This is a genomic window from Photobacterium japonica, from assembly GCF_050337005.1.
Lineage (GTDB): Bacteria > Pseudomonadota > Gammaproteobacteria > Enterobacterales > Vibrionaceae > Photobacterium > Photobacterium japonica.
The window spans coordinates 114,814-230,156 of sequence record NZ_JAKJSN010000007.1 but is presented as its reverse complement, the minus strand read 5'-3'; the positions used below and the strand labels follow the sequence as shown (position 1 = coordinate 230,156).

The window sequence follows — 115,343 nt, the reverse complement described above, 5'->3', positions numbered from 1 at the left end:
CTCCCGACGTCCAACAAAACAGGCCATTTGTTAACCGGATCAAGTTTATGGTAACAATCTAGTCACCAGATTTGCGGCACGCAGTCCAGTCATGGTACAAAAACTGCGCGCTAGCAATAATAACAATGATTTTGCTCGTAGAAAGCAAGTAACTGCACCTTACCCCTCCTCGCGGAGGGTTTTTTTATGCCTGCGATCCGGCCATCAGGATCAATGTTTGATCAATCAAGGATCGCGCAATCGTCCCTTTTGGGGCCACCTCTGGCAAAGTCTCTGCCGTCGCCCATAGCGCATCCGTCAACTCGGTATAATCCGGGCGCAATTCGCCACTCGCATAATCGGCCAAAAAGGCCATCATCAGGTTCGACGGAAACGCCCACGGCTGACTGCCAAAGTAACGGATGTTGTCCACCTCAATGCCGGTCTCTTCTTTGATCTCTCGTGCCACACACTGCTCTAAGGTTTCGCCGGCTTCGACAAAGCCTGCAATCACGGTGTACATACCGGTTTTGTGCCGAGGGTGTTGCGCCAGCAAGATTTTATCGTCTTTACGCACTGCCACAATCACACACGGTGACACGCGAGGATAATGCGGCGTATGGCAGCCGGTACACACCATGGCGACCTCTGCGTCGCCATACTGGCATTCCGAGCCACATTGCGCACAGAAACGCTGTGTGTGCAGCATATGGGATAATTGCGTTGCGCGCCCGGCTAATTGAAAGAGATCCGCCTCGGCACACAGCAATTCCCTCTGGCTATAAAAATCCGCCATGTTGGCGTTATCTGGCGCTTCAAGCCAATAAACCGGGTGTTCTTGGCAATGGCCAATCAGCCTTGCCTCTGTCGTATCAAAATTGAGATCGCTCGCACATTTGAACGGAAGTGTATGATTTTCAAGATACAAATTCCTTTCTTTCACTACGCACCAATAGGCATTTTCTTGTTTTTTTAACATCAACGTCACATCCATCCTTGCAGGGTATCCCTTTTACTGGCAATCTAAACTTATACGGAAGTGAATCCGTAACACAAGGTTCTCTTTTTTAAGAGATTGACAGGTATCGTTTCCAGTACCCCTGCCTCGGTACTGTAGATCATGAGGGCATGGTCATGTTAAGCAAATTTGAGCAAGTACAAAAACAATGGGGTGGCACCAGTGATGTGATTGACCACTGGCTCATGTCGCGACAGCAACTGCTAATTGATTACTGCAAATTAGCCGGATTGCCCCCGTTTGAAACTAAACAACGTCAACTGCCGACCTCCGACCAACTTCAATTGTTTAGCCAGCAATTGGTCGACTACATCTCGGAAGGCCATTTTAAAATCTATGACATGGTTATGGCACGTTGGAACGCGACGGGCTACTCCCCCACCGCAGAAATCTCACAGGTTTATGCGCAAATCACTCAGACTACCGATCCCCTTCTCAATTTTACCGAAAAATATACTGAGATCAGTGAAGATGATCTGGAATGGTCTGAATTTGACAGCGATTTATCCGCCATTGGTGAATTAGTCGAAATCCGTTTTGCCCTTGAAGATGGGCTCATCGAATTGATCAGCGAAAGCCTCGCCTGCCCACCCGGCGCTTAATCGACGCTTCTCGCCTGTCCCTCATTCTCCAGCCCACCTCTTGGGCTGGCGTTTGCTTGCTATTTTTTCCCCAGCTCAAGCATCGTGCGCCATCGGCTCTCGCTTGGTCATCATCTTGTCTTCACCCTGTTGTAATCGTCCCTTTTCTTGCGCATACCCTTTTCTATTGCTTTTCTGCAGGCAATAAAAAAGGGTACCCAAAGGTACCCTTTTCAATCAATCCGATAACATCACCCGAAGGTTTAGTCGTCGTTTAGGCCTGCATTCAGTAGTGCCGCAAGATCTTGCGATGCTTGCTCTGCGTCTACTTGAGGTGCCATTGGCTCTAGCTCTGCATCGCGGTTACGCTGACGACCCTGGTGGTACGCGAAACCGGTACCCGCTGGGATCAGACGACCCACGATTACGTTCTCTTTCAGACCGCGCAGTTCGTCACGCTTACCAGAAACCGCAGCTTCTGTTAGTACGCGCGTCGTTTCCTGGAACGATGCTGCTGAGATGAACGATTCAGTCGCTAGCGACGCCTTAGTGATACCAAGAAGATCACGCTCGTATGTTGCGATTAGCTTGCCTTCAGCTTCTAGCTTACGGTTTGCAATCGTCACGCGAGAGTATTCAACCTGCTCACCAGGTAGGAACTCAGAGTCACCAGCCGTTGTGATTGTCACTTTACGCAGCATCTGACGAATGATCGTTTCAATGTGCTTATCGTTAATCTTAACGCCCTGGAGACGGTAAACTTCCTGAACCTCGTTCACGATGTAGTCTGCGACGGCGTGAACACCACGTAGACGCAAGATATCGTGTGGAGCCTCTGGACCATCGGCGATTACATCACCTTTTTCGACCTTATCACCTTCGAAGATGTTTAGCTGGCGCCACTTAGGTACCATTTCTTCGTACACGTTGCCTTCAGCAGGTGTGATGATAAGACGACGCTTGCCTTTCGTCTCTTTACCGAATGACACAGTACCTGTGATTTCAGCAAGGATTGCAGGTTCTTTCGGCTTACGCGCTTCGAATAGGTCAGCAACGCGTGGTAGACCACCGGTGATATCTTTCGTACCGCCAGATGCCTGTGGGATACGAGCTAGCGTATCACCGATACCAACCATTGCACCATCTTCAAGCTGGATGATTGCTTTACCTGGCAAGAAGTACTGAGCTGGCATTTCAGTGCCGGCGATCATTACATCATGACCATTCTCATCAACAAGCTTAACGGTTGGACGCATGTCTTTACCCGCACTTGTACGCTCTGCAGCGTCAAGAACAGTAATCATAGACAGACCCGTTAGCTCATCAGTTTGACGAGAAACTGTTACACCATCAATCAAGTCAACGAACTGGATACGACCTGCCACTTCAGTGATGATTGGCATTGTGTGCGGATCCCAGTTAGCGATAACTTCGCCAGCTGCAACGTCTTGGCCTTCACCTTTAGTTAGGTGAGAACCGTATGGCAGTTTGTAGTTTTCTTTAATACGGCCGAACTCATCAATGATAGTCATTTCAGAGGCACGAGACGTGATAACTAGCTTGCCGTCGTTGTTGATTACGAACTTCGCATTCTGCAGTTTCACAGAACCGTTGTTCTTAACCTGAATGCTGTTTTCCGCAGCGGCTGCAGATGCTGCACCACCGATGTGGAACGTACGCATCGTCAACTGTGTACCTGGTTCACCGATTGACTGTGCTGCAACAACACCAACCGCTTCACCTTGGTTCACTAGGTGACCACGAGCAAGGTCACGACCGTAACAGAACTTACAGCAACCGAAGTCGTTTTCACACGTTACAACAGAACGTACTTTAACAAGGTCAACCGAGTTCGCTTCTAGGATGTCACACCACTTCTCATCAAGAAGGGTATTACGAGGCGCAAGTACTTCTTCAGTACCTGGCTTCATCACATCTTCAGCAACCACACGGCCAAGAACGCGAGAACCTAGCGGCTCTTTAACGTCACCACCTTCAACCAGTGGCATCATCGTCATACCAGCGTAAGTACCACAGTCATCCGTAGTAATTACTACGTCCTGTGCTACGTCTACTAGACGACGAGTCAAGTAACCGGAGTTCGCTGTCTTCAATGCTGTATCCGCAAGACCCTTACGAGCACCGTGCGTTGAGATAAAGTACTGAAGTACGTTCAGACCTTCACGGAAGTTTGCCGTGATCGGTGTTTCGATGATTGAGCCATCCGGCTTAGCCATCAGACCACGCATACCTGCTAGCTGACGGATCTGAGCGGCAGAACCACGCGCACCTGAGTCGGCCATCATGTAAACGCTGTTGAACGATTTCTGCTGTTCTTCTTCGCCGTCACGGTTGATAACAGTGTCGAAAGACAGGTTATCCATCATCGCCTTAGCAACCTGCTCATTCGCGGTCGCCCAGATATCGATAACTTTGTTGTAACGTTCGCCAGCGGTAACAAGACCTGACTGGAACTGCTCTTGAATTTCAGCAACTTCTGCTTCAGCTTCTGCGATCTTGGTGTATTTCGCATCTGGAATGACCATATCGTCAATACCAACAGACACACCAGACAGTGCCGCGTAAGCAAAACCTGTGTACATGATCTGGTCAGCAAAGACGACAGTCTCTTTCATGCCCAGTTCACGGTAACAAGTGTTAAGCAGTTTAGAAATTTGCTTCTTACCCAGTGCTTCGGTGTTAACTAGGCTGTACGGTAGACCTTTTGGTACGATCTTCCATAGCATTGCACGACCAACAGTCGTATCAACCAGCTTAGTATCTTCAACCAAGTTACCCTGCTCGTCTTTCACGAACTGAGTAATACGCACTTTCACACGTGAGTGCAGCTCAGCGTGACCTGTTTGGTAAGCTTTTTCAGCTTCCGCAGGACCCGCTAGGTACATGCCTTCACCCTTCGCGTTGATACGATCACGCGTCATGTAGTAAAGACCCAATACAACGTCCTGAGAAGGTACGATGATCGGATCACCAGACGCTGGCGATAGGATGTTGTTGGTAGACATCATCAGTGCACGTGCTTCAAGCTGTGCTTCCAGAGTTAGAGGTACGTGTACCGCCATCTGGTCACCATCGAAGTCGGCGTTGTATGCCGCACACACTAGTGGGTGAAGCTGAATCGCTTTACCTTCGATCAGTACTGGTTCGAATGCCTGAATACCTAGACGGTGCAATGTTGGTGCACGGTTAAGCATTACTGGGTGTTCGCGAATCACTTCGTCCAGGATATCCCAAACAACCGCTTCTTCACGCTCAACCATCTTCTTAGCGGCTTTGATCGTCGTCGCTAGGCCACGAGTTTCAAGCTTGCCGTAGATGAATGGCTTAAATAGCTCTAGTGCCATCTTCTTAGGAAGACCACACTGGTGCAGACGTAGGTATGGACCTACGGTGATAACAGAACGACCTGAGTAGTCAACACGCTTACCAAGCAAGTTCTGACGGAAACGACCCTGCTTACCTTTGATCATGTCAGCCAAAGATTTCAGAGGACGCTTGTTAGAACCTGTGATTGCGCGGCCACGACGACCGTTATCAAGCAATGCATCAACAGATTCCTGCAACATACGCTTTTCGTTACGTACGATGATATCAGGCGCTGCTAGATCCAGTAGACGCTTCAGACGGTTGTTACGGTTGATAACACGACGGTACAGATCGTTCAGATCTGAAGTCGCGAAACGGCCGCCGTCTAGCGGTACCAACGGACGAAGGTCCGGCGGAAGTACTGGTAGTACAGACAGGATCATCCACTCAGGGTTGTTACCTGACTGCAAGAATGCTTCTACAAGCTTCAGACGCTTGGTCAGTTTCTTACGCTTGGTTTCAGAGTTAGTTTCTTCCAACTCTTCGCGCATCAGTTCGATTTCTGCGTGTAGGTCCATGTTGCCAAGCAATGCTTGAACAGCTTCGGCACCCATCTTCGCGTCGAACTCGTCGCCCCACTCTTCAAGTGCATCCAAGTACTGCTCTTCTGACAGTAGCTGGCTACGCTCAAGGTTGGTCATACCAGGTTCGATTACAACGTAAGATTCGAAGTAAAGTACACGTTCGATATCACGTAGTGGCATGTCCATTAACAGGCCGATACGAGACGGTAGTGACTTTAGGAACCAGATGTGGGCAACAGGAGAAGCTAGCTCGATGTGACCCATACGCTCACGGCGTACTTTAGTCTGAGTAACTTCAACACCACATTTTTCACAGATAACACCACGGTGCTTCAGGCGCTTATATTTGCCACAAAGACACTCGTAGTCTTTTACCGGGCCAAAGATACGTGCACAGAATAGGCCGTCACGCTCAGGCTTAAAGGTACGGTAGTTAATGGTTTCTGGCTTTTTAACTTCACCGAAAGACCATGAACGGATCATGTCAGGTGAAGCAAGACCGATTTTGATTGCATCAAATTCTTCAGTCTTGTGCTGGGCTTTCAGAAACTTAAGTAAGTCTTTCACATTCGGCTCCTGTGAGGAGTTGACCCATAAAGGCGCCAGTCTACTGGCGCCTTCATATTGATACCGGAGTAACTAATAAATCTTGGTATTAAACCGAGGCTTATTCGTCTTCCAGCTCGATGTTGATACCCAACGAGCGGATTTCTTTCAACAATACGTTGAACGATTCCGGCATACCAGGTTCCATACGATGGTCGCCATCGACGATGTTCTTATACATCTTCGTACGGCCGTTAACGTCATCCGACTTAACAGTTAGCATTTCCTGTAGGGTGTATGCTGCACCGTATGCTTCTAGTGCCCACACTTCCATCTCACCGAAACGCTGACCACCGAACTGCGCTTTACCACCCAGCGGCTGCTGAGTAACAAGGCTGTAAGAACCGGTAGAACGGGCATGCATCTTGTCATCAACCAAGTGGTTCAGTTTCAGCATGTACATGTAACCAACAGTTACAGGACGCTCAAACTTGTCACCGGTACGACCATCAAACAATGTTAGCTGACCAGATTCTGGTAGATCACCCAACTTCAGAAGCTCTTTAATAGAAGATTCTGGCGCACCGTCAAAGACAGGTGTCGCGATTGGTAGACCCTTACGCAGGTTCTGAACCAGTGTGCGTACTTCAGCATCACTTAGCTCTGCAATGTCTACGTTCTGACGAGTATCGCCTAGATCGTACACTTTCTGCAGGAAGTTACGGAACTGATGAAGTTCCTGCTGCTGCTTAAGCATCTCGTTAAGTTTGTCACCGATACCTTTCGCTGCAAGACCCAAGTGAGTCTCCAAGATCTGACCGATGTTCATACGAGACGGTACACCCAATGGGTTTAGTACGATATCAACTGTCTGACCTTTTTCATCGTACGGCATGTCTTCGACAGGGTTGATCTTAGAGATTACACCCTTGTTACCGTGACGACCCGCCATCTTATCACCAGGCTGGATACGACGCTTAACAGCTAGGTAGACCTTAACAATCTTAAGGACACCTGGCGCTAGGTCATCACCCTGAGTGATCTTACGGCGCTTGGTTTCAAATTTCTTATCGAACTCAGCTTTCAGTTCGTCGTACTGCTCAGCAAGTTGCTCAAGTAGGTTTTGCTGACCTTCGTCATCCAACGTCTGACCAAATAGCTTTTCACGGTCCATCGACATTAGTCGATCTTCGCTGTAGCCAGAAGCCAGTAGAAGCGTACGAACACGAGCAAGAAGACCACCCTCAAGGATCTGGAATTCTTCTGTGATGTCTTTCTTCGCTTCTTTCAGCTGCATCTCTTCGATTTCAAGCGCACGCTTGTCTTTTTCTACGCCATCGCGAGTAAAGACTTGAACGTCGATGATCGTACCAGACACAGAGTTTGGTACACGTAGAGATGAATCTTTAACGTCAGAGGCTTTCTCACCGAAGATAGCACGTAGTAGCTTCTCTTCAGGTGTCAGCTGCGTTTCACCCTTAGGTGTCACTTTACCAACAAGGATGTCACCACCCTTCACTTCAGCACCGATGTAAACGATACCTGACTCATCAAGCTTAGAAAGTGCAGCTTCACCCACGTTAGGGATATCCGCTGTGATCTCTTCTGCGCCTAGCTTGGTATCACGCGCCACACAAGATAGCTCTTGAATGTGGATAGTTGTCAGGCGATCTTCCTGTACAACACGCTCAGAAACCAAGATGGAGTCTTCGAAGTTGTAACCGTTCCAAGGCATGAACGCGATACGCATGTTCTGGCCAAGAGCTAGCTCACCAAGGTCGGTTGAAGGACCATCAGCAAGTACGTCGCCACGAGAAACAGGCTCACCCGGCATCACTGTTGGACGCTGGTTGATACATGTATTCTGGTTAGAACGGGTGTATTTAGTCAGGTTGTAGATATCAATACCAGCTTCACCTGGTACTAGCTCTTCTTCGTTAACTTTGATAACGATTCGAGATGCATCTACTGACTGAACCATACCGCCACGTTTAGCTACGGCTGTTACACCGGAGTCAACCGCTACGTTACGCTCAATACCTGTACCAACTAGCGGCTTGTCAGCACGCAGTGTTGGAACGGCCTGACGTTGCATGTTCGCACCCATAAGGGCACGGTTAGCATCATCGTGTTCTAGGAACGGGATCAGAGAAGCAGCCACTGATACAACCTGGTTGGTTGCAACGTCCATGTATTGAACATGGTCACGTGGGTGCAGGCCTGATTCACCTTTCTGACGAGCTGTGATCAATTCATCCGCAAATGAACCATCGTCGTTAAGCACGGCGTTAGCCTGAGCAATAACGTACTGACCTTCTTCGATAGCAGATAGGTAATCGATTTCTTCGGTTACCTTGCCATCGATCACTTTACGGTATGGCGTTTCCAAGAAACCGTAAGGGTTACACTGTGCAAAAGCAGACAGTGAGTTGATCAGACCGATGTTTGGACCTTCTGGCGTTTCGATAGGACATAGACGACCGTAGTGAGTCGCGTGTACATCTCGAACTTCAAAGCCAGCACGTTCACGCGTCAGACCACCTGGACCAAGCGCCGAAATACGACGTTTGTGAGTAACTTCTGACAACGGGTTGTTCTGGTCCATAAACTGAGACAACTGAGAAGAGCCAAAGAACTCTTTCACTGCCGCAGAAATTGGCTTGGCGTTGATAAGATCTTGAGGCATCACTGCATCAAGATCGCCTAGGCTTAGGCGCTCTTTAACAGCACGCTCAACACGCACAAGACCAACACGGAATTGGTTTTCTGCCATTTCACCAACAGAGCGGATACGACGGTTACCAAGGTGGTCGATATCGTCCACTTCGCCTTTACCGTTACGAATATCAATCAAGCGACGCATCACTTCAATGATATCGGCATGGTCAAGGATACCTGCACCTGTCGTTTCTTCGCGGCCCAGTGAGCTGTTGAACTTCATGCGGCCCACAGCTGAAAGATCGTAACGATCTTCAGAGAAGAACAAGCTTTCAAAAAGCTGCTCTGCTGCTTCACGCGTTGGCGGCTCGCCAGGGCGCATCATGCGGTAGATTTCAACTAGCGCACTCAAGCGGTCAGTCGTACTGTCAACACGCAAGGTATCAGACATGTACGGACCGAAATCCAGATCATTGGTGAAAAGAACTTCTAGTGACTTGTAGCCTGCTTGTGAAAGCAATGCCAATGTCTCTAGGCTCAATTCTTGGTTTGCTGCTGCAATCAGTTCGCCGGTTTCTTCGTTCACGTAATCACGTGCCGAAATTTTACCTACGATGTATTCAACAGGTACTTCAATTTGGTCAACACCGTCTTTAGACAGCTGGCGGATATGGCGAGCTGTAATACGGCGACCTTGTTCTACGTATACCTTACCGTTTGCTTCGATATCAAAGCTTGCAGTTTCGCCACGAAGACGATCAGGTACCAGTTCCATAACCAGAGATTTGCCCTGAACTTCGAAGTTTACTTTATCGAAGAACATGTCAAGGATCTGCTCGGTTGTGTAACCTAGCGCACGTAGAATGATAGAAGCTGGAAGCTTACGACGACGGTCGATACGTACAAAGACGCTATCCTTAGGATCAAATTCGAAATCCAACCATGAACCACGGTATGGGATTACGCGTGCGTTATAAAGCACTTTACCTGAGGAGTGGGTTTTACCCTTATCGCTGTCGAAGAAGACACCCGGACTACGGTGTAGCTGGGATACGATAACCCGCTCGGTACCGTTAATAACGAATGTACCGTTATCTGTCATGAGCGGAATTTCGCCCATGTAAACTTCTTGTTCTTTGATGTCTTTTACGGTGCCAGCTGGTGCGTCTTTATCATACATGACAAGACGAAGCTTCACGCGTAGGGGCGCAGAGTACGTTACGCCACGAATCTGACATTCTTTAACATCGAAGACCGGCTCACCGAGACGATAGCTAACGTATTGCAGCTCGGAATTGCCGTTATAGCTCTGAATTGGAAAAACAGAACGAAAGGCAGCTTCTAGACCGTAGTGCCCTTCTGGATCCTGCTCGATGAACTTTTTAAAAGACTCAAGCTGGATCGACAGCAAGTATGGTATGTCCAACACTTGTGGACGCTTACCAAAATCCTTACGGATACGCTTTTTCTCGGTATAAGAGTAAACCATAGGTTCCTCAGATCGCTGATAAGTGATCCAAACTGCTCAAAACGAGGAGCAGTGACTAGTAACACTGTTTTTTTGGTAGGAACAGTCCTGGGAAGCAGGGCTGTTTTTTGCTCAGGTAGTGGTTGAAAAACAATGTGAAAACACCAGTACCCTACAGCGCAAAAAGGCCGGTGGCATTTAGCCACCAGCCATTAGCCAATTAAGGCTAAGAAACTAAGTATATATTACTTAATTTCAACAGAAGCACCAGCTTCTTCTAGCTGAGCTTTAAGAGCGTCAGCTTCTGCTTTGTCAACGCCTTCTTTAAGTGCAGAAGGAGCGTTGTCAACTACAGCTTTAGCTTCTTTAAGACCTAGGCCAGTTGCGCCACGTACAGCTTTGATAACCTGTACTTTGTTAGGGCCAGCAGCAGTTAGGATTACGTCGAATTCAGTTTGCTCTTCAGCTGCGTCTGCAGCTGCGCCGCCTGCTACAACTGCAGCTGCAGCAGTAACACCGAATTTCTCTTCCATTGCTTCGATTAGCTCAACAACCTGCATTACAGACATTTCTGCAACTGCGTCTAGGATTTGCTCGTTAGTGATAGACATAACAATTCTCTTTAAAAAATCAACAATTAATGTAAATAGTAATCAGATAAAACTCTGCGATTAAGCAGCAGCTTCTTCTTTCTGATCACGTACTGCAGCGATAGTACGTACAAGTTTACCAGCAGACGCTTCTTTCATGCACATCATTAGGCGTGCGATAGCTTCGTCGTAAGTTGGTAGAGTTGCTAGTACTTCAGCGTTAACAACAGCGCCTTCGTATGCAGCAGCTTTGATCTCGAAATCTTTGTTCTCTTTAGCGAAGTCTTTGAAAAGACGCGCTGCAGCACCTGGGTGCTCATTAGAGAAACCGATCAGTGAAGGACCAATGAACGTCTCAGTAAGACATTCAAAAGCAGTACCTTCAACAGCACGACGTGCTAGTGTGTTACGAACAACTTTCAGGTAAACGCCGTTTTCACGAGCTTGTTTACGTAGAGAAGTCATCGCACCCACAGCAACGCCACGAGAGTCAGCAACAACTGCAGACAGGGCACCATTGGCAGCTTCGTTGACTTCAGCAACAATTGCTTTTTTGTCTTGAAGATTCAAGGCCATTGGATTTGCTCCTGGATTATCTGGGTTACCCCAGTATTTACACCACTCGCTGCCAAAATAGCAGGAGAGCTTGTACGGCGCAGATCCAAGAAAGACTTACATCAATCATGTTCTGGCACCGTCTACGTAGGTGATATTAAGTCAAACCCCGAAAAGTCAGACGCCTACGGTCTTTGACGAAGGTCAACTGTTGCCAATTAACCTTAGCCATGAATTCGGAAACGCCAAATTATACACTAATTTGACGTTTCTGCAAATTAGTTTGCGTTAGCTTCCAGAGTATTCTGGTCTAGCGCTACACCTGCACCCATAGTGGTAGAGATGCTTACTTTCTTAATGAAAGTACCTTTCGCTGAAGAAGGCTTCGCTTTCTTCAGTGCAACTAGAAGAGATTCTAGGTTCTCTTTTAGTTGTGCAGCATCGAAGTCCACTTTACCGATAGTAGTGTGGATGATGCCGTTTTTGTCGTTACGGTAACGAACCTGACCCGCTTTAGCGTTCTTAACCGCTTCAGCAACGTTAGGTGTTACAGTACCAACTTTAGGGTTTGGCATTAGACCGCGAGGACCAAGGATGGTACCTAGCTGGCCAACAACGCGCATTGCATCTGGAGATGCGATAACTACGTCGAAGTCCATGATGCCTTTCTTCACTTGCTCAGCAAGATCTTCCATACCTACTAGATCAGCACCAGCTTCTTTAGCAGCTTCAGCGTTTGCACCCTGAGTGAATACCGCTACGCGGATGTCACGGCCAGTACCGTGTGGCAGCACTGTTGCGCCACGAACGTTCTGGTCAGATTTACGTGCATCAATGCCTAGGTTAACAGCAACGTCTACAGACTCTACGAATTTAGCAGTCGCTAGTTCTTTAAGAAGAGCAACAGCTTCGTTGATGTCGTACTCGCGAGAAGAATCTACTTTGTCGCGGATAACGCGCATGCGCTTAGTTAGTTTAGCCATTCTATTAACCCTCTACCACTAGACCCATTGAACGAGCAGTACCAGCAATCGAACGCTTCATAGCTTCGATGTCAGCACCAGTCATGTCCGCAGCTTTAGTTTCTGCGATCTCTTGGATCTGAGCGTCAGTGATTGTACCCACTTTCTCAGTGTTTGGACGGCCAGAACCAGACTTAAGGCCAGCTGCTTTCTTAAGAAGAACTGCAGCAGGTGGAGTCTTAGTAATGAACGTGAAAGAACGGTCACTGTAAACTGTGATTACAACTGGAGTAGGAAGACCTTTCTCCATTGAATCAGTTTTTGCGTTAAACGCTTTACAGAATTCCATGATGTTCACGCCGTGTTGACCTAGAGCAGGACCAACCGGTGGACTTGGGTTTGCTGCACCAGCTGCAACCTGCAGCTTGATGTACGCTTCTACTTTTTTAGCCATTGCTATCTACCTAAATTTGGGTTCAAACGTCTATTTCTCAAAACAGACTCCCCGTCTAACGAAAGGGCGCGAAATTATAGTCCAATTCCACGCCCCTGACAACTAAAGCTGACTATTTATTGCTCAGCTTTTTTCAACCTGGCCAAATTCCAATTCTACTGGAGTGGCACGGCCGAAAATGGATACCGATACTTTCACGCGGCTCTTATCGTAGTCAACGTGTTCTACGACACCGTTAAAGTCAGCAAACGGACCATCAGTAACACGGACAACTTCGCCCGGTTCAAAGACAGTTTTGTGAACCGGAGATTCACTTGCTTTCTCTAGACGGTTAAGAATCGCATCGGCCTCTTTATCAGAGATAGGAGCCGGACGGTCTGAAGTACCGCCGATGAACCCCATTACACGAGGGATACTACGTACTAGATGCCACGTTTCATCGTTCATCACCATCTGTACAAGCACATAGCCAGGGAAGAACTTTCGCTCGCTCTTGCGACGCTGGCCAGCACGCACTTCAACAACTTCTTCAGTTGGAACAAGCACTTCTTCAAAGTGCTCTTCCATGCCGTGCATTTTAATATGCTCACGTAGTGATTGCGCTACACGACCTTCAAAACCAGAGAAGGCCTGTACAACATACCATCGTTTTTTTGGAGCTTCGCTCATGAACTCTTACCTCACACACCGGTAACTAGGCGGACCAAACGGACCATGATGCCGTCGATACCCCATAAGGCTAACGCCATAATGACAGTGACAGCTAAAACTATAAAGGTTGTCTGCGTAGCTTCCTGACGAGTAGGCCATACTACCTTGCGGACTTCCATGCGCGATTCGCGTGCAAATGCAATCGCGGTTTTACCTTTGTCTGTCAGCGCAGCAACACCACCAGCCATTGCCACAAGGACAATGATAGCAGCAGCACGCCATACGACAGAAACGTCACTGTACAGGTAATTACCAACCACAGCGGCAGCTAGCAAAGCAAATACGGCAGCCCACTTAAGGCCATCCATATTGCTAGAATTGCTTTGGTTTTCGGCATTCGCTTTCATACAACCAACCTGTAACTAGTCTCAATATAGACGAAAATAACCCCGCATTTGCGAGGCCTACAATGAAGGAAAGCCCTAAAGCTTTAATTACATAGAAAAAACTTCATATGAATAAAAATTTTTCTCTACGCACCTGAGCAAAAAACACACTACTTCAGGATTGAGCGCAGAAAAAGGGCATCAAATGATGCCCTTTTTCGTGCCTAGTCGTCAAATATTATTCAACGATTGTAGCAACAACACCCGCACCTACAGTACGGCCGCCTTCACGGATAGCAAAACGTAGACCTTCGTCCATCGCGATTGGCGCGATTAGAGTAACAGTCATAGAGATGTTATCACCAGGCATTACCATTTCAACGCCTTCTGGCAGTTCGATAGTACCTGTTACGTCAGTTGTACGGAAGTAGAACTGTGGACGGTAACCTTTGAAGAAAGGAGTGTGACGACCGCCTTCATCTTTAGAAAGCACATAGATTTCTGAAGTGAAAGTAGTGTGTGGAGTGATTGAACCTGGCTTAGCAAGAACCTGACCACGTTCAACTTCGTCACGCTTAGTACCACGTAGAAGAACACCAACGTTCTCACCAGCACGGCCTTCGTCAAGAAGCTTACGGAACATCTCAACACCAGTACATGTAGTAGTGATAGTGTCTTTGATACCGATGATAGCAACTTCGTCACCTACGCGAACGATACCCTGCTCAACACGACCAGTAACAACWGTACCACGGCCCTGGATTGAGAATACGTCTTCGATAGGTAGGATGAACGGACGATCGATCGCACGCTCTGGTTCTGGGATGTAGCTATCTAGTGCTTCAGCAAGCTCGATAACTTTAGCTTCCCACTGCTCTTCGCCGTTTAGAGCGCCTAGAGCAGAACCCATGATTACTGGGCAATCGTCACCTGGGAAGTCGTACTCAGAAAGAAGTTCACGAACTTCCATTTCTACTAGTTCTAGTAGTTCTTCGTCATCAACCATGTCACACTTGTTCATGAACACGATGATGTAAGGAATACCAACCTGACGGCCTAGTAGGATGTGCTCACGCGTCTGAGGCATAGGRCCATCAGTTGCAGCAACAACTAGGATACCACCGTCCATCTGCGCAGCACCAGTGATCATGTTTTTAACATAATCGGCGTGTCCTGGGCAGTCAACGTGTGCGTAGTGACGAGTAGGAGTATCGTACTCTACGTGAGAAGTGTTGATTGTGATACCGCGCTCGCGCTCTTCTGGAGCGTTATCGATAGATGCGAAATCTTTAGCAACACCACCGTACACTTTTGCAAGTGTAGTACAGATAGCAGCAGTTAGAGTTGTTTTACCGTGGTCGACGTGGCCGATTGTACCAACGTTAACGTGCGGTTTTACGCGTTCGAATTTTTCTTTAGACACGATCGTGTTCCTTCCTAGTTGTGATACGCCCCACTAAGTTTAAATATGGGACGTGTCAGAAGTTGCTATTTTATGCGCCAACAGCCATTGGCGCAATATAGATCTTGCGATTAACCACGTTCTGCGATGATGGCATCGGCGACATTCTTAGGAACATCAGCGTATTCGCTAAATTCCATCGAATAAGACGCACGACCCTGAGTCGCTGAACGCAAGTCAGTTGCGTAACCAAACATTTGTGAAAGTGGCACTTTAGCACGGATGATTTTAAGACCAGCAGGGCCTTCATCCATACCTTCGATCATGCCGCGGCGACGGTTAAGGTCACCAACAACATCACCCATCCAATCTTCCGGAGTGGTTACTTCAACTTTCATCAATGGCTCAAGAATAACAGGATCTGCTTGTAGCGCACCTTTCTTGAAAGCCATAGAACCGGCAATCTTAAATGCTATTTCGTTGGAGTCAACGTCATGGTAAGAACCGTCGAACAACGTCGCTTTGACATCCAATATAGGATAGCCAGCCAGCACACCGTTGTTCATCTGCTCTTCGATACCTTTAGCAACAGCACTGATGTACTCTTTTGGTACCGCACCACCGACAATTTCATCCACGAACACAAAGCCTTCATCAAGCTCTGCTGGTTCAATTTTAAGCCATACGTGACCGTATTGACCGCGACCACCTGACTGGCGAACAAATTTCCCTTCCACTTCCGTTTTACCACGGATAGTTTCACGGTATGCCACCTGAGGCTTACCAACGTTACATTCAACGCTGAATTCACGCTTCATACGATCAACAATGATATCAAGGTGTAGTTCACCCATACCTGAAATCAATGTTTGGCCAGATTCTTCATCTGTTTCGACGCGGAAAGATGGATCTTCTGCCGCTAGTTTACCTAGCGCGACACCCATTTTCTCTTGGTCTGCTTTTGAACGAGGTTCAACAGCAATCTGAATAACCGGCTCAGGGAATTCCATACGCTCAAGGATCACTTTATGATCCATATCACATAGAGTATCACCTGTAGTCACATTTTTCAGACCAATCGCCGCGGCGATATCACCCGCACGGATTTCTTTGATCTCTTCACGCTTGTTCGCATGCATTTGCACGATACGGCCAAAGCGTTCGCGTTTTTCTTTTACAGAGTTGTAAACGCTGTCACCAGAGTTTACCACACCAGAATAAACGCGCATGAAGGTCAGACTACCAACAAACGGGTCGGTCGCGATTTTAAACGCAAGCGCTGAGAAAGGTTCATCATCGCTTGAATGGCGTTCAACTTCGTTACCTTTTTCGTCTTCACCACGGATAGCTTTCACTTCTGTTGGCGAAGGCAGGAATTCAATGACTGCATCAAGTACAGCTTGAACACCTTTGTTCTTAAAGGCTGAACCACAGGTTGCAAGTACGATTTCATTCGCGAGGGTACGCTGACGCAAACCAGCTTTAATTTCCGCTTCAGACAGTTCACCTTCTTCAAGGTACTTATCCATCAGCTCTTCCGTCGCTTCAGCCGCTGCTTCAACCAGGTTCTGACGCCATTCCTCAGCTTCATCCATCATGTCAGCTGGAATATCTTCGTAGGTAAATGACATACCTTGATCAGATTCATCCCAGTTGATTGACTTCATTTTGATAAGGTCAACAACGCCTTTAAATTCTTCTTCAGCACCAATATTTAGCTGGATTGGTACTGGGTTCGCACCAAGACGGTTTTTGATCTGGTCAACAACACGTAGGAAGTCGGCACCAGCTCGGTCCATCTTGTTAACGAAAACCATACGCGGCACTGCGTATTTATCAGCCTGACGCCAAACGGTTTCAGACTGCGGCTCAACACCTGAAGAACCACAGAAAACAACAACTGCACCATCAAGTACACGTAATGAGCGCTCTACTTCAATCGTAAAGTCTACGTGTCCTGGGGTATCGATGATGTTGACGCGATGCTCAGGGAACTGAGCGTCCATACCACGCCAGAAGGTCGTAGTGGCAGCAGATGTGATAGTGATACCACGCTCCTGCTCCTGCTCCATCCAGTCCATGGTAGCAGCGCCGTCGTGAACCTCACCGATTTTGTGAGATAAGCCTGTATAAAACAGGATACGCTCGGTAGTTGTTGTTTTACCGGCGTCAACGTGAGCACAAATACCGATGTTACGGTAGCGCTCGATAGGCGTTTTACGAGCCACGGCAGTATCCTCTTACTAAGGGGGACCTTAGAGTATGGTTTGGGCACAGCCGGCAAAGCCGGCTGTGCCCAAGTGGTATTACCGGCTAGATTACCAGCGGTAATGTGCGAACGCTTTGTTCGCATCTGCCATACGGTGAACGTCTTCACGTTTCTTAACAGCAGTACCTTTGTTGTCAGCCGCATCAAGCATTTCGCCTGCAAGACGCTGAGCCATAGATTTTTCACCACGCTTACGCGCAGCTTCAACCAACCAACGCATAGCTAGTGCATTACGACGTACTGGACGTACTTCTACAGGCACCTGGTAAGTTGAACCACCCACACGGCGAGATTTAACTTCTACCGCTGGACGAATATTTTCAAGAGCTTTTTCAAATACTGCTAGGTGCTCTTCACCAGAACGCTCAGCAATAGTTGCTAGTGCAGTGTAAACAATTTTTTCTGCAGTAGATTTTTTACCGTCAACCATTAGGATGTTAACGAATTTTGCCAGCAGCTCAGATTTGAACTTAGGATCTGGAAGGATCTTACGCTGGCCGATTACGCGACGACGTGGCATGGAGTTTCTCCGTTGTCTTCTTCAGGTTATCCAAAACTTTTCAGTTTCTTCAAAATTAAATAATTTTAGTGTTTGGCCTTACTTAACGGAATCCATTAAGACTTAGGACGCTTCACACCGTACTTAGAACGAGCTTGTTTACGGTCGTTAACGCCTGCACAGTCAAGTGCACCACGAACTGTGTGGTAACGTACACCCGGAAGGTCTTTAACACGACCGCCACGGATTAGAACAACTGAGTGCTCCTGAAGGTTGTGACCTTCACCGCCGATGTATGACGTTACTTCGAAACCGTTTGTTAGACGAACACGGCACACTTTACGTAGTGCTGAGTTAGGTTTCTTAGGTGTAGTAGTGTAAACACGAGTACATACACCACGCTTCTGTGGGCACGCTTCTAGTGCAGGCACGTTGCTTTTTACAACTTGCTTTGCACGTGGCTTGCGAACCAACTGGTTAATAGTTGCCATTAAATAGCTCCTGAAATATTACTTTCGTAAAGGTGAAAAATCCGCCTCCCAACAACAGGAGGACGCGAAATTTTATGCATCGCACTCAAAGGTGTCAAGATATAACCAGCGATCATTCAAACGATTATTTCTTAAACAACCGTCAATTGTGGTTTTTTTCCGGTAAATTAAGCCGACTTAATCCCACTTCAATTGCGTTTCATGCGCTAACGTCAAGGCAACAAAACCTTTATAATCAACACACTGAAGTTCACCCCCTGGTATAATACTTAAACCACGCGCGACCAGGTCGGGTTCCAGCAAATAAATTTCCACACCGCGCGCAGAGAGCGCAGTTAATGCTTCATTTTGGCTCAAAGAGGCCAAAACGGCATCTTGGATCAACAATACCGCATCATTTTCCGCTACCAGCGAAACGCATTGTGCCAAGGCTGAGGAGTGAAACGGGGAACGCGTCAGGATATGCAGCATTGGCACCTCAAAAGCTCAACAATCGATGGCAAGCATGTAAATGCCGCGCAAAGTCATCACGATCACACACCGTCACATCAATCAATAACGCGGATTCTGTCAGCCCCCGCGCCGCCAATGACGCCCGACACACATAAATCATTTCAATGTCGTAAAGATCCAGCATCTTAAAGGTCGCACTGTAGTCGCGTGATAAAATCGCGTCAGGCTGTTGGCCTTTCAATAGCTGCAACACCCCGTCACCGTGGAAAAACACCGCGATCTCATCGGTATATGCCGATGTCGCTAACACCGCATCCAACCCTTCGCGGCCGGATGCGCGACCATGTGGCGCACTGCCAAAAACAAACCCTACTGTTTTCATGTTCGCCTTCATGTTCGTCTTGGTTAAAACTGGATCACGCGATCTGCGGTGAGCAGCGCTTCGGCAAGCCCCCCCAGACCCGCTTGTTCAAATCCCGCTGCGAGATTGCAGGCCGGTAACTGATTTTGCTCGGCCTCTTGCGCACTGACAATGCCACGGCGCAACGCCGCTGCGACGCAAGTGTGTAATTCCACCTGATGGTCGCGGGCCAATTGTTGCCACGCCGCCACCAAATCAAATTCATCCGACGCCGGTGCCGTTAAGGCAGACCCATTATGCACACCCTCTTGATAGAAAAAGATGCGCGATAACGTGTGCCCTTCTTCCAACACCGCCAACGCAAACTGGTAGGCCGAACGCGCGGACTGTGTACCGTAGGCCGGCCCTTCAATCACTAACGCATAATTCAGGGCATCGTTCTGGATCACTTTTCGCCGTCCTCGGTCTTACGTTGACGAATATAGAGGTAAACCGTGTGCTTGGAAATGTTCAGACGATCGGCCACGCGGTTAATCGCATCTTTGATGTCGAAGATCCCTTTGTCATATAACTCCATCACGATTTGACGGTTCTTGGCGTTGTTCGACACATTCTTATCGGCGTTGATTTCTTCAATCGTGCGCTCAACGGTTTGATCGACCAACTCATCCACATCGCTGGCAAAGTTCACGGATGACGCCGCGTGTTTGGCTTCATCGGTTGGCATGAACGATTGCAGGATTTGAGAAAACGGTGCATCCAAATTGACGTTAATACACAACAAACCCACAATATTGTTCTCACCGTTGCGGATAGCAATGGTGATGGATTTCATCAAATCGCCGCCTTTGGCACGGGTGAAATACGCACGGGAGAAATTGCGCTCCGAGCCTTCAATATCTCGCAGCATACGTAAGGCCAGATCGGTGATCGGTGAACCGACTTTACGGCCGGTATTTTCCCCATTGGCAATTTTGATGGCCGACGTGTTCAGATCAGCCAGTGAGTGCAGTACGATTTCACAAAATGGGCCAATCAACGCGGCCAATCCGTCTACCACGGCTTCATACGAACGCAGAATAATGTAATCGTGCTCAGTGAATTTACGCGGCTCGATCAAATCATTTTCTACCATCAGATCAGAACCATAATTATCTGTAGATACCACTAGTCTTCTTCCTTGCTAATGCCCATTGTGTTTACGTCTCTACGCCCCGATGCCGGAGCCTCGGGACCATAAATAGAATGGGCTATGCCTCGCTCAGCGTAAAAAACCACCGCGAGTGATAAAAATTAAAATCTTGCTAGCAAGTTTATCAGATTTATGAAAGGAGCCAGCAGGTTTCTTCCATCATCTTCAACTCGAGGTATAAAAAAACCCAGCCTCAGGCTGGGTTCTGTTTACTCTCTCACAGTCTATGCCGGCAACGATCTGCAAGCAGAGGCGCCCTTAAATGCATAATTACTGTGTTGCAGCGTCAGTCGCAGGCTTGTCCGCTTTTACGATATCAAGTAGCTCAACTTCAAACACCAAGGTTGAGTTTGCAGGAATGCTTGGGTTTGCTTGTGCGCCGTACGCCAACTCAGGCGGGATAACAAACGTGAACTTTGAACCGACAGGCATAAGTTGAACGCCTTCTGTCCAACCAGGGATCACTTGATTCAGTGGGAACGTTGCTGGCTGATTACGCTTGTAAGAGCTATCAAACTCTGTACCGTCAGTCAGTGTGCCTTTGTAATGCACTTGTACGGTGTCAGTCGCAGCTGGCTTCTCGCCTTTACCTTCGGTATCAACGTGGTAAAGCAGACCAGAATCGGTCTTTACTACGCCGTCTTTCTTCGCGAACTCAGCACGGTAGTCGTCACCGGCTTTCACGTTCTTCTGTGCTTCTGCGTCTGCTTTCTTCTTCACGATTTCAGCAACACGTAGATCCAACGCCTGTAGCGTTTGCTGTGTTTCTTCTGCCGTTAGACGGCTCTTATCTGCGAACACATCGCTGACACCCGCCACCACTTGCTCGCGGCTCAGGTTCAGACCCAACTCTTTTTGCTGGTCAAGGTTTGCAGACAGGTATTGTGCCAACGATGCACCAATTGCATAAGCGGCTTTATCGTCTTCAGACGCGAACGTTGCTGCTTCTGCTGCCGGCGCTGCTTCCGCCGCCACCTGCTCTACTTTCGCAGGCTCAGCCGGTTTAGTTTCTGCCGCTTTCTCATCTTGACAGCCAACGGCCAGTAGAATGGTTGCAGCCAACACAGACATCTTAAGAACAGGTTTCATGTATTTCTCCATCATTTTTACTGAGGGAATGCCTCAATTTTTGTATCGGCTTTCCGACTTCAGTATGAAAAGCACTTGAGATAAATATACTAGGGGAATCACCCTTAGTAATCACCTTATTAATTAACTGCAAATCAGTGAATTAATAAGGCCTTAACGAATGTTTCTTCGTAGAGCCCAGCGGAATACACCCTTAATGCGAAAAATATGCAAGATGGCCATACTGATTGTGGCACTCCTCACGCTCACCGGCTGCTTTTTCTCCGGAGACGAACAACAGCGTTGGACGCTGGCATCAGAAGGGACCACCAGTTTCAGTATCAGCCGGGACGGTCGTTTCGCACTGTATCACTCAGCCCAACAAGGTATCGTGCTGTGGGACTTACAGCAAAACAAAAAGTTAGCGGAGTTTGGTTCTCAAGATCCATATCACAATACCGTGTTAACCAGCCAGATTTCAGACAACAACCGCTACGCGATCACGGCCACCGCGAAAAACTTTGCGGTCTGGGATTTAGCCTGGGGGCAATCGGAAGGCCTGTGGTCCATTTCTGACGGACAGATCCTCGATGCCACCATTGGCAATAATGGCCAACATGTGCTGCTGGCCTTATCAAACGGTAAGGCACTGTATGTCGACTTGGGCAGCGGAAGACGGCTAGAGTTCCTTGCCCACCAAGAAAAAGTCAATACCGTGGCACTTTCCCCCAATGGACGCTATGCCTTATCCGGCGGTAACGACCATTTCGCCTACCTATGGGATACCCGTGATGGGCAAATTCTGTACCGTTTTGCCCATGACAGCCGAGTTCGCCGCGTCGCCCTGCAGCGAGATGGCACGCTAGCGATGACGGCTGATGGCCATAAAGGCGCGTATATTTGGGATCTCAGTAACGGTGAGAAACGCAGTACCTTGGCCATACGCGCCCGACAGCAAACCCTGTCCAGTGCCCGTTTTTCGGATGATGGCCAACACTTAGCAACCGGCACGCCTGCCCGGCGGGTCGAATTATGGGATACCACTAGCGGGGACAACCTCGGTCGCTGGGAAGTGGCGCCCCAACAAGACACTCGACCCCCAGCCGCGGTGGTGTATGATGTCGCTATTACCCCTGAGGGACTGGTCACTTCAGGCACATCAGCTGGTATCGCCCAACAGTGGACGACGGAATAACGCAATGACAGAGATCGAACAACTGCAGGCTCGTATTGACGAGCTTGAAATGAAGCAGGCTTTTCAGGAACAAACCATTGAAGAGCTCAACCAAGCCCTGACAGCACAACAGTTCACGGTGGATAAAATCCAGACCCAGATGAAATTCATGGTCGGTAAAGTGAAAGGGATGGAGCCATCGAACATGGCGTCGGAATCGGAAGAAACCCCACCGCCGCATTATTGATCGAGGTTCGAGGTTCGAGCAAAATCAACGCCTCAGAACGCAAAAAAGGAAGCCGAGGCTTCCTTTTTTTATACGCAAGACCGAGAAGGCATTAGTGGCTGCAGCAGCCGCCTTTCTCGTCGCCACCGCAGCAGCCATCTTCGTCGTCGTGGTCGTGATCACCACAACCACCGCCACCACAACAACCACCCTCTTGGTGGATGTGGCCGTGTTCGATTTCTTCCGCTGTCGCGTCACGCAGTGCAACGATTTCAGCAATGAACGTTAGCGTCTGGCCAGCTAGCATGTGGTTGCCGTCAACCACAACGTGGTCGCCGTCGACTTCTGTTACTTCTACAGGGATTGGACCTTGGTCAGTATCCGCTAGGAAGCGCATGCCCACAGTGATCTCGTCAACACCTTGGAATACATTTGCCGGTACACGCTGAACCATTTCGTCCACGTGCTCGCCGTACGCATCTTCAGGAGCAACAGTCACTTCAAACTTTTCGCCTGCATCACGGCCTTCAAGCGCCGTTTCCAAGCCTACGATCAGGTTGTTATGACCGTGTAGGTAATCAAGGGGTGCATCAACCGTTGCTTGATCGACAACAACGCCATCTTCAGTCTTAACTTGGTAAGCCAAGCTTACTACGATGTCTTTAGCGACTTTCATGTTTACTCCAATATTGAACTGGGTATCAAAGGAATTTCGCCCGCATGATACCGGATAATGGCACTGGGATGCCAATATTCTCTTTCGTCCCCCCAAGCGGATTTACTCTTCCGGCTTGAAGATACCAATAACCTGTTGTTTCGTCTGCGTTGATAACTGGGGACTTTCTGCGACCGATTGCGGTACACGCACATCATTGTGATTGCACGCCACGCATTCAACATGCTCAACGTCATGCTCTTGCCACCAGCGCAATGTGTCTTGTTGTTGGCAGGACGGGCACACCGCTCCTGCTATAAACCGTTTTTTCATGCTCTCTTGCTCCTTGCCGTGATACCGCTTCAGGCGATGGCCTTACTCACGTTCATCCCATCCTGCATGCCGGTCTCGCTCGCCGCGCATTTCACGATCGAAAATGTCTTCTAACTCTTTACGTGCTTCCCGCGCCCGAGAGGCCAAATGGACATCTTCTGAATGCTGCGGCAGCAACTCGCGCAGCGCCGTGGTATCGAGCTTACGAAAATGCGCTTCCGCACGTTTGGCTTGATAGGGGTGCATACCCAAAGATATGAGGGCCTGACGACCAAGATCAAGGGCGCCTGCAAACGTTTCGCGGGAAAAACTGTCCACCCCATGGCTGAGCAACTGGTGCGCTTCAACCCGGCTACGCGCACGGGCCAGTACCTTCATGTGCGGAAAATGTTGTTGGCACAAGGCCACCACTTCCATCACCTCATCCGGCGAATCCGTACAGATAATGATCGCCTCCGCTCTGTCCGCACCGGCAGCACGGAGTAACTCCACGTGTGTGGCGTCACCGTAATACACCTTGTAGCCAAACTTGCGTAGAAACTGAATTTGGCTGGGGTCGCGTTCCAACACGGTCACGCGGATCTTATTGGCAAACAACAAGCGCCCGACGACTTGGCCAAACCGGCCAAAGCCGGTGATGATCACCCGGGGCGCGCGATCTTCTACGTCCGGCTCCAAGATCTCTTCCTCCTCAGCATCAAATGAATAGCGGAACCATTTCTCTTGCAACAGGAGGATCAACGGAGTGGTCATCATCGACACGCTCACCACCACCAGTAAGAAGGCGGATAACGACGCGCCCAATAAGCCCTCACCCATTGCCGCGGTAAACAGCACAAAGGCAAATTCCCCGCCCTGACTAAGGATCGCCGCCATCTGACTGCGGGATTTAGCCCGAATACCAAATGCCCGCGCCAAGCCGTACAGCAACAGGCCTTTCACCACGATCAACGCCGTAACAGCCAATAATATCTGCAACGGGTACGCCACCAGCAAGCCCAAGTTCACGGCCATACCGACAGAGATAAAGAATAAGCCGAGCAATAAGCCCTTGAACGGCTCAATGGCTATTTCTAACTCGTGGCGGTATTCACTTTCAGCCAGTAACACCCCCGCCAAAAAGGTGCCCAATGCCATCGACAGCCCCAGCGACTGCATCCCTAACGCGATGCCAACCACCAGCAACAAAGCCGCAACGTTGAACAACTCACGCACGCCACTGAGTACCACCCAGCGAAACAGAGGTCGCAACAGGAAATGCCCGCCTACCAATAACGCGGTAATGCCACCGATCATCCAAAGAAAATCCATCCAGCTGCCGCCCCCGCCACCGGCTAACACCGGCAAAATGGCGAGCATTGGGATCACCGCAATGTCTTGGAACAACAGCACCGCAAACCCAGCTTGACCGGTTTCACTGCCATCCAGCCCCTGCTCTTCAATCACTTTTAACGCAATCGCGGTCGACGACAGCGCCAGCCCCATCCCAACGACCACGGCATCGCGCCACGTAATGGCCGGGAAAAATGCCTGGCAAGCCATGACCACGCCCGCAATCACCACGCTGGTGATCACCACCTGACCGCCGCCTAAACCCAAGATAGGTTTGCGCATTTGCCACAGTTTTTTCGGGTTCAGCTCCAGGCCAATCAAGAACAACAGCAGCACCACCCCGAATTCGGCAAAGTGCAAAATGGCATCCACATCATCAATTAAGCGCAACCCCCACGGGCCAATGGCGATCCCCGCCAACAGATAGCCTAAGACCGAGCCCAACCCCAATCGCTGTGCAATGGGCACCGCAACGACAGCGGCGGCCAAAAACACCACGCTGACCGAGAGAATATCATTCGCCATCGTGCACCTCCTGCGCCGTCGCCAGTGGATCCGCCAGCCATTGGCGATAACGGGCCACATGGTGACGCCGTTCTTCCAGTGGGATCCGACGCGCCCAGTGCAATACCACAGGGGGAAGCCACGTCATTTGACATAACGCGGCACACAATTCAAACGGACGTAAGATGTCTGTAATCGTACAGCGGTTATAGCCATCCGGCGTGTAGGCTTCGGCCGCCCCGCCCGTGGTCACCACGGAACACCAATATTTGCCTCGGGTTTGCTGGCCTTCACCGTGGGCAAAGCCTTTACTGAGTACCACGTCCATCCACTCTTTGAGCAACGCGGGGCAGGAGTACATATATAAAGGGTGCTGAAAGACAATCACATCGTGTTGGGCAAGGCGATCGCGCTCGGCCGCTACATCAATGAAAAAATCGGGGTACACGGCATAGAGATCATGCACCGTGACATGCGTGAGACCTGCGGTTGCCTCAAGCATGTCACGGTTGGCAATCGACATCTGTGGATCGGGGTGCGCGTAAATCACCAACACGCGCGGGGGTCCATGAAAAGGCATAACACTCCTTGTGTTCGGTCATAGCATGACCGTAATGCGGATATACCCATCATACATACTTGCCGAGAAATAGGTACCGCGGGCGACTCTATTCATCCTGCCCGGATTAGCAGTCCCCGTCGCTTTCGGGTAGACTCCGCTCTCATTCTGGCATTTAGTTTTTGCGGAGCGGGGCTTCCCGTCACAGGTCATGATCACTTTTTCGGATATCCAACTTCTTCGTGGTGGCAAGGTGCTACTCGAGCACGCCACAGCGACGATCCACCCGGGCGACAAAGTCGGCTTGGTCGGTAAAAACGGCTGCGGCAAATCCACCTTGTTTGCCTTACTTAAGCATGAGCTGAGCGTTGATGCCGGTAACTGCCAATACCCCGCAAACTGGGAACTGGCATGGGTCGCACAGGAAACCCCTGCTCTTGAACGTGCCGCGTTGGAATACGTGATTGACGGCGACCGCGAATACCGCCAATTGGAGCACGATCTTCAAGCGGCCGAGCTCGCCGATAACGGCACACTGGTGGCGGAGCTTCACGGTAAACTCGAAGCCATCGGGGGCTACAACATTCGCGCCCGTACTGCAGAGCTGCTCGACGGTCTTGGCTTCTCGCAAGAACAAATGCAATGGAACCTGACCCAGTTCTCGGGGGGATGGCGTATGCGTCTGAACCTCGCACAAGCCCTGCTATGCCGTTCTGACTTGCTGCTGCTCGATGAACCGACCAACCACTTGGATTTGGATGCGGTGATGTGGCTGGAAAAATGGCTACAGAACTACCGAGGCACCTTGGTACTGATCTCTCATGACCGTGATTTCTTGGATCCGGTAGTGAACCGTATCATCCATGTCGAAAGCCAAGCCATGAACAGCTATACCGGCAACTATTCTTCATTTGAGAATCAGCGCGCCGAAAAGCTCCTGCTGCAACAGGCCTCGTACCAGAAGCAGCAAAAGCAAATGTCGCACATGCAGTCGTATATCGATCGCTTCCGTTATAAAGCGAGCAAAGCCCGCCAAGCGCAGAGCCGCATTAAAGCCTTGGAGCGCTTGGAAAAAGTACTGCCTGCACAGTTCGACAACCCATTCAGCTTTGAATTCAGAGAGCCATCAGCCCTGCCGAACCCGATCTTGATGATGGATCAAGTGGCGGCCGGCTATGACGATAAACTGATCTTGGAAAAAATCCGTTTGAATCTGGTACCGGGCAGCCGCATCGGGTTACTGGGCCGTAACGGCGCCGGTAAATCAACCCTGATCAAAATGCTGGCGGGCGAATTACCGGCGAAAGCGGGCGATATGGCGTACTCACAAGGCGTGAAGATCGGCTACTTTGCCCAGCACCAGCTTGAAACCCTGTACCTCAATGACACGCCGGTACAGCACTTGGCACGCATCGCGCCGGATGCCAAAGAGCAGCAACTGCGTGATTACTTGGGCAGTTTCGGTTTCTTGGGTGACAAAGCGCTGGAAAAAGTGGGCCCGTTCTCGGGCGGCGAAAAAGCCCGTTTGGTGTTGGCATTGATTGTATGGCAACGTCCGAACCTGTTGTTACTCGATGAACCGACCAACCACTTAGATTTGGACATGCGCCAAGCGCTGACACTCGCGCTGCAGTCTTATGACGGGGCAATGGTCATTGTCAGCCACGACCGTTACTTATTGCGTGCCACCACCGATGATCTGTACTTGGTGCATGACCGCAACGTTGAGCCGTTTGATGGTGACTTGCAGGACTATCACAAGTGGCTGACCGAACAGCAACGTCACGAACGTCGCGAGCTACAAGCGAGCAAACCGGAAACGGTCAAAGACAACAGCGCCGCGTCACGCAAAGAGCAGAAACGTCTGGAAGCGGAATTCCGTAAACAAACGGCGCCGATGCGTAAGCAAATCGACAAGCTGGATAAGCAAATGGAAACGTTGAGTGCGACACTGGCGGATGCCGAAACGCACCTTGCTGATGTCACTATCTACGAAGCCGATAACAAGGCGCGCCTGAATGAGCAACTGAAGCGTCAGGCCGAAGCCAAGTCAGCGTTGGAAGATGTCGAAATGGAATGGATGGATCTGCAAGAGCAACTGGAAGCACTGGAAGCCGAGTGCTTAAACCTGAATGCGTAACGCTAATCCATCAATCACAAGGTGATGCACCATGACCCCAACGCTGACGGCAGCGGATTTTTGGCAATTTTCATTGCACCACTACCGTCAAGCGGGGGTTGAAGCCGCCTGCTTGCAGTTCCAAGATCAGTATCAGGGCAACGTTAACCTTGCCCTGTTACTGCATTGGCTTGATACGCAGTCATTCTCTCTTCCTCCCCAAGAGCTGACAGCACTGCTGACCACGCTCGCACACAGTGATCCTTCACTGCAACGTTTTCGTGCCCAACGCCGCGTACAAAAAGCCCATCTCTCTACCTCGACCTATCAAGCGCTGCTTGCCGAAGAATTGCAGCATGAACGCCAGCAACAGACCGACTTAATTCAGCAGTGCCAAACCTTGCCCCTGCGCCCCGCGATCCAACCACATAACCTGCTCGCCTATTGCCAGCACTGTCATGTCCCCACCGTCCTGTACCGACAATTACAAGGTCACACCACTGACTAACCCGCACCCTTTCACTGGACGACCTCCCGATCCCGGCGTTATGCTTTCTGCACTTTTCTTCCTTAACGGCTTTATATGTCCGACAAGGCGTGCTTATCAGGAGTCATCATGCAACCGTTCATCCCGGCGCACGGCTTACGCAATGCCCATCTGCAAACCTTGCTACCGCGCTTTCTTCGCCGCCAACCACTGTTTGAACCGATCACCCAACGCATTGATACCCCCGATGGCGATTTCCTTGATTTAGCCTGGACCGCCCCGCCTGAACAGTGCGCCCCAGACCAACCGGTGATGATCCTGTTCCACGGCCTAGAAGGCAGCTTTAACAGCCCTTATGCCAATGGCCTGCTGCATGCCGCAAAGGCGCAAGGCTGGCTCGGGGTGATGATGCACTTTCGCGGATGCAGCGGTGAAATGAATCGCCTGCCTCGCAGCTACCACTCAGGGGAAACCGGTGATGCCCGTTTCTTTTTGCACTGGCTACGTCAACACCTGCCGACGCAACCGTTTATGGCAGTCGGTGTTTCACTGGGGGGGAACATGTTGGTCAATTATCTGGCAGAAACCCAGCACGACGCTGATCTGCTCGCCGCCCAAGTGATCTCTCCGCCGCTCGATTTGGCGGCCTGCTCAAGCCGTATCCAGCAAGGTTTTTCCCAAGTTTACCAACGCTACCTCGTGAGTTCGATGAAGCGTAATCTCGACCAAAAGATTCAGGCGCACCCGCTGGCTATGCCGCTCGATACCCATGCCGCGCAGCGTATTCGCACTTTATGGCAATTTGACGAACACATTACCGCTCCCCTCAACGGGTTTGCCAATGCCGATGACTATTACCAACGGTGCAGCGGCTTATCCAAACTCGAGCGCATTACCACCCCGCTGCGGATCATCCATGCCAAAGACGACCCATTCATGACCGAGGCCGTGATCCCGCAACAGCCGCTACCGCCGCACATTGATTACCACCTGTCTGACCATGGCGGCCACGTCGGGTTTGTCACCGGCCACTGGCGTCAACCGGTCTTTTGGTTGGAACACACGGTACCCGCATGGTTCCTGCAGCAACTGCAAGCCCTCTACAAGTGACAACATTGCCAATATAATAAGGAATTCTGTTCAACCATGATGACCACACCCATGATTATTTCTTGGCAAGACATTGATCCAGAGACCCTGACCAACCTGATCGAGCATTTTGTGCTGCGCGAAGGCACCGATTACGGTGAACAGGAGCTCAGCATGGCCAGTAAAGTGCAGCATGTCCGTCAGCAACTCGAAAGTGGCGAGGCGGTGATTTTCTTTTCGGAATTGCACGAAACGGTCGACATCAAACTGCGCCGCGATTTAGGCCGCGCCTGATCCCGCCCCCTTCGCATCGATATGCAAGATTGTGATGCCCGCCTCAAGGATGCTGGTTCGGTTAGCCCACCAGCATTTTTGACAATCTAACTTGCTATTATCCTGCCAGCCTGTTAATAACTCTTTCCGTTAATGTTAACGACAGGGTTTGTCATGTCAGCAAAACATCCGATCATAGCCGTCACGGGATCGTCGGGGGCCGGCACCTCCACCACCTCCGAAGCGTTTCGTAAAATGTTCAATATGATGAACATCAATGCCGCTTGGCTGGAGGGGGACAGCTTTCACCGCTTCACCCGCCCCGAGATGGATGTCGAGATCCGCAAAGCCAAAGAGCAAGGTCGCCATATCAGCTACTTTGGCCCGCAAGCCAATGACTTCCCGCTACTGGCCGATTTTTTCCGCCAATACGGCCTGGATGGTAGCGGCCAATACCGCCGTTATCTGCATACCTTCGATGAAGCCGTGCCTTATAACTTGATGCCCGGTACGTTCACCCCGTGGCAGTCATTGCCAGAAAATACCGATGTGTTGTTTTATGAAGGGTTACATGGCGGGGTGGTCGACGGTGACACCAATGCGGCACAGCATGTCGACTTATTGATAGGCATGGTGCCGATCGTGAACTTGGAGTGGATCCAAAAGATCGTCCGCGATACCCGCGATCGGGGTCATTCGCGTGAGGCGGTAATGGAATCGATTGTTCGCTCAATGGATGACTACCTCAATTACATCACCCCTCAGTTTTCTCGCACCCACATTAACTTTCAGCGCGTGCCGACGGTAGACACCTCTAACCCATTGAGCGCAAAAGCCATCCCCAGTTTGGATGAGAGTTTTGTGGTGATCCGCTTTCGTGGGATCAAGAAGGTCGATTTCCCTTATCTGCTGTCGATGATCCAAGGCTCCTTCATGTCACGCCATAACACGTTAGTCGTGCCCGGCGGCAAGATGAGTTTTGCGATGGAGCTGATCATGCGCCCCTTGATCCAACAGTTGATAGATACCGGGAAGATTGGGTAGGAAAAGCAGGGACGAAGAACAAGTTTGCGCGTTTATAGGGACGAGTGTCGAGTCAGAGCAAAAGCAACAAGAGACGAGTTTTCGAGTAGCGAGTGACGAGTAAGAGCGACTGTGGTCCTGTGGTCCTGTGGTCCTGTGGTCCTGTGGTCCTGTGGTCCTGTGGTCCTGTGGTCCTGTGGTCCTGTGGTCAAAATACCGCTTCTCATTCAAGATTCAAGTACTTCAGTTCTCGCTCTTACCATAGGGCCTTAGGGCCCAAGGACCGCTCTCGACCACCCTTGCTTTTCCGCACTTACTCGCCCCTCGTCCCTTCTTTCTGTCTTACGCTTCAATGATCTCGTACGAGTGAGTCATTTCTACGCCTTCACCCAACATCAAACACACTGAGCAGTATTTCTCTAACGAATCCGCCACGGTTTTTGCCACCAAGGTTTCATCCAACCCGTGGCCAGTCACCACAAAATGCAGATTGGCCGAGGTAAATAAACGCGGCGCTTGCTCACGACGTACCGCTTTGATCTGCGCTTCACAGGCGGTGATCGGCTGGCCCGCAGACGTTAACCCGCTCACCACATCCACCGAACTGCATCCCCCTGCTGCCATCAAAACCAGCTCCATCGGGCTGGGAGCTTTTTCGCCACCATTGCCGTCCATCACCACACTATGACCTGAATTTGACTGGCCTAAGAAGGTCATCCCTTCTACCCATTTAACGCGTGATTGCATTGCATTCTCCTTACTACTTTTGAGGGATTTGGGCACTATCTAACAACCGTGTGATCATGTGCACACTTATGGGTATAAAATGGCCGCGCCCGATAGATCAATATCAAGAAAAGCGTGCCGAAAAAAGATAAACTCTGAACTAATTATTCAGGTCAGCTTGCAGCCTTGCCGTTGACTGAATATCCTAAACGGCGAACTACATTATTGTTAGGCCCGGCCTCAAACGTATAGGGACGTCGTTGTTGGGCAACAAACGCAGAGGAAGTTAGTAATATGGTTCCAGGTAAACCTCAAACAGATCCAACTTTAGAGTGGTTTCTTTCCCATTGCCACATTCATAAGTACCCGTCAAAAAGCACGTTGATTCATGCGGGTGAAAAAGCTGAAACGCTCTATTACATCGTTAAAGGTTCTGTTGCTGTTCTCATCAAGGATGAAGAAGGCAAGGAAATGATCCTGTCTTACCTAAACCAAGGTGACTTCATTGGTGAGCTAGGTCTGTTTGAAGAAGGCCAAGAGCGTACCGCATGGGTACGTGCAAAGACCCCTTGTGAAGTGGCTGAGATTTCATTCAAGAAATTCCGTCAGCTGATCCAAGTCAATCCAGACATTTTGATGCGTCTGTCTGCACAGATGGCAAGTCGCCTACAAGTGACAAGCCAGAAAGTGGGCGACCTTGCGTTCTTGGACGTAACCGGCCGCATCGCGCAAACATTGCTGAACTTGGCGAAACAGCCAGATGCAATGACGCACCCAGACGGCATGCAGATCAAGATCACCCGCCAGGAAATTGGTCAGATCGTCGGTTGTTCTCGTGAAACCGTTGGCCGTATCTTGAAGATGCTGGAAGAGCAAAACCTGATTTCTGCTCACGGTAAAACGATTGTGGTGTACGGTACGCGCTAAACGTACGGATCACACCTATAAAAAAAGCCGCCATGTGCGGCTTTTTTTTGGCTTAATGTATCGCCACAGAGCATATTTGTTAGCGAGCTCACTCTTTTCCTTGTTTGCCACGTCCACACTTGATGCTACATTATGCATATCAAGGCACTCTGATTTCTATGGATGGAAATACACGCAATGGACATTGAACGTTTCTCCCAGCATCACACCACACTCTCAGCTGGCACCACCTTCCCACTGCCGACAACGGTAGAGCTCACCGGGTTTAGTGATGGACGATCTTTCTTGGAACAACAGGAGCTTCCCCGTTATGGTACCGCGCGTCCTGGGTTAGAGATTTCCCCCCTCGACAGCCGCCACCTGTAAATACGGCGACCACCGCACCGTGTAATGAACTCGCTATCGAACAGGGATGGCGCGGGGTGCTATATTTCTCGTATGGCTACGGCTCTCTGGCCATCACAGGCACATCAGTGCTTTCGAAGATCTTATCGGCTGACGCTTCCACAAACCCCGAATACAACGCTTCGCCCTCAGCGGTCGGATAACGTTTGGCAAACTCATAAAAGCCACCGGGAATGGTGTATACCCCATCGATAAAGCCTACATCGACCTGATCGGCCAAGGTCGCTGACTGCTCCAGCATCACCGCAGGCGACCCTTTCACTTCACCGCCTGACGCATTAATAGTAAACCCATTGTGTTGCAGCAGATGGTTCACTTCTGCCACCTCAGTAAATTGTTCAAGGTGATTAATGCTGACAGTAAAATGGTTCGCGCCAAAGCCGTGTGCGGCCAACCACCCCGCATATTCGCTTTCCGCATACAGCAACTCATAGGTGGCGTAGTCCAAATCCCAAACTCGCCCACCAAACAAGAACGACGGATCCCGCATCACCGATTCCGGCACCTGCTCAATCAAATCCCGTACGGTTTCTTGGAACAAAGCACTGAATTGCCCCACCATCAATTCACTGATGAACACTTTCGGCGCAAGGGGATTAGGGTGCTCAAAATGCTCGGCATAGAGCTTTTTCCCGTCAAAATGGTATTTCCCCATCGGCTTATACCCGATCGCAATGAAGGGCGCGGCAAGTCGGTCTAACCCGACTTTGGGTAAATTAAACGTCCGCAATGCGATGTGATCATTGTGCAGCGGCTCTTCTTCCGTCAGCAAGTCATGTACCTCTTGCGCCGACGGGCATAACCGCTGCACATAGTCTTGCCACAAATTATCAAACAATTGCACTACCCGTTCCATCTCATCCCCTCCTCACAAGGTGACATCACTCGCTGTCTATTCGCTGTCTATTTCGCGGTTTAGGTCGCTCCCCATGCCAGGGATCGGCTGGGCGGGCAACTCGGGGTGCGCCCCTTCCATCGATGCCATGGGATAGGCACAGTAATCGGCAGCATAATACGCACTCGGGCGTAAGTTACCCGATGCCCCCGGCCCACCGAACGGTGCATCGCCACTGGCACCGGTCAACGGTCGGTTACGGTTCACGATCCCAGCGCGAATATGATCGAGAAAATACGCCCATTCCGGATCGTCGGTCGAGATCAACCCGGCGGATAACCCAAAGCGGGTGGCATTGGCCAACGTCACGGCGTCTGCCAACGTGTCATAACGCACGACCTGCAACAAGGGACCAAAATACTCTTCATCCGGCAGCGCCACGACGGCAGTCACATCGATGATCGCAGGCGTCACGATCGCCCCTTGCCCGCGCGTGGCGGTTAGCAGGCTGTTTCCCCCTAATGCCACTAAGTCCGCTTCGGCTTGCACGATACGATCGGCGGCGGCCACGGATATTTGTGGCCCCATAAACGGCGCTGGGGACGCAAAAGGCCCATCGATATGCAGCTGCTGCGTTAACGTTACTAAACGCGCCACCAACTGCTCCCCTTCCTCTCCACGCGGCACATACAATCGGCGTGCACAGGTACAACGTTGACCGGCACTTAAAAACGCCGACTGAATAATAGTGTAGACAGTGGCGTCCAAGTCGCCATAGTGCGGTGACACCACCAAGGGGTTATTGCCGCCCATTTCCAGTGCCAACATTTTCTCTGGGTGACCGGCAAACTGACGGTGCAGCAGGTGACCCGTGTGTGCACTGCCGGTAAACAACAGCCCATCAATGCCGGATGACTGCGCCAAAGCTTCTCCTGTTGCCCGTCCGCCTTGCACCAAATTGATCACCCCATCCGGCAATCCTGCTTGCTGCCACAATGTCATCGTGATTTCCGCGACCTTGGGCGTCTGCTCTGAAGGTTTAAAGACCACGGTATTGCCCGCTAACAACGCAGGCACAATGTGGCCGTTCGGCAAATGGCCTGGGAAATTATAGGGGCCAAAGACCGCCATCACCCCTAAGGGGCGATGCCGCAGCACCGCCTGTGTTGTGCCTATCGCCTTCTGTTTTTCGCCAGTACGCTCGTGATAGGCACGCAATGAAATCGCAATCTTACCGACCATGGCGCCCACCTCGGTGCGGCTTTCCCACAACGGCTTACCGGTTTCCTCTGCAATCACGGTGGCGAGCGTTTCTTTGTTGGCTTCAACCAGCTGGGCAAAACGCTCTACCCACGCCTGCCTGTCCGACAATGACGTATGGCGCCACGCCAGCAAGGCATCGCGGGCACTGGCCACCGCCGCTTCCACTTGGGCTGGCGTCGCCGCGTGGCCTTGCCAGACCGGTTGCTCGGTAAACGGGTTCAGCGACACCATGGCTTCGCCTTCGCCTGCGAGCCAATGTCCTGCTATCCATTGCGTCATAACACGTCTCCTTATTGAACAATCAAACGGATCGGATCGCCTTGCTTTACCTGCAACGCGGCGGCCATGTCGGCACGGATCACGGCTTGCGCGCCCGCTTCCGGCCCAGCGATAGACACCGGCCCCACCACGGCCCGAAACCCAGTAAACGAAGTATTGCTGATCACGCAATCTTTTCCGTGTTGAGGGTCACCAATCACCACCTGACACTGTTGTGAATGGCGTACCGATTCAATATTGCGCAGTTCGCATTCAACGGTCGGGCCAGCGTCAAAGATGTCGACATAGCCGCGACAGCTAAAGCCTTCTTTCTCCAACAAACGCAACGCCGGGCGGGTATTGTCATGGACTTCCCCGATCACCGCCTGCGCTTCTGGGCTGAGCAAATTGACGTAAATCGGCAGCTTAGGCATCAAATCAGCAATGAAACCTTTCTTACCTATCCCCGTCAGATAATCGGCTAAGGTGAAGTCAATCGAGAAGAAATGGGCTTTCAACCAATCCCAAAACGGCGAGTTACCGGCTTCATCAGACACGCCACGCATTTCCGCGATCACGGTGCGGTCAAAGCGTTCAGTGTGCTGCGCCAGCATTAAGAAACGGCATTTCGATAACAAGCGGCCATTCATGCCGACGCGCCATTCGGGACGTAAGAACAAGGTACATAACTCACTCACGCCAGTGTAGTCATTGCCAAAGGTGAGGATTTTCACCACGTTGTGCACATTCAAACGCTGTGATGAGTGCACTACCGTGCTGAGGTGGTAGGTATAAAAGGGGCTGTCGAGCCCCACGGCCGCTTCAATGGCGGTCGTACCGGCTATCTCACCGGTCTCGGTATCTTCGGCCACCATCAGGTACCCTTCCGGCCCCGGTTGGATCACCGCTTTAGCAAAGCTGTCTTCGGAATGTTGAATGCGGGCCGCCAAGATCTCTTCGTTAACCGGCAACGAGGTAAACCCATGGCCAGATGCCTCCGCACATTGCATCAATGCGGGTAAATCATTGGCGGTAATCGGTCGAATCACTAGCATCGTCTTCCCTCCTGATGCCCATAAAGGCGCATTGCTTGAGTGCTCATTGTCGCCCGACACGGCGGAGGCATGGGTAACAATGCGTCCTGCATGCTCGCCCATGCCCATTCATTTGGGGTGCTTATTATATGAGGCACTTATTGCGGTTGTGCGTATACCTTGGCAATGGCACGTTCCAATCGCGCCATCCCTTCGTTGAATTCTTCACGGCTGATCGCCAGCGACGGGGTAAACCGCACCACATCCGGCCCCGCCACCAGTACCATCACCCCTTCCTCCCCTGCGGCAACAAGCACATCACGGGCGCGGCCTTGATAATCACTGTTCAGCGCCGCCCCCAATAACAAACCTTTACCACGAATGTCACCGAACATCGGATAGCGACCATTGATGTCCTGCAACGCCTCTCGGAACCAGTGTTCACGCGCTTTGACACCGGCCAAGAAGTCAGGATCAGCAACGGTACGCACCACCGCTTCAGCGACGGCACAGGCCAATGGGTTACCCCCATAGGTCGAGCCGTGCGTGCCCACTTTCATGTGCGCCGCCAACGCTGTCGTCGTCAGCATGGCACCAATGGGGAAACCGCCGCCAAGCGATTTGGCGGTACTCAGGATATCCGGCGTGATCCCTAACCCTTGGTAGGCATAAAAATCGCCGGTACGGCCATTGCCGGTTTGTACTTCATCGAAGACCAGTAAGGCATTGTGCTGATCACACAGATCACGCACCCCTTGCACAAACGCGGGATCCGGCGCGATGATGCCCCCTTCCCCTTGCAGCGGTTCCATCATCACCGCACAGGTGCGAGATGACATGTGGGCTGCCAAAGCGGCAAGATCGTTATACGGCAGGTGGGTCACATCGCCCGGTTTCGGGCCAAAGCCGTCAGAATAGGCGGCTTGCCCCCCCACCGTCACAGTGAAAAAAGTACGGCCATGGAAGCCTTGGGTGAAGGCGATGATTTCGGATTTTTCCGGTCCAGCGGTGTCTGCGGCATAGCGACGAGCCAGTTTCAGCGCCGCTTCATTGGCTTCGGCGCCGGAATTGGCAAAGAACACCTTGTCGGCAAAGCTGTGTTCGGTCAGTAAACGGGCCAGACGCAGTGCCGGCTCGTTGGTCATGACATTACTAACATGCCACAACTGCTCAGCTTGCGCAGTCAACGCCTGCACCATTACTGGGTGACAATGCCCCAAACAGCTGACGGCGATCCCGCCGGCAAAGTCGATATAATCTCGGCCGGCCTGATCCCAGACTGTCGCCCCTTGGCCTTTTACCGGGATGATTTGCATCGGTGCGTAACACGGCACCATCACCTCATCAAACACCTGACGATCTACCGTCTGTTCCTTTTCCATTGTCGTATCCTTCTTTGTTCACTGCCTTAAACACAGTATTTACATTTTATTAACCAATTCCAATAGCAGATTATGTTTTTATTTTCTGCACGCGACGAGGTTAATCCCTACGATGTACATAGTTATGCGTTTTTATGGCAAAGTTATTAAGACCAAAAAAAGACAAACTGTATTTCCTTTGAGGAAATAGCGTGCCCAACGGTAAGGAAGTGAATAATTGCTCAGCTCGATAAGAGGCCGAGAAGCAAAGAAGAAAAAGGAAGAGGTGCCACAATATGGCATGTGATCACGCGCTATCTTGGCCATTTTCACGCATAAATGCAGGCATTCAGTAGGAAAAGAAGCAAATTAGGAGGAGATGAAGCACGGGGTTAAACCAACAGGCAGCACAATCAACTGCCTAAAAAACACGGTGTTGAAGAGGTAATCAGATCGTGCGACGCAGGAAGTTAGCCAACAACTGATGGCCTTGCTCGGTCAGGATGCTTTCAGGATGAAACTGCACACCTTCAATGGGCAAGGTGTTATGAACGATCCCCATGATTTCATCAGGTTCACCGTCACGCTCGCTCCATGCCGTCACCGTAAAGCAATCCGGCAGGGTATCGGCTTTGACCACCAGCGAATGGTAACGGGTCACCGTCAGCGGTTCGTTAAGATCGGTAAACAGGTAGTTTTGCGTATGGCGAATGGCCGAGGTTTTCCCGTGCATCACTTGCCGCGCCCGGACCACGTCGCCGCCAAATACTTGGGCGATGGCCTGATGTCCCAGACACACACCGAGGATAGGCAGTTTACCGGCAAAATGCCGAATGGCCGCCAGTGAGATCCCGGCTTCATTCGGGGTACACGGTCCCGGAGAGATAACCAGATGAGACGGTGCAAGGGCTTCAATCCCAGCCAGATCGATCTCATCATTGCGCACCACCTGCACGTCTGCCCCTAACTCACAGAAATATTGATACAGATTGTAGGTAAATGAATCGTAGTTATCGATCATCAATAGCATGAGTACCACCGCTTCCTCAACATGACAGCGGCCTATTTTGCAGTAGCCCCTCAGAAAGGCAAGTACTGGCGAAAAAAAACCGGCAATCCGCCGGTTTTCGTCAACATGCTTTCGCGTGGATACTTATGGGCGCGCCACAAACCCGATCGCTTCGTACACGTTCTTCAACGTCACAGCCGCGCGCGCAGAGGCTTTTTCTGCTCCGACTTTCATCACGCTGTCCATATACGCACGGTCAGCACGGATGCGGCGGTATTCTGCTTGGATAGGCTCTAACATCGCCACCAAGGCTTCACCGACGTCTTTCTTGAACGGACCGTACATTTCCACGCCCGCGTATTGTGCTTCGATTTCCGCGTAGCTCATACCGGTTGCCGCTGAGTACAGACCCATCAGGTTCGAGATACCTGCTTTGTTGGTCACATCATGGGCAATGCGTGGTGGGGTTTCTGCATCGGTCTGCGCCTTGTTGATCTTTTTGATGATCGACTTCGGCTCTTCCAGCAAGGTGATCACGTTCTTACGGTTATCATCCGACTTGGACATTTTCTTCGTCGCATCCTGCAGGCTCATCACGCGTGCATTCACGCTTGGGATGTAAGGCTCAGGGATGGTGAAGATTGGCTGCTCAGGTGAGTAGATGTTGTTGAAACGGGTCGCGATATCACGCGCCAGTTCAAGGTGCTGCTTCTGATCGTTACCGACCGGCACTTGGTGTGCGCCGTACAACAGAATATCAGCGGCCATCAACACAGGGTAGCTGAACAGACCGGCATTCACGTCATTCGCATAACGGGCAGATTTGTCTTTGAACTGGGTCATACGGCTCAGCTCACCCATTTGGGTGTAGCAGTTCAGTGCCCAGCTTAACTGCGCATGCTCAGGCACGTGTGACTGAACAAACAGTGTACTTTTCTCAGGTGTCACGCCTACTGCCAAGCAGATCGCTAGCGCATCCAGCGTGGCTTCATACAAGGCTTTTGGATCTTGGCGCACGGTGATGGCGTGCAAATCCACCACGCAGTACTGGCAATCGTAATCATCCTGCATCTGCTCCCACTGACGCAGCGCACCCAGATAGTTACCAATACTTAATTCACCTGAAGGCTGGACGCCACTTAATACAATGGGTTTGGTCATGATGAGATTTTCCTCTGTCACTCAGCAAAACAGCAGCCCGACGCTGCTGTATTCGATTCTACATGAAGGGTGCCGCAGGCGGTCACCTGTACTAGTGCCCTAGTGTAACCACTTCAGTCAACTGACTAAAGTGATCCAAGACAATATCTGGCTCACTGGCACTGATCGGCTGGCCATAGTTATAACCGTAAGTCAGCCCGACAACATAACATGCCGCCGCTTTGGCCGCCAAGATGTCATTACGGGAATCCCCGACCATCAACATCTGTTCCGCGTGTAATTGGTGTTTTTCCAATAACCAGTTAAGCGCAAACGGATCCGGCTTTTTCAATGGAAAAGTATCGCCACCAATAACATCCACGAAATAGTCGGCGATGTCATGCTGTTCCAGCAAATGTGGAACAAACTGCGCAGGTTTATTGGTGACAATCGCCATGGGGATACCCGCCGCATGGAACGCCGCCAACGTCGCTTTCACCCCTGGGTAGAGCGCACTCTTCTGGTGACCGCCTTCTTCGTAAAAACGATCAAACAATTGGCGCGCGTCGCGGTGCAGAGCGGGGTCCAGATCCGGATCCACCTCAATACTGCGGCTTAATGCGCGGCCGATCAGGATATCCGCACCGTTGCCGATCCATGTGGTGACTTGCTCAACCGTCACGCCTTCTCGCCCAAGGGCATGCATGGTTTTATCCGCCGCATCCGCCAAGTCCGGCACACTGTCGAGCAGTGTGCCATCGAGATCAAACGCAATGAATGTGATGCCTTCAATCTGTTTCATCTTAACGTGTTACCTTGGCCAATTCGGCACGCATCTTATCAATTTCAACTTTGTAATCCGGCTGGCTGAAAATCGCTGAACCGGCCACGAACATATCGGCACCCGCTTCCGCGATTTCACGGATATTATCCACTTTCACGCCGCCATCAATTTCCAGACGGATCGCACGGCCAGACGCATCGATACGCTGGCGCACTTCACGCAGTTTATCCAGCGTGCTTGGGATGAAGGACTGGCCACCAAAGCCTGGGTTCACGGACATCAACAAAATCATGTCAACCTTGTCCATGATGTAATCTAAGTAGTGCAGCGGGGTCGCAGGGTTAAACACCACACCCGCCTGACAACCGCACTCTTTGATCAACTGCAAGGTGCGATCAAGGTGATCGGTCGCTTCTGCGTGCACGGTGATCATGGTCGCGCCCGCTTTGGCGAAATCAGGAATAATACGATCAACAGGTTTTACCATCAGGTGCACATCAATCGGGGCCGTGATGCCGTAGTCGCGCAATGCTTGGCAGATTGGCGCACCAAACGTCAGGTTCGGTACGTAATGATTGTCCATCACGTCAAAGTGTATGACATCAGCCCCCGCAGCCAATACTTTCTCTACATCCTCGCCAAGACGCGCAAAATCTGCAGATAAAATCGATGGAGCGATCAAAAAGTCCTTCATGTTCAGCCTCTATTCGGTACATACGAAAACGTTATCGGAAATCGCGGCAATTCTACCCGATCCCCCTAGCGATGTCTTAACCGTTTTCTAAGGAGACCTCAAACACAGCCCGCTCAACTACACTGAAAGAAAGCCCCATGGAGCGCCTATGCGACAATCAAACCGCCCGTTACCGTCATTACGTCAGGTACTCAAAAGTGTGCTGGGCGCCTTATTCGGCGTGCAGTCCGAACAGCATCGGCACGCGGATTTTAGCCAACACCGTGTCTGGCCCTATGTGGTCATCGGTGTCGTGGCCATTGCGCTATTTGTGGGAATATTAGTGGCGTTCAGCCAATGGGTCGTCGCTGGGACATAAACAGGAATGGGGAATGGGGAATGGGGAATGGGAAGTTGAGGTTCAAAGGTAGGAACACCGTGAACATAAGCTCGATAGAAACAGAAAAGACGCCAGAATATGGCGTCTTTCGATCATGACATCAGGATCATTTTTCTGCTGGCTTAAACAGTGCCAACAGTTCATCGACCTTATTACGCCCGCTGCCATTACGGCTAATGGTACGCTTCACTTTCACCACTGACAGATCCGCACCGTGGTACAGACGACGGGTCAACGTAGTGTCATGGTTCGAGATCAAGACCGGAATATCACGCTCATTCGCCGCACGCTCTGCGGCATCAGCCAAGGCAGCTTGATCATCCAAGCTAAAGCCATTGCCAGCGTACGAGGTGAAGTTTGCGGTCGTTGATAACGGCGCATACGGTGGATCACAGTAGATCACACAGCCCTTACGCGCACGAGAAAAGGTCTGTTGATAACCTTCACACACAAACGTGGCACGCTTGGATTTTTCCGAGAAGAAGTATATTTCATCTTCCGGGAAGTACGGTTTTTTGTACGAACCAAACGGCACATTAAAGCCGCCTTTTTTGTTATAACGGCACAGGCCATTAAAACCATGCCGGTTCATATACAGAAAATACAGTGAGCGGGTATAAGGATCATCCGTGCGATTAAACGCGTCACGGATCTCAAGATAAGCGCCTTTCTGATTATATTCTTGGGTAAAAAGCGCCTTGCTGTCGCGAATATACTGTTCAGGTTGCTCTTTGATAATGTTGTACAAGTTGATCAAATCCGGATTGATATCTGCCAACAGGTACTGTTCAAAATCTGTATTCAAAAAGACAGAGCCGGCCCCGACAAAAGGCTCGACCAATTTACGCGCAGGTGGCAGATGGCGCTCGATTTCCTCAACCAGAGAATATTTCCCCCCAGCCCATTTCAGGAATGCACGATGCTTTTTCATTCAGCTGACCACCAATACCGACTTTGTAACGAAAGGTGGCGGATTGTACACCATTTCCTATCGCTACTGATACCGCTAACAGGGAAATATCTCAGACGCTCGGCAGTTATTTGGCCCGGTCCATTTCACGGTGAATTTGCCCGTAAGACTTCACCCACGGTTTCAAGGCGCGCACGTTGGCAGGCAAGCGCTGCTCGGCTTGACGCGCCGTTTGCATATCCGGGTAATTGCCCGTCACAATGATGTACCAGAGGCGATCGTTACGCAGGGTCTCATACGCGACAGCTAAATCGTGGATTTCATATTCATCGATAAAATTACGCGCGACGGCGATTGACTGCATGGCCGCGAGTTGCAAGGCGTAGTGGGCCGGTGGCACCTCGCGCAACTCATGCCCCAGTTCAACCCGGCTAACAGGCTCTGCCACTGGCGAAACGGTATCCAGTGTCACTGAGGCAACAGGCACGGCAGTCGGCGCGGGTTCAGGAGACGGCTCTGGCATTGGTGCCGGTACTGACTCTGTCGTTTCCGTCGCAGAATCCATCTGTGGGGATGTCAGGGCTGCCGCAGCATGCTCACCACTGCCACCGACGTGCTGCTCATCCAACATGGCATCCACCACATCCGATGGCACCACTAAACGCGGGTTGTCATCACTGCGCCCGACCGTTAGGCCTTCTAAGTGCATTTCTGGAGGCAAACTCGCGGTGTCATCTTGTACCGCTGAAGAAGATGGTGATAACGCGGATCCCTCGTCGGATGCGACTGTGTGTGGCAATGCTGTTGCCTGTTCTAATACCGATGTTTGCTCCACCACTGGCGTTGTCACCGTCATGGAGTCCGCCGGCTCAGGAGAGAGAAACCACCCCCCCATCACGACGGCGAACAATGCCATCACTCCGATAAGCATGGTTAACGGGGATGGGCGACGAGTACGTTGTGCATCCATATTCTGAGATTCTCCCTGTTCTAACTTCATCAAGGCACCTGGCCAAGGGGCACATTGGGTAATACGTGCTTTGGTAGCACGTCGCTGCTGCACATCTTCATCCCCTTTCGTGACGCACGCATCGACAAACGCCAACGCTTCCTCATTCGATAGCGGTGCGATCTCAACATCCAGCGCCCGAGTATCTTGCCCGTGGGTGATCTTTTCCAGATACGTGTCCAGTCGGTTCGGATAACCAAACAGCAGCACATTGATTTGCCAATGTTTCAACTCACGAGCTTGCTGAACAAGCACCCACAGCTCTGCCACGATCGCAGGGCTTAAATGGTGGGCATCATCAATGACAATCACCATATTGACCGCAACATACGAAAAAATCCGCGCTATGCTGTCGACGATGGGATCGTGTTCATTAAATACCGCTTTGGGCACAAGTTGCTGTAACAGAAAGGCGCGGTGTTGCGCGTCGGTTTGCTGGGGATGACACAATAATAAGGCTTGTTGTGGCACAGCCGCCCATTGTTCAAGGTAACGTTGGGAAAGCCATGTTTTTCCTGCCCCTTCTGGGCCAGTCACTTGGATTAAATTAGTACTAAAACGGGTCAGAAATTGCAGACGAGAAAGCAACTGGATCTGAGACTCCAGATCCAGCGCATAAGGAAAGGTACCCGTACGCATCAGAACTGACAGCGTTAGGCGGTAATAGCCTGACGCAAGACGGTTTCTGGTACCCCAGCCACCACTTGCGCACGACCAATCGCAGTAGGCAGGATGAAACGTAACTGGCCAGCCAGCACCTTTTTATCCCGCATCATATGTTTCATGTAAGCATCAAAAGACATGCCCTCTGGACCGCGTACCGGTAACTGCGCTTTTTCCAATAAACGGATAATACGCACCACGTCGGCCTCTGAGAGTAGTCCCTGCAATTGGGCTGTACGTGCAGCCTGCACGGTGCCCGCGGCAACCGCTTCGCCATGAAGCCAGTTGCCATACCCCATTTGTGCTTCAATTGCATGACCAAAGGTATGGCCCAAATTCAGCAATGCGCGCACACCGGATTCTTTTTCATCCGCCGCGACCACATCGGCTTTAAGCTGACAGCAACGTTTGATCGCATAGTTGAGTGCTTCTGCATCCAACGCCTGCAATTTCTCGATGTTCTGCTCAAGCCAAGCAAAAAACGGGGCATCAGCAATGATGCCGTATTTGATCACTTCCGCGATACCTGCCGCAAATTCACGGGCCGGCAACGTATGCAAACACTGGGTATCAATCACAACCGCTTGAGGCTGGTAAAACGCCCCGATCATGTTTTTACCCAACGGATGGTTCACGGCCGTTTTTCCGCCAACGGAAGAATCGACCTGTGACAACAACGTTGTCGGGACTTGTAAAAAATCAACACCACGGTGAAAACTGGCCGCCGCAAAGCCAACCACATCGCCAATCACGCCGCCACCAAGCGCTACAATCACCGTATCACGGCCATAATTGCCTTCCAGCAAAAACGTCATGATTTGGTTGAACGTATCGAGGGATTTGTACTGCTCTCCATCTGGCAATGACAGTAACGCGATATCACGGCACAAGCTTTGCAACGTATGCATGATCTGATCGGCATAAAGAGGTGCAACCGTTTCGTTGCTGATCACAACAACGCGTTGCTGGGCAGATAGTGCGGGGGAAAATAACGCCGGGTTATTAAATAACTCGGCGCCAATGGAGATGGGGTAACTTCTCTCTCCGAGATCGACGGTGATCCGTTCCATGGCCAGCCTCTCTGTTTTTTTGATTAACGCTCTTCAAGCATCTTGATGATTTGGTTAGCGACTACTTTCGCACTCTGATCATCAGTACGTACGACATAGTCAGCGACTTCTTCATACAGGGGATTACGCTCGTCAGCCAATGCTTCCAGTACTTCACGTGGTGTATCTGTTTGTAGTAAAGGACGCTTTTTATCACGCTGAGTACGTGCCAATTGTTTCTCAATCGTTGTTTCAAGGTATACAACGATACCACGAGCAGACAGACGGTTACGGCTTTCTTTGCTCATTACTGAACCCCCACCCGTTGCAAGTACAATGCCTTGCTCCTGAGTCAGGTCATCAATGACGCTTTCTTCACGGATACGGAAACCCGCTTCGCCTTCAACATCAAAAACCCAGCTAATGTCTGCGCCTGTGCGATCTTCAATCTCAGTATCAGAGTCAAAGAATTCCATATGCAGCTGCTGAGCAAGGTGTCTACCGATGGTACTTTTGCCGGCACCCATTGGGCCGACCAGGAAAATATTTCGTTTTTCAGCCATTTTTAGCAAATTTTACGCGCGGTTAATAAAACGACACCGCCCGCAGGCTTTCATTAAACAAGCCCGAGGCGCCAACTTCCTCACTTTTAATTCGTGATAAGACCGAAAATTATCTCAGGACAAGACTGCCTTTGGCAATAGCTAGGTGGGGATTTATTCTCCCCGAGGGCACAGAGGTTGCCTGTACGCCCCGGGTTGAATCAAAATATCTTACTGATAGACGATCTTAGGTGTGACAAAAATAAGCAGTTCACGCTTCGCCAGTTCATCCAATTTGTGACGGAACAGGGCGCCCAATACCGGTAAATCACCCAATAGTGGTACTTTTCGAACTGTATTATTCAATGAGTGCTGATAGATCCCCCCGAGCACCACTGTTTCACCATTGTTCACCAACACTTGGGTACCGATACGCTGGGTACTAATGGCAACTGCTTCGCCTGTCCCTGTTTGTACCGTCTCCCCTTTACGGTCTTGGGTCACGACCAAATCGAGCACCAATTTACCGTCAGGCGTGATTTGCGGCGTCACCATTAAGCTCAAGACCGCTTTCTTGAAGCTCACAGACACAGCACCGCTTGATGACGCTTCAAGGTAAGGAATTTCAGTACCCTGCTCGATATACGCCATTTTCTTGTTGGTGGTCATCAGTCGAGGACTTGAGATAATTTCTGCTTTCTGTTCAGACTGCAATGCAGACAATTCCAAATCTAGCAGAACATCGCCAATTTTGGCCACTTGGAATGCAATGCTTGAGGCGCCGGCTTTCGTCGCTGCCAAATTCACATTCAAGAAATCATCCACCGTAGCGCCATCTTCCAGCAAACCTGCAGAGTTCAAGTTACTTTCGACCGAGCCACCAATGGTATTGTTACCGTCGGTACTTAAAATCCCCCAACGCACACCCAACTCATCGATATCCCCTTCATCAATCGTCACGATACGTGCTTCAATCTGTACCTGCTTCACGGGCACATCCAACGCGGTCACGATGTCACGAATGTTATCCAGAACTTCAGGAATATCATTGATAATGAGTGAGTTAGTTCGCTCATCAATGTGCAACGAACCACGATCAGACAGCATACTCACATCACTATCACCCTCACTCATTAACAGCTCACCCAGCTCGCTCGCTTTGGCGTAGTTAATGGTAATGATTTCAGAACGCAGTGAGGATAACTCTTCTTCTTTACGCTTCGCTTCCAGTTCCTGACGTTCATTGCGCGCCAGCTCTTCTTTGGGCGCAATCATCACGACAGAGCCTTGCTCACGCTTGTCCAAGCCTTTGGCGTCCAAAATGATATCCAGCACTTGTTGCCAAGGCACGTCATCCAAACGCAGCGTCAGGTTCCCTTCAACGGTGTCCGATACCACCAGGTTGAAATCGTTGTATTCCGCAATCAGCTGTAAGACGTTACGCACGGGTACGTCCTGGAAGTTGATTGAAATCGGTTTGCTGTTATACGTAATTTTCGAGGCATTCTTGGCCGCCGCTTTCTTCGCGGGCGCCTGAACGCGTACTTCTAATAGCTTGCCTTTCGACGCATAGTCGTACTCAAAACCGCCATTCATGGTCAAAACCAAGCGCACGCCTCGGTCGGTACGGAACGATTCCACCGTGTTCACGCGGGTTGCAAAGTCTTTCACATCGAGTACATAAATCATGTCATCGGCGATATTGGTATCGTGCAATTCCACATACAGTTGCTTCCCTGAACGACGCATGTCCACCACTGAACGCGTGTCACTGAGTTCCACTTTGAGTATCCCGTCTCCCTGACCATTACGGGTAAAGTCCAGATTCTTCACCTGATTGGCGGTGGCGGCAAACGCAGAAGAGCCTGCCGTTAACGCCAAGAGCAACAGCCAACTGAAGCCGAGTTTCCAGAACCCAAAATATTGCGATGCTTTCCTTGTCATAATTTCATTCTCTTCACTAAACTGCCTTGTCCTGCTTAACCAGCGTAAGTTTCATCGGCCGTTTCAGCCAACATCCCTCGCCATCCGGCAGAATCTCCTCGATGTCAATACTCTTCGGGCTCACCTTTAAAATCTTCCCATGATTCAGGCCGAGGTAATAACCCTCCCGCACTTTTATCAGTTTGCCTTCCGGTGTGTACACCAATCCCCAAAGCAGATTATTGTCACCCATTACACCGCGCATACTCAGCTGGCCTAACGGGAAACTTTCCAGTGGTGATTGTTGTTTTCTTGGTGCGGGCTGCCAACAGGCATGTGTCTCACCCTCTACGGGCTCCCCCCGTTCCGGACGCGGTTTTAAAAATGGCACCCGTGAACTGGTCATCACAAACGCTTCCGCCATAAACGAGGACTGCTCAGCGAGCGGCTCCACATCGGCTTTAGCCTGTTCATGCGCCTGTGCAATAAACTGTGAAATGGAGTCATCATTGGCCTGACACCCCATGAGCAAGCTCACCAATACGGTTAAACTGGCTGCGCGTACCCTGCTCATTGTTCCCCCTCAACCGATGTCGTACCCACCGGTGCTTTAAAGCGATAGGTTGTTGCTGACACTTTTAGCGATAACAACTCAGTACGCTCAGTCATGCGAGAGGCATGACCACGTCCCGCGTTTTTGGTGCGTTCTAAATCGATGTCATTCAGTGTCACGATGCGGGGTAAATGTGCAATATCGGCAGAAAAATTGCCGATATCTTCGTATTTCCCAGTCAACACAATGCTAATCGGCAATTCAAAATACAGCGGATGCTCAACCCGTGGCGCCCACTCAATGCGTTGAAATTCCAAGCCGTTACGGATACCTATGTCATTGACATCCGCCAATAAGCTGGCTAATTCTTCTTCTTCCGGTAGCTGCTCGACGACGTGCTGATAGCGATCTTTAAGCTCTTCAATCTGCTGCTTCACCTGCGGTAATGCCGCCACTTGGTTCGCTCGGCGAACCACTTGCTGACGCAATTCCACTTCTGTTTGCTTAAAGCGCTCTAACTCATCTTGCATCGGCGACAGCCAGTACCAATAGCCGACTGCGGCAATCAACATGGCGAACAGTCCTGCCACCAAGGCTTGCGCCTGCAGAGGCCACTCTGTGATTTCGTCCAGTTCAAGATCTTGCCAATTACTCATTTACGCCTCCGTGCTGGTTAGCTTGCAGGTCGTGTGACTGCTCCTGTGATGACTTCGCGGCAACCACATCAGGCGACAGTAATGAGAACGAGGCCTTAAACTCTTTCTGTTCCTGCGGTTTGTCTTTATTGACAACGATCGAGTGCATGCCCACCTGTCCCAGCCATTCTGACTGTTCACCGTTGGACAACAGCGTGGCCAAACGGCCATTGGAATCACCGATCCCATTGATCTTCACATGACTGCCCGCCATCGACATATCATCCAAGTACACCCCTTGCGGCACGACACTCGGCAACAAGCTAAGCAGGCGCGTTACGTGGTTGCGCCCTTTTTGAATATCGGTGATCACTGCCAGACGTTTGATCAACGCATCGCGCTGGCGATCCAACTCAGGCAGCAAAGCCAGGCGTTTCTCTAACACCGCGACTTCTTGCTTGAGCTGCGTATTGCGGGCTTGTTGCATGTCTTGCTGGCGCCCAATTAAACTGCTGGCAAGCCAAAGCGCCAGTAATGCACAACCTGCACTACCGGCTAAAAGGGTCCAAAATCGTTCCTGATGGCGCTTCTTTTTTTCATCACGCCAGGGCAGTAAATTCAGTTTTGCTATCACGATGACTCCCCTCCTCGCAGCGCCAAGCCTGCCGCAACGGCATACTGACCGAAACTGCCTTGCTCAAGCGCTATCTCCATTTTCTGATCGCGTTCAAACGAAGCGAAGGGATGCAACCAACGCACTTCCAACCCTAACATGCGCTCTAGCATGTCGCTGACTACCACACTTTGTCCGCCGCCACACAACCACAAGCCTTGCAAGGCCGCGCGCGGATGGGTGGAGTTATACAGCTGTAACTGACGTTTCAAGCCATCGACTAATTGCTTGGTAAACTGCTCAGCCTGTTCGGCGGAAACGGCTAAGCGGGGGCTCTCGTCATCGCTTTTATGCATATCAACCCCTTGCAATGCCTGACACCCAAAGGCCAGCTCGCGGTGGTACGCGGCGCTGCCTGCTGGCTTCACGCAAAACTCGGTGCGCGATTTCCCCACATTCACCACGCCCCACTGACCGGACATGTTCTGCTGCTCTGCCACGTATTCTTCGAGCCAGAGCAGCGCATGGGTTTGCAACTCAACCACTTTGGGCGTCAACTTCGCTTTGCGAATGGCCTCAACACGGCTGTCGACGGTTTCACGTCGGGCCGCAAACACTTGAACCGGTTGGGTCTGCGCGGGCTGCGAAAAGGATTGTGAGGCCAAGGGAAAAAAGTCTAAGCGTAATTCTTCAATGGGAAAGGGGGATGACGCACTCAGCGCTTGTTCTACCGCAAACACCGACTCATCGTCACTCAAGTTGGTATCCAACTGAATGACCTTGCTGATCACGGCACTGTCTGGCAGCGCGAGAACAACGTTCTTGGCCCCAAACGGTAAACTCTTTTTTAATTTACGCATTGCTGACAACAAGGCAGGGGTGTTCACGCTATGCTGCTCGTTAACAACAGATGCCGGTAACACCACCTCGGCAAAGGCCGCCAATTCGAGCCGCGCCTTCTTCTGTCGTAACACCACGGCTTTGACGCTGTGGTGACCAATATCAATCCCAATTGTTAGTGGGTTCCGAAACATACCGTGCTATGCTCCCTTTAGACGGAAAAGCAAAATTGTTACTTAAATCAAACACCAAGTTATAGCGTTAATTTTCCATAGGTTACCTTTATACTCTTGGTTGCAGTATATTGAACGCTCGAATGTTGGTGTAACGGGAAATCTCAAGTGAAGTTCATAAAGCGGCTACTCATTTTTGCATTGATTTGCATTATTCTTGGAGTCACCACAATTTTTGGCTTTTATCTTTATGTAAAGCCAGAACTCCCAAATGTGGCAACGTTAAAAAATGTTGAATTACAGACTCCGATGCAAGTTTTCAGTGCGGACGGCAAACTGATCTCACAATTTGGTGAGAAACGTCGCATTCCGCTCCCCCTTAATCAAATCCCCCCGCAACTGATCCATGCGATTATTGCCACGGAAGACAGTCGTTATTACGACCACCCAGGCATCGATCCCATCGGGATTGCACGTGCCGCGTTCGTGGTCGTGACATCAGGCTCAGCGAAACAAGGGGCCAGTACCATCACCCAACAGCTCGCTCGTAACTTCTTCCTCACGAATGAAAAGAAGATCATGCGAAAAATCAAAGAGATTTTTATCGCAATCCATATCGAGCAACTGCTAACAAAAGATGAAATCTTAGAGTTATATCTCAATAAGATTTATCTGGGTTACCGCGCCTACGGTGTCGGCGCGGCTGCACAAGTCTACTTTGGTAAAGAAGTCGGCCAGCTAACGCTCAGCGAAATCGCTATTATTGCCGGTTTACCGAAAGCCCCTTCTACCATGAACCCTATCTATTCGGTTGATCGTGCCACTACGCGTCGCAATGTGGTACTCAGTCGTATGCTGGATGAAGGCTACATCACGCAGAGTGAATACGATCAAGCCCGTAATGAGCCAATTGTGGCTCGCTACCACGGTGCTGAGATTGAATTAAGCGCGCCTTACTTTGCCGAGCAAGCCCGTTCATGGATGGTGGAACGTTACGGTGATGCGGCCTATACCTCTGGCATGCGTATCTACACCACGGCCGATTCGCACATGCAAATTGCTGCGCAACAAGCCGCGATCAATAACCTGCTGGGTTATGACCAACGCCACGGTTTCCGCGGTGCGGTAGAAACCCTATGGAAGAAAGGTGAGCCCGCATGGCAAAGCAGTGATATTGCGGCTCACCTTGCTAAGCAGCCGACCTATGGCGATTTAATGCCAGCGGTGGTGACGCAAGTGAAAGGCAAAACGGCCACGGTACAAGCCAAAGACGACCAAACCCATACCCTTGAGTGGGATAGCATGAAGTGGGCGCGTAAGTTCATTTCTGACAACCGTCAAGGTCCTGCGCCAAAATCAGCGGCTGATATTCTCGCTGCCGGCCAGCAGATCTGGATTCAACCAAAAGGTGAGACATGGGGACTGAGTCAGGTGCCGGATGCCAATACCGCGTTTGTCGCCATGTCACCACAAGACGGTGCCGTGAAAGCTATGGTGGGCGGCTTTAACTTCATTCATAGCAAGTTTAACCGTGCCACGATGTCTATTCGCCAAGTGGGGTCGGCCATCAAGCCGTTCATCTACTCAGCCGCACTGGATAACGGCATGACGCTGGCGACCTTGGTCAACGATGCGCCGATTAACCGTTGGGATCAGAGCATGGGCACCTCATGGCGTCCAAAAAACTCACCGCCAACGTACAACGGCCCTACCCTTGTCCGTCAGGGCTTGGCTCAGTCGAAGAACGTCATGGCAGTACGCGTGCTGCAAAGTGTCGGTTTGGATGAAACCATTAACTACCTCACTCGCTTCGGGTTCAAAAAGAAAGATTTGCCTCGTGCAGAACCACTGGCACTGGGTGCGGGTAGCCTGACGCCAGTTGAAGTGGCACAAGGGTATGCCGTGTTTGCCAATGGCGGTTACTACGTCAAACCGTTCTTTATTGAGCGTGTCGAAGATCCGTATGGCAACGTGGTGTATCAGGCCGATCCAAGCATTGCCTGTAACAAGGAATGCCGCCGCGAACAAGGCGCCACAGGCACACCAACTCCGGCAAATCCGGCACTGGATGATATCGCTATCAGTGAACAATCACTGGGTAACACACAGACGCCAGCGGCGGGCACACCAAACTATGCGCCACAGGTGATCACCGAGCAAAATGCGTTCCTCGTGCGTGAAATGCTGGAAAGTAACATCTGGGGGGGCGGCGATTGGCGTCACGGTTCCGGTTGGAACGGTACTGGCTGGCGCGCACAGAAACTGAAACGCCATGATATCGGTGGTAAAACCGGTACAACCAACAGCTCGAAAGATGCGTGGTATTCCGGCTTTGGTCCAGGGGTGGTTGCCACTGCATGGGTCGGCTTTGATGATCACAGCCGTGATCTCGGCCGAACGGCATGGAACAACAATCTCGATAAGAACCAGATCTCAGGCGGCGAAGCCGGGGCGAAAACCGCGCAACCGGCATGGATCGACTTTATGCAGCAAGCGTTGGAAGATGTGCCTGCGCAGCGTAAACAACTGCCGGACGATATCGTTCAAGTGCGCATTGACCGTGCAACGGGCAAGCTGACCAACCGTACCGATCACAGCTCCATGTTCGAGTACTTTGAAAGCGGCACTGAGCCGAAAGAGATGGTAAGCGAAACCGGTGCTGATGGCATTTTCGAATCAGACAGCTCAGACGAATTGTTCTAAGCCGACCGTCAGGCTCATTCCGTCATAATGGTATGAGCCTAACGGCTCCAACAAAAAGAGCGCCCAAAGGCGCTCTTTTTTTATCTGTCGTTCAGCCGCGAGCATCGTGCATTTACAGGCCGATCGCCGCATCCTCATTGGCAGTTTTCGGCCACACAGCTTCTAAATGGGCAGTGATCAAGGTCGCCAACTGCTCATAGCGTCCTTTCAGCGGTGAGCCCGGACGATACGCCAAGGTGATCAAACGGCTTGGCACCGGATCATAGGCTTGGATATAACACACCCCATCACGCACGCGCTCATGCGGGGTCGCCAATTGCGGCAACAAGGTCATGCCGCTGCCTGCCGCTACCATATTACGCAAGGTTTCTAAACTGGTGGCGCGGAAACTGCCGTCTTCTTTCGCCCCTGCGGCAAAACAGAACCCCATCGCCTGATCCCGCAGGCAATGGCCATCCCCCAGCATTAACAGGGTTTGTCCATTTAACGCATCCATCGGTAACTTCGTTTTATCTGCCCACGGGTGAGCTTCCGGCACCGCCAACACCATCGGCTCGTGATACAGCGGCAATTCAATGAACGCTTCACTTTCTTGCACGGCCGCTAAAATCACGCAATCGAGCTTCCCCTCATCCAGCAACGGGACAAGCTGATGAGTTTGCGCTTCATGCAGGAACACTTCCAAATCAGGAAAGCGGGCTTTGACTTGCGGAATAATGTGCGGCAGCAAATACGGCCCAACCGTCGGAATAAAGCCAATATGCAAAGGGCCAGACATGCTCTCGCCCTGATCGCTGGCCAATTCCGTCAGTACCTTCACTTCCAGCAAGATTTTTTTCGCCTGCTCCACCAGCGTTAATCCCACATCGGTAAACAGCACCTTGCGGCTTGTGCGCTCAAGTAACACCGCGCCCAGCTCTGTTTCCAGTTTGCGGATCTGTCCGCTCAAGGTGGGTTGGCTGACAAAGCACGCTTCTGCCGCCTTACGAAAATGCCGATACTCTGCCAGAGCAACCAAGTATTCCAGATCCCGAATATTCATCGATGCGCCATGTTGATAGGTAAAAACTATCAAAACCATAGCAGCAAACGATTAGAGCTATCAAGTCAAAAATCCCATAATGATCACATCAACAGGGAGCAACAAGCAGTAATATCCTCCGGTTGCAATATTTACCTAACAATATTTTAAAATTTAGAGGCATTAATTATGTTCGTATCTAAAGAAGGTCAAGCCGTTCCACAGGTTACGTTCCACACTCGCCAAGACGATCAGTGGGTTGACGTAACGACTAACGATCTATTTGCTAACAAAAAAGTGATCGTATTCAGCCTACCAGGCGCATTTACACCAACGTGTTCTTCTAGCCACCTACCTCGCTACAACGAGTTGGCGTCTATCTTTGCTGAAAACGGCGTCGACGATATCCTGTGTGTTTCTGTCAACGATACGTTCGTGATGAACGCATGGAAAGCAGATCAAGAAGCTGAAAACATCACCTTTATCCCAGACGGTAACGGCGAGTTCACACAAGGTATGGGCATGCTAGTAGAAAAAGCTGACCTTGGTTTTGGTCCACGTTCATGGCGTTACAGCATGCTGGTTAACAACGGCGTGATTGAAAAAATGTTCATCGAAAACGACGAACCAGGCGACCCGTTCAAAGTCTCTGATGCCGATACCATGCTGGGCTACATCGCACCAGAGCACAAACTGCAAGAGTCGATTACTGTCTTCACCAAGCCGGGTTGCCCATTCTGTGCAAAAGCGAAGCAGGCGCTGATCGACAAAGGTCTACAATACGAAGAAGTGGTACTGGGTAAAGATGCAACCACCGTGAGCCTACGTGCCGTATCCGGTCGCAGCACCGTACCGCAAGTCTTCATCGGTGGTAAACACATCGGTGGCAGCGAAGAGCTAGACGTATACCTAGGCTAAACCCTACCCCATAACAACTCAGGGCCTGTTCCGCAGGCCCGATGCATAAAATTGGCAACACCGAGTGGAGAGAATTCGATGAAAAACGTGAATGTAGATGTCGCCGTTATTGGTGGTGGTACCGCAGGGTTAGGGGCTTACCGCGCCGCGAAAGCCCATACTGACAGCGTCGTCATGATTGAAGGTGGCCCGTACGGCACCACGTGTGCACGCGTCGGTTGCATGCCTTCCAAACTACTGATTGCCGCGGCAGAAAGCGTTCACCACATCGAAAAAGCCCCGGGCTTTGGTATTCATCCACAAGGTGAAATCGAGATCAATGGCCGTGAAGTCATGGATCGCGTGAAGCGTGAACGTGACCGCTTTGTTGGTTTTGTGCTGGAAGGGGTGGATGAAATTCCGGCTGAAGACAAACTGTCTGGTTACGCCGCTTTCATTGATGACACTACGCTACAAGTTGACGACCACACCATTGTGCATGCAAAACGCATCGTGATCGCGACCGGTTCGCGTCCGGCTTACCCAGCGGTGTGGAATGAATTGGGCGATCGCCTGATCATCAACGATGATGTGTTTGATTGGGACGACTTGCCACAAGCCGTTGCGGTCTTTGGTCCTGGCGTCATTGGCCTTGAACTGGGTCAAGCCCTGCACCGCCTCGGTGTAGACATCAAACTGTTCGGCCTGGGTGGCCAAGTAGGCCCACTGACCGATCCGGCCGTCATGGCGTACGCTGATAAAGCCTTCAAAGAAGAGTTCTATCTGGATGCCGATGTCAAAATCGAAAGCATGAAGCGCATTGATGGTGAAGATAAAGTGGAAATCCAATTTATCAACCATGCCGGTGAGCTGGAAACCTTTATCGTCGATTACGTACTGGCTGCCACCGGTCGTCGTCCGAATGTCGATAAAATCGGGATTGAACACACCAGCATGACGGTGGATCAGCGCGGTGTACCGGTCGCGGATCACTTCACACTGCAAACGTCTGTGCCGTCGATTTTCATTGCCGGTGATGCCAGCAACCAGCTGCCACTGTTGCATGAAGCCGCCGATCAAGCCCGTATTGCCGGTGACAATGCCGGTCGCTTCCCTGATATCCGTGCCGGCCTACGTCGCTCAAAAATCTCCGCGGTGTTCTCGGATCCACAAATTGCGATGGTGGGTGAAACCTACCGCGAGATCACCCACCGTTTGGGGACTTGTGGTTGTTTCGAAACCGGTGTGGTGTCGTTTGAGAACCAAGGACGTTCCCGTGTGATGCTGCGAAACAAAGGCATATTGCATGTCTATGGGGAGCAAGGTACCGGTCGCTTCCTTGGCGCTGAAATGATGGGTCCAAATGCCGAGCACTTGGCGCACTTACTGGCTTGGGCGCATCAAAATAAGATGACCATCTCTGAGATGCTGGACATGCCGTTCTATCACCCGGTGATTGAAGAAGGGGTACGTACTGCCCTGCGTGATTTGAACGCCAAGTTGCATCTAGGTCCAGACATGATCAAACATTGTTTGGATTGTGGCCCAGGCTGCTAATCGCCATTGATTCTCTTTTTCTACTAAGCCCTCTTCGCGAGGGCTTTTTTACGTCATACCACAATCCCCTTTTACAAGGCCCTCTCTCACATAGCCGGCACACATGCTATGCTGGGCCCTCTCACGTTATTTGACGATCTCTATTAAGGAACCGACATGGGCTGCCGCGCCTGTTCATCCTCGATTTTCATGCAAAAACTCGGACGCTGCCGACGCTGCATGATCCAACTGGCCATCGCCAGCCCACTCTGTTGGCTGATCTGGGAGCTGTTTTACGCCAACCGCGCGCACACCGTCGAAGCCATTACGCTGTTTGTCGCCGCCTGTGGCACCACGCTCTTGCTACTTGCCCACCTGCTACGCGCTAGACAGATCCACACGCAAAAAAAAGCCCGCCACTGAGGGCGAGCTTCATCAACGTTGTATCAGGCGCCTACCGCCGGGAGTATACCTATCGATCAGACGCGCACGTTCACACGCGCGTTATCACGTTCAGTCAAACGCGTCTGCGCCTGATTGATGGCATGCGCCACTTGGAACGGCGCGACACCGCCCAAGGCACTGCGTTTTTCCAAACACGATTCGATGGTCAAGATCGGATACACATCGTCCTCAATCACCGGTGAGAACGTCTGCATCTCAGCCAACGACAGCGCTTCTAACGCACAGCCTTTAGCAATTGCAGCCACCACCGCGACACCCACAATGTGGTGCGCTTCGCGGAATGGGATCCCTTTCGCGACCAAGTAATCGGCCAATTCAGTCGCATTGGAATAGCCTTGCATCGCCGCTTCCAACGTTCGTTCGTGATTAACCTGAATCCCGTCAAAGCACAATGCGGCCATTTCCATGCATTCGTACCAGCTGTCTAACGCATCAAACAAGCCTTCTTTGTCTTCCTGCATGTCTTTGTTGTACGCCAGCGGCAGTGCTTTCACGGTCATCATCATGCCCGTCATCGCGCCATAGACGCGACCACATTTACCGCGAATTAACTCCAACGCATCGGGGTTTTTCTTTTGTGGCATTAACGACGAACCCGACGTCACGGTATCGGCCAATTCAATAAAATTGGACTCACCCGAGTTATAGAAGATCAAATCTTCTGCCATTCGTGACAAGTGCAACATCGAAATCGACGCGGTAGAAAGCAGCTCCATCACGTGATCGCGATCAGAGACCGAATCCAAACTGTTACGGGTCGCACGGTGGAAGCCCAAGCTGTGTGCCAAAGCTTCTCTGTCCATCGGATAGGCCGTCCCCGCCAAGGCCCCCGACCCTAACGGACAGGTATCCAGACGTGCCAGCGCATCGTGCAAACGCGAATAATCACGTTCAAACATTTCCACATAAGCCAAACACCAATGGGCAAACGTCACCGGCTGCGCTCGCTGTAAATGGGTATACCCCGGCAGTACCGTGCCTTGATGCTCACTCGCGACCGATACCAATTGCTGTTGCAAGTGATCAATCATCAACAGTAACTGATGCCCTTGCTGACGACACCACAGCTTGAGATCGGTCGCCACCTGATCGTTGCGCGAGCGACCGGTATGTAGCTTTTTACCTAAGTCGCCCACTTTACTGATCAGCTGCTGTTCAACCCAGCTGTGAATGTCTTCCGCATCCGAACGCAAAATCTGCGCAGGATCGTCCATGACCGCCAGCTTGAGCTCATTGAGCGCCAACTCCAGTGTTTGCTGCTCATCTTTGGTCAGCACATCAACGTGATACAAGGCTTTTGACCACGCGATAGAGCCGAGAATGTCTTGCTCGGCCAATCGATAATCAAACCGCAATGAATCATTAAATTGCTTAAACCGCGTATCAGCGGCTTGGCTAAACCGCCCACCCCAGAGTGCCATGGTTCCTCTCCTATGCTACTTGCTCAACTGACTGGTGTTGTCTTGGATCGTATTATTATGCGAATGGCAGACTTATTTTTTCAGTCCATTCAATGCACGGATACGGCTCGACAGCGAGTACAGACGGATAAAGCCTTCAGCATGGCTTTGGTCGTACACTTCATCTTCCCCGAAGGTCGCAAACTCTTCTGAGTACAAGCTGTTATCAGAGCGCTTCTGTACCGCAGTCACGTTACCTTTATACAGTTTCAGTACCACTTCACCGGTCACCTCTTGCGCAATCACATCGGCAGCGGCCAACAATGACTGACACAACGGGGTAAACCAACGGCCGTCATAGACAAGGTGTGAGAACTTCAGCCCAACGGTCTGACGGAAATCAAAGCACTCTTTATCCAGCACTAATTGCTCAACCGCACGCAAGGCTTCCATCATGATGGTGCCGCCCGGGGTTTCATAACAACCACGCGACTTCATACCGACCATACGGTTTTCCACGATGTCGATACGACCGACACTGTGCTCAATCCCTTTTTTGTTAAGATAAACCAACACGTTGTACGGTGACATCGCTTCACCATCTACCGCCACAATCTGGCCTTTCTCAATGCTGACTGTCACTAGCTCAGGGGTGTTCGGTGCTTCTTCTGGATCTTTGGTCCATGCCCAGCACTCTGCATCCGGTTCGTTCCATGTATCTTCTAGCACACCGCCTTCGGTGGAAATGTGCCAAGCATTCGCATCACGCGAGTAGATTTTCGCCCGCGAGGCGCTACAAGGAATATCACGCTCAGCCAAGTAGTTAAGCAGATCTTCACGGCTACGCATGTCCCACTCTCGCCACGGTGCAATCACTTTTAGCTGCGGCGCCAACGCGGCAAAACAGCTTTCAAAACGCACTTGGTCGTTACCTTTACCGGTACAGCCGTGACATAAGGCATCCGCCCCCACTTCCAATGCACACGCAACTTGCGCTTTGGCAATGATGGGACGTGCCATTGACGTACCCAACAGGTACTTACCTTCGTACACCGCGCCCGTTTTTAGCGTCGGGTAGATATAATCGGCGACCAATTCTTCTTTAAGATCGGCGACGTAACACGCCGACGCACCAGAGGCCAACGCTTTGGCTTCAATCCCTTCCAGCTCAGCGGCACCTTGACCGACATCGGCCACAAACGCCACAACCTCACAGTCATAGTTATCTTTCAGCCAAGGAATGATGGCTGATGTGTCCAGACCGCCGGAATAGGCCAATACTACTTTTTTTACCTGACTCATAATGCTCTCCTGCTTACCTGTTCGGCGATCGTCCCGCTCAGGCTATTGTCTTAAATAGTGTCTTAAAAAGGTTGTCAAAAAAGGTGTTCTGCATGCGTCGACATTCACTGCCACACAATACGTCGCTAAACTGAAAATTTGGTCCCAATACTCTCGCCGTTAAACAGCGCACCCAGTTTGTCTGGGTAACGCCAGGTCGCTACTTCAATCGGACGACCGAGTGCCTTGGCGGCCTCAAAGGCGGCACGCACTTTGACAATCATGCCGTCGGTGATCACCGCTTGTTGGATCAGGCTTTCGGCCTTCTCTTCATTCAATGCTGGGATCAAATGCCCTTTGCCATCCAATACACCACTTACGTCAGACAACAGTACCAATTCGGCATCCAGCGCCGCCGCCACGGCGACCGCCGCTTGATCGGCATTGACGTTCATCAGGTTCCCCGATGCATCCAGCCCAATCGAACTGATGATGGGCAAAAAGCCGCTCGCCATGATCTGGGTCATCAAGGTGCTGTCACCCGGTGCGGCTTTCCCTACCGCCCCCAGTTCAGGATCCAATTCGGTGATGTGGCACAAGCCACCATCGGCCAGACTCAGCCCCACCGCCGCCACGCCCGCTTTCATCGCTTGGCCTTGCAACAACTTATTCGCCGTGCCGGCCAATGCCCCTGTTATATAGCCAATCTGATCCGCCGGTGTGACACGCAAGCCGTCTTTTTTAACCGTTTCCAGCTGCAACTTGGCCATCAAATCATCCACCAAGTAGCCACCACCGTGCACCAACAGCAACGGACGCTGCGCTTGTTGCTGATAAAGACGAATTGCACCAAACAGCTTGTCTAACGTTTCATGGCACGACAGCACCGCGCCGCCCAATTTGATGACTAAAGGAACCTGACTCATCTCGACTCTCCCAACCCTACACTAACGCGGTTAACTGCGGAAAATTGTTCCGAATATTTATGCACTGCATCGCTTGCGCCGACGCACCTTTTAATAAGTTATCAATTGCCGAGGTTAAAACAATGTGACCCTGATGTAAGTGCCAGCCAATGTCACAGAAACAGGTGTTCACTACACTTTGGATTTCAACCGGTTGATCGGCCAGCAAACGCACGGCATGTTTATCGCTGGCGGCACCATAAGCGTTGGCCATCGCCGCAGCGACCTGCGCTTCATCGACGCCATCGGCTAACTTAGCCGTGATCGTGGCTAAGATCCCACGTTTAAAGTTGCCAAGGTGCGGGGTAAAGATCACGTCTTGACCCAAATGCGCGGCAATTTCAGGTTGATGACGGTGGGTGAAAATCCCGTACGCTTTAAAGCTCACTTCGCAAAAGCTGTTATTCATAGTCGCTTTACGTCCGGCACCGGTCACGCCGCTAACCGCATTGATCACCGGCCATTGCGCGGTATTGATCAACCCGGCTTCCAACAGGGGTTTTAACGCTAACTGCGCAGCCGTGGGATAACAGCCCGGCACCGCCACCAACTGCGCTTGGGCAATCGCGGCATGATTCCACTCCGCTAAACCGTACACCGCTTGGTCGACCCACGCCGGGTGTTGATGAGCGAAACCGTAATACTGGGTATAGAAGCTGTCACCCTTCACCCGGAACGCACCGGATAAATCAAACACCTGACAGCCTGCCGCCAGAAAAATAGGCGCGAGATCGTGGCTGACTTCATGCGCAGTCGCCAACAGTACGATATCGGCGGTTTGTGCAATCGCCTCCGGGTTATCCAGTGGTTGCAACGGCAAATCCACAATGCCTTTCAGCTGACCGTGCAAAGCACTGATCGGGGTGTGCGCATCGGCACTGTTGGCCGACACATACAGGCCCTGCAATGCAAGGTGGGGGTGGTCATGTACCATCTTGGCCAGCTCAGCACCGGTGTAGCCGCTGGCACCTATAATCAGGGTGTTCAACATATTCGATCCGTCTTTATCTTGTGGGTAGAAGGTGTCGTTCGTGACTGTGTGCGTCTTTGGCAGGCAACAACGCTTGCCTGAGGGGCGCGAAACAGCGCCAAGCGATGAAGACTTAGCGTCGTCGAAGAGAGAGGGGGTAAAACGGGGTCGCTTGGCTCATGTTAACAAATTCCTCATCGAGCAAGAGTCAAACTGTTGTGGGGTATTCACATCGTTATGCGGTATAGATCCCAGCAATCAGTATTTTTATTCACATCCTATGAATTTATATGTTTACTTATTATTGCTTAACCTGTCAACCATTGAACGGTGAATTGATGAAAAAAAAGCCATCTTTAGAGGGCGGGTACCGGTCACCCTTTCGTCACGCTTGCATTCAAGCAGTACAATGCTCTACCAATGACAGAAATGACAATAGATAAGACGAAACGAATAAGAAGCACGCGCATTTTGTGCTTTATTTCCACAGAGTTACGAAAATTTGTTACATGATCAATTTCAATTTATGACAAAAATCAATGCAGCGGTGTTTTCTTGGCGGTAAATGCAATGGATGTTGACCTCAAAGTGGGATCACGGCTAGATTGTGTGCTTACAAGACTGTAATTGGATGTAATAAACTTACGAGATGGATGCGATATGAACGAAAAGTACAGCGCGCTGAGAAGCAATGTCAGTATGCTTGGCCACATGCTGGGCAATACCATCAAGGATGCGCACGGTGAAGAACTCCTGAGCAAGGTCGAAACCGTCCGTAAACTGTCTAAATCGGCCCGTGCAGGCAATCAAGACGATCGCGCCAAGCTGATCGAAGAATTGCAAAACCTGCCGGATGATCAGTTACTCCCGGTAGCCCGCGCCTTCAGTCAGTTCATGAACCTGACCAATATTGCCGAGCAGTACCATACCGTTTCTCGCCACAGCGAAGAACATATCTGCAGCCCAGACTCCATTGATGCCTTGTTCGCGAAGCTCACCGACCAAGACGTCAGCCAATTAGATTCCCTTCAGGCGGTCCGCGACCTTAACATCGACTTGGTGTTAACCGCCCACCCGACCGAAATTGCACGCCGCACCATGATCCACAAGCTGGTGCAAATCAACAAATGCTTGTCCCAACTTGAACTCAGTGAACTGTCTGCCAGTGAACGCCAACGTGTTGAACGCCGCCTTGAGCAGCTGATCGCGCAAGCCTGGCACTCTGACGTGATCCGTCAGCAACGCCCGACCCCTTTGGATGAAGCGAAGTGGGGCTTTGCGGTGATTGAAAATTCACTGTGGCAAGCCGTACCCGAATTCCTGCGCCAGTTTGATGAAAAACTGGAGCAACACTTAGGCGAAGGCCTACCGATTGATGCCTCGCCCGTCACCTTCTCATCTTGGATGGGTGGCGACCGTGACGGTAACCCGTTTGTCACGTCTAACGTGACCCGTGAAGTATTGTTGCTGTCACGTTGGAAAGCGGCCGATCTGTATCTGAAAGACATTCAAGAACTGGTTAACGAACTGTCGATGGTGCGTTGTAATGATCAGCTTCGTGAACTGGCCGGTGATGAACACGAACCGTACCGTGCGATCTTAAAAGATCTGCGCAGCAAGCTTACTCACACCCGCGATGTGTTAGATGCGCAAATCAAAGGGCTCGATGTCCCAAGCTTTGGCATTATCGACCATATCGATCAACTGTGGACACCGCTGCACGCGTGTTACCAGTCGCTGCATGAGTGCGACATGGGCATCATTGCTGACGGCCTGTTACTTGACGTATTGCGCCGCGTGAAATGTTTCGGTGTGCACTTGGTACGCCTAGATATTCGTCAGGAAAGTACCCGCCACTCCAACGTCATTTCTGAGCTAACCCGTTATCTGGGTCTGGGCGATTACGAACAGTGGAGTGAGCAAGACAAAATCGCGTTCTTGGTCCGTGAACTGGCCTCAAAACGTCCACTATTGCCACGTGACTGGGAACCGTCGGATGACGTCCGTGAAGTGATTGCCACGTGCAAAGCCATTGCCCAACAACCCCGTGAAGCCTTAGGCGCGTATGTCATTTCGATGGCGCGTACGGCGTCTGATGTGCTGGCCGTTCATTTGCTGCTGCAAGAAGCCGGTTGTCCGTTCCGCATGGACGTCTGTCCGCTGTTTGAAACGCTGGATGACTTGAACAATGCCGAAGCGGTGATCGCCCAGTTAATGAACATCGACTGGTACCGTGGCTTTATTCAAAATTACCAAATGGTCATGATCGGCTACTCCGATTCCGCCAAAGATGCCGGTGTGATGGCCGCAGGCTGGGCACAATATCGCGCCATGGAAGCCTTGGTCAGTGTATGTGAACAAGCCAATGTTGAATTAACCCTGTTCCACGGCCGTGGCGGCTCCATTGGTCGCGGCGGTGCACCCGCGCATGCGGCACTGTTGTCTCAGCCACCGCGCAGCCTGAAAGGCGGCTTACGCGTGACAGAGCAAGGGGAAATGATCCGCTTTAAGCTGGGCTTGCCAGAAGTGGCAGTCAATAGCCTGAGCTTGTACGCCAGCGCCATTTTAGAAGCGAACTTGCTGCCGCCACCGGCACCGAAACAAGATTGGCGTGAACTGATGGACGTGCTTTCTGACGTCTCTTGCGACGCGTATCGTCACGTGGTCCGTGGCAGCGAAAACTTCGTGCCGTACTTCCGCGCCGCCACACCGGAACTGGAACTGGGCAAATTGCCACTGGGCTCGCGTCCAGCCAAGCGTAACCCGAACGGTGGCGTTGAAAGCTTACGTGCCATCCCATGGATTTTTGCGTGGAGTCAGAACCGCTTGCTACTTCCAGCTTGGCTGGGTGCCGGTGAAGCGATCCAATATTCCATCGACCAAGGCCATGCTGCGCAGCTCGAAGAAATGTGCCGCGAGTGGCCCTTCTTCTCGACCCGTCTGGGCATGCTGGAAATGGTCTTCACCAAAACCAACATGGGCATCGCGCAGTACTACGACCAGCGCCTGACGGATAAGTCGTTGTGGCCATTGGGTCAACAGCTGCGTGATCAATTGCAGCGTGACATCAAAGCCGTGCTGACGGTGGAAAACAGCGCGCACTTGATGGAACAAAACCCATGGGGCGCGGAGTCTATCCGCCTGCGTAATATCTACATTGAACCGTTGAACATGCTACAAGCGGAATTGCTGTACCGTACTCGTCAGCAAGAAGCCCTGTCGCCAATGCTGGAAGAAGCCCTGATGGTTACCATCGCCGGGATCGCAACCGGTATGCGTAACACCGGCTAATTCGCCCTCGCGAACTGTCTAAAAAAGGCCACACGATGTGGCCTTTTTTTATTCTAAAAATTCCATTTTCTGCCACTTATTCCACCGCAACTCAACAATGAGACACTGACTTTTTTACGCCTCGGCTAGGGTAAAAAGGTGCTGTGTGAACACTGATGAATCTAAACTGCTTGCATAGTGAAAAAAATCAATAGATAGACCGGCATCACAAGACGAGGAATTGGTTACATCTGATTTTCTCGATATTTCGCTCTGATATCGCTAATTTCTCGTTTGATGTGTATGCTACGTGATCTTGATCAGGCACTGCAACAATATGATTATAATAACGCCATAGAGCGGAAGGGCATTGTTCTGGCATTCACGCCTGCCTGGTTGAGTTTCTTTTTGTAGTATTTTTAACGGATAGAAGAGATGTCACTACCACACGTTATTTTAACTGTGCTGAGCAGCCGCGATGCCACAGGTTACGATATCACTAAAGAGTTTTCACACAGCATCGGTTATTTCTGGAAAGCCAGTCATCAGCAGGTGTACCGTGAACTCAATAAGATGGCCAGTCATGATCAAGTGACGTGCAAACTGGAGCCACAGGACGGCAAGCCGGATAGAAAAGTCTATTCGATTACCGACCTCGGTCGCCAAGCACTGTTTCAGTGGTTCCAAGAGTCAGCCAAAAACCCAACCATTCGTGATGAGTTTTCTGCCAAATTGGTGGTTTGTGGAGTCTATAACTCCACCCCAATGCAGCAGCAGCTTGAAGGACTGATTGAAGAATCACACACTTTACTAAACCATTACAATGAGATGGAAAACGTCCATTTTGCAGACTACCGCAACATGGATCGTCAATCCCGTCTTGATCGTCTAACGCTACGCCGTGCGATTCATAATCGTCAGGCATGGATTGATTGGGCGGAAGAAGTGTTGGTGGAATTAAAAGACATGGATGCCCCTGGTAGCGCCGTGGCCCTGTAATTCCTTTTGCATGTCGCAATCATAATAAAAGCCGCAGAAATGCGGCTTTTTTTATGCGGGGCTTTCCCCTTTCGGGCGAAAGCATGAGGGGAGGGAGATTACGCTTCTTGCTCCGCGCGTACACCTAGAGTGTGGCAAATCGCATACGTCAGTTCTGCACGGTTCAAGGTGTAAAAGTGGAAATCTTTCACCCCTTCGCGGCTAAGAACACGCACCATGTCCATGGCATTACTCGCGCCAACCATCTGGCGGCTCAGCAAGTCATCGTTCAGCCCTTCGTACTGCTTTTCCAGCCAACCCGGCACTTTCACGTTATTCGCCAACGCGAAACGCTTGGCCTGTGTCATGTTCGATACCGGCAAGATCCCCGGTACGATTTCCACATCAATGCCCGCCGCCACACAACGGTCACGAAAACGCAGGTAGCTTTCGACATCAAAGAAGAATTGGGTAATGGCACGGCTGGCCCCCGCATCGACTTTACGCTTTAAGTTGATCAGATCCGCCTGCGCACTTTTCGCTTCAGGATGCACTTCCGGATACGCCGCCACAGAAATGTCGAAGTCCGCTTCTTCACGCAGTAGCGCCACCAAATCGGCCGCATACATGTCCGGCTTGCCGCCTTGTGGGGGCAAATCGCCACGTAGCGCGACGATATCGCGAATACCGTTATTCCAGTAATCACGGGCGATGGTACGCAGTTCATCACGCGTGGCATCGATACACGTTAAATGCGGGGCTGCCACTAAGCCAGTCTGCTCTTTGATGTCTTTTATGATGGAATGGGTGCGATCACGCTCCCCGGAATTGGCCCCGTAGGTCACAGAAACAAATTTTGGTTTCAGGGTTTTAAGACGGTGAATAGACTGCCACAGCGTTTTTTCCATCTGCTCGCTGCTTGGCGGGAAAAATTCAAATGACACGTTAATATTGCCATCCAAATCAGCAATATTCTGATTGAGTACGTCCAACTGGCCTGCGTATGAATAGCCCATAATCCCTTCCTTTCTGTATTGGCCGTTGGCCACTCCCTGAACCCTGACGCAAAACATCCGTTTAGACGTCTATATGTCTACAGAATGTCGTGTAACCAATTCAATGTCAACCGGATGATCATGAATATTTCTCAAGTAGAAGTTGCAGGATCTTCACCTTCGCCAAACGCAAAAAGCCCGCGGATCGCGGGCTTCGTCATACAGGTGAAACAATCAACTGCTCAGCAGAGAAGCTGCCGAGTGTTTCCCTTTGAGTGCTCCGTGATGAAGCATATCCCCCGCTAGAGCATGCCCGCCAATCGGTTGATATCCGACAATAATGCACCAGCAGTAACATCCCTTCCCGCCCCTGGACCACGGATCACTAACGGGTTTTCTCGGTACCAACGGCTTTCAATGGCAAAAATATTATCGCACGGCAGCAGGTTCGCCAACGCATGCTCAACCGGCAGGGCTTCTACGCCCACGGCGGCTTTGCCGTGGCGATCCAAGCGCGCGACATAGCGCAGCACTTTGTCTTCTTTCTTAGCTTTGACTAACCGCTCCAACAGCAATTCATCCAACTCGGTGGCCTGCTCAAAAAAGGCATCAATAGACAGCTCGGCTAAACTGATTGGCACCAAGCTTTCCACTTTCACCTGCTCTGGCTCGAGATCCAAACCGGATTCGCGGGCTAAAATAACCAGCTTACGCATCACGTCACTGCCATCAAGATCATGCCGTGGGTCCGGCTCCGTCAACCCTTGCTGCCACGCCAGTTCCACCAACTGAGAAAACGGAATGCTGCCATCATACTGCTGAAACAACCATGACAAGGTCCCCGAGAAAATCCCGGACAGGGCGATGATCACATCCCCGCTCTCCGACAAATCCCGCACGGTATGGTTAACCGGCAAGCCCGCCCCCACCGTTGCATTGTAGAGCCACAAGCGGCTGTTCTTGGCAAACGCATCAATCACCGCGTGATACTGCTCGCCACTGGCTGAGCCGGCCACCTTGTTCGCTGAGATCAAATGCAGCCCCGCTTCCGCAATTTGCGGGTAACGCGCTGACAATTCTGCGCTGGCCGTGACATCCAACACGATGACATCATCGTAGTCGTGGGCGGCCAGAGTGTCGATCCATGCCCCGGGTTGGTAGGCTTGTGCCACATCATCAAAATGATCCAGCGCTTTCTGAGGCTCAATGCCCGCCAGATCAATCCACAATCGGCTGCTGTCGACCACGCCGATCAAGGTGAAGCTCATGCCATGGCGCTTCTCTAACGCCACGCGCTGGCTGTCATACAAGCTCAGCCAGCGGCTGCCAATGTTGCCTTTGCCACATAGCACCAAACCAATCCGCTTTTGGGCTTGGAACAAACTTTGGTGAATACGCGGCAACAAACGATCGGTATCAGCCTTACGCAGTACCGCCACCAAACTCAGTCCAGAGCGCGACTCCGCCATGAACTCCACCGGCTGGCCTTTCAGCTGCTGATAAAAGCCGTAGCAATGGATGGCATTGCTCACCACGCCCGCGCCCACGGCCGCCACCAAAGAGAAACCATCACGCAAACGCAACTCCGCTGCGACACCGCTGTCTTGCAACAGGGCCAGCACACTGTTGACCACCTCACCGGTATAGGCCAATTGGATACGGCCTTTATCGGCTTCCACACTTTGTGCCAGCGGCTGCAATTGGGCACGCGACAAAATACGCTCGAGCTCGGCTTCCACCAATGCGATGTCGTGCGAACGGGGGATCGTCAGCGCGATCAAACACACATCGTCTAACGAGGTAATGATTTTCGCCCCTCGGCCAGACGCCAAGACACGCTCAACCCGGGTCGAGCCTGATTCTGGCTCATGGCTACAGCGCAAGGTCAGATCGATGGCACTCTGCGCCACGGGTTGTAACGTACGGCTGTGCAGCACGGGGGCCGCCAAACGGGCCAGTTCACTGGCTTCATCCAAGCGCAATAGCGGCAGTAAACAGGCATCTTCCACTTTACGCGGATCGGCACTGTAGACACCGGCCACATCACTCCAGATGGTCACGCGCGTGACATCCGCCAACGCCCCAATCACCGTGGCAGAATAGTCCGAGCCATTGCGCCCCAATAAGACGGTATCACCGGCTTGGTTGCGCGCCATGAATCCAGTGATCACGACACGGTACTGATTATGCTGAGCAAGCTGCTCTTGCAGCAAGGGCCAAGATTGGCCGCGATCCACTTCGGGCTGCGCAGCGCGTTCGGCGCGCAAGAATAGCCGTGAATCGACACTGGTTGCCGGCAACTGCTGCTGTGTCAGCAACGTCGCCAATAAACGGGCCGACCACACTTCACCATGTCCCAGCACACTCGCCACTTGCGCTTCACTCAGTGGGCTTTCCCCCCAGCGCGCCAACTCACCGAGTTCAAAATGTAATTGTGTCAGTAACGCATCCGCCGTCTCGCCGTCTAGCAAGCTTTCAATCAGTTGCTGCTGAAATGCGCGGATAGCTTGCAGCGTTTCATGGGCTTGTCGGCCGTCTTTCTCTAGCTGTGACACCCACTCAATCAACTGATTGGTCGTCTTGCCGGCAGCAGACACCACCACCAGATCATTTGCGCCCGAATACTCACGTAGGATCGCCACCACCCGTAAATAACAGGCGGGATCGGCCAAGCTGCTGCCACCGAATTTATGTAATTGCCGTCCGCTCATCGCCGTCATACTGCCACCTTCTCTGCCTGCGCAAAGGCCTGCGCCAAGTCTGCAATCAAATCACTCGGGTCTTCCAAGCCGACCGACAACCGGAGTAACGAGGTTTTCAAGCCGGCTTCGGCTTGCGCTTCATCCGACATCGCACGGTGGGTCATGCTCGCCGGATGGCAAATCAGGCTTTCCGTGCCACCTAACGATTCCGCCAGAGAGAAACACTTCAGCTCACGCACAAAGGTTTCCAACTGGGCCATGCTGCCATTGATCTCAAAACTCAGCATCGCGCCAAAGCCTTTTTGCTGTTTCAGGGCAATGTCATGCCCGGGATGATCGGGCTGACTCGGGTGGTAAAGCGTGCCCACTAACGGTTGCTGCTGAAGGTACGCCAAGACTTGGGCGCTGTTCTCTTCATGCATGCGCATGCGAGGAGCCAGTGTGCGCAGCCCACGCAACGTCAGGTAAGCATCAAACGGCGCACCGGTTGCACCGATACAGTTCGCCCACCACGACAAGGTTTCTGCGTGCGCGTCAGTCTTGGCGATCAGCACGCCGCCGAGCACATCGGAATGGCCGTTAATGTACTTAGTGGTAGAATGGACAACAAAATCGGCGCCAAGTGAAAGTGGTTGTTGGAGGATCGGCGATAAGAACGTATTATCCACCGCCACTAATGCACCGGCTTGATGGGCAGCGGCACATAACTCAGCGACATCGACAATGCGTAACAGCGGATTCGACGGGGTTTCGACCCACACCAGCTTGGGTTTTTTCGCCAATGCATCCGCCAGTGCGAGGGGATCGGTCTGATCAACAAAGCAGACGTTAAAGTCGCCTTTTTGGGCGCGAGTATCAAACAGACGGTACGTGCCGCCATAACAGTCATGCGGCGCGACAATCAAATCATCTGGACCTAATAACGCAGACACCAGCAAGTTCATCGCGGCGGTACCACAATTGGTCACCACCCCACCGGCGCCCCCTTCTAAGGTCGCTAGGGCATCCGCCAAGGTATTGCGCGTCGGGTTACCGGAACGAGAATAGTCAAAGGTAGGCACCTCACCCAATTGGGGGAAGCTGTAAGTCGAGGTCAGATACAGTGGCGGTACCACCGCATTGAATTGTGTATCCGAGTCGATGCCGGCGCGAACGGCAACGGTAGCAAGCTTCTGGTCACTCATATTTACTATCCTTGTAGGGTGAACCCGATGATGAATAACGATTATGCAACAACATAACCACATTCACAAAAGACGTCAACACTTCCAGACGTCTATATGTCTTTGCTTGTAGCGGTAAATCCCGCTAGAATTCAGGTCTATTACTATTTCTTCAATCTAACATCGCTGAGAAGGTTAACAATGGCAGAGTGGAATGGCGAATACATCAGTCCATACGCGGAACACGGAAAGAAAAACGAACAAGTAAAAAAGATCACGGTTTCGATCCCACTGAAGGTGCTAAAAATCCTGACTGATGAGCGTACTCGCCGTCAGGTCAATAACTTACGCCACGCCACCAACAGCGAGCTATTGTGTGAAGCTTTCCTGCACGCCTACACCGGTCAGCCGCTGCCAACGGATGATGATATCCGTAAAGATCGCCCGGATGATCTGCCCGCAGAGGCGAAAAGCCTGATGGAAGAAATGGGCATCAAATACGAAGACATTAACGAATAAGTCTTCAACAAGCGATGCAAACAAAAAAACCAGCCTTGGGCTGGTTTTTTTGTTTCTGTCTGTCAATCAATACCGATACACGATACATACTGCCGACCCACAAGGCCGACAAATCGCAGGCATAAAAAAAGGAACGCAATTGCGTTCCTTTTTTACGACATTCAAGCGGGCAATTACTTAGTAGTAAGAGCACCAAAACGCTTGTTGAATTTGTCGATACGGCCACCAGAGCTAACTACACGCTGCTTACCAGTGTAGAATGGGTGACATTTGTCACACACGTCTAGGTTCACGTCTTTAGTCATAGTAGAGTTGAAGACGAAAGTGTTGCCACAAGAACAACGTGCGTTTACTGGAGAGTACTCTGGGTGAATACCTTGTTTCATGGGATAACCTCAAAAGTAAGGCCGTGTCGCTCTCCCGATCCTAAGCCGGGCACCACACGTCATTAAAAAAATAGTCAGCGTATTGGCAATTTCCAATACACCAAATTAGGCGGCGTATAGTAATCAATCATATTGCCAAAATCAACTGATCCTCACCGCTTTAGTCACGGCTTTGCCGCTAGCCCTCTGCCGAGGTACACTGCCCCCTCTTAGTTCCAGCTCATTTCGCGGTTTAATATGACGCCCAACATCGCCCGTGTGGCACTGCCAGTCCCTCTCGACAAACAATTTGATTACCTGATCAAAGCCGGCCAGCATCCCATGATCGGCGGGCGCGTGAAGGTGCCGTTTGGCCGTCAACACTTGGTGGGCGTTATGATCGCGCAGACCGATCACTCTGACTTCCCGCTCGAGCAACTCAAGCCGATCACGGCAGTCCTCGACAGTGCGCCATTGTGGCCCCAACCTTTATTCAACTTGCTGACCTGGGCCAGCCGTTTTTACCAATACCCGCTCGGTGACACCTTGGCTAACGCCATGCCCGCCCTATTACGCAAAGGCCGTGAAGCCTCACCGGCCAGTTTAAAAGTTTGGCAACTCACCGCCAGTGGGCAAGAGCAGGCGGCCACCACGCTGAAAAATGCCCCGCGACAGCAACAAGTATTGCAGGCACTGCGCCGAGGAAAAGTGAGCCATGAAGCCTTACTGGCCGAAGACATCACGGCCGCCACCCTCACCACGTTGGCGAAGAAAGGCTGGATTGAAAGCGTCACGGAGCAACAAGCCCTGCGCCCTTGGCTGCCCGATTTTGCCGTCACCGAAGAAAAGCCCCGCCTGAATGAAGAGCAGGCCGTGGCCGTCGCCGCGGTGAACGCCCAAGAGGCCTTCGGTTGTTATTTATTGGAAGGGGTGACGGGATCGGGAAAGACCGAGGTCTACCTCAATGTGCTCGAACCTATCTTGGCGGCGGGCAAACAAGCCTTGATCTTAGTGCCGGAAATTGGCCTAACCCCGCAAACCATCAACCGCTTCCGTCGTCGTTTTAATGTGCCGTTACAGACCATTCACTCGGGGTTAAACGACACCGAACGCATGGTGGCCTGGTTGGCTGGCCGCGATAATCAAGCCGGAATCATCATTGGTACCCGCTCGGCGTTATTCACCCCGTTTGCCAACTTGGGGATCATCATTGTTGATGAAGAACACGACGGCTCGTACAAACAACAGGACAGTCTACGCTATCACGCCCGCGATTTGGCCGTGATGCGCGCCAGTCAGGAACACATTCCGATTGTGTTAGGATCCGCCACGCCGGCGTTAGAAACCCTGCACAATGCCAAAAGCGGCAAATACCATCACCTCACCTTGTCGCAACGGGCAGGCCACGCGAAACCGGCTCGCCATGGCGTGCTGGATGTCAAAGGGTTGTATCTGGAGTCAGGCTTATCGGCGCCATTGATCGCCCGCATGCGCAGCCATTTACAGGCCGGCAATCAGGTGATGCTCTTCCTTAACCGTCGCGGCTTTTCGCCGGCGGTGATCTGCCACGAATGCGGCTGGTTGGCCGAATGTAAACGCTGTGATGCCTATTACACCTTCCACCAGCAAAGTGGCGAATTGCGTTGCCATCACTGTGCGACCCAGCGGCCGATGATGCTGCAATGTGGCCAGTGTGGGTCAACCCAACTCAATGCCGTGGGTGTTGGTACCGAGCAGCTAGAGCAACAACTGGCGACCCTGTTTCCAGACTATCGCACGGTGCGAATCGACCGCGACAGCACCCGCCGCAAAGGCAGCCTAGAAAGCTACCTTGAGGCGATCCGCAACAATGAATACCAAATTTTAATTGGCACCCAAATGCTGGCCAAAGGCCACCACTTCCCGGATGTCACCTTGGTGGCGTTGCTCGATGTCGACAGCGCCCTATTCTGTAACGATTTTCGCGCGCCGGAACGTCTCGCCCAACTGTTTACGCAGGTTGCCGGTCGCGCCGGACGGGCCAGTAAACCGGGCGAAGTGGTGCTACAAACCCACCATCCGGAACACGCCCTACTACAAGCCTTGCTGTACAAGGGCTACGATCACTTTGCCCAAGGGGCGCTGACGGAACGTAAACAAGCATGGTTACCACCGTTCACGTATTTGGCCCTATTGCGTGCCGAAGCCAACGACAATGCCTTGGTCGAGCAGTTCTTCCAGCAAGTGCGGGGGATTTTGGAAACCAGTCCAGTCTATAACAATGAGACCATGGTGATGGGGCCCAACCCCGCGCCCCTCGCTCGTCGCGCGGGGCGTTATCGCTGGCAACTGTTGCTGCAAGCGCCCAGCAGAAAGACCCTGCAGCAGTGGATCAGCATTGCGAAACCGGCGATCCAATTGCTGCCGCTGGCCAAGAAAATCCGCTGGTCGATCGATGTTGAACCGCAGGATTTAACTTAAAATGAACAATGCGATACAAATCACGTGAGGGATGTAATTTATGTTGTTCCAAGCATGTTTAATCACCGGCATACCGCCTACAATAGCATGCTCGCTGTTTCAGGTATCAGCCCCGATTTGGCCATGATCCTTCAGCGGTTAAGAGAGAATTATAATAGAGAGGAACAGTAACTATGGCGACAATGAAGGATGTTGCCCAGCTCGCCGGCGTCTCAACGGCCACGGTCTCCCGTGCCTTGATGAACCCGGAGAAAGTGTCGGCCTCAACTCGGAAGAAGGTTGAGCAAGCTGTCATGGATGCTGGCTATTCACCCAATTCACTGGCTAGGAATCTTCGTCGCAACGAATCAAAAACCATCGTCACCATTGTCCCCGATATCTGTGATCCGTACTTTACAGAGATCATTCGCGGGATAGAGGAAGCAGCGATGGAGCATGGCTACCTGGTCTTGCTTGGTGACAGTGGGCAACAAAAAACCCGCGAAAACTCATTCGTTAATCTCGTTTTCACCAAACAAGCTGACGGCATGCTCCTGCTTGGCACCGATCTCCCGTTCGATGTCAGCAAACCGGAACAGAAAAACCTGCCGCCAATGGTCATGGCCTGTGAATTTGCCCCTGAGCTTGAACTACCGACCGTGCATATCGATAACCTGACTGCCGCCTTTGAAGCCGTGAACTACCTGACCCAAATGGGCCACAAGCGCATTGCTCAAATTGCGGGGCCAGAAGGCGCGAGCTTGTGCCAATTCCGTATTCAAGGGTACCAGCAAGCATTGCGGCGTGCTGGCGTCGAACTCAACCCAGCCTATACCGCCAGAAGTGATTTCACCTTTGCCGGTGGCGCACGGGCCGTGACCGCCTTGTTATCACTGCCTGAGCCCCCCACGGCTTTACTGTGCCATAACGATGTCATGGCGATCGGGGCGATGCAGCAAGCCAAGCGTCTGGGTTTCCGCGTGCCGCAGGATATTTCCATTGTCGGGTTTGATGACATTCAGTTTGCGGAATATTGTGATCCCCCGCTGACGACCGTGTCTCAGCCGCGTTATGAAATCGGCCGCCAGTCCATGATGATGTTACTCGACATCCTCAGGGGCAAAGATATCGCCTCCGGCTCACGCCTGCTCGATGCGAAACTGGTGATCCGAGAAAGTGCCGCGCCACCCGCCAATTGATCCACAATGGATACATGAGCTTATGTTTTGCGCATAAGCTCACACTCTCCCCCTCAAATTTCACGGACTTCTGACACAGAACCGCCCCCAGCTATAGCCAGTCGTGGCGCAACTTTGTAACATAGGCCCCCCTATTCATTGATTGACCCATCATCATCGTGGCTACCAAAGATTATGTAAAACGCGGCCGTGCAGCGAAAAAAACGGCCAACCGAAAGGCCCCTGCACCGCAACGTGGTTTTCCCCTGAAGAGCACGATCATTGCGGCGTGCTGCGTCGGGGCGTTTTGTTTCGGCCTCTATTATATTTCCAGCGCACCCACGCCGGTCACGCCAACGTCATCATCAACAGACACACCGGTCGTCAGCGAACCTAAAAAAACCACGCCGGCAACGTCCACGCCAGCCAAAGCAGTGACGTTACCGCCGAAGCCAGAAGAAAAGTGGCGTTATATTGAAGCGCTGGAAAATAAAGAAGTACAGGTAGAAGAGAAGAAAGAACAAGCCCCTACCCGTCCTTACTTGATGCAGTGTGGCGCCTACCGCAGCAAAACGCAGGCGGATGAGCGCAAAGCCATGATTGCCTTCCAAGGGCTGACCAGCCAAATCAAGATCAGCCAAGGCGAAAAAGGCGTCTGGTACCGCGTCATCCTCGGGCCCTATCCGCAAAAGCGAAAAGCCGAGAGCGATCGTAACCAGTTGCGCCGTGTTGGGATTGAACCCTGTGCCATCTGGTACTGGGAATAACCCGTTTGCCCGGCCGCAAGGCACTCACTCTCTTTCGTGTAAAGGATGCTTCGGCATCCTTTTCTTTTTCTCCCCCTTGAAACCGCTTCCCCCCAACCCCAGATTAATGGGTAATACAGATCCCAGTATCCGCTGGGTAAGACTCAAAGAGGTAACACCGTGACCACTATCGTATCTGTTCGTCGAAACGGTAAAGTCGTTATCGCAGGTGACGGCCAAGTTTCACTGGGCAACACCGTGATGAAAGGTAACGCTCGCAAAGTGCGCCGTTTGTATAACAACAAAGTGCTTGCAGGCTTTGCTGGCGGCACTGCTGATGCCTTCACTCTATTTGAACGTTTCGAGCGCAAGCTGGAAATGCATCAGGGCCACCTGCTAAAAGCAGCCGTGGAACTGGCGAAAGACTGGCGTACCGACCGTATGCTACGCAAATTAGAAGCCCTATTGGCCGTCGCCGATGAAACGGGGTCGCTGATCATCACCGGTAACGGCGATGTGGTACAGCCTGAAAACGATCTGATTGCCATTGGCTCCGGCGGCAACTTTGCCCAAGCCGCCGCAATCGCGCTATTGGAAAATACCGATCTTAGCGCGCGTGAAATCGCAGAAAAATCCCTCAACATTGCCGGCGATATCTGTGTCTTCACCAACCACCACCACACCATTGAAGAATTAGAGACTCGAGAAGGAAACGGCCATGTCTGAAATGACGCCTCGCGAAATCGTCCATGAGCTTGACCGTCACATTATCGGTCAAGACAAAGCCAAACGTGCCGTCGCTATTGCCCTGCGTAACCGCTGGCGCCGTATGCAGCTCCCTGAAGAGTTGCGTGTGGAAGTGACCCCGAAAAATATCCTGATGATCGGTCCGACCGGTGTCGGTAAAACCGAAATCGCCCGCCGCTTGGCCAAACTGGCTAACGCGCCGTTCATCAAAGTCGAAGCGACCAAGTTCACCGAAGTCGGTTATGTGGGTAAAGAAGTGGAAACCATCATCCGTGATTTAACGGATGTGGCGATCAAGATGACCCATCAGCAGGCCACGGAAAAAGTGCGCTTCCGCGCGGAAGAGCAAGCGGAAGAACGCATTCTGGATATTCTGCTGCCACCTGCGCGCGACGCTTGGGGCCAGAACGAAGAAACCGATCAAAACTCCACCACCCGCCAGTCTTTCCGCAAGAAACTGCGTGAAGGTAAGCTGGATGACAAAGAGATCGACATCGATGTCGCCGCCTCGCAAATGGGCGTTGAAATCATGGCGCCTCCGGGCATGGAAGAGATGACCAACCAGCTACAGGGCATGTTCCAGAACTTGGCCGGTAACACCACTAAAAAGCGCAAGATGAAAATCAAAGACGCGTTGAAAGCGGTGACCGAAGAAGAAGCGGCCAAGCTGGTGAACCATGAAGAATTGAAAGAGCAGGCGATCTTTGCCGTCGAGAACAACGGTATCGTGTTCTTGGATGAAATCGACAAAATCTGTAAGCGTGGCGAATCGTCAGGCCCAGACGTGTCCCGCGAAGGCGTGCAGCGTGACTTACTTCCGTTGGTGGAAGGCAGCACGGTATCGACCAAGCACGGCATGGTGAAAACCGACCACATCCTGTTTGTGGCCTCGGGCGCTTTCCAAGTGGCGAAGCCGTCTGATCTGATCCCTGAACTGCAAGGCCGTCTGCCGATCCGTGTTGAACTAGAAGCCCTGACCAGTGGTGATTTCAAGCGCATCCTCACCGAGCCAAACGCCTCGCTGACCGAGCAGTACAAAGCCTTGATGGCGACCGAATCCGTCAACATCGAGTTTACTGAAAGCGGTATCGATAAACTGGCCGAAGCCGCGTGGCAAGTGAACGAGCGTACCGAAAATATCGGTGCCCGCCGTCTGCATACCGTGATGGAGCGTCTGATGGAAGAGTTGTCGTTTGATGCGACAGACAAATCAGGCGACAAAATCCTGATTGATGAGGCGTATGTTCAAGCACGTCTGGGTGAGTTGGTCGAAGACGAAGATCTGAGCCGCTTCATTCTGTAACCAGAGTGTAAACCCAATGCTATCAACGGCACGCTTGCGTGCCGTTTTTTTGTCCTCAAGCAAACTATCGGGCGATAAAGTTGCCCATTGCGTCAGTTACGCCATAATAATGGTCTTCCACACTTGTTCACTGGCAAAAGTCCACACTATGAAATCATCGTCTCTCGCCATTTGGCTCGATGCTGCACGGCCAAAAACCCTGCCGCTGGCCATCGCCTCAATCGTATGCGGCAGTGCAGTAGCAGGATGGCAAGGCAGCTTTTCTGCCGTGATCGCAGGCCTCGCCCTGTTGACCGCGCTTTTACTCCAAATTCTTTCTAACCTTGCCAACGACTACGGCGATGCTGTTAAAGGCACCGATAACGACCAGCGCTTAGGGCCACAGCGTGCGATCCAATCCGGCTTAGTCACCCCCGCCGCTATGCGTAAAGCCATGGTGCTCAATATCATCCTGACCATCATCAGCGGCCTGAGTTTGATCTTGCTGGCGACCAACAATTTGCATGACATGCTCGGCTTTATGCTGCTGGGCGTGATGGCTATTCTCGCTTCGATTGCGTATACCGTGGGCAACAAACCTTACGGTTACCGTGGCTTGGGCGATTTATCGGTCTTGATGTTCTTCGGTTGGCTGGGCGTTGCGGGCACGTATTACCTGCAAGCGGGGCAAATTGACTCCATCATCATGCTACCAGCCACCGCCTGTGGCCTGCTCGCCGTGGGCGTGCTAAACATCAACAACCTGCGTGATATTGATAACGACCGCGCCTGTGGCAAGCTGACACTCGCCGTCCGCATGGGGCCGGAATGGGGCCGTAAATACCACCTGTTCTTACTGATCGGCAGTGTGATCTGTCTGGCGCTGTTTGCCGCGCTGGAAATTCACTCCCCGTTTGGCTGGCTGTTCATCTTGAGCGCCCCACTGTTGTTTAAGCACGGCAAGCAAGTGATGCAATCCACCGACGGCGCCGCTTTGCGTCCGATGATGGCGACCATGGTCAAGTGTGCCCTGTTGACGAACCTGTTGTTTGCCGCCGGTATGGTCTTGGCCGCATCCTAACAATGAATGCCCACAAGGCGATGGCAATCCCCGCTTTCGCCTTGTCTCTGCCGCCTCTTGCTGATTATACTTCAACCTGTTAACGCGCATTCGCCGGGTATCAACCCACCCCGCGTTTCAGCGATTCCCCTTTTCAATTGTCACAAGAAGAAGCGCGCTTATGGAATACAACACGTCCGAACTCTGCGATATCTACCTCGACCAAGTCGATGTCGTTGAACCGATGTTCAGCTCTTACGGCGGTCGCAACTCGTTCGGTGGCCAAATCACCACCATTAAATGCTTTGAAGATAACGGCTTAATCAATACCGTCTTGAGCGAGCCGGGCACAGGACGCATCCTGTTGATTGATGGCGGGGGATCACTGCGTCGTGCGCTCATTGATGCCGAGCTGGCACAATTAGCCGCCCACAATGAATGGGAAGGGATCATCGTCTATGGCTGTGTCCGCCATGTTGATGAGCTGGATGAGTTGGATATCGGCATTCATGCCATGGCGTCCATTCCGGTTGGGGCAGATGAGCAAGGTATCGGTGAAGTGGATGTGGCCGTTAACTTTGGTGGGGTGACCTTCCTGCCAGAAGACTATCTTTATGCCGACAATACCGGGGTGATCCTCTCCCCTGAACCGCTCGATATCGACTAAGCACTCTTACCGGTTCTCACCGAACAGGCATAAAAAAACAGAGCCCATGGGCTCTGTTTTTTTGCAGGCGGCTTTCGCAAGGCCCGCTGACAACGTCGAAGGCTTACTCAACGTGTTCCATTTTGCCTAGCAATGCGCGAACGCGCTCTTGCCATGCTTCGTGGTCAGTACGTAGCTTGTCGTTGTCATCAGACAGTGCTGCACGACCAGAGCGTAGCTCTTGTGTTTCCGTCAGCAACGTCTCATTTTGTTCTTTTAGTTCGTCAATTTCCATTTGCAGCAAAGAAATTGTATCAACAGCCATTTGTACTTTGGCTTCCAGCTTTTCCAACATTTCTAATGACATATTGTCCACCTGTATTCAGCCTATCTGTTTGCCCTAACCGTTAAGGCAAGTTTCCACAGGCACGTTTACGATTCATTACGTCTTATAATAACGAGGCCATCGCCTTCTGACACCTACAAATACCATGCTTTGCTGTAAATGGGGAAAATTTGCTCAAATTTGATGAAAATTTTGCCTTCACCTAGTGCTACCATCCAAAGAAGTAAAATTTTACTTTTGAAAGCATGAGGTAAAAGGGGGGTTCACTGAGAGACATTGAAGAAATTTGCGATCAGAATCGAGGTTAATTCTCCGCTCTCGTGCTAATTTTTGTCCTGATCGTATCTCTACTTGGAATTATCCAAGGTTTTGCCGCCTTGGCATATATCCGACCTACTTGGGTCGGATTTTTTATATCTGCGCATTGGCGTCATTCCTTCTCTTTTCGTCTTCTCCAGCGAGGCCAAGCGGCCCTTTTCCCCCTCATATTCGCCATCGACACAGAGTCGTAGCACGGAAAAATTTGCGCGAACGCTCAATTTAAAAAAGCCACCAATGAGCGAACGCACATTTTGTGACCTGCTCAATGTCATTATTTGGGAGTTCGCGTAAATTAGCGCCCATAACGATGATAACAGCAACACCTCCCTACGATATTAAGACAAAAGGACTGAACCATGACCCACTCAAAACAGCATGCTTTGCTCGGTGAATGCCTCGCTGAGTTCCTCGGTACCGGATTGTTGATTTTCTTTGGCGTCGGTTGCGTCGCCGCCATGGTCTTAACCGGCGCCGACTTCGGCCAATGGGAGATCAGTATTATGTGGGGCCTTGGTGTGGCCATCGCGATTTACTGCACCGCCGGTGTCTCTGGCGCCCATATCAATCCCGCCGTCACTATTGCCCTTGCCCTTTTTCACGGTTTTGATAAACAGAAAGTCTTACCTTATATTGCCGCCCAAGTACTGGGGGCCTTCGCCAGTGCCGCGTTGATTTACGGCCTATACAGCAACCTGTTTAGCGATTACGAAGCCGCCAATAACATTGTCCGTGGCTCGATCGAGAGCTTAGCAACGGCGGGGATCTTCTCCACCTACCCGCATGCCGCCTTGTCTTTCATGGGCGCTTTCGCCGTGGAGTTTGTGATCACCGCCGTGCTGATGTTTGCCATTCTGGCGATTGGTGACGGTAAAAATGGTGCGCCACGCGGGGCGATGGGACCGCTGTTGATCGGTGTATTGATTGCCGTCATTGGTGGCGCACTGGGTCCACTGACGGGGTTTGCGATGAACCCAGCACGTGACTTCGGCCCGAAATTCTTTGCTTTCCTTGCGGGCTGGGGCGATGTGGCGCTCACCGGCGGTAAAGACATTCCTTACATGATCGTCCCGATTATGGCGCCTATTTTGGGTGCTGCATTTGGTGGCTGGCTGTACCCGAAAGCCATCGGGCTGTACTTACCAGGCAACAACTGTACGTTGCCAAACCAGTGTGAAAAGACCGGCGATAACGAAACCGCCAACGCCTAATCGCACGCTATATAACAACAAAACGCAGAACACCGACTCTACTACCCTTATACAATGACAATTAGAGGAAACCGTCATGACTACAGAGCAAAAGTACATTGTTGCACTTGATCAGGGCACCACGAGCTCACGCGCCGTCGTGCTTGATCACAACGCGAACATTGTGTGCTCGTCACAACGTGAATTCACCCAAATTTACCCGAAAGCGGGCTGGGTAGAGCACGATCCTCTCGAAATTTATGCCACCCAAAGTTCCACGCTGGTTGAAGTGTTGGCCAAAGCCGGGATCCGCTCGGATCAAGTCGCGGCGATTGGTATTACCAACCAACGTGAAACCACCATTGTGTGGAACAAACACACCGGCAAGCCAGTTCACAATGCGATTGTGTGGCAGTGCCGTCGTACCGCTGATACCTGTGAAACGTTGAAAGAAGCCGGTTTAGAGGACTACATCCGTGAAAACACCGGTTTAGTGGTGGATCCGTATTTCTCTGGCACCAAGATCAAATGGATCCTCGATAACATTGAAGGCGCACGCGAAGAAGCAGAAGCCGGTAACCTGTTGTTCGGTACCGTCGATACCTGGTTGATCTGGAAGATGACCCAAGGCCGTGTACACGTCACGGACTACACCAACGCCTCTCGCACCATGGTGTTTAACATCAATACCCTGCAGTGGGATGAAAAACTCCTGAACGCGCTCGATATTCCCCTGTCGATGATGCCGGAAGTGAAATCATCGTCTGAAGTGTACGGCCAGACCAACATCGGCGGTAAAGGCGGTACCCGTATTCCTATCGCAGGCATTGCCGGCGATCAGCAAGCGGCGCTGTTTGGTCAAATGTGTGTGGAAGCCGGTCAGGCAAAAAATACCTACGGCACGGGCTGTTTCTTGCTGATGAACACCGGCAAAGAAAAAGTCACCTCCAACAACGGCCTGCTGACGACGCTTGCCTGTGGCCCGAAAGGGGAAGTGTCTTACGCCCTTGAAGGGGCGGTCTTCATGGGGGGCGCGTCCATCCAATGGCTACGCGATGAAGTGAAGTTGCTGGACGATGCCAAAGACTCCGAATACTTTGCCGAGAAAGTCGGCAGTGCGAACGGCGTGTATGTGGTACCGGCCTTCACTGGCTTGGGCGCCCCTTACTGGGACCCGTATGCCCGTGGCGCGATTGTGGGCCTGACCCGTGGCGTGAACTCAAATCACATCATCCGTGCTACGTTGGAAAGTGTCGCGTACCAAACCCGTGACGTCCTGGATGCCATGCAAGCCGACTCCACCATTGAGCTGGCGTCGCTACGCGTTGATGGCGGTGCGGTCGCCAACAACTTCCTGATGCAGTTCCAGTCTGACATCCTGAACACCGAAGTACACCGCCCTGTGGTCACCGAAGTGACCGCATTGGGTGCCGGTTACCTCGCGGGTCTGGCGGTCGGTTTCTGGGGCAGCATTGATGAGCTGCAAGGCAAGGCGGAAATTGATCGTAAGTTCCTGCCATGTGCCGATGACGGTAAGCGTAATCGCCGTTACCGTGGCTGGAAGCGGGCCGTTGAATGCGCCAAAGGCTGGGCGGTCGAAGAAGACATCTAACCCGCCTCTTCCTCTTTCACCCATCACACGTTAAGGCCTGCTGTTGCAGGTCTTTTTTCTTCTCGCCGATGGTCACCGCCCCGCAAAAACACGCCCGCCATTGGGACAAGCTTGTTTTAACGCAAACGTTTCACTACCAGTTATGCTAGAATCGCCGCCAGATCGAGCGGGTAGCAGAAACGGATGAATAACCTGCTGCCCCAAGCCCACTGATTTGATTTCTATTTCTGGAGTTACCATGAAACGCGATTTGGCGATGGCATTTTCCCGTGTTACAGAAGGTGCCGCGTTGGCTGGCTATAAATGGCTTGGCCGCGGTGATAAAAATGCGGCAGATGGCGCCGCCGTTGAAGTGATGCGCACCCTGCTTAACCAAACTGAAATTGAAGGCGAGATCGTCATCGGTGAAGGTGAAATCGATGAAGCACCGATGCTTTATATCGGCGAAAAAGTCGGTATGGGTGGCGATGCCGTCGATATCGCGGTCGATCCGATCGAAGGCACGCGCATGACAGCCATGGGCCAGAACAACGCCCTCGCGGTATTGGCAGCCGGTGAAAAAGGGTCTTTCCTGAAAGCCCCTGACATGTACATGGAAAAGTTGGTCGTGGGCCCGATGGCCAAAGGCGTGATCGATTTGGCTAAGCCGCTGACTGAAAACCTAGAAAATATCGCTGCGGCACTGGGTAAATCCCTGTCAGAGCTCGTGGTCACCACACTGGCTAAACCGCGTCACGATGAAATCATTGCGGACATGCAGGCCATGGGCGTGCGTGTTTTTGCGTTCCCAGATGGGGATGTGGCGGCGTCTATCTTGACCTGTATGCCTGACAGCGAAGTGGATGTGATGTACTGCATCGGCGGCGCACCGGAAGGCGTGGTTTCTGCCGCTGCGATCCGCGCATTGGGCGGTGACATGCACGGCCGTCTACTTCCACGTCACGAAGTGAAAGGCGACACCGAAGAAAACCGCCGTTTGGGTCAGATCGAAATTGATCGCTGCCATGAAATGGGGATCACGCCAAATACCGTACTACGCATGGAAGACATGGCACAAAGCGACAACGTGATTTTTGCTGGCACCGGGATCACCAAAGGTGACTTGCTTGACGGTATTCACCGCCAAGGTAACATCGCCACCACAGAAACCCTGCTAATCCGCGGTAAATGCCGCACCATCCGCCGCATCAAGTCGACGCACTACCTCGACCGTAAAGATGCCGCCATCGTCGGCCACATTCTGTAAGGTTCGCCGAGGCCAGCAGGCCATAAGCTCTTCACATCAGGCGCCGTCATGGCGCCTGTTGTTTTTCTGTCACTCCTCCCTGTCAACGTACCGCCCCTCTCACAAGCATTCGCGCACACGTTATTCCTCCCTCAAATTATCATCGACTTTGTAAAGCAGTTGCTTTATTTATTTAGCTGGTTACATAATAATTAAGTAACGGTGATTTTTTCCGCAACAGCACAACAGAGACAGCAGCATGAAAACCATTGACAGAATCCTGTATCAGCTCAAGCGAGAAGGCCCCTTAACGGCCAAGCGCTTAGCCGAAACATTCCAGCTCACCAGTATGGGGGTGCGTCAGCATCTGCAAGGGCTGGAGGCCGATGGATTGGTCAGTTTTAAGGACGTCAAAGTCAAAGTCGGTCGTCCGACCCGTCACTGGTTTTTGACCCCAAACGGGCACAAGCAGTTTGCCAATCGGCATGATGATTTACTGATCCAAACCCTCGATTCAGTCGAAACATTATTTGGTCAAAGTGGCCTACAACAGGTGATTGCACGCCGTGAAACCCACACCCTGACTCACTATCAAGACAAACTGGCTGGCGCGGCGAATTTAGAAGAAAAACTGCAGATCCTGACTACACTCAGGGAACAGGAAGGGTACATGGCAGACTACCAACAACACGGCGAAGGGTTTCTTTTTATTGAGAACCACTGCCCGATTTGCCACGCCGCCCACCGTTGCCCATCACTCTGCCAATCTGAACTCACGGTCTTCCAGCAACTGCTGGGCGAGGAGTATCACGTAGAACGCAAGGAACACATTATCGCCGGAGAGAGGCGCTGTGCGTATCGCATAATAAAATCATAACGAGGAGAGCATTATGGCTGACTGGATTCCCGCTAAGGTGATCACAAACCGACACTGGAACCACGATTTATTTAGCCTTGTCCTAGAGGCCAACATTGAACCCTTCAAGGCCGGCCAGTTCACCAAGTTAGGGCTGGAGATTGACGGGAAAATGATCCAGCGTGCTTACTCGTTTGTTAACCCACCCACTAGCGCACAGATTGAAATCTATGCCACCCGTGTCGCCGATGGCACACTGTCGCCTCGCCTTCATGCCCTTGAAGCCGGTGATGAAGTCTTTATCTCCGCCCGCGCCAATGGCTTTTTCACCCTCAATGAAATCCCCGACAGTGAACACCTCTGGTTGCTGGCTACCGGCACCGCGATTGGGCCTTACCTGTCGATTTTGCGTGAGCCCACCGTGTGGAAGCGTTTTCGTAAAATCGTGCTCAGCCATGCCGTGCGCTTTTCAGCGGATCTCAGCTATCAAGCAGAAATCAATCAATTGCAAGAACGCTACCCTGACCAATTGGTCGTGCAGCCGTTCGTCAGTCGCGAGCCTGCGCCACCCGCCCTGCCCGGACGTATCCCACAAGCCATTGCCGATGGCATGCTTGAACGTCACGTCGGCCTGTCGCTGGAACCCGAGCGTAGCCACATCATGCTGTGTGGTAATCCGGAGATGGTCAAAGATACCAAAGCGGCACTGGAAGCCCGAGGGTTTCAAAAAAACCTGCGCCGTCAACCCGGCCAGATCACCATGGAGCATTACTGGTAAGCGAGCTCAAGGCCACTCGATACGAGGGAGAAACCGATGGACGATACGCCCAACAACGATCACTCCGATACCGCACTGCCCGATTTTGACACCTTAAAAGCCATGGCTGAAAACGATCCTGAGGCGCTGGAAGCCCTGCGCCTACGCATGAGCGAAACGATCATCGCGCGCGCAAACACCGCGATGAAACCGCGTTTGCAAGCCCAACTCAGCCATATCAATCATGTGATTGCCCGCGGGCGTAATCCGCATCACACCAACATGCTGCTGATGGCGGAACTTCAGCAGCAACTCAAACGCTTTGCACTGGCGGTCACCACCCCGGATGCCCTTACGGCGCAACAGGCAGACATTCATCCGTTCGAACCACCCCGTGACCGTCAGCCATCCTCAGACGATAGCGACCACACATAGCCACGCATAACCACACAGGTGACGTTACTGACTGACTTTCAAGAAACAATCACGATCCATATCGCGCACATCAATGGTCAAGCTGGTCACCGCTGTCGCGTGTTGCTCCAGCACGGCCATTAACCCGCGGGATAAGTCACGCTTCACCGCCGCATCACGCCCGGCCAGCAGGCTCAATTGCACATGAATAAAGGTATCAATATCGGCACCTTCTCCCACCAACCACGTTTGACACGGGTAACCGCGCGATTTCACCGTGTCCGGCACAAACACACCACTGGCTAACAATACCTGATGTAAATCCGCCAGCAAACCGGGAATATTCACCCGCTCGGCCACCGGTTCCGCGTATTCCATCACAAGATTTGGCATCTCACATTCTCCCTGTGTTTTCTCTTATTTTGCCTGTCTTCCCTACCATAACGGATACTATTTCGACAAACCAAAAGGCCATGATGTTTTTTCTGCCTGCATCACCCTATTCTTCCTGTCAGCCTAATCATACTGTCAGCCAGATACCGCCCAATGAAAAAATATTTCCGCGCAGCGGTTCACTTTTTGCGATGAAAAAGGTACAACCAGACAGAGAAATGATTTCGGACAGTAAATTAACGTCCAAAATTGTTATATAGTTACAGCGATACTTCACAGCATAGCGAACTGCGTGTGACCTCGGTCACAATTCGTTGCCGCTCAGCACGTTACGCTATTAGGTATTCATTTATTACATCAAATTGATTTGGAGAAAAGCTATGCGCCATCCTGTGGTTATGGGTAACTGGAAGCTAAACGGCAGCAAGGAAATGGTATCTAACCTGATTAAGGGCCTAGATGCTGAACTGAACGGTGTAGAAGGTGTTGACGTGGCTATCGCGCCACCAGCCATGTACCTAGACCTTGCTGAGCAGCTAATCGGTAAAGCGGAAAGCAAAATCATCCTTGGTGCACAGAACGTTGACGTGAACGCAAACGGTGCATTCACTGGCGATATCTCTCCAGTAATGCTGAAAGATTTCGGTGCAAGCCACATCATCATCGGTCACTCTGAGCGTCGTGAGTACCACAACGAGTCTGACGAGTTCGTGGCACAGAAGTTCGCGTTCCTAAAAGAGCACGGCCTAACACCTGTACTGTGTATCGGTGAGTCTGAAGCACAAAACGAAGCGGGCGAAACCGTTGCAGTATGTGCACGTCAACTTGACGCAGTGATCAACACCCAAGGCGTTGAAGCGCTAAACGGTGCAATCATCGCTTACGAACCAATCTGGGCTATCGGTACGGGCAAAGCAGCAACCGCTGACGATGCACAGCGTATCCACGCAGCAATCCGTGCGCACATCGCAGCGAAGAGCGAAGACGTAGCGAAGAACGTTGTGATCCAGTACGGCGGTTCTGTTAAGCCAGAAAACGCAGCCGCTTACTTTGCACAACCTGACATCGACGGCGCGCTAGTCGGCGGTGCAGCACTTGACGCAGCAAGCTTTGCAGCTATCGCTAAAGCCGCGGCTGAAGCGAAAAAATAATCATCAATACTGATGGTCATTGAAGAAGGTCACCGCGAGGTGGCCTTTTTTGTGCGTGTCATTTAAGGCGACGACCCTGTACACGCCACAAATAACAGGCACAAAAAAGCCGACTATCGCGTCGGCTTTTTTATCAGTCAGGCAGCAAACTTAGAACAGTTTGTACGCCAATTCGTAAAGCTCTTTACGCACAGGACGACGCATGTTTTCAATCGCATCGATGATATCGTGATGAACCATTTGCTCATTCTGGATACCGACACAACGACCGCCATGGCCTTCCATCAATAGCTCAACCGCGTAAGCACCCATGCGAGACGCAAGGATACGGTCAAACGCTGTTGGCTGACCGCCACGCTGAATGTGACCCAATACGGTTGCACGGGTTTCACGGCCAGTCTCATCTTCGATGTACTTCGCCAACTCGTTCACGTCCGTCATCAGCTCAGTGATCGCGATGATCGCGTGCTTCTTGCCCTTATCGATACCTTCTTTGATTTTCTCAAGCAGGTTTTCTTTGTCCAGGCCGGTTTCTGGCGTGATGATGTACTCACAACCACCTGCAATCGCAGACATCAGGGTCAAATCACCACAGTGGCGCCCCATCACTTCCACGATAGAAATACGCTGGTGAGACGATGACGTGTCACGTAGACGGTCAATCGCGTCAATCACAGTGTTCATCGCAGTCAGGTAACCGATGGTGTAATCCGTCCCTGCTACATCGTTATCGATAGTGCCCGGCAGACCGATACATGGGTAGCCCATTTCAGTCAACTTCTTCGCACCCATGTATGAACCGTCACCGCCGATCACGACCAATGCATCAATGCCGTGTAGCTTCAGGTTTTCGATCGCTTGCTCGCGCACGTGTTCTTCTTTGAACTCAGGAAAACGTGCTGAACCCAGGAATGTACCACCCTTGTTGATCACATCAGATACGCTCTGACGGTCCAATTTAGCGATACGGTTCTGATGCAGGCCTTGGTAGCCATCGTAGATACCGTACACTTCGATACCTTCTGACAATGCCATACGCACTACACCGCGAACTGCCGCGTTCATACCAGGTGCGTCACCACCACTGGTCAATACACCAATCTTCTTAATCATGGTTACCCTCTGACGTTGGGAATTGAAAATTCAAATCCGACACAGGTTGCCAAGGTTCCCCGCCTGGCACCACAAACCGCTATGGCCTGTGCCTGTGAAAACTGTAACTTTCCTACTAAGTTAGGAGTATTACAATTTTGATAAAAAATTTTGTTGATTCACATCACGATCCCCTGAGACTGCAGAGGCAGGTCAAACATTCCCCGCCAAGGGGTAAGCCCGTGATACGCATCGAAACAGTTAGTCTCTGGCTAATACTGGCCTTGTACAGCGCGGATCCGATTTATCAACGCGACAGTAACAAGCCATACCGTGATACCAGTGACGCCAGTGAGGCAGAGCAAGGGGATAACCATAGGCGACACGGTATTCATCCTTGATAATCACGCCGATAGACTGCACTGACTGGGCAATATGCCGAAGTATAGCGTTTTTAAGATGAAAATTAATAACAAAAAAAGTCACATCGGGTGATTTGTTACCCATTATTTCGACAAATTAACAAAAAAAAGCCGCCACAAAATGTGGCGGCCATCACGTCTGGGTTGTGGTTAGCGCAATCAGTTGGCGTGTTTTTCCGCCATTTTGGCCTGACATTTTTCCATTCGCTCTGCTTGTAGCGTTTGGTATTGGGTTTTCTGCTCAGGCGTCAGAATCTGCATCATGGCATGGCGTTGCTTCAACATGGCCACGCGACGATCGATCTGCTGGTCGCTCATGGTCTTTGCCAACTCACGTACAGCGGCTTCGTCAAAGTTATCCGCCAGCACCAATTGCTGCATTTTCTGATGCTGCGTCTGCATCGCACTGCGGTGGTTGGCTTTGTCGCTGTGCATCGCCTCACGGTTGGCTTGACGCAGCGTCTTCATTTCGTCTTTCTGTGCGTCGGTCAAATCCAAGGCGCGGAACATGCTGCGATCTTGCATGCCACAGCCGTGCTTACCGCCGTCTTTGTGGTGTTTGCCGCCACCGTAAGCCAATGCAGAGGCGGAACCTAGCGCCAACGGCAATGCAATCACAAGGGCCAATGTCTTTTTCAATGAGGTCATGGTGTTCGTCTCCAGGTTGCTTTATCAGCGTAACGTTGTGGGTATGGAGTAAGCTTACCGTCTACAAGGTAAAGGGCTGTCGAGGGAACGTAAAATAGCGTAAAGCTGGGTGGCTTTCGCTTGGCGTACTCCAACGCTTTAGGGATACTTAAGCCTACACGATGATTGTAAAGGTGCCCGCATGGCCAAAATTCTGCTTGTTGATGATGATACGGAACTCACCGCTCTATTGACGGATATTCTCGAACTGGAAGGGTTTGAGGTGATCGAAGCCAACAATGGCGAACAAGGCTTAGCCAAGGTGGATGAGAGCGTGGATCTGATCTTGCTCGATGTCATGATGCCGATCATGAACGGGACGGAAATGCTCCGCCGTTTGCGGGAAAAGCACGTCACACCGGTATTAATGCTCACCGCCAAAGGCGAAGAGATTGACCGCGTGCTCGGCTTAGAGTTGGGCGCCGATGATTACCTGCCTAAACCCTTCAGTGATCGCGAACTGTTAGCCCGTATGCGCGCGGTATTACGCCGCACCCAAGTGGCCAACCAAGCCCACAAGAGTGGGCCGGAATGCTTGCGCTACCAAGAGATAGAAATCTACCCCGGCCGGCAAGAAGTGCTGTGTCAGGGGCAGCCGATTGAAATGACTGGGACCGAATTGGCCCTGTTGAGCTACTTCATTCAGCATCCGGGGAAAATCATCGCCAAAAATGCACTCAGTCTAGAAGTGCTCGGTAAGCGTTTAGCCCCGTTCGATCGCGCCATTGATATGCATGTCTCGAACCTACGTAAAAAACTCCCACCGCGTGACGACGGCAAAACCTGGATCAAAACCTTGCGGGGCAAAGGCTACTTGCTGGTTGAGGATGCCTAATGAAATTGCCGCAGTTTTCCAGCCTCTATGGCCGTATTTTTGCGGTGTTTTGGCTCACCTTGATGATCGTGGTGCTCAGCCTGATCTTGTTGCCGAATCTGGATCCCCGTACCCAACATACGATCCCAGAACCACAACTGCAGCGCTTGCAAGAAGGGGCGAATGAGATTGCCGATGAGCTCGCACAAACCGATGGCCCACTGAAAAAACGGTTAAAGCGCTTTACCGAGCATGACCGGCACAAAGGCCACCAGCTCTATTTTACCACCACCGAGGGCGAAATCATTGCGCCCCAAGGGCGTAATAAGGCCTTACGCAATTTCATCACCATGGCAGACAGCCCAAGCAGCCCAAGACAAAAACTCTATGGCCGCTGGATGATGGCCGGCCCGTTTACGGTCACCTACCAAAACGACACCTTATTGATGTACGTCGGCCGGTTCTGGCGTGAGCCACCGCCATTTTTCATCCGTATTTTGGATAAGCCGCTGCAACTGCTGCTGTTTACCATGCTGGTCAGCACCCCATTGTTGTTGTGGCTCGCCTGGGCAGTGTCACGCCCCGCACGGCGCTTACAGCAAGCCGCCGAACGGGTCGCGAAAGGGGAATTCGAAGTGGATCCCAAGCTTGAAGCCGGACCGCGCGAGTTTCAGCAAGCCGGTGCCAGTTTCAACCAAATGGTCGGGGCAATTAATAACATGGTCAGTGGTCAGCAGCGTTTGCTATCAGACATTTCCCATGAACTGCGCTCGCCATTAACCCGCCTGCGCATGGCCACAGCCTTGGCACAACGCAAGCAAGGGGAAAGCAAAGAGCTGACCCGCATTGATACCGAAGCTGAGCGGCTGGAAGCGATGATCAGTGAGTTACTTGAACTGTCACGTATGCAGGTGAACAGCCATGAACAGCGCGAACAGGCGGATGCCCATTCGCTGTGGTATGAGATGCTGGAAGATGCCAGCTTTGAAGCGGAACAATGCGGCAAAAACCTGCATTACACCCCGCTGTCACCGTGGCCGATCAGTGGCAATCCAAGCCTGCTGATCAGCGCGCTGGAAAACGTGATCCGCAATGCCATCAAGTACGGTGATGACACCATTACCGTGGCGTTTATCCCGGATGACAAGCAGTTAACTATCAGAGTTGAAGACAATGGCGACGGCGTGCCCGAGCCGGAGTTGGACGATATTTTCCGCCCGTTCTATCGCGTATCTACGGCCCGTGATCGCAGCAGCGGCGGCACTGGCCTCGGGCTGGCGATCACGGACAGCGCGATCCGCCAGCACTCCGGTACCATTAAAGCCAGCCGCAGTGCACTGGGCGGATTGAAAATCACCATCACCTTGCCTTTGAGCCTGTAACCCGACGTCGCCGCGGATCACACCGCGGCGTTACGCCATGGACGCCATCACATTCATCGACGTACTCGCGTTTTTTGGCTACCCTAGCGGCCTATCTCCCCCGAACACTGTATGCGAGAAGGCTTAAACGATGTTTGATATTGCCCTGTATGAACCGGAAATCGCCCCTAACACGGGTAACATTATTCGCTTATGTGCCAACTGCGGCGCGAACCTGCATCTCATTGAACCGCTGGGTTTTGATCTGGAAGAGAAAAAACTGCGTCGCGCAGGGCTGGACTATCACGATCTGGCGCACGTCCATCGTCATAAAGACTTCGCCGCGTTTCTGGCCCACATTGGAGATCGTCGCCTCTTCGCCTGCACCACCAAAACCACCAACTACCACACCAATGCCCAGTTCCAGGAAGGGGATGTGTTGCTGTTTGGCCCGGAAACCCGTGGTTTGCCGGCCGATTTCATTGCCAGCCTGCCGCTGGAACAACGCCTGCGTATTCCCATGCACCCAGACAGCCGCAGCCTGAACTTGTCCAATGCCGCAGCGATCATTGGCTATGAAGCATGGCGTCAACTGGGGTTCAACGGCGCAATCTAACCTTTCCGCCATGCGGAGAACCCGCCGACGCATGGAAGAGGGAAGCGCAACCGCAGAGACAAAAAAAGCGAGAGGGATCCTCTCGCTTTTTCGTTGTCATCTGTCTGCTTAGATACCGTCGCCCGCCGTGAAGGTCTGGCTGGTACCGTTGAACTGCTGATCCATGTCCATCGACGGCTTTTCACTGCTTGGACGGCCGACGATCTTAGCGGGTACCCCTGCCACCGTCGTATGTGGCGGAACAGGATTCAATACCACAGAGCACGAACCGATCTTCGCCCCCTCGCCCACTTCGATATTACCCAGCACTTTGGCCCCCGCACCAATCATTACGCCTTCGCGGATTTTCGGGTGACGATCCCCCCCGGCTTTACCAGTACCGCCCAGCGTCACGTCCTGCAGAATCGACACGTCATTTTCAATCACAGCCGTTTCGCCGATCACAATGCCGGTCGCATGGTCAAACATGATCCCTTGACCGATTGTCGCCGCCGGATGCACATCCACCTGACACGCCACAGAGATCTGATTTTGCAGATACACCGCCAGTGCCACGCGATTTTGCTTCCACAGCCAGTTAGCCACCCGATACCCTTGTAGGGCATGGAACCCTTTAAGGTACAGCAAGGGAATGGAATACATCTCGACCGCAGGGTCACGCTCCACCACCGCGCGAATATCACACGCGGCCGATTCAGTGATACAACAGTCAGCAGCAAAGGCTTCTTCAACCACCTCTCGCACCGCCATCGCGGGCATGGACGGGGTCGCCAGCTTGTTCGCCAAGATATAACTTAACGCCGCGGCCAAATTGTCATGCTTGATGATCGTCGCATGGTAAAAGCTCGCCAGCATCGGCTCTTGTTCCGACTGCTGTCGTGCCTCCAGCTTAATTGATTGCCAAACGGCATGTTGTTGACATTCCCTCACATCACCCTCGGTCTGCTTATCGTTGTGATTGACTCAGCTATAACTCTAACGCGCCCAGAAAAAAAAACAACGTGGACTAAATAGCCCACGTTGTTGTTCGCGTCATAGGAAACAGACAACCCGGAAGTTGTCGGTACGCCGTTATTCGACTCTCTTCTCGCGAGCGAGCAAGTCTTTGGCGGCTTCCCGTGCATCTTTACCCTGATAAAGTACCTGATAAATTTGCTCAGAAATAGGCATCTCAACCCCCATTCGCTGTGAGAGCACCCACACTTCTTTGGTGTTGCGATAACCTTCAACGACCTGACCGATCTCGGCTTGCGCGGTATCGACATCTTGCCCTTGGCCTAACGCCAAGCCAAAACGGCGATTACGCGACTGGTTATCCGTGCACGTTAGTACCAAGTCACCTAAGCCAGCCATCCCCATAAAGGTTTCAGGCTGCGCGCCCAGCGCGGCACCCAAACGGCACATTTCCGCCAAACCACGGGTGATCAGTGCGGTACGCGCATTGGCACCAAAACCGATCCCGTCAGACATGCCGGCACCAATCGCAATCACGTTCTTGACCGCGCCACCCAGCTGCATGCCGATAAAATCACTGTTGCTGTAGACGCGGAACGTCTTGCTGCAGTGGATTTTTTCTTGCAGATCACGCACGAATTCATCATTCGGCGAGGCCACGGCAATCGCCGTTGGCATTCCGGCAGCCAGCTCTTTGGCAAACGTCGGGCCAGACAATACCGCTAGCGGTACGGCTTCACCCAGTGCTTCTACCGCCACGTCTTTCAACAGGCGGCCGGTTTCAGGCTCAAGCCCTTTGGTCGCCCAACACACGCGAGAATCGTCACGCAAGAAGGGCTTCACGTTCGTTAGGACATGGCCAAACACATGGCTTGGCACCACGACTAACAGATCACGACTGGCTTGTACCGCTTGCTCAAGATCGGCAGAGACGATCAACGAATCAGGAAACGCCACCCCGGGCAAAAAAGCATCATTCGCGCGGTCGAGCTCAAGCTGTGCCATATGCTCGGGCTCATGCCCCCAAAGGATCACATTCGCCCCGTTGCGCGCTAATGAGATTGCCAGCGACGTGCCATAAGAGCCTGCGCCGAGAACCGTCATACTGATCGCTTTGTTATTGCCTGGATTCATTACGGTGTACCTATTTATTTCACGCGATATGTGATTTAACGCGATATGTGTTACGCGTTAAATTACGCTTCAGTGCTTTCTTCAGTGTTCGCTTGTGCTTGGTTCTGAAGGTAGTTCATGAACAACGCATCAAAGTTCACTGGTGCAAGGTTAAGTTGTGGGAACGTACCCTTCACAACCAAGCTTGAAATCGTTTCACGCGCGTAAGGGAACAGAATATTCGGGCAGAATGCGCCTAGGCAATGCGCCAATTGTGGTGCTTCCATGCCCGCAGCAGAGAAGATACCGCCTTGCTGTACTTCACATAGGAAAGCCGTTTCTTCTTCGTTCTTCACTGTCACAGTCAGACGAAGCACGACTTCGTAGACACTGTCACCTAGCTCACGGCTTTGCGTGTCAAGATCCAGTTTCACATCAGGGTTCCACTCTTTCTGGAACATCTGTGGTGAGTTTGGCGCTTCAAAAGAAACGTCTTTTAGAAAGATACGTTGAATTTGGAAGTTTTGTTGTGCTTCGTTGTTTGCTGCTTCAGCCATTTTAGAGTCCTTTTTCTCTCACGCTCACCGTGTGAGCCTATCAATATCGCAACCATGATATGTATCACAACTGCACAAAAAATTAGGCGCGCCGTCACTAAGCGACGGAATTACCCTCGCGTACGACGCTGGCCTCGATCACTTTTTGCCTTTACCTGATTTGCTGCGGATCAGCGGTAGATTTGCTTCATTCCATGAAATCAGGCCATCTTTTAGTACGTTGACGTTACTAAAGCCGGCTTTGTGCAACAGATCCGCACTTTGTTGTGCCGTTTGACCTGTCTTACATACCACAATGATTGGGGCGCTTTTATGGTTTTCAAGCTCGCCCATATTCTGTTCTTTGATTTGACTCGGCAAAATGTGAAGTGCTCCGGCAATATGGCCATTGCGGTACTCATCACGGCTGCGGATGTCGACAAACACACCGTCTTCACGGTTAGCCATCGCAGTAGCTTCGTTAGGGGTGACAATCTGGTAGCCGGCGGTTTTCTGTTTCACATACGATGAAATGATGGCGACAACCAAACCCACCCACACCAATGCCAGGATAGGATTACTTGTTACAAAATCGATGTATTGCTGCATGATGTTCGCTCTATTTTCCTAATATCAGCCAACTGTAACCAGGGGCTAAACTCCACATAATTGAGGCTCCTGAGTATACCCGCGCCAAGCCCGTTGTACAGCAAGATGCCATGATTCCGCGCTCCGGCTCACTCCCTGTCACGGCATTTCGTTTACCCCTTGAGCGGGATTGCGAATAATTCGCCACTCATAAAAAGTCAAAAAAACTGTGCTTCAGGGCTTACACTCGGGCGAAGAAATGCATATATTTCTGTAGGTAGATAACAATCCATTCACAGCATTGTTTGATCTGATCCTACAATTTGCCGCCTAAAGTGTAGTAAAATTACGGACGTACGACGCCATTACCTTAGCTCATCGCTACGTTCGTACAGCTAAGGTAATGGATCCAAATTATACTCAGATTTCTAACTTTATGAGGGACAGTATATGTCTGCTAAAAAGCCACTGGCTTTGGTTATCCTTGATGGCTGGGGTTACCGCGAAGACAACGCCGATAACGCAATTGCCAATGCCAACACGCCAGTGATGGACGGGTTGATTGCCCATGAAGCAAACACGTTGATTTCAGCATCAGGCATGGACGTTGGCTTGCCAGACGGCCAAATGGGTAACTCTGAAGTGGGTCACACCAACATCGGCGCAGGCCGTGTGGTCTATCAAGATCTGACACGCATCACCAAATCCATCAGCGACGGTGACTTCTTTGAGAACGCGGCGCTAGTGGGTGCCATCGATAACGCCGTGAACGCGGGCAAAGCGGTTCACATTCTTGGCCTAATGTCACCGGGCGGTGTCCACAGCCACGAAGATCACATCGCAGCCGCCGTTGAAATGGCCGCACAACGCGGTGCAGAGAAAATTTACCTGCATTGCTTCCTGGATGGCCGTGATACGCCACCACGCAGCGCAGAAGCGTCATTAGCACGCTTTGAAGCGCTGTTTGCCAAACTTGGCAAGGGCCGTGTCGCGTCATTGGTTGGCCGTTACTACGCCATGGACCGTGACAACAACTGGGATCGCGTTGAAGTCGCTTACGACCTGCTGACCGCAGCGAAAGCAGAATTCACCGCAGCAACCGCAGTTGAAGGTTTGACGGCCGCTTACGCCCGTGATGAAAACGATGAGTTCGTGAAAGCCACGGAAATTCGCGCAGAAGGCCAAGATGTCGCGGCAATGGAAGATGGCGATGCCGTGATCTTCATGAACTACCGTGCTGACCGTGCCCGTCAAATGACCCGTACATTTGAAGCCGATTTCGCCGGTTTTGAGCGCGCGCAATTCCCACAACTGGCTGATTTTGTGATGCTGACCCAATACGCGGCAGACATCAACCTAACGACGGCTTATGCCCCTGCAAGCCTAGATAACACTTTAGGCGAGTGGCTATCGAAGAAAGGCAAAAAACAGCTGCGCATCTCTGAAACAGAGAAATACGCACACGTGACGTTCTTCTTCAACGGCGGCGTAGAAGACGAGTTTGACGGTGAATCCCGTCAGCTAGTCGCTTCACCAAAAGTGGCGACCTACGATCTTCAGCCTGAGATGAGCGCGCCGGAGCTAACTGAAAAGTTGGTTGCGGCCATCAAGAGCGGTGAATTTGACACCATCATCTGTAATTACCCGAACGGCGACATGGTTGGCCACACGGGCGTTTACGATGCTGCCGTACAAGCCTGTGAAGCACTAGACAGCTGCATTGGTCAAGTGGTTGCGGCCATTAAAGAAATGGACGGCCAGCTATTGATCACGGCTGACCACGGTAACGCAGAAATGATGATCAACCCAGAAACCGGCGGCGTGCACACCGCGCACACCAGCCTGCCTGTGCCGTTGATCTACGTCGGTAACAAAGCATTGACGTTGAAAGACAACGGTAAGCTGTCTGACCTTGCACCGACCATGTTGGCGCTGACAGATATCGAAATCCCGACAGAGATGACTGGTCAGGTGCTGTTTGATCTGAAATAATCTCCCCATGCGGGATATGATCACACACCTACACCAAATGATCCGCGCCAGTGCTTTATGCACTGGCGCTTTGTTATGCCTGTCGTTTGCCAGCCTGACACTCCCTTCCCTTGCGCATGCCAACCAAGGGCAGCTCGATGGAGTCAAACAGGAAATTACGCGTCAACAGCAACAAGTGTCGGCCAACAAAAAGAAAATCGACAGCTTACAACAAGCATTGCGCCAACAAGAAACCGGCATTGCTGATACCGCCAAAGCGATCCATCAAGCCGAAAAGCGCACGGCCTCACTGACCGATTCCATTCGCACCCTTGAACAACAACAAGCCCAATTGCGCCAGGTGCAACTCGGTCAACAGGAAATGCTCAAGGCGTTGCTCAATACCCAATACCGCCAAGGCCAACAGAGCCAACTGACGTTACTGCTCGGCGATCACAACCGTAGCGATTTGGACCGCTACACCCATTATGCTGAGCGCCTCAGCCAAGCCCGCAGTCAAGCCCTCGAAGAGCTTGCGGCCACAACCACCGAATTACAGCTCAAACAGCATCAGCTGAGCGTACAACGCACACAACAGCAAACGCTGGTAACACAGCTACAACAGCAGAAAAAACAACTCGAGAGCAAGCGTCGTCAACGACAAAAAACGGTCTCCAGTATCAAAGGCCAACTGCAAAATGACAGCCAATATCTGACTGAGCTGAAAAATAATGAATCACGCCTGATCAAAGAGATCGCTCGCGCGAAAGCCGCCGCGAAGGCCGCTGCAGAAGCTGCACGCCGTCAGGTCCCGATGGATGGCTTAGTCAAGCACAAAGGCAAGTTACCCTGGCCGGTGAAAGGCGACGTGTTGCACCGCTACGGCAGCCCGCAACAAGGGGAGCTGCGCTGGAAAGGCATGGTCGTAAAAAGCCCGGTTGGCAGCCAGGTCAAAGCGATTTATCCGGGAAAAGTGGTATTTGCCGACTGGCTACGTGGCTACGGCCTGATGCTGGTGATTGATCACGGCAAGGGTGACATGAGTTTTTACGGTTACAACCAGACCCTGCTGAAGAAAGTCGGCGACAATGTGCAGGCCAATGACGCGATCGCCTTGGTGGGTGACAGTGGCGGTCAAGCACAAGCCTCGCTCTACTTTGAGATCCGCCGTAAAGGCAGTCCGTCGAACCCACGATCCTGGTTGACGCGCTAAGTCCTCACGGAACCGACGCCCCCCTATTTCCCCCACGATCTGATACGGATGACCAGACACGGATGACAAAAACGCGATGGATAGCCCGCCAGCTCCCTTTTTTCCTGCTGGTGCTCCTCTGTGTTGAGGTACATGCTGCGAAACTCGCCATCGTGATCGACGATCTGGGTTATCAAGCCATGCCCACGGCACTGGCTCAACTTCCTTCGGCGATCAGTGTGGCGATTTTACCGGATACCCCGTATGCCGCGCAGATCCATCACGCTGCCAAACAACAGCAACGAGATATTCTGCTGCACATGCCGATGGAGCCCAGCCGCCCCGCCCCCCTAGAGCCCAGCACCCTGATGCGCCAGATGAACAAGGCTACGCTGCAGGCAACATTGCACCGCGCCTTACAGCAGCTCCCTGATGCAATTGCGATGAATAACCACATGGGCAGCGCATTGACACAAGACACTCAAGCCACCGGCTGGGTCATGGAAGTGCTTGCTCAGCAAGGGCTGCATTTTTTAGACAGCCGAACGACCCCGCGATCTATCGCGCACGAACAAGCCGCGCAGCATCAGGTTGCGGTATTATACCGGCATATTTTTCTTGACCACGAGCGCAATGCCACCTTCATTCGCCAGCAATTACGCCGCGCAATGCAGCAAGCCAAACGCCACGGGGTTGCCATTGCCATCGGTCATCCTTACCCAATCACGCTAGAAACGCTGCAGCAGTGGTTACCTCAACTGCCGCACGCTGACATCACGTTAGTGAAACTCTCCGCCCTGTACCCATCCCGGACACTTCCCTCGCCAGTGCACACGGCACCCCACTGATCCCCCTGAAAGACGACCAAATAACGACAGCGTTATTCAGATGGGTCCGACGCCGCCCGCGCTTGTGCGACTTGAGAACAATAGTGTGCTTCGAGCTGTAAGACTTGCGTTTTACCGGCCACTGTCGTCAGCGGACGCACAATCCCCAACATCTGCAAAACCCCCTGATAAATCACCGCTTTAGTGATGGTCGCCCCCGGCGCTTGGGTGGTTTGATAGAAGATCCAGCTCGATGCAACCAGCTTTAGGTTATTAGCCAAATTCAGCAACTCGTTATCGTCTAAATCCAACAAGCCACTGTGACGAAAACTGTTCATGATCGCCACGATATTGCCGTGCAACGTTTCTTGTGCGGCTAAGTATTTTTGCTGTAAGGCGGGGTCACGGCGCAATATATCTGGCAGGTTGGCGTAGAAGAAACGGTAGCGCCACATCAGCATAAACACTGAGTCTAAATAGACCAACAGGTTATCCGCCGTGATCGGCGTTTGCTCGAGAGGCTGAAAGTGAATACTAAGATCCTGCGCGTATTGATCGAAAATACTGTGTATAATCTCTTCCTTATTGCGGAAGTGATAATACAGGTTACCGGGACTGATCCCGAGATGGGCAGCGATATGGTTCGTCGTAATATTCGGCTCACCGCTTTCATTGAACAGCACCAGTGCAGCTAAAATAATTCTATCGCGGGTTTTCATTTGCTTCTCACTTCTCAGCCCATGACATGAGCAATCTATTCATACTATCATAACGATAATTCTTCACCGTGGCATATCTATGCCGCACCACCCATATTGAACACGGGAATAGCCATGATAATAGTAACTGGCGGCGCCGGTATGATCGGCAGCAATATCGTCAAAGCCCTCAATGCACAAGGTCACCGCGACATTTTAGTGGTAGACAACCTCAAAGATGGCACCAAGTTTGCCAACTTGGTTGACCTGGACATTGCGGATTACATGGACAAAGATGATTTCATCGCCCGTATCAATGCTGGTGAGCACTTCGATCATATTGACGCGGTATTTCATGAAGGCGCCTGCTCAGCAACGACCGAGTGGGATGGCAAGTACATGATGCACAATAACTATGAATATTCCAAAACCCTGCTGCACTACTGTCTGGCTCTTCGCATCCCCTTTTTGTATGCCTCATCCGCTGCCACATATGGTGGCCGTGACCATGACTTCATTGAAGCACAGCCTTATGAAGGTGCACTGAACGTTTACGGCTATTCCAAACAGCAATTTGATAACTACGTCCGTCGTCTATGGGAAGAAGCCGAACGTCGCGGGGAAACCTTGTCGCAAATCACGGGCTTTCGCTACTTCAATGTGTACGGCCCGCGCGAGCAGCACAAAGGCAGCATGGCCTCTGTCGCCTTCCACCTGAACACCCAAATCAGCCAAGGCGATAACCCGAAACTCTTCGAAGGATCTGACCGCCTGAAGCGTGATTTTGTTTACGTCGGTGACGTCTGCAAAATGAACCTGTGGTTCTGGCAGCAAGGTGTCTCAGGCATTTTTAACTGCGGGACTGGCAATGCTGAACCTTTCAGTGAAGTGGCCAAAGCCGTGATCGCATTTCATGGCAAAGGTGCCGTCGAGGAAATTCCTTTTCCTGAGCATTTAAAAGGCCGCTACCAAACCTTTACCCAAGCGGACCTAACCAAGGTACGTGCGGCAGGCTACACCGATTCCTTCAAATCAGTGGCGGAAGGCGTCGCCGAGTACATGGCCATTTTGAATCAATAGCAATAGGCGGGTTATGAACGAACATTACGACAAACAGGCCTATAACCCAGCCTTTAGCTGGGTTTTTCTTCATCCCAAATATTGGGGCACTTGGTGTGCGGTACTGATCGCCTCGCTGATCAGCCTGCTGCCACACCGCTTACGCCTGGCACTCGCACGCTTTTTTTCCCGTCAAGCGGTAAAACTGGATAACAAAGCGAATCAACGGGCACGCATCAACTTAAAAATGTGTTTCCCTCATCAGACGCAAGATGAGCGCGAAGCCATGCTGTTGAACAGCTACGTCACAGCAAGCAGCTTTTTAATGGGGTTTGCCTCATTGAGCCTGCGTAACAAAACTTGGCTGGAAAACAACACCGTGATCCGCGGCGAAGAGCACCTCACCGCACTCAAAGCCCGTGGCGAGAGCGCGATATTATTGGTACCGCACACTTGGGCGATTGATATTCCAGCCATTTTGCTGGCATCCCGCGGCTTACCAGTTTCCGCTATGGCCAAGAAACAAAAAAATGAAGTCTCTGACTGGCTGATGCACAAACAACGCGTGCAGTATGGCGGTCGTGTCTACGAGCGTAGCGGCGGTATCAAGCCGTTTATCAAATCGATCCGTGAAGGCTACTTGGGTTACTACCTACCCGATGAAGATTTGGGGCCGGAACACAGCGTGTTTGTGGACTTCTTTGCCACCACCAAAGCCACGATTTCCGGCCTTGGCCGCTTAGCCAAACTGAGCCGCGCCAAGATTGTGCCGCTGTATGCCATCTACAACAGTGAAACCGGCCAGTACGAGATCGAAATCTCGGCCCCACTGTCACCGTTCCCGCTGGACACCGAAGAGCAGGATGCGCGTCAGATGAACCAATGTATTGAGCACTATGTGATGGAGCGCCCCGAGCAATACATGTGGATTTTACGTTTACTGAAAACCCGCCCAAATGGCGAAGCTAATCCCTACGAGACCCCAAAATAACATGCTGAAATCTAACGCATCACGCATCATGCTTGTTTCCATCCTAACAGCAGGTTTTCCCCTGCTGTGTCTCGCCTACGGAAAAGGCTACAACTTGGCTGCAAGTTTACTTCTGCTCACTTCACTGTTTTTTATTCCACAATGGAAAAAAATCAAGATCACATCAGAAGTTAAGCTGATCATCGCGACTTTCAGCCTCTATTTCGGCAGTTATGTGTTATCAACGCTGCTACATCACGATGAGTTATCGAAAATCGATCAACCAAGCCGCATTGTGCTTGCTCTGTTCGTTTTTGCTCTTCTACTTCGCTATCCACCCAAAATTAACTGGTTATTCAACGGTATATTATTGGGCTCAGCTTTAGCGGGATTAACAGCAATCTACCATGTGTTTGGCTTGGATCTTGCCCGTGCTTTTACTGGACTCGACACATGGTATCTTTCTGGTTATATGCCGATTCAATCAGGTAACATGGCCATGACGCTCGCTATCATGAGCCTCGCCATTGCGGTTTATCACCTAAAAAGTAAACAGTGGATCCCCTTTTCATGGGCTATTATCGCTTCTGGCTTAGGCGTACTGGCCAGCTTATTATCTGCCAGTCGCGGGGGATGGATCTTCCTTCCTCTCACACTCATCTATTTATTGATGGCCAATCGTCACTACCTCAATAGACGATTATTAACTGCCATTGTCCCTGTGTTCTTACTCAGCAGTGCGGTGGTCGCCCAGATTCCAACCGTGAATGCGCGCGTGCAATCAGCTGTTAAAGAAATTGCTCAGTACAACCAAGGCAATGAACACTCCTCATTGGGTATCCGCTTTGAATTATGGAAAAGTGCGCTCTATACATTCCAAGAGTATCCCTTGCTCGGTGCGGGTTATGGAGAGCGTCTAGAGCTTCGTAAGCATTGGGGAGACATGGGATTAATCGACAAAGCGATTTCTCGCTACCCTATCCACTCGCATAACCAGTATTTAGAAGATTTATCCGTACGTGGCATTACTGGTATTACCGCCTTGATTTTATTGTTTGCAGTCCCTTTTTCGATATTCCACCGCAACCTCGCGCAAGCAAAAGATGCGTTGGCTGCCGCCGTCAACCAATGCGGAGCCGTCAGCATCATTTTGATGGTTGGGTATCAACTCTCGCAAGCTATGTTTCGGCACAATTCCGGGATCATTTTCTTTTCGATCATCACAGTTATTTTTTTGGCATCCAGTTTGATGCTTAAACAAGGAAAAGCATCATGAGAATACTTGTGCTTAGCTCGTACCACGACGCATGGAACAGCGTTCGCCCAGAAGCAGAGATGTTGATTGAGATGGTGAACCAAGGCCATGATGTCACCCTCATGACACAAGGTGACGCTGAATACATTGAACGTTTTAGACAAAACGGCATCACCATCATTGACTGCTACCCAACACGTAAAGTCTGTTGGAAAACCATTAAACATATTCGCCAAGAACTGCGTCGTAAGCATTACGATGTCGTGTATGCGCTCAACTCTAAAACTATTCCTAATGCGGCATTTGCATGTGTCGGTTTCCCTAAAACTCGCCTCGTTTCATACCGCGGTACCGTTGGGGGGATCTACCGCCATGACCCTTCGGCTTACTTAACGCATTTGCATCCGCGTATTGATGGTATTTCGTGCGTTGCGGATGCTGTTACACAATCCGTTCGAGAAAAAGTGTGGGTAGATAATGAAGACGTACAAACCATCTACAAAGGGCATGATTTAGCTTGGTACCAAGCAGAACCAGTTGATCGCTCCGTACTTGGCCTATCTGGCGCCGATACCGTATTGATTTGTGTCGCTAATGCTCGTAAAAGTAAAGGCGTCCACGTGCTTTTGGCGGCGATGGTGCATTTAGCCAACCTTCTCCACTTGCATCTCGTCCTCGTTGGGCGAGACATGGATACGCCTGAAAATAAACAATTAGCGCATGATAGCGGCATGAGTGAGCGGATCCATTTCCTAGGCTATCGCAAAGATGTCCCCGAGTTAATGGCCATGGCCGATATTCAAGTGCAGCCCTCTATCAGTGGGGAAGGATTGCCAAAAACCATCATTGAAGCGATGGCGATGGAAAAACCTTCCGTGGTGACAACAACAGGGGGCAGCAAAGAGTTAGTCGCTAATAACGTTTCAGGTTATGTTGTTGAAACCAATAGCGCCTCGGCACTGGCGGATAAAATTGCACTATTAGCCAACGATGCCTCCCTACGACAGCAAATGGGGCAAGCGGCCAAGCAGCGCTTACAAGAACATTTTTCGATACAATCGACAACCCGCCAGCAACTGGCCTTTTTTGCTTCCATAAAAAAATAAGGCTTTTGCCTTATTTTTTTAACGCTCGCTGCATCAACTTAACTTTCGTTTCCAGATACGTGGGATACACATATCGACAACGTTCAAATTGTAATTGGGCTCGAGCCAGTAAAGGGAAATCAACGTTGTACTCATTATCACAATATTGGCGATATAGTTGTTGCCATTCTTTATACTGATAATGCGCACAACGTCCCTTCGCCCGAGAGACCCGCGCCTTACCTAAAAACTTCGAACATAGCCCCAATCCAATTTCACTGGCTTCAGCGACAACCAAATTGTTCGCTAAACATTTTTCAGACTGCTCGATTTTCTCTGCGCGATTATCTAATAGACTCTTTAAATCAATCGTTGCATCAAACTTTTGTAACGCTTTAAGAAAAAACCACTGCGTACAATCAACCACATAATCGGGATAGCCCGGGTTATATTTCTGGCCCTCAGTCGGAATAAAATCCGCCTCAAAGGGTAAATTCCACAATGCCAGCAGATCTTCAGTCAAACCAAAATAAAAGAAATCACTAACATGAAACGCAACACGATGACCTTTTGCAAATTTACGCGTAAAAATATTCGGGACAACAACGCGTTCTTTTAAAAAATGATATTCCTCGCATCGAGCAGGATACGCTTGCTGCATGGCAACAAATGCATTGGATGTTAAATAGTTATCACTACGCAATTTTACAGCATAAGGTGTCTTGACTCGCTTGAGTCCCTCTAATGTTGAAACTATTTGCCTATGGTTATTATACTTTTGAACTTTACCATCAACATTGATATTACGGCTGTTCTGACCAGGGTCTTCACACTCTACCAATTCGTCGAAATCCAACCCGGCTAAGTCTTGATTTTTCCAGGTCGAAAGAATGATATGTGCACCGGGCAAGTACTTTCTTACTGAATTGAGACAGCGATGAGTAATTCCTTCATCTTGTTCACGGCCATTAAAACTATGTACAGGACCTTGCACAACAACGGTAATAGCATTGAATTTAACCATAACAAACCTTTATTAAACTGTATTTTTAAGAAATCTGTAATAATAAACAGATGGATATCATAATACTTATTTCTTATTTCTTATTTCTTATTTCATCCATACTGCGATTTCAGTCATCTATTCGCTCGACCGTGACAAATTTCTTAATTCTCAATCTGTTGTGTATTATCATATAAAGCATCAATATATCATATGGATAGTCTGTACATGAAACGATTAATTGTTGACTTAGATGGAACCCTGACAGAAGCCAATACCTCTGATTACAGAGCGGTACGCCCTTACCAAGAAGTCATTGATCGACTTGCAGAATACAGAGAAAAAGGCTTTGAAATTGTCATCTGTACTGCACGTAACATGCGTACCTACGAAGGCAATGTCGGCAAGATCAATATCCACACCCTTCCAATCATCGTTGAATGGCTTGATAAGCATCAGGTTCCTTATGATGAAATCATTGTAGGGAAACCTTGGTGTGGTCATGAAGGCTTCTATATTGATGATCGTGCGATTCGTCCTTCTGAATTTGCCTCACTCTCCTTAGAAGAGATTAATGCCCTTATAGCGAAGGAAAAGAAATGTTCTTAATCATGTCGGCAGCGTATGTCGGTGTCGAATTACAATCTGAATTTGGTGCGATCCCTCCTAGCCTGTTACCGCTCGGAAATCGCCGTTTGTTTCAACATCAACATGCATTGATCCCTGCGGGCGTTACAAAGTACCTCTCTCTACCGGAATCTTACTCACTCTCGAAGATGGATGCGGATTGGTTAGCGGCCAATGATATTACGGTACTGCCTTTACCTGACGGCCTATCATTGGGTGCTGCGTTAGTTGCTGCACTCAACTTGGTTGATAGCCCTCTGGATAAACCCCTGCATGTTCTCTTTGGTGACACGCTCATTACCCCTCTGCCAACGGGTAATGATATCGTCTCTGTCTCTGACGTAGAAAATAGCTACAACTGGGCGCGTATCAACCAACACTCAACACAAGAGTGGCTCTCTGATTCTTCGATCTCTCTGACTCAAAATACACCGATTGTCTCCGGATACTTCAAGTTCAGTCAACCGCGTCAATTAATGAAATGCCTAACAAAAAGAAACTGGCATTTTCTAGAAGGACTCAATCTCTATAAAAATGAAATTGGGCTACAGACTGTAAAATCAGATAACTGGCTGGACTTTGGTCACGTTAATACCTATTACACCTCCAAAGCAAAATTCACAACACAGCGTGCGTTTAATGAACTTGTCATTACGCCTGAGTGGATTGAAAAATCCAGCAGTAAAAATATTAAAATAAAAGCAGAAGCCAACTGGTTTGAGCATTTACCTGCAACCATGCGTAACTTCATCCCTCAATTTATGGGATGTCATGATGATGACGGTAAATTCAAATACCGATTAGAGTATTTACATCATACAGCCCTTAATGAGCTCTATGTTTTTTCTGAATTACCACCGATGGTATGGAAAAACATCTTTAGTGGTTGTTTGAACTTTATTGCACATTGTCAGCAACATCACGCCAAGGACAATGATACGGCCTCATCCTTGAATAACTTGTTTGGTGCTAAAACCAAAGAAAGGCTCATGATTTTTTGTGATGACCGACAGTTTTCATTGGATGACAAATGGTTGTTTAATGATCTTTCTGTATCTATCAATGAGATCCTTGCTACCACCGAACAATGGTTACCACAGAATGAAGACGTTCACACCGTCATGCATGGTGATTTTTGTTTCAGCAATATTCTCTATGATTTTAGAACAAACCGAATAAAGACCATCGATCCTCGCGGCTTAACACACGATAACGTTTTGACGATTTTTGGTGACAGCCGTTATGACATCGCCAAACTGAGTCATTCTGTTTTAGGCATGTATGACTGGATCATTGCCGGCTATTATCATGTCAATATTCAGGATAACACCATTCAGTTTGATATCGCTGGGCTGGAAAAGCAGCGCGATATTCAGCAATTATTCGTTGAAGCGGTAAGCCAAACCTGTCATTTATCTCCAATGAATCTGTATGCGATGCAAATTCATCTGTTCTTATCGATGCTGCCGCTACATGATGATGACAAACAACGACAAGACGCGCTGTTTGCTAATGCGTTCCGACTGTATCAAATCTTAGTAGGGTATACACAATGATCATTATTCCTATGGCGGGGCTGAGCTCCCGTTTTTTCAAAGCGGGCTATACACAGCCTAAATACATGCTTGAAGCTAAAGGCGCTACGCTTTTTGATCATGCGGTCAACAGTTTCCGTGCCTACTTTCAATCAGAGACGTTTGTGTTTATCGTCCGCAATGTCTATGACACACCCGCATTCGTCAAAGAGCGAGCCTCCGCACTCGGTATATTGTCCTTCCACATTGTGGCCCTCGAAGAAGAGACCCGTGGACAGGCAGAAACTGTGTACCTGGGATTACAAAGTTTGCCGCTTGACGATCAGCCTATCACTGTCTTTAACATTGATACCTTCCGTCCAGACTTTATCTATCCCGACTTAACCCAACTGGGTGCGGGATACTTAGAAGTCTTCCAAGGCAGTGGCGATAACTGGTCTTTTGCGAAACCTCGTTCTTCAGATTCTACCGAGGTTGTCGAGACAGCTGAAAAACGCGCGATTTCAGACCTATGCTGTACCGGTTTGTACCATTTTGCTCAGTGCAGCGACTTTATGACCGCCTATGAGCATTACCTCAACTTGCCACAGTCTCAGTGGGAAAAAGGCGAGTTGTATATTGCGCCACTCTACAATCACCTGATTCAACAAGGCAAAGCTATTCACTACCACCTCATTCCACGCGAAGCTGTGATTTTCTGTGGCGTACCCAGTGAATACGACGAGTTTCGAACCGCATAACTCGCAAGTGCCATAGCACCTCTCAGCAGTACCTCGTCTTCTCATGAGGTACTGCGCTTTTACCCATGATCGAATCCCTACCTCTTCACGGCCCGACTCTCTGCCCTAGCACCAAGAAAAAAATCAAAAATAACAAAGAAAACTTATCGTCCAATTAGTAAACTATGGTGAATTAACAACATTTATAACGTCACTTTATGAAAATTCTCATCATAGGTCCATCATGGGTGGGTGACATGGTCATGTCACAATGCCTTTACACAGAACTAAAAAAAATGCACCCAGATGCGGTGATTGATGTAATGGCGCCGGGATGGTGTAAACCTGTCCTTGAACGTATGGTTGAAGTCAACCAAGCCATTGAAATGCCATTAGGCCACGGTGATATTAACTTGCTCGCTCGCTACCAGCTTGGCAAGCAGTTACGCGCTCAACAGTATGATCGCGCGTATATCCTACCTAACTCCGCCAAATCAGCACTGCTCCCCTTCTTCAGCAGAATTCCACACCGTATTGGTTGGAAAGGCGAAATGCGCTACGGACTTCTTAACGACCTGCGTAACAACAAAAAAGCCTTTGATCTGATGATTGAACGCTATATCGCCCTCGCCCATCCCGCTGCGGAAATGACCGGCTCTGGGTGTTTAACGGATATGCCTCGCCCTGCTTTGCAGGTCGATAAAGTCAATCAACAGCAAGCGATGGAAAAATTCGGTTTGTCATCAGACCGCATCGCCATTGGCTTGTGTCCCGGGGCCGAATTTGGCCCTGCTAAGCGCTGGCCTGATGAGCACTTTGCCACCGCAGCCCAACAACTGATCGACCAAGGCTTTCAAGTCTGGCTGTTTGGCTCACAAAAAGATCGCGAAGTCACCGACAAGATTAAAGCTCAGCTCAGTGAGCAGGCTCAGACACACTGCCACAACGTCGCCGGCAGTACGTCTCTTATTGAAGCAATTGATTTATTGGCAGCCTGCGATACGGTCGTCAGTAACGATTCGGGATTGATGCATGTGTCAGCGGCTGTCGGATGTAAAGTGGTTGCCTTGTATGGCTCAACCACACCGGGTTATACGCCGCCTTTGGCCAAGCAGGTTGAAATTTTGCATACCGATATTGAATGTCGCCCCTGCTTTAAACGTGAATGCCCACTTGGCCATCAGAAATGTCTTGTTGACCTTGCGCCACAACGTATTTTGGATGCGATCGAACGCTTACATCATCATCAGGCAAGCTCATGCTAATGCGTTGCCTTTATACGCTGCTGCTCGCGTTGGCTTCACCGGTTTTGTTATTTGGTTTATACCGTAAAAAACCCGGCAAGCCGACGTTTGGTCCTCGGTGGAAAGAACATTGGGGATACACGCCAGCGCTATCGTCTGCGACTAAACCCATTTGGATCCATGCGGCGTCAGTGGGAGAATCGCTTGCCGTGATCCCTGTGATCAAAGCGCTGCAACAACAGTATCCAAACATTCCGATTGTGGTGACCACTACAACGAGTACCGGGGCAGAGCAAATCATGAAATTAGGCAATGGCGTGGAACACCGCTACATGCCCATTGACTTTGCTTGGTGTGTACGCGGCTTTCTAAAAGCCATTCAACCCCAACTTTTTGTCATCGTAGAAAGAGAGCTGTGGCTCAATACCCTCACCACCGTGAAACAGCATGGCATTCCTACAGTGGTGATCAATGCACGCCTCTCGGCACGCTCAGCACAAGGCTATCAACGTGCTCGCTCGTTCAGTCAACAGCTGTTAGCCCCTATTGATCAGATCCTGTGTTTACATCAGGATGACGCTGAACGCTTTATTGCGCTGGGTGCAGCATCTGACAAAGTGCATGTCACAGGATCCATTAAATACGACTTAACGCTTCCTGCGTCTTTGCACGATATGGCACACGCCTTGCGTCAGCAATTAGGTGCTCAACGCCCTGTTTTTATCGCTGCCAGTACGCATAAAGGGGAAGATGAACACGTGTTGGACGCTTATAAACACATCCAACAACAATATCCGGAAGTGATGGCGATCATTGTCCCTCGTCACCCAGAACGGTTTGATCAGGTCGCACACCTTTGCCAACTGCGGCAGCTTATTTGTGCCCGACGTAGTCATCAAGATACCGTGACGCCCGCGACACAGATCTACCTTGCCGATACCATGGGCGAGATGTTTATCATGCTCGCCGCCGCTGATGTCTGTTTCATAGGTGGTAGCCTGTTGGGTGATAGCGTCGGAGGGCACAATGTATTGGAGCCCGCTGCGGTGGCAAAGCCAACGATCACAGGCCCGAGTTATTACAACTTTGCCGATATTACCAATCAGCTCTCGCAAGCGGGGGCGGTGTTGATTTGCCAAGATAGCCAACAACTTGGCGAACAGATTTGTACGTTATTTGCCGCGCCAGAACAGCGCCAACAGATGGGGCAACAAGGGGCGGCAGTGGTCAAACACAACCAAGGTGCCATCCAAAAAACGTTGCACTGGCTCACCCCCTATCTGGCACATTAAGTGCTATACCGCTGCTGTGTCATACCCTTGGCACAGCAGTTGCCAATCCGCTTCCTGCCAATGAATGTTGCACCGACCGACTTCCTTTGAGAAAGAGCGCTTTAAACGTGCCAAGTTCTTCGCTTTCCAACTCTCACCCTGTTGTTGATAGCATTTATCAAAGTCAATCAACCAGACCTGCTGTTGCGCATCTAACAGAATATTATGCGCATTCAAATCCGTATGGCAGACCTGCAAATCATGCATGCGACGGATCATCTGGCCGATCTGGTTCCAGCGCTCGGCTTCAATAGGCTGACGCTGTAATAAACCAACAAGATCCTCACTGTCATTGATTTTCTCGACCAAAATATCCGCCTGATACGTCAAGCCTGAACGCACAGCCTGTGCCGCAACGGGACGCGGTACATTCACGCCACCATCAACAAGCCGCTGTAAAATATGCATTTCTTGGTAACTACGGGTCTGCTCCCATCCCGTAAACCAATAGCTATCACTGACAATCTTGCCAAATAATCCACCTCGGCGGTAATGACGCAAGGCCATATCACACTGCGCGCCACGCACAAACCACGTTGTTCCTCGTCCTTGTGCCGAGCCAATAATGGCAGATTGTGCCTGCCAAAAACCGGCATCAAACGCATCCCGCGCCCGGTCAGTACCCAGCAATTGTGGATCGACCCAAATCGCTCGGTTATTTTCAATAATTTCTTGCACTTCAGTCTCTCCAATCCTGATCGGATGCTATTTTACAATTGCTAGAGGGCACTGCATAATTCCTCTTATCTTTTTTCATTAGGCACGTTTATGGCTCTCTTTACCACACCTCCGGCCTCCCTTTGCATCCTTCGTCTCTCCGCGATTGGCGATGTTTGCCATACCATCAGTGTGGTACAGGCCATTCAACAACACTGGCCTAACACAAAGATCACCTGGATTGTCGGCAAAGTCGAAGCGCCACTGATCCAGGCACTGCCGAATGTGGATGTGGTGGTGTTTGATAAAAAAGCGGGCTGGAAAGGCATGCAGGCCGTTTGGCAGGCACTCAAAGGCCAGCGATTTGATGCGTTACTTTTAATGCAGGTCGCCCTACGGGCCAGTCTTTTATCGTTCGGTATTCGCGCCCACTATAAAGTCGGTTTTTCCCGTGCTCGCGCGAAAGAAGGGCAATGGCTGTTTACGAATAAAAAACTGCCTGACACACAAGCCGCTCACGTGTTAGATAATCTGGCTGAATTTGCGCGCTATCTTGGCATCCCATTTTCACATCCCCGCTGGGATATCCCCCTCCCTGCTGACGCCTCAGCCTTCGCGCAGGAGCAAATCACCGCGCCTACTCTCGTCATCTCCCCTGCGGCCAGTAAGGATGAACGTAACTGGTTACCCGAGCGCTATGCGCAAGTGGCTGATTATGCGTATCAGCAAGGACTGAACGTGGTACTGTGTGGTTCACCCGCACCACGCGAAGTACAACTCGGTGAGCGTATCCTTTCCCATTGCCATACACCGGTACATAATCTGATTGGGCAAACCTCACTGATTGAGTTAGTCGCCCTGTGTAAGCAAGCCAGTATCGTCTTGGCCCCTGATTCCGGTCCGGCACACATTGCCACCACCCAAGGCACGCCGGTCATTGGCTTATACGCCCACAGTAACCCAGCACGCACCGGCCCTTACAATAGTCAGGCGCATGTGGTGGATGTGTATCACGTACATGCCGAAAAACAGCACGGTAAGCCTGTCTCTCAACTGGCATGGGGCACACGAGTAAAAGGCGACGAACTGATGCAAGACATCACGGTACAGGCTGTCTGTACACAGATCGATCATCTTCTAGCATCACTTTCTCATCCTCTTCAGAAGAGAAAATAGACGAGACACTATGAGTATTTCATCCAAGCCAACACTGTGTGTGGCACTAATCGTAAAAAATGAACAACTACATCTGGCGTCTTGTCTGGACTCCGTCAAAGACTGGGTCGATGAAATCGTAATTCTGGATTCAGGCAGTACCGACCAGACCGAAGCGATTGCTCGCCAGTACACCGATAAATTTTATACCACTGATGATTGGCCGGGGTTTGGCCCTCAAAGACAACGCGCACAAGCGTACATTCATGCCGACCATGTGTTATGGCTCGATGCGGATGAACAAGTAACACCGGAATTACGCCAATCGATTGAAGCAGTTTTGCATACACCTCAAAACGATACGATCTATACGGTTAACCGATTAAGTGTCTTTTTAAATACTGAAATTCGTCACAGTGGTTGGTATCCAGATAACGTTGCTCGTTTCTATAAAACGCAATCGACCACATATAATGACGCCCTAGTACATGAGAAAGTCATTACGAAGAACTTCAACATCGCCTCTCTCGACGGCGATCTTATTCATTACCCATACGATAATATTGCACATTACCTATCAAAGTCGGTCAGTTATGCGAAATCATGGAGTGAGGACCGATTCTCAAAAGGGAAAAGAGCTAACTTATTAGCTCCCTTCACTCACGCGATAAGTTGCTTTATTAAAATGTATTTGATTAAAAGAGGATTCCTCGATGGGAAAACAGGGTTTATCCTTGCTGCACTATCCTCTTTTTCTGCATTTAACAAATATTTATGTCTATGGGAAAAAAGCTATCATAATAAATAATATACTCGCATATATTTATCTGCAATTTCAATGGGTGAATACTGATTAACTACTTGGGTGATTCTCGATTTACACTGTTTCATAAAATCAGAATCACTCACAAATCGTTCAATCGCCATTAAGTATTGTTCTGTATCACCCGCTGAAATTAATACGCCAGTATGGTTGTCCTCAACAATATCTGAGACCCCACCAACATTAGCAGCAATAACAGGAAGATTATATTGATAGCCTTCTAAAATAATCGAACCTAACCCTTCACTATGAGATGGCAATAATATCAAATCACTGTGCTTCAATATTGACCCAACAAAAGGTGTAAAACCATAAAATATGATATTTGAAAGATTTTTAGCCGATTTTTCTAAATGTTCTCTTTCTTTCCCATCGCCAACCAGCAAGAAAATAACATTAGGATATTTTTCCTCACATCTTTTGGCT

General features: G+C 51.0%; 110 protein-coding genes and 1 pseudogene (1 of these 111 running past the window's edge). 50 read left to right on the top strand and 61 right to left on the bottom strand.

Features of this window, described 5'->3' with window-relative positions; translation table 11 throughout:
* Window positions 1-184: 184 nt before the first annotated feature.
* Window positions 185-958: an NAD(+) diphosphatase gene (nudC, locus tag L4C36_RS01590; protein ID WP_428476029.1), complete on the bottom strand. Its 774-nt coding sequence runs from the start codon at window positions 956-958 to the stop codon at window positions 185-187.
* Between the two features lie 149 nt (window positions 959-1,107).
* Between nudC and rsd the strand changes: the two genes are divergently transcribed.
* Entirely contained in the window at window positions 1,108-1,599 is a 492-nt protein-coding gene (rsd, locus tag L4C36_RS01585) for a sigma D regulator (RefSeq protein WP_428476028.1), read from the top strand.
* A gap of 242 nt (window positions 1,600-1,841) precedes the next feature.
* On the opposite strand, the gene rpoC is transcribed toward rsd, so the two are convergent.
* From rpoC to fkpA, 17 genes are all read right to left on the bottom strand, one after another.
* Complete coding sequence (rpoC, locus tag L4C36_RS01580) at window positions 1,842-6,056, bottom strand: DNA-directed RNA polymerase subunit beta' (protein ID WP_428476027.1); 4,215 nt, start codon at window positions 6,054-6,056, stop codon at window positions 1,842-1,844.
* Window positions 6,057-6,156: 100 nt separating this feature from the next.
* Window positions 6,157-10,182, bottom strand: a complete 4,026-nt coding sequence (rpoB, locus tag L4C36_RS01575) for a DNA-directed RNA polymerase subunit beta (RefSeq protein WP_428476026.1) — start codon at window positions 10,180-10,182, stop codon at window positions 6,157-6,159.
* A 224-nt stretch (window positions 10,183-10,406) separates the two neighbouring features.
* On the bottom strand, window positions 10,407-10,772 hold the full coding sequence (gene rplL / locus L4C36_RS01570; protein WP_428476025.1) for a 50S ribosomal protein L7/L12: 366 nt from the start codon (window positions 10,770-10,772) through the stop codon (window positions 10,407-10,409).
* 60 nt (window positions 10,773-10,832) lie between these two features.
* Entirely contained in the window at window positions 10,833-11,327 is a 495-nt protein-coding gene (gene rplJ / locus L4C36_RS01565; RefSeq protein ID WP_428476024.1) for a 50S ribosomal protein L10, read from the bottom strand.
* A 257-nt stretch (window positions 11,328-11,584) separates the two neighbouring features.
* On the bottom strand, window positions 11,585-12,289 hold the full coding sequence (rplA, locus tag L4C36_RS01560) for a 50S ribosomal protein L1 (protein WP_428476023.1): 705 nt from the start codon (window positions 12,287-12,289) through the stop codon (window positions 11,585-11,587).
* Window positions 12,290-12,293: 4 nt separating this feature from the next.
* Window positions 12,294-12,722, bottom strand: a complete 429-nt coding sequence (gene rplK, locus L4C36_RS01555; protein ID WP_428476022.1) for a 50S ribosomal protein L11 — start codon at window positions 12,720-12,722, stop codon at window positions 12,294-12,296.
* A 123-nt stretch (window positions 12,723-12,845) separates the two neighbouring features.
* Window positions 12,846-13,391 carry a transcription termination/antitermination protein NusG gene (gene nusG / locus L4C36_RS01550; protein ID WP_428476021.1) on the bottom strand — a complete coding sequence of 182 codons (546 nt, stop codon included), beginning with the start codon at window positions 13,389-13,391 and terminating at the stop codon, window positions 12,846-12,848.
* 11 nt (window positions 13,392-13,402) lie between these two features.
* On the bottom strand, window positions 13,403-13,780 hold the full coding sequence (gene secE, locus L4C36_RS01545; protein WP_428476020.1) for a preprotein translocase subunit SecE: 378 nt from the start codon (window positions 13,778-13,780) through the stop codon (window positions 13,403-13,405).
* A gap of 217 nt (window positions 13,781-13,997) precedes the next feature.
* A complete protein-coding gene (tuf, locus tag L4C36_RS01540) occupies window positions 13,998-15,182 on the bottom strand; it encodes an elongation factor Tu (protein WP_428476019.1) in 1,185 nt (394 codons plus the stop codon).
* A gap of 110 nt (window positions 15,183-15,292) precedes the next feature.
* A complete protein-coding gene (gene fusA, locus L4C36_RS01535) occupies window positions 15,293-17,389 on the bottom strand; it encodes an elongation factor G (RefSeq protein ID WP_428476018.1) in 2,097 nt (698 codons plus the stop codon).
* A 90-nt stretch (window positions 17,390-17,479) separates the two neighbouring features.
* Window positions 17,480-17,950, bottom strand: coding sequence for a 30S ribosomal protein S7 (rpsG, locus tag L4C36_RS01530; protein ID WP_428476017.1), 471 nt, complete (start codon window positions 17,948-17,950; stop codon window positions 17,480-17,482).
* Between the two features lie 95 nt (window positions 17,951-18,045).
* Window positions 18,046-18,420, bottom strand: coding sequence for a 30S ribosomal protein S12 (gene rpsL / locus L4C36_RS01525; protein WP_005595139.1), 375 nt, complete (start codon window positions 18,418-18,420; stop codon window positions 18,046-18,048).
* Window positions 18,421-18,597: 177 nt separating this feature from the next.
* Entirely contained in the window at window positions 18,598-18,891 is a 294-nt protein-coding gene (gene tusB, locus L4C36_RS01520) for a sulfurtransferase complex subunit TusB (protein ID WP_428476016.1), read from the bottom strand.
* A gap of 7 nt (window positions 18,892-18,898) precedes the next feature.
* Complete coding sequence (gene tusC / locus L4C36_RS01515) at window positions 18,899-19,255, bottom strand: sulfurtransferase complex subunit TusC (RefSeq protein WP_428476015.1); 357 nt, start codon at window positions 19,253-19,255, stop codon at window positions 18,899-18,901.
* A gap of 23 nt (window positions 19,256-19,278) precedes the next feature.
* Window positions 19,279-19,683, bottom strand: coding sequence for a sulfurtransferase complex subunit TusD (gene tusD / locus L4C36_RS01510; RefSeq protein ID WP_428476014.1), 405 nt, complete (start codon window positions 19,681-19,683; stop codon window positions 19,279-19,281).
* Window positions 19,680-20,402, bottom strand: coding sequence for a helix-turn-helix transcriptional regulator (locus tag L4C36_RS01505; protein WP_428476013.1), 723 nt, complete (start codon window positions 20,400-20,402; stop codon window positions 19,680-19,682). The genes tusD and L4C36_RS01505 overlap by 4 nt, the downstream gene beginning before the upstream one ends.
* A 294-nt stretch (window positions 20,403-20,696) precedes the next feature.
* Window positions 20,697-21,515 (bottom strand): FKBP-type peptidyl-prolyl cis-trans isomerase, encoded by an 819-nt coding sequence (gene fkpA / locus L4C36_RS01500; protein WP_428476012.1) that lies wholly within the window; start codon window positions 21,513-21,515, stop codon window positions 20,697-20,699.
* A 196-nt stretch (window positions 21,516-21,711) separates the two neighbouring features.
* Here fkpA and L4C36_RS01495 point away from each other — a divergent pair, with 196 nt between their 5' ends.
* The gene (locus L4C36_RS01495; RefSeq protein WP_428476011.1) at window positions 21,712-22,689 is read left to right on the top strand and encodes a WD40 repeat domain-containing protein; all 978 of its coding nucleotides are present in this window, start codon (window positions 21,712-21,714) and stop codon (window positions 22,687-22,689) included.
* Window positions 22,690-22,693: 4 nt separating this feature from the next.
* Window positions 22,694-22,915: a SlyX family protein gene (locus tag L4C36_RS01490; RefSeq protein ID WP_428476010.1), complete on the top strand. Its 222-nt coding sequence runs from the start codon at window positions 22,694-22,696 to the stop codon at window positions 22,913-22,915.
* 91 nt (window positions 22,916-23,006) lie between these two features.
* Here L4C36_RS01490 and slyD read toward each other — a convergent pair whose 3' ends face one another.
* From slyD to kefG, 4 genes are all read right to left on the bottom strand, one after another.
* Entirely contained in the window at window positions 23,007-23,570 is a 564-nt protein-coding gene (gene slyD, locus L4C36_RS01485; RefSeq protein ID WP_428476009.1) for a peptidylprolyl isomerase, read from the bottom strand.
* A gap of 102 nt (window positions 23,571-23,672) precedes the next feature.
* On the bottom strand, window positions 23,673-23,882 hold the full coding sequence (locus L4C36_RS01480; protein ID WP_428476008.1) for a YheV family putative zinc ribbon protein: 210 nt from the start codon (window positions 23,880-23,882) through the stop codon (window positions 23,673-23,675).
* Window positions 23,883-23,924: 42 nt separating this feature from the next.
* On the bottom strand, window positions 23,925-25,739 hold the full coding sequence (kefB, locus tag L4C36_RS01475) for a glutathione-regulated potassium-efflux system protein KefB (RefSeq protein WP_428476007.1): 1,815 nt from the start codon (window positions 25,737-25,739) through the stop codon (window positions 23,925-23,927).
* The gene (gene kefG / locus L4C36_RS01470; protein ID WP_428476006.1) at window positions 25,729-26,298 is read right to left on the bottom strand and encodes a glutathione-regulated potassium-efflux system ancillary protein KefG; all 570 of its coding nucleotides are present in this window, start codon (window positions 26,296-26,298) and stop codon (window positions 25,729-25,731) included. Before kefG ends, kefB begins: the two co-directional genes overlap by 11 nt.
* 190 nt (window positions 26,299-26,488) lie before the next feature.
* Here kefG and L4C36_RS01465 point away from each other — a divergent pair, with 190 nt between their 5' ends.
* The 5 genes from L4C36_RS01465 (at window position 26,489) to L4C36_RS01445 (ending at window position 31,289) form a co-directional block, all read left to right on the top strand.
* Complete coding sequence (locus tag L4C36_RS01465) at window positions 26,489-28,417, top strand: ABC transporter ATP-binding protein (RefSeq protein WP_428476005.1); 1,929 nt, start codon at window positions 26,489-26,491, stop codon at window positions 28,415-28,417.
* A gap of 31 nt (window positions 28,418-28,448) precedes the next feature.
* Window positions 28,449-28,904: a TIGR02444 family protein gene (locus tag L4C36_RS01460; RefSeq protein WP_428476004.1), complete on the top strand. Its 456-nt coding sequence runs from the start codon at window positions 28,449-28,451 to the stop codon at window positions 28,902-28,904.
* Window positions 28,905-29,012: 108 nt separating this feature from the next.
* On the top strand, window positions 29,013-29,993 hold the full coding sequence (locus L4C36_RS01455; protein ID WP_428476003.1) for a hydrolase: 981 nt from the start codon (window positions 29,013-29,015) through the stop codon (window positions 29,991-29,993).
* Between the two features lie 51 nt (window positions 29,994-30,044).
* Window positions 30,045-30,266 carry a YheU family protein gene (locus L4C36_RS01450; protein ID WP_428476039.1) on the top strand — a complete coding sequence of 74 codons (222 nt, stop codon included), beginning with the start codon at window positions 30,045-30,047 and terminating at the stop codon, window positions 30,264-30,266.
* A gap of 153 nt (window positions 30,267-30,419) precedes the next feature.
* Window positions 30,420-31,289 (top strand): phosphoribulokinase, encoded by an 870-nt coding sequence (locus L4C36_RS01445; RefSeq protein WP_428476002.1) that lies wholly within the window; start codon window positions 30,420-30,422, stop codon window positions 31,287-31,289.
* 321 nt (window positions 31,290-31,610) lie between these two features.
* Here the strand turns inward: L4C36_RS01445 and L4C36_RS01440 are convergent, their stop codons facing one another.
* A complete protein-coding gene (locus L4C36_RS01440) occupies window positions 31,611-32,015 on the bottom strand; it encodes an OsmC family protein (RefSeq protein ID WP_428476001.1) in 405 nt (134 codons plus the stop codon).
* A 273-nt stretch (window positions 32,016-32,288) separates the two neighbouring features.
* Between L4C36_RS01440 and crp the strand changes: the two genes are divergently transcribed.
* Complete coding sequence (gene crp, locus L4C36_RS01435) at window positions 32,289-32,921, top strand: cAMP-activated global transcriptional regulator CRP (protein WP_036801200.1); 633 nt, start codon at window positions 32,289-32,291, stop codon at window positions 32,919-32,921.
* 177 nt (window positions 32,922-33,098) lie between these two features.
* Window positions 33,099-33,287 (top strand): hypothetical protein, encoded by a 189-nt coding sequence (locus L4C36_RS01430; protein ID WP_428476000.1) that lies wholly within the window; start codon window positions 33,099-33,101, stop codon window positions 33,285-33,287.
* A gap of 76 nt (window positions 33,288-33,363) precedes the next feature.
* Here the strand turns inward: L4C36_RS01430 and L4C36_RS01425 are convergent, their stop codons facing one another.
* The 8 genes from L4C36_RS01425 to rpe all read right to left on the bottom strand — a co-directional run bounded on the left by L4C36_RS01425 (window position 33,364) and on the right by rpe (window position 41,704).
* Window positions 33,364-34,182, bottom strand: coding sequence for a DUF1338 domain-containing protein (locus L4C36_RS01425; RefSeq protein WP_428475999.1), 819 nt, complete (start codon window positions 34,180-34,182; stop codon window positions 33,364-33,366).
* Window positions 34,183-34,218: 36 nt separating this feature from the next.
* Window positions 34,219-35,703, bottom strand: a complete 1,485-nt coding sequence (astD, locus tag L4C36_RS01420; RefSeq protein WP_428475998.1) for a succinylglutamate-semialdehyde dehydrogenase — start codon at window positions 35,701-35,703, stop codon at window positions 34,219-34,221.
* A gap of 11 nt (window positions 35,704-35,714) precedes the next feature.
* Window positions 35,715-36,737, bottom strand: coding sequence for an arginine N-succinyltransferase (gene astA / locus L4C36_RS01415; protein ID WP_428476038.1), 1,023 nt, complete (start codon window positions 36,735-36,737; stop codon window positions 35,715-35,717).
* 137 nt (window positions 36,738-36,874) lie between these two features.
* Window positions 36,875-38,098, bottom strand: a complete 1,224-nt coding sequence (locus L4C36_RS01410) for an aspartate aminotransferase family protein (RefSeq protein ID WP_428475997.1) — start codon at window positions 38,096-38,098, stop codon at window positions 36,875-36,877.
* Between the two features lie 427 nt (window positions 38,099-38,525).
* Window positions 38,526-39,107: an aminodeoxychorismate/anthranilate synthase component II gene (locus L4C36_RS01405; RefSeq protein ID WP_428475996.1), complete on the bottom strand. Its 582-nt coding sequence runs from the start codon at window positions 39,105-39,107 to the stop codon at window positions 38,526-38,528.
* A gap of 123 nt (window positions 39,108-39,230) precedes the next feature.
* Complete coding sequence (gene trpS / locus L4C36_RS01400; protein WP_428475995.1) at window positions 39,231-40,247, bottom strand: tryptophan--tRNA ligase; 1,017 nt, start codon at window positions 40,245-40,247, stop codon at window positions 39,231-39,233.
* Window positions 40,248-40,338: 91 nt separating this feature from the next.
* Complete coding sequence (locus L4C36_RS01395; RefSeq protein ID WP_428475994.1) at window positions 40,339-41,028, bottom strand: phosphoglycolate phosphatase; 690 nt, start codon at window positions 41,026-41,028, stop codon at window positions 40,339-40,341.
* A 1-nt stretch (window position 41,029) separates the two neighbouring features.
* Window positions 41,030-41,704: a ribulose-phosphate 3-epimerase gene (gene rpe / locus L4C36_RS01390; RefSeq protein ID WP_428475993.1), complete on the bottom strand. Its 675-nt coding sequence runs from the start codon at window positions 41,702-41,704 to the stop codon at window positions 41,030-41,032.
* A gap of 148 nt (window positions 41,705-41,852) precedes the next feature.
* Here rpe and L4C36_RS01385 point away from each other — a divergent pair, with 148 nt between their 5' ends.
* Window positions 41,853-42,062, top strand: coding sequence for a DUF2970 domain-containing protein (locus tag L4C36_RS01385; protein ID WP_428475992.1), 210 nt, complete (start codon window positions 41,853-41,855; stop codon window positions 42,060-42,062).
* A 127-nt stretch (window positions 42,063-42,189) separates the two neighbouring features.
* Here L4C36_RS01385 and L4C36_RS01380 read toward each other — a convergent pair whose 3' ends face one another.
* From L4C36_RS01380 to pilM, 9 genes are all read right to left on the bottom strand, one after another.
* Complete coding sequence (locus tag L4C36_RS01380; protein WP_428475991.1) at window positions 42,190-43,014, bottom strand: Dam family site-specific DNA-(adenine-N6)-methyltransferase; 825 nt, start codon at window positions 43,012-43,014, stop codon at window positions 42,190-42,192.
* 106 nt (window positions 43,015-43,120) lie between these two features.
* Complete coding sequence (locus L4C36_RS01375; RefSeq protein WP_428475990.1) at window positions 43,121-44,641, bottom strand: AAA family ATPase; 1,521 nt, start codon at window positions 44,639-44,641, stop codon at window positions 43,121-43,123.
* Window positions 44,642-44,655: 14 nt separating this feature from the next.
* Window positions 44,656-45,735, bottom strand: a complete 1,080-nt coding sequence (gene aroB, locus L4C36_RS01370) for a 3-dehydroquinate synthase (RefSeq protein ID WP_428475989.1) — start codon at window positions 45,733-45,735, stop codon at window positions 44,656-44,658.
* Window positions 45,736-45,758: 23 nt separating this feature from the next.
* Window positions 45,759-46,277: a shikimate kinase AroK gene (gene aroK, locus L4C36_RS01365; protein WP_428475988.1), complete on the bottom strand. Its 519-nt coding sequence runs from the start codon at window positions 46,275-46,277 to the stop codon at window positions 45,759-45,761.
* A 210-nt stretch (window positions 46,278-46,487) separates the two neighbouring features.
* Window positions 46,488-48,200 (bottom strand): type IV pilus secretin PilQ, encoded by a 1,713-nt coding sequence (locus tag L4C36_RS01360; protein ID WP_428475987.1) that lies wholly within the window; start codon window positions 48,198-48,200, stop codon window positions 46,488-46,490.
* A gap of 16 nt (window positions 48,201-48,216) precedes the next feature.
* The gene (locus L4C36_RS01355) at window positions 48,217-48,753 is read right to left on the bottom strand and encodes a pilus assembly protein PilP (RefSeq protein ID WP_428475986.1); all 537 of its coding nucleotides are present in this window, start codon (window positions 48,751-48,753) and stop codon (window positions 48,217-48,219) included.
* The gene (locus L4C36_RS01350; RefSeq protein ID WP_428475985.1) at window positions 48,750-49,388 is read right to left on the bottom strand and encodes a type IV pilus inner membrane component PilO; all 639 of its coding nucleotides are present in this window, start codon (window positions 49,386-49,388) and stop codon (window positions 48,750-48,752) included. The genes L4C36_RS01355 and L4C36_RS01350 overlap by 4 nt, the downstream gene beginning before the upstream one ends.
* Window positions 49,381-50,001, bottom strand: a complete 621-nt coding sequence (locus L4C36_RS01345; RefSeq protein ID WP_428475984.1) for a PilN domain-containing protein — start codon at window positions 49,999-50,001, stop codon at window positions 49,381-49,383. Before L4C36_RS01345 ends, L4C36_RS01350 begins: the two co-directional genes overlap by 8 nt.
* Complete coding sequence (pilM, locus tag L4C36_RS01340) at window positions 49,998-51,014, bottom strand: type IV pilus biogenesis protein PilM (RefSeq protein WP_428475983.1); 1,017 nt, start codon at window positions 51,012-51,014, stop codon at window positions 49,998-50,000. Before pilM ends, L4C36_RS01345 begins: the two co-directional genes overlap by 4 nt.
* A 147-nt stretch (window positions 51,015-51,161) precedes the next feature.
* Between pilM and L4C36_RS01335 the strand changes: the two genes are divergently transcribed.
* Window positions 51,162-53,696: a penicillin-binding protein 1A gene (locus tag L4C36_RS01335; RefSeq protein WP_428475982.1), complete on the top strand. Its 2,535-nt coding sequence runs from the start codon at window positions 51,162-51,164 to the stop codon at window positions 53,694-53,696.
* A 112-nt stretch (window positions 53,697-53,808) separates the two neighbouring features.
* On the opposite strand, the gene oxyR is transcribed toward L4C36_RS01335, so the two are convergent.
* Window positions 53,809-54,738 (bottom strand): DNA-binding transcriptional regulator OxyR, encoded by a 930-nt coding sequence (oxyR, locus tag L4C36_RS01330; RefSeq protein ID WP_428475981.1) that lies wholly within the window; start codon window positions 54,736-54,738, stop codon window positions 53,809-53,811.
* A 168-nt stretch (window positions 54,739-54,906) separates the two neighbouring features.
* On the opposite strand from oxyR, the gene L4C36_RS01325 reads away from it, so the two are divergent.
* From L4C36_RS01325 to L4C36_RS01315, 3 genes are all read left to right on the top strand, one after another.
* Complete coding sequence (locus L4C36_RS01325; RefSeq protein ID WP_428475980.1) at window positions 54,907-55,635, top strand: glutathione peroxidase; 729 nt, start codon at window positions 54,907-54,909, stop codon at window positions 55,633-55,635.
* Between the two features lie 78 nt (window positions 55,636-55,713).
* On the top strand, window positions 55,714-57,171 hold the full coding sequence (locus L4C36_RS01320) for a dihydrolipoyl dehydrogenase (protein ID WP_428475979.1): 1,458 nt from the start codon (window positions 55,714-55,716) through the stop codon (window positions 57,169-57,171).
* A 156-nt stretch (window positions 57,172-57,327) separates the two neighbouring features.
* Window positions 57,328-57,573, top strand: coding sequence for a DUF3624 domain-containing protein (locus L4C36_RS01315; RefSeq protein WP_428475978.1), 246 nt, complete (start codon window positions 57,328-57,330; stop codon window positions 57,571-57,573).
* Between the two features lie 62 nt (window positions 57,574-57,635).
* On the opposite strand, the pseudogene argH reads toward L4C36_RS01315, so the two are convergent.
* The 4 genes and pseudogenes from argH to argC all read right to left on the bottom strand — a co-directional run.
* Window positions 57,636-59,036, bottom strand: a pseudogene (argH, locus tag L4C36_RS01310) (argininosuccinate lyase); the annotation flags it as partial.
* Between the two features lie 72 nt (window positions 59,037-59,108).
* Window positions 59,109-60,317, bottom strand: a complete 1,209-nt coding sequence (locus L4C36_RS01305) for an argininosuccinate synthase (protein ID WP_428475977.1) — start codon at window positions 60,315-60,317, stop codon at window positions 59,109-59,111.
* Window positions 60,318-60,442: 125 nt separating this feature from the next.
* A complete protein-coding gene (gene argB, locus L4C36_RS01300) occupies window positions 60,443-61,222 on the bottom strand; it encodes an acetylglutamate kinase (RefSeq protein ID WP_428475976.1) in 780 nt (259 codons plus the stop codon).
* Window positions 61,223-61,238: 16 nt separating this feature from the next.
* Window positions 61,239-62,252, bottom strand: coding sequence for an N-acetyl-gamma-glutamyl-phosphate reductase (gene argC / locus L4C36_RS01295; protein WP_428475975.1), 1,014 nt, complete (start codon window positions 62,250-62,252; stop codon window positions 61,239-61,241).
* A 639-nt stretch (window positions 62,253-62,891) separates the two neighbouring features.
* On the opposite strand from argC, the gene ppc reads away from it, so the two are divergent.
* Window positions 62,892-65,522 (top strand): phosphoenolpyruvate carboxylase, encoded by a 2,631-nt coding sequence (gene ppc / locus L4C36_RS01290; protein ID WP_428475974.1) that lies wholly within the window; start codon window positions 62,892-62,894, stop codon window positions 65,520-65,522.
* A gap of 414 nt (window positions 65,523-65,936) precedes the next feature.
* A complete protein-coding gene (locus L4C36_RS01285; RefSeq protein WP_428475973.1) occupies window positions 65,937-66,500 on the top strand; it encodes a PadR family transcriptional regulator in 564 nt (187 codons plus the stop codon).
* Between the two features lie 98 nt (window positions 66,501-66,598).
* Here L4C36_RS01285 and metF read toward each other — a convergent pair whose 3' ends face one another.
* The 3 genes from metF to L4C36_RS01270 form a co-directional block, all read right to left on the bottom strand.
* The gene (metF, locus tag L4C36_RS01280; protein WP_428475972.1) at window positions 66,599-67,495 is read right to left on the bottom strand and encodes a methylenetetrahydrofolate reductase; all 897 of its coding nucleotides are present in this window, start codon (window positions 67,493-67,495) and stop codon (window positions 66,599-66,601) included.
* 281 nt (window positions 67,496-67,776) lie between these two features.
* Window positions 67,777-70,194 (bottom strand): bifunctional aspartate kinase/homoserine dehydrogenase II, encoded by a 2,418-nt coding sequence (locus L4C36_RS01275; protein WP_428475971.1) that lies wholly within the window; start codon window positions 70,192-70,194, stop codon window positions 67,777-67,779.
* Window positions 70,191-71,360, bottom strand: a complete 1,170-nt coding sequence (locus tag L4C36_RS01270) for an O-succinylhomoserine (thiol)-lyase (protein WP_428475970.1) — start codon at window positions 71,358-71,360, stop codon at window positions 70,191-70,193. Before L4C36_RS01270 ends, L4C36_RS01275 begins: the two co-directional genes overlap by 4 nt.
* 180 nt (window positions 71,361-71,540) lie before the next feature.
* Between L4C36_RS01270 and metJ the strand changes: the two genes are divergently transcribed.
* Window positions 71,541-71,858 carry a met regulon transcriptional regulator MetJ gene (gene metJ / locus L4C36_RS01265; RefSeq protein ID WP_047875497.1) on the top strand — a complete coding sequence of 106 codons (318 nt, stop codon included), beginning with the start codon at window positions 71,541-71,543 and terminating at the stop codon, window positions 71,856-71,858.
* A gap of 173 nt (window positions 71,859-72,031) precedes the next feature.
* Here the strand turns inward: metJ and rpmE are convergent, their stop codons facing one another.
* Entirely contained in the window at window positions 72,032-72,244 is a 213-nt protein-coding gene (rpmE, locus tag L4C36_RS01260; RefSeq protein ID WP_428475969.1) for a 50S ribosomal protein L31, read from the bottom strand.
* Window positions 72,245-72,481: 237 nt separating this feature from the next.
* Between rpmE and priA the strand changes: the two genes are divergently transcribed.
* The 7 genes from priA (at window position 72,482) to rraA (ending at window position 80,342) form a co-directional block, all read left to right on the top strand.
* Window positions 72,482-74,683, top strand: a complete 2,202-nt coding sequence (gene priA / locus L4C36_RS01255) for a primosomal protein N' (RefSeq protein ID WP_428475968.1) — start codon at window positions 72,482-72,484, stop codon at window positions 74,681-74,683.
* 173 nt (window positions 74,684-74,856) lie between these two features.
* Window positions 74,857-75,861 carry a DNA-binding transcriptional regulator CytR gene (cytR, locus tag L4C36_RS01250; protein WP_428475967.1) on the top strand — a complete coding sequence of 335 codons (1,005 nt, stop codon included), beginning with the start codon at window positions 74,857-74,859 and terminating at the stop codon, window positions 75,859-75,861.
* A 158-nt stretch (window positions 75,862-76,019) separates the two neighbouring features.
* A complete protein-coding gene (locus L4C36_RS01245) occupies window positions 76,020-76,607 on the top strand; it encodes an SPOR domain-containing protein (RefSeq protein ID WP_428475966.1) in 588 nt (195 codons plus the stop codon).
* Between the two features lie 159 nt (window positions 76,608-76,766).
* Entirely contained in the window at window positions 76,767-77,312 is a 546-nt protein-coding gene (gene hslV / locus L4C36_RS01240; protein WP_428475965.1) for an ATP-dependent protease subunit HslV, read from the top strand.
* Complete coding sequence (gene hslU / locus L4C36_RS01235) at window positions 77,305-78,636, top strand: ATP-dependent protease ATPase subunit HslU (RefSeq protein WP_428475964.1); 1,332 nt, start codon at window positions 77,305-77,307, stop codon at window positions 78,634-78,636. The genes hslV and hslU overlap by 8 nt, the downstream gene beginning before the upstream one ends.
* A 148-nt stretch (window positions 78,637-78,784) precedes the next feature.
* The gene (locus L4C36_RS01230; RefSeq protein ID WP_428475963.1) at window positions 78,785-79,696 is read left to right on the top strand and encodes a 1,4-dihydroxy-2-naphthoate polyprenyltransferase; all 912 of its coding nucleotides are present in this window, start codon (window positions 78,785-78,787) and stop codon (window positions 79,694-79,696) included.
* Between the two features lie 160 nt (window positions 79,697-79,856).
* Window positions 79,857-80,342 (top strand): ribonuclease E activity regulator RraA, encoded by a 486-nt coding sequence (gene rraA / locus L4C36_RS01225; RefSeq protein WP_428475962.1) that lies wholly within the window; start codon window positions 79,857-79,859, stop codon window positions 80,340-80,342.
* Between the two features lie 103 nt (window positions 80,343-80,445).
* Here the strand turns inward: rraA and zapB are convergent, their stop codons facing one another.
* Window positions 80,446-80,688, bottom strand: a complete 243-nt coding sequence (gene zapB, locus L4C36_RS01220) for a cell division protein ZapB (RefSeq protein ID WP_428475961.1) — start codon at window positions 80,686-80,688, stop codon at window positions 80,446-80,448.
* Window positions 80,689-81,344: 656 nt separating this feature from the next.
* On the opposite strand from zapB, the gene L4C36_RS01215 reads away from it, so the two are divergent.
* The 6 genes from L4C36_RS01215 to L4C36_RS01190 all read left to right on the top strand — a co-directional run bounded on the left by L4C36_RS01215 (window position 81,345) and on the right by L4C36_RS01190 (window position 87,060).
* Window positions 81,345-82,196, top strand: a complete 852-nt coding sequence (locus L4C36_RS01215; protein ID WP_428475960.1) for an MIP/aquaporin family protein — start codon at window positions 81,345-81,347, stop codon at window positions 82,194-82,196.
* Between the two features lie 76 nt (window positions 82,197-82,272).
* Window positions 82,273-83,787 (top strand): glycerol kinase GlpK, encoded by a 1,515-nt coding sequence (glpK, locus tag L4C36_RS01210; RefSeq protein ID WP_428475959.1) that lies wholly within the window; start codon window positions 82,273-82,275, stop codon window positions 83,785-83,787.
* 238 nt (window positions 83,788-84,025) lie between these two features.
* Window positions 84,026-85,033: a class II fructose-bisphosphatase gene (glpX, locus tag L4C36_RS01205; protein ID WP_428475958.1), complete on the top strand. Its 1,008-nt coding sequence runs from the start codon at window positions 84,026-84,028 to the stop codon at window positions 85,031-85,033.
* A 238-nt stretch (window positions 85,034-85,271) separates the two neighbouring features.
* Window positions 85,272-85,889: a helix-turn-helix transcriptional regulator gene (locus tag L4C36_RS01200; RefSeq protein WP_428475957.1), complete on the top strand. Its 618-nt coding sequence runs from the start codon at window positions 85,272-85,274 to the stop codon at window positions 85,887-85,889.
* 13 nt (window positions 85,890-85,902) lie between these two features.
* Window positions 85,903-86,646: a ferredoxin--NADP reductase gene (locus L4C36_RS01195; RefSeq protein WP_428475956.1), complete on the top strand. Its 744-nt coding sequence runs from the start codon at window positions 85,903-85,905 to the stop codon at window positions 86,644-86,646.
* Between the two features lie 36 nt (window positions 86,647-86,682).
* The gene (locus L4C36_RS01190) at window positions 86,683-87,060 is read left to right on the top strand and encodes a DUF3135 domain-containing protein (protein ID WP_428475955.1); all 378 of its coding nucleotides are present in this window, start codon (window positions 86,683-86,685) and stop codon (window positions 87,058-87,060) included.
* A gap of 24 nt (window positions 87,061-87,084) precedes the next feature.
* On the opposite strand, the gene L4C36_RS01185 is transcribed toward L4C36_RS01190, so the two are convergent.
* A complete protein-coding gene (locus L4C36_RS01185) occupies window positions 87,085-87,432 on the bottom strand; it encodes a 5-carboxymethyl-2-hydroxymuconate Delta-isomerase (RefSeq protein WP_428475954.1) in 348 nt (115 codons plus the stop codon).
* A gap of 380 nt (window positions 87,433-87,812) precedes the next feature.
* Here L4C36_RS01185 and tpiA point away from each other — a divergent pair, with 380 nt between their 5' ends.
* Window positions 87,813-88,583, top strand: coding sequence for a triose-phosphate isomerase (gene tpiA, locus L4C36_RS01180; RefSeq protein WP_428475953.1), 771 nt, complete (start codon window positions 87,813-87,815; stop codon window positions 88,581-88,583).
* Between the two features lie 150 nt (window positions 88,584-88,733).
* Here the strand turns inward: tpiA and pfkA are convergent, their stop codons facing one another.
* Entirely contained in the window at window positions 88,734-89,696 is a 963-nt protein-coding gene (gene pfkA / locus L4C36_RS01175) for a 6-phosphofructokinase (RefSeq protein ID WP_428475952.1), read from the bottom strand.
* A 221-nt stretch (window positions 89,697-89,917) separates the two neighbouring features.
* On the opposite strand from pfkA, the gene L4C36_RS01170 reads away from it, so the two are divergent.
* Window positions 89,918-90,076, top strand: a complete 159-nt coding sequence (locus L4C36_RS01170) for a hypothetical protein (RefSeq protein WP_428475951.1) — start codon at window positions 89,918-89,920, stop codon at window positions 90,074-90,076.
* A 180-nt stretch (window positions 90,077-90,256) separates the two neighbouring features.
* Here the strand turns inward: L4C36_RS01170 and L4C36_RS01165 are convergent, their stop codons facing one another.
* Window positions 90,257-90,745, bottom strand: coding sequence for a CpxP family protein (locus L4C36_RS01165; RefSeq protein WP_428475950.1), 489 nt, complete (start codon window positions 90,743-90,745; stop codon window positions 90,257-90,259).
* Between the two features lie 181 nt (window positions 90,746-90,926).
* Between L4C36_RS01165 and L4C36_RS01160 the strand changes: the two genes are divergently transcribed.
* The 3 genes from L4C36_RS01160 (at window position 90,927) to trmL (ending at window position 93,575) form a co-directional block, all read left to right on the top strand.
* Entirely contained in the window at window positions 90,927-91,619 is a 693-nt protein-coding gene (locus L4C36_RS01160) for a response regulator (RefSeq protein ID WP_428475949.1), read from the top strand.
* Window positions 91,619-92,980 carry an envelope stress sensor histidine kinase CpxA gene (gene cpxA / locus L4C36_RS01155; RefSeq protein WP_428475948.1) on the top strand — a complete coding sequence of 454 codons (1,362 nt, stop codon included), beginning with the start codon at window positions 91,619-91,621 and terminating at the stop codon, window positions 92,978-92,980. Before L4C36_RS01160 ends, cpxA begins: the two co-directional genes overlap by 1 nt.
* 130 nt (window positions 92,981-93,110) lie before the next feature.
* The gene (gene trmL, locus L4C36_RS01150) at window positions 93,111-93,575 is read left to right on the top strand and encodes a tRNA (uridine(34)/cytosine(34)/5-carboxymethylaminomethyluridine(34)-2'-O)-methyltransferase TrmL (RefSeq protein WP_428475947.1); all 465 of its coding nucleotides are present in this window, start codon (window positions 93,111-93,113) and stop codon (window positions 93,573-93,575) included.
* A gap of 108 nt (window positions 93,576-93,683) precedes the next feature.
* On the opposite strand, the gene cysE is transcribed toward trmL, so the two are convergent.
* The 4 genes from cysE to L4C36_RS01130 form a co-directional block, all read right to left on the bottom strand.
* The gene (gene cysE / locus L4C36_RS01145; protein ID WP_428475946.1) at window positions 93,684-94,505 is read right to left on the bottom strand and encodes a serine O-acetyltransferase; all 822 of its coding nucleotides are present in this window, start codon (window positions 94,503-94,505) and stop codon (window positions 93,684-93,686) included.
* Window positions 94,506-94,646: 141 nt separating this feature from the next.
* Window positions 94,647-95,663: an NAD(P)H-dependent glycerol-3-phosphate dehydrogenase gene (gpsA, locus tag L4C36_RS01140; protein ID WP_428475945.1), complete on the bottom strand. Its 1,017-nt coding sequence runs from the start codon at window positions 95,661-95,663 to the stop codon at window positions 94,647-94,649.
* A gap of 62 nt (window positions 95,664-95,725) precedes the next feature.
* Window positions 95,726-96,199 (bottom strand): protein-export chaperone SecB, encoded by a 474-nt coding sequence (secB, locus tag L4C36_RS01135; protein ID WP_428475944.1) that lies wholly within the window; start codon window positions 96,197-96,199, stop codon window positions 95,726-95,728.
* Between the two features lie 138 nt (window positions 96,200-96,337).
* Window positions 96,338-96,787 carry a rhodanese-like domain-containing protein gene (locus tag L4C36_RS01130; RefSeq protein ID WP_428475943.1) on the bottom strand — a complete coding sequence of 150 codons (450 nt, stop codon included), beginning with the start codon at window positions 96,785-96,787 and terminating at the stop codon, window positions 96,338-96,340.
* A gap of 429 nt (window positions 96,788-97,216) precedes the next feature.
* Between L4C36_RS01130 and gpmM the strand changes: the two genes are divergently transcribed.
* The 3 genes from gpmM to L4C36_RS01115 all read left to right on the top strand — a co-directional run bounded on the left by gpmM (window position 97,217) and on the right by L4C36_RS01115 (window position 100,777).
* Window positions 97,217-98,758, top strand: a complete 1,542-nt coding sequence (gene gpmM, locus L4C36_RS01125; protein WP_428475942.1) for a 2,3-bisphosphoglycerate-independent phosphoglycerate mutase — start codon at window positions 97,217-97,219, stop codon at window positions 98,756-98,758.
* A 16-nt stretch (window positions 98,759-98,774) separates the two neighbouring features.
* The gene (locus L4C36_RS01120; protein WP_428476037.1) at window positions 98,775-99,950 is read left to right on the top strand and encodes a peptidoglycan DD-metalloendopeptidase family protein; all 1,176 of its coding nucleotides are present in this window, start codon (window positions 98,775-98,777) and stop codon (window positions 99,948-99,950) included.
* A 62-nt stretch (window positions 99,951-100,012) separates the two neighbouring features.
* Window positions 100,013-100,777, top strand: a complete 765-nt coding sequence (locus tag L4C36_RS01115; protein ID WP_428475941.1) for a divergent polysaccharide deacetylase family protein — start codon at window positions 100,013-100,015, stop codon at window positions 100,775-100,777.
* 32 nt (window positions 100,778-100,809) lie between these two features.
* Here L4C36_RS01115 and L4C36_RS01110 read toward each other — a convergent pair whose 3' ends face one another.
* On the bottom strand, window positions 100,810-101,475 hold the full coding sequence (locus tag L4C36_RS01110; RefSeq protein ID WP_428475940.1) for a TetR/AcrR family transcriptional regulator: 666 nt from the start codon (window positions 101,473-101,475) through the stop codon (window positions 100,810-100,812).
* 114 nt (window positions 101,476-101,589) lie between these two features.
* Between L4C36_RS01110 and rfaD the strand changes: the two genes are divergently transcribed.
* The 4 genes from rfaD to L4C36_RS01090 are packed head-to-tail and all read left to right on the top strand — an operon-like array spanning window position 101,590 to window position 105,844.
* Window positions 101,590-102,534: an ADP-glyceromanno-heptose 6-epimerase gene (gene rfaD, locus L4C36_RS01105; RefSeq protein ID WP_428475939.1), complete on the top strand. Its 945-nt coding sequence runs from the start codon at window positions 101,590-101,592 to the stop codon at window positions 102,532-102,534.
* Between the two features lie 13 nt (window positions 102,535-102,547).
* Entirely contained in the window at window positions 102,548-103,504 is a 957-nt protein-coding gene (gene lpxM / locus L4C36_RS01100) for a lauroyl-Kdo(2)-lipid IV(A) myristoyltransferase (protein WP_428475938.1), read from the top strand.
* Window positions 103,470-104,759, top strand: coding sequence for an O-antigen ligase family protein (locus L4C36_RS01095; protein ID WP_428475937.1), 1,290 nt, complete (start codon window positions 103,470-103,472; stop codon window positions 104,757-104,759). The genes lpxM and L4C36_RS01095 overlap by 35 nt, the downstream gene beginning before the upstream one ends.
* The gene (locus tag L4C36_RS01090; protein WP_428475936.1) at window positions 104,756-105,844 is read left to right on the top strand and encodes a glycosyltransferase family 4 protein; all 1,089 of its coding nucleotides are present in this window, start codon (window positions 104,756-104,758) and stop codon (window positions 105,842-105,844) included. The genes L4C36_RS01095 and L4C36_RS01090 overlap by 4 nt, the downstream gene beginning before the upstream one ends.
* 10 nt (window positions 105,845-105,854) lie before the next feature.
* On the opposite strand, the gene L4C36_RS01085 is transcribed toward L4C36_RS01090, so the two are convergent.
* Window positions 105,855-106,847 (bottom strand): WavE lipopolysaccharide synthesis family protein, encoded by a 993-nt coding sequence (locus L4C36_RS01085; protein ID WP_428475935.1) that lies wholly within the window; start codon window positions 106,845-106,847, stop codon window positions 105,855-105,857.
* Window positions 106,848-107,054: 207 nt separating this feature from the next.
* On the opposite strand from L4C36_RS01085, the gene L4C36_RS01080 reads away from it, so the two are divergent.
* The 5 genes from L4C36_RS01080 (at window position 107,055) to waaA (ending at window position 112,243) form a co-directional block, all read left to right on the top strand.
* The gene (locus tag L4C36_RS01080) at window positions 107,055-107,435 is read left to right on the top strand and encodes an HAD-IIIC family phosphatase (RefSeq protein ID WP_428475934.1); all 381 of its coding nucleotides are present in this window, start codon (window positions 107,055-107,057) and stop codon (window positions 107,433-107,435) included.
* Window positions 107,426-109,009, top strand: coding sequence for a capsular biosynthesis protein (locus tag L4C36_RS01075; RefSeq protein WP_428475933.1), 1,584 nt, complete (start codon window positions 107,426-107,428; stop codon window positions 109,007-109,009). Before L4C36_RS01080 ends, L4C36_RS01075 begins: the two co-directional genes overlap by 10 nt.
* Window positions 109,006-109,728, top strand: a complete 723-nt coding sequence (locus L4C36_RS01070; protein WP_428475932.1) for a glycosyltransferase family 2 protein — start codon at window positions 109,006-109,008, stop codon at window positions 109,726-109,728. Before L4C36_RS01075 ends, L4C36_RS01070 begins: the two co-directional genes overlap by 4 nt.
* 197 nt (window positions 109,729-109,925) lie before the next feature.
* Window positions 109,926-110,972 carry a lipopolysaccharide heptosyltransferase II gene (gene waaF, locus L4C36_RS01065; RefSeq protein ID WP_428475931.1) on the top strand — a complete coding sequence of 349 codons (1,047 nt, stop codon included), beginning with the start codon at window positions 109,926-109,928 and terminating at the stop codon, window positions 110,970-110,972.
* Window positions 110,966-112,243, top strand: a complete 1,278-nt coding sequence (waaA, locus tag L4C36_RS01060; RefSeq protein ID WP_428475930.1) for a lipid IV(A) 3-deoxy-D-manno-octulosonic acid transferase — start codon at window positions 110,966-110,968, stop codon at window positions 112,241-112,243. The genes waaF and waaA overlap by 7 nt, the downstream gene beginning before the upstream one ends.
* Before the next feature lie 3 nt (window positions 112,244-112,246).
* Here waaA and L4C36_RS01055 read toward each other — a convergent pair whose 3' ends face one another.
* Entirely contained in the window at window positions 112,247-112,960 is a 714-nt protein-coding gene (locus tag L4C36_RS01055; RefSeq protein ID WP_428475929.1) for a 3-deoxy-D-manno-octulosonic acid kinase, read from the bottom strand.
* 90 nt (window positions 112,961-113,050) lie between these two features.
* Between L4C36_RS01055 and L4C36_RS01050 the strand changes: the two genes are divergently transcribed.
* Window positions 113,051-114,115: a glycosyltransferase family 9 protein gene (locus tag L4C36_RS01050; protein ID WP_428475928.1), complete on the top strand. Its 1,065-nt coding sequence runs from the start codon at window positions 113,051-113,053 to the stop codon at window positions 114,113-114,115.
* A 10-nt stretch (window positions 114,116-114,125) separates the two neighbouring features.
* Entirely contained in the window at window positions 114,126-114,902 is a 777-nt protein-coding gene (locus L4C36_RS01045; protein ID WP_428475927.1) for a glycosyltransferase family 2 protein, read from the top strand.
* Here the strand turns inward: L4C36_RS01045 and L4C36_RS01040 are convergent.
* Window positions 114,890-115,343, bottom strand: the final stretch of a protein-coding gene (locus L4C36_RS01040; RefSeq protein WP_428475926.1) for a glycosyltransferase family 4 protein. Its footprint extends 569 nt past the window's final position; only the last 454 of its 1,023 coding nucleotides appear in the window; its start codon lies off the right edge, out of view; its stop codon occupies window positions 114,890-114,892. The two genes, L4C36_RS01045 and L4C36_RS01040, sit on opposite strands and share 13 nt — an antisense overlap.

Excerpts from the sequence above, each read along its gene's own strand:
- L4C36_RS01375 (WP_428475990.1), bottom strand. The coding sequence starts at position 44,641 with ATGCGTACGGGTACCTTTCCTTATGCGCTGGATCTGGAGTCTCAGATC.
- L4C36_RS01190 (WP_428475955.1), top strand. The coding sequence starts at position 86,683 with ATGGACGATACGCCCAACAACGATCACTCCGATACCGCACTGCCCGAT.
- L4C36_RS01130 (WP_428475943.1), bottom strand. The coding sequence starts at position 96,787 with ATGCAGCAATACATCGATTTTGTAACAAGTAATCCTATCCTGGCATTG.
- L4C36_RS01165 (WP_428475950.1), bottom strand. The coding sequence starts at position 90,745 with ATGACCTCATTGAAAAAGACATTGGCCCTTGTGATTGCATTGCCGTTG.
- L4C36_RS01360 (WP_428475987.1), bottom strand. The coding sequence starts at position 48,200 with ATGACAAGGAAAGCATCGCAATATTTTGGGTTCTGGAAACTCGGCTTC.
- glpK (WP_428475959.1), top strand. The coding sequence starts at position 82,273 with ATGACTACAGAGCAAAAGTACATTGTTGCACTTGATCAGGGCACCACG.
- L4C36_RS01380 (WP_428475991.1), bottom strand. The coding sequence starts at position 43,014 with ATGAAAAAGCATCGTGCATTCCTGAAATGGGCTGGGGGGAAATATTCT.
- fkpA (WP_428476012.1), bottom strand. The coding sequence starts at position 21,515 with ATGAAACCTGTTCTTAAGATGTCTGTGTTGGCTGCAACCATTCTACTG.
- waaF (WP_428475931.1), top strand. The coding sequence starts at position 109,926 with ATGAAAATTCTCATCATAGGTCCATCATGGGTGGGTGACATGGTCATG.
- L4C36_RS01325 (WP_428475980.1), top strand. The coding sequence starts at position 54,907 with ATGTTCGTATCTAAAGAAGGTCAAGCCGTTCCACAGGTTACGTTCCAC.
- secE (WP_428476020.1), bottom strand. The coding sequence starts at position 13,780 with ATGAAAGCGAATGCCGAAAACCAAAGCAATTCTAGCAATATGGATGGC.
- L4C36_RS01465 (WP_428476005.1), top strand. The coding sequence starts at position 26,489 with ATGATCACTTTTTCGGATATCCAACTTCTTCGTGGTGGCAAGGTGCTA.
- L4C36_RS01115 (WP_428475941.1), top strand. The coding sequence starts at position 100,013 with ATGACAAAAACGCGATGGATAGCCCGCCAGCTCCCTTTTTTCCTGCTG.
- rsd (WP_428476028.1), top strand. The coding sequence starts at position 1,108 with ATGGTCATGTTAAGCAAATTTGAGCAAGTACAAAAACAATGGGGTGGC.
- L4C36_RS01270 (WP_428475970.1), bottom strand. The coding sequence starts at position 71,360 with ATGAGTGACCAGAAGCTTGCTACCGTTGCCGTTCGCGCCGGCATCGAC.
- L4C36_RS01200 (WP_428475957.1), top strand. The coding sequence starts at position 85,272 with ATGAAAACCATTGACAGAATCCTGTATCAGCTCAAGCGAGAAGGCCCC.
- aroK (WP_428475988.1), bottom strand. The coding sequence starts at position 46,277 with ATGGCTGAAAAACGAAATATTTTCCTGGTCGGCCCAATGGGTGCCGGC.
- L4C36_RS01305 (WP_428475977.1), bottom strand. The coding sequence starts at position 60,317 with ATGAGTCAGGTAAAAAAAGTAGTATTGGCCTATTCCGGCGGTCTGGAC.
- L4C36_RS01405 (WP_428475996.1), bottom strand. The coding sequence starts at position 39,107 with ATGCTATTGATGATCGATAACTACGATTCATTTACCTACAATCTGTAT.
- rfaD (WP_428475939.1), top strand. The coding sequence starts at position 101,590 with ATGATAATAGTAACTGGCGGCGCCGGTATGATCGGCAGCAATATCGTC.
- kefG (WP_428476006.1), bottom strand. The coding sequence starts at position 26,298 with ATGCCTTTTCATGGACCCCCGCGCGTGTTGGTGATTTACGCGCACCCC.
- L4C36_RS01410 (WP_428475997.1), bottom strand. The coding sequence starts at position 38,098 with ATGGAAAAGGAACAGACGGTAGATCGTCAGGTGTTTGATGAGGTGATG.
- ppc (WP_428475974.1), top strand. The coding sequence starts at position 62,892 with ATGAACGAAAAGTACAGCGCGCTGAGAAGCAATGTCAGTATGCTTGGC.
- rplL (WP_428476025.1), bottom strand. The coding sequence starts at position 10,772 with ATGTCTATCACTAACGAGCAAATCCTAGACGCAGTTGCAGAAATGTCT.
- L4C36_RS01350 (WP_428475985.1), bottom strand. The coding sequence starts at position 49,388 with ATGAGTAATTGGCAAGATCTTGAACTGGACGAAATCACAGAGTGGCCT.
- zapB (WP_428475961.1), bottom strand. The coding sequence starts at position 80,688 with ATGTCATTAGAAATGTTGGAAAAGCTGGAAGCCAAAGTACAAATGGCT.
- rplK (WP_428476022.1), bottom strand. The coding sequence starts at position 12,722 with ATGGCTAAAAAAGTAGAAGCGTACATCAAGCTGCAGGTTGCAGCTGGT.
- L4C36_RS01195 (WP_428475956.1), top strand. The coding sequence starts at position 85,903 with ATGGCTGACTGGATTCCCGCTAAGGTGATCACAAACCGACACTGGAAC.
- aroB (WP_428475989.1), bottom strand. The coding sequence starts at position 45,735 with ATGGAACGGATCACCGTCGATCTCGGAGAGAGAAGTTACCCCATCTCC.
- astD (WP_428475998.1), bottom strand. The coding sequence starts at position 35,703 with ATGACGCAATGGATAGCAGGACATTGGCTCGCAGGCGAAGGCGAAGCC.
- cpxA (WP_428475948.1), top strand. The coding sequence starts at position 91,619 with ATGAAATTGCCGCAGTTTTCCAGCCTCTATGGCCGTATTTTTGCGGTG.
- priA (WP_428475968.1), top strand. The coding sequence starts at position 72,482 with ATGACGCCCAACATCGCCCGTGTGGCACTGCCAGTCCCTCTCGACAAA.
- L4C36_RS01315 (WP_428475978.1), top strand. The coding sequence starts at position 57,328 with ATGGGCTGCCGCGCCTGTTCATCCTCGATTTTCATGCAAAAACTCGGA.
- L4C36_RS01425 (WP_428475999.1), bottom strand. The coding sequence starts at position 34,182 with ATGGAACGGGTAGTGCAATTGTTTGATAATTTGTGGCAAGACTATGTG.
- rpoB (WP_428476026.1), bottom strand. The coding sequence starts at position 10,182 with ATGGTTTACTCTTATACCGAGAAAAAGCGTATCCGTAAGGATTTTGGT.
- cytR (WP_428475967.1), top strand. The coding sequence starts at position 74,857 with ATGGCGACAATGAAGGATGTTGCCCAGCTCGCCGGCGTCTCAACGGCC.
- nusG (WP_428476021.1), bottom strand. The coding sequence starts at position 13,391 with ATGAGCGAAGCTCCAAAAAAACGATGGTATGTTGTACAGGCCTTCTCT.
- rraA (WP_428475962.1), top strand. The coding sequence starts at position 79,857 with ATGGAATACAACACGTCCGAACTCTGCGATATCTACCTCGACCAAGTC.
- L4C36_RS01050 (WP_428475928.1), top strand. The coding sequence starts at position 113,051 with ATGGCTCTCTTTACCACACCTCCGGCCTCCCTTTGCATCCTTCGTCTC.
- tusB (WP_428476016.1), bottom strand. The coding sequence starts at position 18,891 with ATGCTGCATATCCTGACGCGTTCCCCGTTTCACTCCTCAGCCTTGGCA.
- L4C36_RS01480 (WP_428476008.1), bottom strand. The coding sequence starts at position 23,882 with ATGAAAAAACGGTTTATAGCAGGAGCGGTGTGCCCGTCCTGCCAACAA.
- L4C36_RS01450 (WP_428476039.1), top strand. The coding sequence starts at position 30,045 with ATGATTATTTCTTGGCAAGACATTGATCCAGAGACCCTGACCAACCTG.
- L4C36_RS01045 (WP_428475927.1), top strand. The coding sequence starts at position 114,126 with ATGAGTATTTCATCCAAGCCAACACTGTGTGTGGCACTAATCGTAAAA.
- lpxM (WP_428475938.1), top strand. The coding sequence starts at position 102,548 with ATGAACGAACATTACGACAAACAGGCCTATAACCCAGCCTTTAGCTGG.
- hslU (WP_428475964.1), top strand. The coding sequence starts at position 77,305 with ATGTCTGAAATGACGCCTCGCGAAATCGTCCATGAGCTTGACCGTCAC.
- L4C36_RS01320 (WP_428475979.1), top strand. The coding sequence starts at position 55,714 with ATGAAAAACGTGAATGTAGATGTCGCCGTTATTGGTGGTGGTACCGCA.
- trpS (WP_428475995.1), bottom strand. The coding sequence starts at position 40,247 with ATGACCAAACCCATTGTATTAAGTGGCGTCCAGCCTTCAGGTGAATTA.
- L4C36_RS01430 (WP_428476000.1), top strand. The coding sequence starts at position 33,099 with ATGGACATTGAACGTTTCTCCCAGCATCACACCACACTCTCAGCTGGC.
- glpX (WP_428475958.1), top strand. The coding sequence starts at position 84,026 with ATGAAACGCGATTTGGCGATGGCATTTTCCCGTGTTACAGAAGGTGCC.
- pilM (WP_428475983.1), bottom strand. The coding sequence starts at position 51,014 with ATGTTTCGGAACCCACTAACAATTGGGATTGATATTGGTCACCACAGC.
- L4C36_RS01110 (WP_428475940.1), bottom strand. The coding sequence starts at position 101,475 with ATGAAAACCCGCGATAGAATTATTTTAGCTGCACTGGTGCTGTTCAAT.
- L4C36_RS01455 (WP_428476003.1), top strand. The coding sequence starts at position 29,013 with ATGCAACCGTTCATCCCGGCGCACGGCTTACGCAATGCCCATCTGCAA.
- secB (WP_428475944.1), bottom strand. The coding sequence starts at position 96,199 with ATGGCTGAAGCAGCAAACAACGAAGCACAACAAAACTTCCAAATTCAA.
- L4C36_RS01095 (WP_428475937.1), top strand. The coding sequence starts at position 103,470 with ATGGCGAAGCTAATCCCTACGAGACCCCAAAATAACATGCTGAAATCT.
- L4C36_RS01160 (WP_428475949.1), top strand. The coding sequence starts at position 90,927 with ATGGCCAAAATTCTGCTTGTTGATGATGATACGGAACTCACCGCTCTA.
- rpe (WP_428475993.1), bottom strand. The coding sequence starts at position 41,704 with ATGAAGGACTTTTTGATCGCTCCATCGATTTTATCTGCAGATTTTGCG.
- L4C36_RS01215 (WP_428475960.1), top strand. The coding sequence starts at position 81,345 with ATGACCCACTCAAAACAGCATGCTTTGCTCGGTGAATGCCTCGCTGAG.
- L4C36_RS01495 (WP_428476011.1), top strand. The coding sequence starts at position 21,712 with ATGCGAAAAATATGCAAGATGGCCATACTGATTGTGGCACTCCTCACG.
- L4C36_RS01355 (WP_428475986.1), bottom strand. The coding sequence starts at position 48,753 with ATGAGCAGGGTACGCGCAGCCAGTTTAACCGTATTGGTGAGCTTGCTC.
- L4C36_RS01490 (WP_428476010.1), top strand. The coding sequence starts at position 22,694 with ATGACAGAGATCGAACAACTGCAGGCTCGTATTGACGAGCTTGAAATG.
- kefB (WP_428476007.1), bottom strand. The coding sequence starts at position 25,739 with ATGGCGAATGATATTCTCTCGGTCAGCGTGGTGTTTTTGGCCGCCGCT.
- L4C36_RS01230 (WP_428475963.1), top strand. The coding sequence starts at position 78,785 with ATGAAATCATCGTCTCTCGCCATTTGGCTCGATGCTGCACGGCCAAAA.
- L4C36_RS01460 (WP_428476004.1), top strand. The coding sequence starts at position 28,449 with ATGACCCCAACGCTGACGGCAGCGGATTTTTGGCAATTTTCATTGCAC.
- L4C36_RS01275 (WP_428475971.1), bottom strand. The coding sequence starts at position 70,194 with ATGACGGCGATGAGCGGACGGCAATTACATAAATTCGGTGGCAGCAGC.
- gpmM (WP_428475942.1), top strand. The coding sequence starts at position 97,217 with ATGTCTGCTAAAAAGCCACTGGCTTTGGTTATCCTTGATGGCTGGGGT.
- tusC (WP_428476015.1), bottom strand. The coding sequence starts at position 19,255 with ATGAAAACAGTAGGGTTTGTTTTTGGCAGTGCGCCACATGGTCGCGCA.
- L4C36_RS01395 (WP_428475994.1), bottom strand. The coding sequence starts at position 41,028 with ATGAAACAGATTGAAGGCATCACATTCATTGCGTTTGATCTCGATGGC.
- crp (WP_036801200.1), top strand. The coding sequence starts at position 32,289 with ATGGTTCCAGGTAAACCTCAAACAGATCCAACTTTAGAGTGGTTTCTT.
- astA (WP_428476038.1), bottom strand. The coding sequence starts at position 36,737 with ATGCTAGTGATTCGACCGATTACCGCCAATGATTTACCCGCATTGATG.
- L4C36_RS01285 (WP_428475973.1), top strand. The coding sequence starts at position 65,937 with ATGTCACTACCACACGTTATTTTAACTGTGCTGAGCAGCCGCGATGCC.
- rplA (WP_428476023.1), bottom strand. The coding sequence starts at position 12,289 with ATGGCTAAACTAACTAAGCGCATGCGCGTTATCCGCGACAAAGTAGAT.
- rpsL (WP_005595139.1), bottom strand. The coding sequence starts at position 18,420 with ATGGCAACTATTAACCAGTTGGTTCGCAAGCCACGTGCAAAGCAAGTT.
- L4C36_RS01070 (WP_428475932.1), top strand. The coding sequence starts at position 109,006 with ATGATCATTATTCCTATGGCGGGGCTGAGCTCCCGTTTTTTCAAAGCG.
- rpsG (WP_428476017.1), bottom strand. The coding sequence starts at position 17,950 with ATGCCACGTCGTCGCGTAATCGGCCAGCGTAAGATCCTTCCAGATCCT.
- L4C36_RS01385 (WP_428475992.1), top strand. The coding sequence starts at position 41,853 with ATGCGACAATCAAACCGCCCGTTACCGTCATTACGTCAGGTACTCAAA.
- L4C36_RS01075 (WP_428475933.1), top strand. The coding sequence starts at position 107,426 with ATGTTCTTAATCATGTCGGCAGCGTATGTCGGTGTCGAATTACAATCT.
- metJ (WP_047875497.1), top strand. The coding sequence starts at position 71,541 with ATGGCAGAGTGGAATGGCGAATACATCAGTCCATACGCGGAACACGGA.
- metF (WP_428475972.1), bottom strand. The coding sequence starts at position 67,495 with ATGGGCTATTCATACGCAGGCCAGTTGGACGTACTCAATCAGAATATT.
- argC (WP_428475975.1), bottom strand. The coding sequence starts at position 62,252 with ATGTTGAACACCCTGATTATAGGTGCCAGCGGCTACACCGGTGCTGAG.
- slyD (WP_428476009.1), bottom strand. The coding sequence starts at position 23,570 with ATGAAAGTCGCTAAAGACATCGTAGTAAGCTTGGCTTACCAAGTTAAG.
- rpmE (WP_428475969.1), bottom strand. The coding sequence starts at position 72,244 with ATGAAACAAGGTATTCACCCAGAGTACTCTCCAGTAAACGCACGTTGT.
- trmL (WP_428475947.1), top strand. The coding sequence starts at position 93,111 with ATGTTTGATATTGCCCTGTATGAACCGGAAATCGCCCCTAACACGGGT.
- L4C36_RS01085 (WP_428475935.1), bottom strand. The coding sequence starts at position 106,847 with ATGGTTAAATTCAATGCTATTACCGTTGTTGTGCAAGGTCCTGTACAT.
- tpiA (WP_428475953.1), top strand. The coding sequence starts at position 87,813 with ATGCGCCATCCTGTGGTTATGGGTAACTGGAAGCTAAACGGCAGCAAG.
- L4C36_RS01080 (WP_428475934.1), top strand. The coding sequence starts at position 107,055 with ATGAAACGATTAATTGTTGACTTAGATGGAACCCTGACAGAAGCCAAT.
- rplJ (WP_428476024.1), bottom strand. The coding sequence starts at position 11,327 with ATGGCCTTGAATCTTCAAGACAAAAAAGCAATTGTTGCTGAAGTCAAC.
- gpsA (WP_428475945.1), bottom strand. The coding sequence starts at position 95,663 with ATGAATCCAGGCAATAACAAAGCGATCAGTATGACGGTTCTCGGCGCA.
- L4C36_RS01440 (WP_428476001.1), bottom strand. The coding sequence starts at position 32,015 with ATGCAATCACGCGTTAAATGGGTAGAAGGGATGACCTTCTTAGGCCAG.
- pfkA (WP_428475952.1), bottom strand. The coding sequence starts at position 89,696 with ATGATTAAGAAGATTGGTGTATTGACCAGTGGTGGTGACGCACCTGGT.
- waaA (WP_428475930.1), top strand. The coding sequence starts at position 110,966 with ATGCTAATGCGTTGCCTTTATACGCTGCTGCTCGCGTTGGCTTCACCG.
- L4C36_RS01185 (WP_428475954.1), bottom strand. The coding sequence starts at position 87,432 with ATGCCAAATCTTGTGATGGAATACGCGGAACCGGTGGCCGAGCGGGTG.
- L4C36_RS01445 (WP_428476002.1), top strand. The coding sequence starts at position 30,420 with ATGTCAGCAAAACATCCGATCATAGCCGTCACGGGATCGTCGGGGGCC.
- L4C36_RS01090 (WP_428475936.1), top strand. The coding sequence starts at position 104,756 with ATGAGAATACTTGTGCTTAGCTCGTACCACGACGCATGGAACAGCGTT.
- argB (WP_428475976.1), bottom strand. The coding sequence starts at position 61,222 with ATGAGTCAGGTTCCTTTAGTCATCAAATTGGGCGGCGCGGTGCTGTCG.
- nudC (WP_428476029.1), bottom strand. The coding sequence starts at position 958 with ATGTTAAAAAAACAAGAAAATGCCTATTGGTGCGTAGTGAAAGAAAGG.
- oxyR (WP_428475981.1), bottom strand. The coding sequence starts at position 54,738 with ATGAATATTCGGGATCTGGAATACTTGGTTGCTCTGGCAGAGTATCGG.
- L4C36_RS01120 (WP_428476037.1), top strand. The coding sequence starts at position 98,775 with ATGATCACACACCTACACCAAATGATCCGCGCCAGTGCTTTATGCACT.